We start from the raw sequence: 100,077 nt of genomic DNA, 5'->3' as shown, positions 1-100,077 counted from the left end.
CACTTAGCGTTATCGCTTCGTCGTTTCAGGCTGCGTATAATATCGAGCCAGACAGTTAAGTCAAGCGTTATTTAAAATAATTTTAAACAACTCAAAACTAAATTCTCACTAGATGCTTAACTTCAGCTTTCCCTTGAGAACGGATGCGCATTATAGGGAGGTAGAACACTTACGCAAGTACTTTTTAATAATTCCTTTCTAAGTGATTATTTTCTACACAGATCACTTTTTTTCACACAAAAGGCCTACAAGAAATGAACAATGACTTAATTAGTTGGCAATTGATAAATAATATAAGTAGTATCGATGTGATTTTATTGTTAATTCATCATTTTCCATTTATTTACTAGACCTTACTTATCATGAAATCTACTAATTCAAATATTATTATCATTGCTATTGCTGCACTAGGTGCAGGTGCAATTTCTTTATTACCAATCGCTGTATCTCCGGCTTTTGCTTTCGCTTTTGGCGCAGTAATTACAGGTTTTACATTATTAACTATTAATAAATCTCCAACTAAATCAAGTACCACGATTTCTTCTGATGAAGATCAGAATACAGATCAAGCAAGTACTACCCTTTATGTTGGTAATTTACCTTATCGTGCTAATGAGTCAGACGTAAAAGATCTGTTTGCTGAGTTCGGTGACGTATTTGCAGTTCGTCTGATGAAAGACAAACGAACAGGTAAAAGAAGAGGCTTTGGTTTTGTTGTTGTTGCAAGTAAAGATGCGGATAACGTTATCGAAAACTTAAACAATAACGAATTTGATCAGCGTACGCTAAAAGTTCGTATTGCTAATGATCCTAAAACCTCGGGTAATCCAAATATTGAAGAGAATTAAACCCTAATTCTCGAAATGTTTTATTTAGTGCCTCTTCATTCTTTGTTGGGGCACTACAATAAACTTCTCCTTTTATCATCTCTCTCCTATCCTCTTCATGTTCTCCTAGTAACTGCTTTACTCTTCTTGCTATCGCTTCACCTGAATCAATAAGTAACACATTACCATTAAGTACTTTTTTTATTTCATTTCTCAAAAATGGAAAATGAGTACAGCCAAGAACAATCGTATCTACCTTATTTTGCCAAGGAGATAAAATATCTTTTAACTCTGTGAGGTCAACATCCACACCAATCATCTTTTCTTCCGCCATTTCTACCAATCTAGTTGAACCTAATAGTTGAACATCAGAAATCGGAGCAAATGACTTAATTAACTCATATGTATAAGTTCGCTTAACTGTTGCCGGAGTAGCAAGAAGTCCTATTTTAGTTGATACAAGAGCTGCAGGCTTTATAGCAGGAACAACACCAACCACTGGAATGGTTAACTTACCTCTAAGTGTTGGTAGCACAATAGTGCTGGCGGTATTGCAAGCGATCACAACGATATCTATAGCAAATTTCGTACAAAGCTGAGAAATGATATGTGTTGTTCTTTCTATTAGCACTGATTCAGTAAGTTCACCATATGGAAACGCAGCATTATCAAAAGCATAAATATACTTTGCTAAAGGTAATTGATATTGGATCTCTTTATATACAGATAATCCACCGATACCTGAATCAAAAATCAAAATATGTTTTGGCATAACTGAAACCACAGACTCTTTAAGTCGATATGAAGATTAGGCCCTAATCATACCGTTAATGCTATTTTTGTAAAACAGAAGCCTGATATCGCAAATAAGTAAATCGCTCTTGTTCATCAACTCTTATATCAGATAACGTTATAGAGCCACGAAAACAAGGAGCCTCTATTACTAACGTATGAAACTCCCCATCTTCTCCGCATGGATCAACTTGCACTGGTAATTCAGAAAGTAGCTGCATTGTGTATTCTTGGCCACAGAATTGATTATCTAACTGAGTTCCATCCGTTGTAACAAGGATGGTTTTAATTCCACAGCTGATGATCTCTTCTGCTAGCTCACGACTTGATTGTCCTACCAATGGAAAAACACACTCCCAACCGGCAGCTTCTATATAGCTTTTACGGTATTCGACAATGCCATTACAAAACATATCGCCAAAGGCAACTGCATCAAACTCAATTCCACATTCCTTTAAATCAGTTACGACTAAACTTTTATATTCATTGTTGGCAGGGAACACAGTAGGCAATTCAATCGTAATTAAAGGCAACCTCGCCAAGTCAGCTTGCATTTGAACAACTGAAATAGGCGTGACTTGAAAAGGTACTTCATTTGCGACATGGGTTGTATATAAAGCAACAACCTCATAATCAGAGTTTTGAAGTAGACGAATAAGAGTGAGTGTTGAATCTTTACCAGAAGACCAACTGATGATGACTTTCTTTTTCATATAAACCTCAGAAAAGAAAAAACCGCCGATTACAGGCGGTTTAGATATGTTTAAAATTGATAGTCTAAACTAACATAATATGAACGTTCTGCGGGTTTATACCCACCAGCCGTTTCATATTCTTCATCAAGTAAATTCTCAACTCTTCCGCGAACAGCAAGATCTAACGTGACCCAATAAGCAGCAGCGACACTCCACAATGAATATGGATCAAGATAAGCTGTTTCAACTCCTGGAGCTGAAGGTAAATCAGAGCGCTTTCCTGTGTAGATATAAGAGAGATTCAGATCTAAATCACCCAAGCTTATATTACCCATCCATTTATAGTTCTGTTTCGCTCTTCTTGCTAACTGTTGACCTTCAGTATCTTTATGGTCTTTATACTCAGCAATCAACGTATGAGAAACAACTCCAGTATCAAATAATAGCTCTAACTCAGCACCTTTAATATCAGCATCAACATTAGCACTGTAACCTGCAAAATTTGGAGCGTCATAATAAACGATCAAATTATCTACGCGATTCTTATACAAGGATAAATTAACATCAACTAAACTATATGCTGCAGCTAAACTCACATCAATGTTTTTTGATTTTTCTGGTTCTAAATCAGGAGCTGTCGATAAATCATAAAATGATGGCGCTTTAAAGGCAGTATTATAAGCTGTGCTTACTTTGTAAATATCATTAATTTGATAGCTCGCACCAACTCCCCACGTTGTATATTCATCATACTTATCGTGCTTATCAAATCGAGTATTGGCTTCTAACTTTAATTGCTCTAGTTGATATTGAGTTCCAAAATATACGCCAGTTGACGTTCGACTTTCACCTTCATTAATAATCACCTTATTTGACCAATCAGTAATGTCAGCTTTCACTTTCGCATCAGTCCAATCAACACCTGCATTAACTAACCAGTCATCCGTTAGTTTGATTTGGTTAGCCCATTGCATATTTAACTGATCAATTTTTTGCTCCGAATCGAGCTCACCATTCTCATGATATTCTAATGTTTGATCATCTTGATAACTGATACTTAAATTTGATGAAACCGCATCTTTATGAAAAGATAATTTTGAAGAGTAAACTGTAGATTCTGATTCTGAGCGAGATTTTGTATTTGTATAATGGTTATATTCTGATGTGCTATTAAACCATCTAACACCAGTGAAAAGACTAACATAAGAGGAAAGCTGATGCTCATAGTTCAGCATAAACTGGCTGTTTTCAAAACCATGTTTATCGCCATCATTTTTTCCCGGTTGAGGGTTTACGTTATACCCTTCAGTCTGAGTGAATCCGGCAGCCATTTTTAAATGTCCATTTTCGCCTACTTGAGTGTTAGCAGCAAAGTTTCCTTCTTTATATTTATCGCTACCTGCACCAATGGTTGCTGATTTCGACTGATTGTCAGGAGAAGTTCGGGTGATGATATTAATCACCCCTCCAACTGCATCAGAGCCATACATTACCGCTCCAGAACCGCGAATGATTTCAATTCTTTCGACTTGATTTACAGGGATTTTATTAATGTTCATTCCGCTTTTAATAGAACTGTTCATTCTAAAGCCATCAATTAAAATCAATACATGATCAGAGTTAGTACCTCGCATAAAAATAGAGGCGTTTTGACCAATACCACCATTGCTTGCGACTTCAACCCCAGGTTGCAATCTTAAAATGTCCGTCATCGTTTTTGCTTGAATCTGAACAATTTCTTCTTTTGTGACTACACTCATTGGCGCAATAACATCTTTAGCTGACTGCTCAAATCGATTGGCAGTAACAACCATAGTCTCATCAGTTTCAGTTGTGGTGTTTTGAGCAAATACAGGGGAAGTATAGGCGTGAGAAAGCAGCGACACTATTGCAGTCGCAAGGGCAGTTTTTTTCATTTCCGTTGTTTCCTAAAATCGCGTTAAGTCCATATAGCAATACCTTATGTATCGCATATTGCTGGCAGGTCTTCGGACTTGAGAGCAGTTAACCTACAGTACTCACTTCCCATTCCCCTTCCCTACAGATAAAGAAAAATAACAGTGTGGATTAATATGTGTACCTTCGTTCTCTCTTACCGCTGCGCGTCAGTTCTGGATTCTCACCAGATTCCCTTTTCAGGCTATTATCGAATATAAAAATAGCGCACCAACATGGCCGAAATAGTAATGACGTACGCTATACTTGTCTAGGCTTAGCTAATGAGTATTCCCTCTTTTACTCAATTAGTTTCGATCAATCACACACAAATACTGGACAACAGATCTCTATCGCATAAAATCGGCGCTCTTATTTTGAGCAGCGTGAGGCAAGACAATGACCCAACCCGTCATGAACCCAGAAAATTATCAAGTACAATTAGATGAAAAAGCAGAAGCACTGTCTGCAATGTTTTCTGAATTTGACGTTCCTGAATTGGAAGTCTTTTCTTCTCCTGCTGAAAACTACCGTATGCGAGCAGAGTTTCGAGTTTGGCATGAAGATGACGAAATGTATTACGTTATGTTCAACCAAGAAACCAAAGAAAAATACCGTGTCGATTACTTTTTGCCAGCCAGTCGTATCATTAATGATTTAATGCCATTACTGACTGAAGCGGTAAAAGAAAGCAAAATTTTGCGTCATAAGATGTTTCAAGTAGACTTTTTATCCACTCTAAGCGGTGAAATCTTAGTTTCAATGCTTTATCACCGCCAATTAGATGATGCTTGGAAAGAAGAAGCAAAAGCACTAAAACAACGCTTAAATAATGAAGGTTTTAATCTGAATCTTATTGGTCGTGCTCGTAAAATGAAGATTGTACTGGACCAAGAGTTTGTTATTGAAAAACTAAAAGTTAACGACGATATTTTAACTTACAAGCAGGTTGAAAATAGCTTCACCCAACCAAACGGTATTGTTGCACAAAAAATGCTAGAGTGGGCGGTAGACTGTACTCAAAACAGCCAAGGTGATTTATTAGAACTTTACTGCGGTAATGGTAACTTCTCATTAGCTTTAGCTAAAAACTTTGATCGCGTTTTAGCGACTGAATTAGCAAAACCTTCAGTAGAGTCAGCACAATACAATATTGCAGCAAACAATATTGATAATGTTCAAATCATCCGTATGTCAGCAGAAGACTTTACCGATGCGATGGAAGGTAAACGTGAATTTAGACGCTTAAAAGATCAAAACGTAGATTTAAAAAGCTATAACTGCAATACCATTTTTGTCGATCCACCACGCTCAGGTATGGATGAAGGCACTTGTAAAATGGTTCAGGGTTATGAACGTATTATGTATATCTCTTGCAACCCTGAGACACTAAAAGAAAACTTAGAAATTTTAGGCAAAACACATAACATAACTCGCTTTGCTCTATTTGACCAATTCCCATATACACATCATATGGAAGCGGGTGTTTTCTTAGAACGAAAATAATAAATAGAAAAAAGGCTCAGAACACTACATTCTGAGCCTTTTCTTTTATTAACTAATTAAGCATCTACGGGATCATCTTTCTTTTTTAAAAAGCCCATTTTTACCGCAATCCAAAGTAATAAGCTTAATGCAACAAGAATAGAGAAGAAGTTACCTCCCATTTCTGGGTATTGCGCCTTCACAAAAGCAGAATGACCAAATAAACCGACAAAGAAACAAGCGACAGCAATCAACGAAGTATCTTCACTTTCAGGTTGACGTAAGTATTCTTGGTACAAGCCTTGAGCAGCTAAAACCAATGCTATGATTGGAAAAATTGAAAAAGCCACTTCTGTTACTGTAAATCCAACCCAAACAGCATTCAGAGAAAGACCAGTTATCACTGATAGCACTAATGTTTTTCGTTCATTTCTACTATTTTCATTTGTCATGCTTTATTACCTCTTATAAACATTGATTCACTGCGATCAATGTAACTGTATTCTATTGATCATTTTCTTTACGATACCAATAGGCGCCTTTAGAAAGCATTCGTAACTGAAAAATCAACCTTTCTGATAATTCTTTTCTATGCACAGCATCCAGATCTAATGCCTCAGCACCAGAGCTAAATACTAACGTTACTGAAGCCTCAGACTGCACTAATGCATCTTCACGAGGCACTCCTGTTGTGGCAACTAAATATTCGCTTAGTTCCGCGACAAAATGTTGGATCTCTCTTGCTACTGCGGCACGAAAGGCCGGTGAAGTTCCAGAGCGTTCTCGTAATAACAAACGAAATACGTTGGGGCTACTTTCAATAAACTCCATAAACGTATCAACCGATGTTCGGATCACGCTTCCTTCAACCACAATTCGCTGACGAGCTTGGCGCATTAGTTGGCGTAAAATCAAGCCACCTTCATCAACCAGGGTGAGCCCTAATTCGTCCATATCTTTAAAATGACGATAGAAAGACGTTGGGGCTATTCCTGCTTCTCTTGTTACTTCACGTAAACTTAAGCTCGTAAAGCCTCTTTCAGCACATAGTAGACAAAAAGCTGCATCGATAATGGTTCGACGAGTTCTTTCTTTCTGTTGTGCTCTCACACCTTTTGCCGTTACTGGTCGCTTCACTTCTGATGCTACATTGAGATCATCAGCTTCAAATTCAGGATACATATATTTTACCGTATATTGCACAATTTAATTTAATGGGTATCACAAACTTTTCGCTAGTTCACATTATCGATTTCTATTTATCTATGTAAATAATGAAATCCATAAACCTGTCTATTTCCATAAACAACGTGATCCTCTCCACTCTATCTTACTCACTTGATTTACCAAACGAATGAAAAGGTTAAAATAGTTAACTAGCAATGTTGCGAGATTGATAATAATAAGGCACTAATAATGACTAACTCGACCCCTACACATTCAACCCATTTTGATGCCATTGTAATTGGAAGTGGCCCAGGGGGAGAAGGCGCCGCTATGGGGCTGACAAAAGCAAACCTAAACGTTGCTATTATTGAAAGAGAACCAAGTGTTGGTGGCGGTTGTACTCACTGGGGAACCATACCATCCAAAGCACTGCGTCATGCCGTTAGCCGTATTCTTGAATTTAATTCAAACCCTCTTTATTGTAAGAATAATACCAGTCTTCACTCTACTTTTTCGGATATTTTAGGCCATGCGAAAAGTGTTATTGATAAACAGACGAGAATGCGACAAGGATTTTACGACCGCAATCAGTGCTCACTTATCTTCGGTGAAGCCAGTTTTGTCGAAAAAAATACCATCGCCGTAACCGCAAAAGACGGCTCTATCGAAACTTATACCGCAGATAAATTCATTATCGCAACGGGTTCACGCCCATACCGCCCGGCTGGAGTTAACTTCAACCACAGCCGAGTCTATGACAGTGATTCCATTTTATCTCTGCAGCATGATCCTAGACATATTATTATTTACGGTGCAGGCGTTATTGGCAGTGAGTATGCCTCTATCTTTCGAGGTTTAGGAGTCAAAGTCGACCTGGTTAATACTCGAGACCGCTTACTTTCCTTTTTAGATAACGAAATGTCTGATGCTCTTTCATATCACTTCTGGAACAGTGGCATTGTTACTCGCAATGATGAAAGCTTTGAAAGCATTGAAGCCAATGATGATGGTATCGTGATGCATCTTGAGTCTGGTAAAAAAATGAAAGCCGATTGCATTCTATTTGCCAATGGCAGAACCGGGAATACGGACAAACTTAATTTATCAGCGGTAGGGCTAGAAGCGGATTCTCGTGGGCAACTCAAAGTAAATGGAAGTTATCAAACTATTGTTGATCATATCTATGCGGTTGGTGACGTCATTGGCTATCCAAGCCTAGCAAGCGCCGCTTATGACCAAGGCCGATTTACTGCCCAAGCAATCACAAAAGGCAAAGCAGAAGCACAACTGATTGATCATATCCCTACAGGTATTTACACCATTCCCGAAATTAGCTCAGTTGGTAAAACGGAACAAGAGTTAACTGCTGCAAAAGTCCCATACGAAGTAGGGAGAGCGTCCTTTAAACATTTAGCTCGCGCTCAAATTGCAGGAATGGATATTGGCAGTCTGAAAATTCTCTTCCATCGTGAAACTAAAGAAATATTAGGCATACATTGCTTTGGTGAGCGTGCCGCTGAGATCATTCATATCGGCCAAGCCATTATGGAACAAAAAGGCGACGCCAATACTATTGAGTACTTTGTAAATACAACATTTAACTATCCAACAATGGCCGAAGCTTATCGTGTTGCTGCTCTTAATGGATTAAATAGACTTTTCTAACCATCATCAGCAGCACAGAACGAAAATGGGATAAGCCTTAACTTACCCCATTTTCTATTTAACTATCAATACAATAAACTATTTGGCCTATCATAGGAAAATTGCTTTTCTCCATTGTATAAAAAAGGTAATTGCTAAGCTGATACCACGCATAGCCATAAAAGATAACATCGCAGCCCACAATGCATGGTTACCGTAATCTTGCATTAACCACCACATAGTAAAAAAGGTTAACATCGCAATAAACATGGAATTTCTCATCTCAGAACCTTTCGTTGCTCCAACAAAAATCCCATCCAATAAGAAACACCACATCGACACTAATGGCATAGCAACAAGCCAAGGAAGGTAAATAAGCGCCGTTTGTTGTACCGTTCCAATAGAAGAAATCATTGAAATTAATTGATAACCTCCAAGCCCAAAGGCTAAGCTAAGTATCAAACTAATAATGAAACTCCAAAAAGTCGTGCCGATTAAAGAATCAGATAACTGAGATTTACTCTTCGCTCCGATGGCTTTTCCTACCATGGCTTCCATTGCATAAGCAAAACCGTCCATACCATATGAAATCATCATCAAAAAGCTCATCAATACCGCATTAGCTGCCACAATATCAACACTAAGCGATGCCCCTTGAAACGTCATAAAAGTAAAGCACGCTTGTAGGCATAATGAGCGTAAGAAAATATCTCGATTCAATTTAAATAAACGCTTAAAACCAAAAAGAAGATTTGCAATTGGCATAATGAAACGAGGTAACGCTAATTTTTTGCTTTGCCTAAAGACAAAGAACAAGCCTGTGACCAAAGCCGAATAGTCCGCAATGACCGAGGCAAATGCTGCTCCTTCTACTTTCCAATCAAAGCCAACCACAAATAATAAATCAAGTACGATATTTATAACGTTAGTAATGATCACAAGCCACATAGGGTAACGAGCATTTTGCGTTCCGAGTAACCAGCCCATGATAACCAAATTACTCAACGCTGCCGGGGCACTCCATATACGGATAGAGAAATACTGCTCGGCATACAACTTAACTTCAGGTGCTGCGTCACTAAAAGAAAAAATAGCGTAAGAAAGAGGTTGATGAAAAAGAAGAAGAATAAAAGAAAAACAGAGCGCTAAAAAAATACCCTGAGAAAATGTTTGGCTCAGTAACATTTTATTTTCAGCGCCATACGCCTGTGCAGATAAACCTGTGGTTGCCATGCGTAAAAAACCCAACAACCAAAACGTCACGCTGATCATGGTGCCGCCTACTGCAACCCCTCCTAAATACCATGCGTGTTCGAGATGGCCAATGACAGCAGCATCAATTAACCCTAATAACGGAATAGTGATATTTGAAAGCACCATAGGAATAGCTAACGCTAATACCTGTCGGTGTAGAGAAAGGTTTTTTAGTGCCTGTAGCATAAGCTCTACCAAGATTGAAAAGTAATCGTATTATTACTTACTTCTTTTTGAACCTAAACCTTTGCTACTTTAATTTGTTTCACACATTCACCAATTCATATGAATTAGCAATGGCGTTACTCTGTGCTTAAAAAGTGGAAATTTAGACAACCAGCGCTGCCATACTTTCCATCGTGTACAATCATGCTCAAGAGGCGATGTCACAGATAATTTTTCTATCCACGGTAGCCACCCCGTAAAATGTTGCTTTGGTTGATATAAACCATGTTGATATTCAATACTGCCGAGCTTTTTGCCTATCATGGTATTACAGCGATCCCCCGCCACCACAAACAACGCCTCTGCATGATGAAAACGACGACCCAATAACTGGACAAATTTCGCTAACTGTTTTTCATTACATTCTAATAATGCATGCTCACAGACAATCATTACTGGTAAATCGTGTGGCACGGGAAGGTTATCTACCCAGCTTTCTTCTGTTGCAGAGCCACAGCGCAAATAATAACGCTCATTGGTATGAAACAGCTTTTGTCGCCAGAGAAGATTTTCATTGATATCAAGTTCCAGCCAATGACACCGACCGTTATCTAATCGATAAAAACGCGTATCTAGACCAGCACCGACATTCACCACCCACCCCGATGGATTAGATTTTAGAAATCGAGAAACGTATTGATCACATTGAACGGTAAGAGTGGCATGGAGTAATTGCTTTTGATCGATATCTCCAGAGAGACAGTCAGAAGAGAGGTGACAATGTCGACATGCAGCAGCTGCAATGGGATCGTAAATTAATCCGTTATCGATCATACTTTCACGGCTTCTTAACCACAGAGGTTGCAGTAGGCGAGAAGGAATTTTATGGCCGAGCTGTGTCATTATCATCTCCTATGAAAGAAACTAGATGATAATAACTATCATTACCACTTGTAAAGTTCTATTTCAGAAAAACAAGCGATAATGACAATTTAATAATATTCATTCCTAAGATCATCTAAATGAATAGTAATTATACGTAAGTATTACATCCAAGTTGTACTGCGGATAACACCAACAGCAAGACCTTCAATACTTAAACTCTGTGATGTTAAATCTACTTCAATTGGAGCAAATTCTTCATTTTCTGCATGAAGGAAAACCATGGACCCTTTACGCTCTAAACGTTTAACGGTTACGTCATCATCCACTCGTGCGACAACCACTTGTCCATCACGAACATCTTGCGTCTTATGAACCGCTAGCAAATCGCCATCCATAATTCCGATGTCTTTCATGCTCTCCCCATTCACTCGCAATAGAAAATCAGCTTGTGGTTTAAACATGCCAGGATCAACCTGATAGTGACTCTCTACATGCTCTTGAGCAAGAATTGGCTCTCCTGCTGCCACTTGACCAATTAAAGGAACACCAAGCTCTTCATTCTCTGCATCTTGTAAAAGAATTCGAATACCTCGAGAAGCGCCAGGAATAATCTCGATAACCTGTTTACGAGCAAGGGCTTTTAAGTGCTCTTCTGCCGCATTCGCTGAACGAAATCCCAACTCACGAGCGATCTCTGCTCGTGTCGGTGGCATGCCAGTATCATCAATTTTTGCTTTGATTAACTCAAAGACTTCTTGCTGTCTTGCCGTTAGCGGCTTCATAAATCACCTGTCTGTTTATACAGTTAACTGTGAGTATATACAGCTGTGCTATGCTTTGAAAGACCTATTGATTAAAAAGGCGGCAAAATTAACGACTTTTATGTCATATTACTCGTACTATTGTGGATAATCTGTTCATTTCTATTAAAAGGTTTGACCAGTTCTGCTATTCTTGCCGTGAAATTGTAAGCAACTATATAAACCGACCGATCGGTACATAACTAAGGCGTTATTGTCATTATGTCTACAGGACACACTATTTATCACTCTTTGCTAAAATTGCCATTATCAGTAATGGTGAAGAGTACTTCGATTCCATCGAACCCAATTGAAGACCTTAAGATCGATCTTGAGCGTCCAATCATCTATGCCCTGCCATTTCGCTCGCATGTTGATTTACTGACATTACAAAAAAGTGCATTAGAACTAGGGCTACCAGACCCTCTTTCTCCGATCACGATTGATGATGTGGAATACCCACGCTACGTGTTCACATCTATCGGACCTAAAATGTTCGATACTGATGACGACCTACCACAAGAGTCTCTAGATCTATTTAAAATCGTTCTAAAACATCACGAAGAAAACAAAGACGCAGACTTTCAACTGATCCCAACCTCAATTTTATGGGGAAGAAGACCAGGAAAAGAAGGAACGAGTAAACCTCATCTGATGCCTCTGAATGGCCCTCAAAAATTTGTAACCTTAATTAAAGCAGGACGTGATTCAACCGTTCGTATCAGCCCAGTGGTATCTTTACGCTACATGGCAGATAACCACGGTGCAGATGAAGCGATTGCTCATAAACTGGCACGAGTGGCTAAGATTCACTTCTCTCGTCAAAAATTGGCGGCCTCTGGTCCTAATCTACCTAATCGCCAAGCGCTATTTAATCGTTTATTAAAATCACAAGCGATTGAAAAGGTCATTCTTGAAGAAGCTAAAACGCGTAACGTCGATGTAGAAAAAGTGCGTAAAGAAGCCATGAACATCATGGAAGAGATCGCAACAAACTTCTCTTACTCACTGATAAAAAACGGTAACCGTATTCTTAAATGGCTATGGAATCGTTTATATCAAGGTTTAAACATTAATAACGCGTCTACTGTGCGTAAGCTAGCACAAGAAGGCCATGAAATTGTGTACGTTCCTTGTCACCGTAGCCACATGGATTACTTGTTGCTTTCCTACGTGCTTTATCATGAAGGGTTAGTACCACCACACATTGCAGCTGGCATTAACTTAAATTTCTTCCCTGCGGGTCCTATCTTCCGTCGTGGCGGAGCTTTCTTTATTCGTCGTAGTTTTAAAGGTAACCGTCTTTACTCGACAATTTTCCGTGAATACTTAGCAGAACTTTTTGCAAAAGGTTATTCAGTTGAGTATTTCAGTGAAGGCGGACGCTCACGTACTGGCCGTTTATTGGAAGCAAAAACCGGAATGCTAGCAATGACCGTTCAAGCTATGCTGCGAGGGTTAAACCGCCCAGTAACGCTTGTGCCAGTCTATATCGGCTATGAACACGTAATGGAAGTCACCACTTACGCTAAAGAGCTGCAAGGTAAGCGTAAAGAAAAAGAAAATGCAGGACAGGTATTACGTACGCTACGTAAACTGCGTAATTTCGGTAAAGGATACGTCAACTTTGGTGAGCCTATTTCACTAAACCATTATTTAAATGAACACGCACCAAATTGGTCTGAATCAATTAACCCGATTGAGCCACAAAAGCCAGAGTGGATGGTTCCCGTGGTGAATGGCATTGCCAATAAGATGATGACGCATATTAACGATGCGGCGGCAGCAAATGCATTAACATTATGTGCAACCGCGTTACTTGCAGCTCGTCAGCGCGCGCTAAGTAAAGAAGATCTAACTGAACAGCTAGATTGTTATTTACAGCTACTACGCAACATCCCTTATTCAGATACTGCCACTGTACCAATGGAAAGTGCTGAAGAGCTGTTAGAACATGCGATTGCTCTTGATAAATTCGTTATTGAAAAAGATACTCTCGGTGAAATTGTTTCATTAGACAGAAACCAGTCAATTTTAATGACATACTATCGTAATAACATTATTCATCTATTTGCATTACCGTCATTAATTGCAAAATTAGTTGTGCAGTCTCGTTCAATTTCTGTTGATGGTATCCAACAACAGATTCAAAAGATCTACCCATTCCTTAAAGCTGAGTTATTTTTGCATTATGGCGACGAAGGTTTGAGCGATGTGGTTAACCAACATATTGATGAATTAATTCGTCAAAAGTTAATCGTACTCGAAAATGGGCTTTTACAACTTAACCCAACCAATATTCGTAAACTTCACTTATTGGCTCATACTATTTCAGAAACACTACAACGCTATGCAATTGCTCTTACGCATTTACAAGCATCGCCTGAATTAGATAAGAGTGAATTAGAAGAGCAAAGCCAAATAATGGCTCAGCGCTTAAGCCGTCTGCATGGAATTAATGCCCCAGAATTCTTCGATAAAGGGGTTTTTGGTATCTTATTTAATAGTTTAAAAACCGAAGGTTATTTAGACAGCGATGGAAATGCAGTACTTGAAAAAGTTACGCCTTTTGCTCATGACATCTCAAAACTATTAACACCAGAGATAAAACTCACTATCCAAGCGGTAATGAACAAAGAAGATTAATTTTCTTTAAGATACAAAAAAGCCAGTATGAAATTTCTTATTGAAAGTATCATACTGGCTTTTCTTTTATCAGTAGTCGAAAACTTAAATTAACACGCTCATGCTAATCGCAATAAAGACTAAACCACCGACATAATTATTATTTAGAAAGGCTTTAAAACATGCTTCTCTTTCGCGACCTTTAATCAACCATTGCTGATAAACAAAAAATCCTGCTGCAGCTAACACTCCCCAATAGTACACACTCGAAAGAGCTAACTGAGAACCAAGAATAATCAATAACGTCAGTACACTTAACTGCAGTAGGCCTATGATGAGCTTATCGAAACGACCAAACAAAATCGCCGTTGATTTAATGCCAATCTTTAAATCATCGTCTCTATCTACCATTGCATATTGCGTATCGTAGGCAATCGTCCATAGCGCGTTAATCACAAATAACAACCACGCTTCAGGTGGCACTTGATTTGATTCTGCCGCATACGCCATTGGGATAGCCCAGCTAAATGCTAAACCTAGTACAAATTGAGGTAAATAGGTAACACGCTTCATAAATGGGTAAGCGATGGCAAGCACTATCCCTATTCCTGATAGCAGGATCGTTAACGTATTCATGGTTAACACTAATAAAAATGAACACACCACCAAAACAGCAAATAACGTAAGTGCCTCTTTAGAAGAAACAAGTCCAGAAGGTAACGGACGATTAGCGGTACGCTTTACATGGCCATCGACTTTACGATCAGCAAAGTCATTAATCACACAACCCGCAGAACGCATAAATAAAACACCGAGTACAAATACAACCAGAACATGCCAATCAGGGAGTCCATCCGCGGCTAAAAACAGTGCCCACAATGTTGGCCATAAAAGCAATAACGAACCGATAGGTCGATTCATTCGAGTTAATTGCCAAAACGCCTGTGCTTTTGACATGGTCATGATTCCATTTCCTTTGAGTAAATAGGTGCATTTGGTAAAAACAACTCTGCAACCAACATTGGTTTTTCATTCATCCATAAACGAGAACGACGAGCAAATAACTCCCCTTTATCCGTCATGACTTTTGCGACTTGTAGCTTGTCCCTATGGACACTCTTAGCGCTAAAGACCGTAATACCTAATGGTACATGACCTTGACGTGTTAAGTCGTGTGGTTGGTCTTGAAGCGATGATAATGGGATTAACGTGCGACCATACACCCAGGAAGTCTGATCGCCCTTTAAGATCACCTTTCTTCGCAGACAAACCTCTTTGCTAAGAAGGTTAGTTTCTTCTTCGGTTAATGAACTCGGATTAATATGAGTATTATCTAAAACCGATACAGACAGCACTTGGCAATGCTGCTCTAAACGGCGAGATAATGAGTCCAGCCCAAGCAACCAATATTGCTGCCATTCGTTACGACACTTAAAGCTATCGGCTTCTTGCCACTGCACTTTTTTCAGTACAGAAGCACACCAAGAATTGATATCTGACATATTCTCTATAAGATCTCTCACATATATCGATTATATTGAGAGATAACGGTTAATTTTTTCTCACAACTGCCGACTATTGTAACAAGTAATAAAATAAATTGACTGACGAATGGATTAGAAAATGACAAAGAAATCATTATTTGCAGGGTTACTGCTAATAATTAGCCAACTTTTTGCCCCTGCAGCTTTTGCAGAAGACGGTGTTGCCCCACAAATGGGCTACTTTACACTAGCACCAGACCTAACAACCAACTTTGTTACCCAAGGGAAAAGGCTCGGTTATATCCAGATCCGAGTTGATATCCTAGTGGCTGACAATCGAGAACTGCCTAACTTAGAGCATCACAATCCACAAATTAGAAATGCCTTAGTTGAGGTTCTAGGTCAACAACCAGAGCAACGAATTAAATCATTGGCTGGTAGGGAAGAAATTAGAAAAGAATGCTTAACGGCAATCAATGAACTTTTACTGGCCGAGACAGGAAAAACGCTCGCGGTAGATTTACTGTTTACTAAATATATTTATCAGTAACAGCGATACTATCGTAATATTTATATCAAAATAAAAATGAGCAAGGCACCAAGTGTCTTGCTCATTTCTTTATTCTCTTTATTTCTTTCTATGCGTTTTTCAGCTTACTGTCTATTGCCGCTATCACACAGCCAGTAACCAAGCCAGCAAGGTGCGCCGTATTCGCAATGGCCATAAAAGGTTGAGCATAACCTAGAATTATCCATGCCAACATAAAGCCAACAATCGGTTTAGAGACAGAAATCCCTCTCTCTGGAGCTAACCAACCAATAAACCAAGAATAGCCTAGCAATGCGTATACTACGCCTGATAACCCACCAAAGTTTGCCCCTTCTATCCAATACTGCCCTAATCCTGAAAATAAGGCGGAGAATAAAAACAGTTGAACTAACTTGGCTCGCCCCAAACGTAATTCAATGTCTCCACCCAACTGCCACCACCACAGTAAATTAAAGATGATATGCATTGCAGAGAAATGCAGTAATGCATGAGAAAACCAGCGCCATACTTCCATGCTTTGCTCCTGACTTGCAGGAAAATGCAGCGCTTGAAAAATCGAATTATTCCAACCTAGCTGCTGCAGTGCAAAAATAACAATACAAACCGCCATGATGAATAAAGTAAAGAATCCCGCTTTTGCTTTAATCATCTTCATGAGATCTGGCGAACCATAAGCAAACTTTGCTGTTCGTGTATCAGCCATATCCCAAGAGGCAGACTGATATTTCGTATTGTTAGGATCACTTAAAAAAGCCTGAAGTTCCGACTCAACTTCCAGTAGATAAGCATCATCAGATACCACCCATAACGCAAACTGACCATCTCCTTCTGGCATCATACGAATATCGATATGCCTCGATGCCATATAATCAATAAACGCCTGCCCTGCTCTTGGATTGGATAATGCGATTAATCTCTGCATATAATTTTATTTCTCCACAGGTAACCCTGCTTTATGCCAGCCTTCAAAACCACCATCAACACTATAAACCTCATCATAACCTTGGTTTAGTAAGTATTGAGCAGCACCTTGACTGCTGTGTCCGTGATAACACATCACTAATACTGGTTGTTCAAAATCCACTGTATTCATTAACTCAACAATGGTGTCATTAGTTAAATGAAATGCACCATCGACGTGCGAACGGGAAAAAGATTGGGGATCTCGAATATCGACGATCACCGCATTAAGATCTTTATTTTGTAGTTTATGTTGAGCATCGACTACTGAGATATGTTGAAACTGTTCCATTTTGACTTCCACTCTCTATTTTTTCTTTATTGTACCTCTGATTAACCACAAGAAAAACACAGAGTACGTAAGGATAAAAACAACTTATGCACAAAGTTATTATCCACATATTTTTATGACCAAACAAAAGCTGCTCACTTTTCGCTCACCTGTGGAAAACCTTGTGGATTGCGTTGATAAAGTGGTTTAAATAAAATAGATCCACTACATGTAGTAAGGATCCTTTTTAATGTGTGGATAGTAGTTCTTATCTTAATCCTTTATTTTATCTCGCTTTCTAAACCATATTGCAAGATCTAAACAGCTAACTCCCTAGTTATACACAAGATAAATAATCAGCTTAAACTATAAAAACAGCTCAAACTCACAGGGATTAAAAACAAAAAAGGCTGACCCCCAAAGAGATCAGCCTTCTATTTGATTCTTATTCTATGCTTATTAACTAAAGAACATCACCAACCGCATCTTTTAGTTTTTTCATCGCATTTTTTTCAAGTTGACGGATACGTTCAGCAGAAACTTGGTAAGTATCAGCCAATTCTTGTAATGTCACTTTCTCATCAGCTAACCAACGAGATTGCACGATATGTTGACTGCGATCGTCTAATGTTGCAATGGCATTTGCTAAACGATTATTGGTGTAATCTTCCCAATTATCTTCTTCTAAAGAATAAGCCACGTCAGATTGTTTATCTTCTAAGTAATAAACAGGTGCCGTGAAAGCCATATCACGGTCATCATCTTCTGCTGGTGCCTCAAACGTTGAATCTTGCGCTGCAAGTCGAGACTCCATTTCTCTCACTTCAGAAGGAGATACTCCAAGATCTTTTGCAACCGCTTCAACTTCACCGTTATTAAACCAGCCAAGGCGTTTTTTATTCTTTCTTAAGTTAAAAAACAGTTTACGCTGCGCTTTAGTCGTTGCTACTTTCACAATACGCCAGTTTCTTAGTACGTATTCATGAATTTCAGCTTTAATCCAATGCACAGCAAAGGAAACCAAACGAACACCCACTTCAGGGTTGAAACGTTTTACTGCTTTCATAAGACCGACATTACCTTCTTGGATAAGATCCGCTAAAGGCAAGCCATAACCAGAATAACCACGAGCAACATGCACGACGAAACGAAGATGAGATAAAATAAGCTCTTTCGCTGCTTCTATTTCTTCTTTGTAGTGTAAACGCTCGGCCAGTTCACGCTCTTCTGTCACTGTTAGCATCGGATAACTATTAACAGAACGCAGATAACTATCAATGCTATCTTGTGAAACGGCTGCCATTGAATACATCTCTTTCGACATTCAAATCCCCATTTATTTCTTGGTATTACTTAACTTAACCTTGCAATAATGTACTTAAAATAAGCAGACTGCAAGTGAAAGGCGGAGAATTATCCACACTTTATGGACTCACTTCTGTTAACTAAGTTCACTTTTTAACAAAAAAAACACAAAAAAACCGTTAATTCAAAGAATTAACGGTTTCGTAAGATCGTGATCAGATAAATGATCGTTCTAGGTTATTTGTGCATATAAACGCTATACCGGCTCAATTTCTTTTAAATGACGTAATACTGAAATACGCGCAGCAAATAAACCTAAAAAGGACGATAACATCAGTAATAACAAACTTTCATCCCATGTCAGTCCAACTAATCTAAATACACTTTCATATAATACCGCAACATTATCTACGGCCCCATTCAGCGTAACGGTAATGATGGCAGTAAATAGCCAAGCAATAAATCCACCCAATAATCCAAACCACATACCCGTATATAAATATGGACGTAAGATAAAAGTATTGGTAGCACCAACCAATTTCATTACTTGGATTTCATCTTTCTGCTCTAGCACATTAAAACGTAGCGTATTACCCACAATCAAGAAAACAGCGACAAACATAAGGATAGCGAGTGTTGTTGCAACGACTACAGCGACATGTTTAATCGCCTCTAATCGAACTAGCCAATCATCATCTAAACGTACTTCATTCACATACGACTGTTGCTTAAGGCGATTCACCAATTGATTTACTTTATCCTTATCTTGCCAATCACTCTTAGGAGAGACAATTAACACTGCAGGAAGCGGATTGCTATCAAGTAAAGTAAGTGCTTGCTCGAAGCCAGATTGCTCACTGAGTTCTTTTAATCCCTCTTGTGGAGAGATGTAGTTAACCGCCTCAACTTCTTTCCAGCCTTCAAGTTCACTTTTTAAATCTTGAACTTTAGACTCAGCAACTTCTTGTTGTAGGTACAAACTGACTTGTGAAGGCGCTTGCCATTTAGAAGCGACTATCGTTAAGTTTTTACCGACTAAATACATGCTGGATGGTAACGTCAATGACATTGCTATCACAGCAAGCGTTAATAAATTACCTAAAGGGCGACGTAATAACTCTTGAAAAGAAAGTTTAGCTTGTTTTTTGTGTGTCGCCCAAAAACCATCATTAGATGCTCCTTGGGTGTTTTTAGGTTTATGTTTAGCCATGATCTGCTACCTCACGCAAACAACCTTGATGTAAATCGAAGCGACGATATTTATTACCACCAATAAGAGATAAATCGTGAGATGCCATTAATACGCTAACACCAACACGGTTAAACTCTGCAAACAAGTTAAATACTTGACGAGACAACTGAGGATCTAAATTACCTGTTGGCTCATCGGCCAAAAGTAGCATTGGTTTATTTACCACGGCTCTAGCGATACCTACGCGTTGCTGCTCACCACCCGACAATTGCATCGGGTAACTTTTGGCTTTATCTAACAGACCTGTTTTATCCAACGCTGCAGAAACTCGGCGTTTAATGTCATTTTCACGCACTGACTCCACGCGCATTGGTAATGCTACGTTGTCAAAGATCGTTCTATTCATCAATAATTTATGGTCTTGGAATACAATACCAATATTACGACGTAAAAAAGGAATGTCTTGATTTGAAATTTTAGTAATGTCATGACCATTAAATAAAATTTTGCCATCACTTGGACGCTCAATAGCACAGATCAATTTCAGCAAGGTACTTTTACCCGCACCAGAATGACCACTTAAAAAAGCCATTTCACCTCGATTAAGATGAAAGTTTACTTTTTGTAATGCTGGACGACCGCCACGGTAGGCTTTCGACACTTGCTGAAATCGAATCACGCGTTATTCCTCACGACTAAATAATGCATCAATAAAATCTTGCGCCACAAATGGACGTAAATCATCAATTCCTTCCCCAACACCGATATAACGAATTGGGATTTGAAATTGGTCGGCAATAGAGAAGATAACCCCACCTTTTGCTGTGCCATCTAATTTCGTCAATGTAATCCCCGTTACTGGAGCAACATCGCTGAATAGTTTTGCTTGGCTAATGGCATTTTGCCCAGTACCGGCATCAAGCGTTAACATCACTTCATGTGGTGCCGTTGGGTCTATCTTCTGCATTACTCTCACAATTTTACGCAATTCTTCCATTAAATTGCTCTTATTTTGGAGACGACCTGCAGTATCAGCAATCACCACATCCACCTTACGTGCTTTTGCTGCTTCAATCGCATCATAAATCACTGACGCACTATCCGCTCCAGTGTGTTGTGCGATTACAGGCACATCGTTACGTTGGCCCCATACTTGAAGTTGTTCAACCGCCGCAGCACGGAACGTATCACCAGCGGCTAAAATCACTGACTTACCTTCACTTTGGAACTGTTTTGCTAACTTACCAATGGTCGTTGTTTTACCAACACCATTTACACCCACCATTAAAATAACGTGTGGCATATTTTTCTCATTAATTTCTAACGGTTGTTCCACTTTCGCTAGAATTTCTGACATTTCTTCTTTTAATAAGCCATATAGCGCTTCACCATCTTTCAGGTCTCGCTTACTGGCTTTCTCAGTTAAACTGTCAATGATCTTAACTGTTGTATCCATTCCTACATCAGCAATCAGTAGCTGTTCTTCTAACTCTTCAAACAGCTCTTCATCTATTTTTTTACCGCTGAATAACCCAAAGAAACCCGCACCAATATTCTCTTTTGTACGTTGTAAGCTACGCTTTAAACGAGCAAAGAAACTTTCTGTTGGTTTTTCTTGAACTTCTTCCACGGTCACTTCAACTGCAGGCTCTGGATTTACCAGCTCCATTTCTGTAATTAGTGACTCTGTTGCACTCTTTTCGCTTTCTTCAACTGAAGCTTTATTTTCTTCTTTATTTTCTTCAACTGAAAGCGCTTCAGTCTCTTTAGACTGTTCAAGTTGTGCGTCTTCCACTACACTCTCAACAATACTGTCTTCTTGAGACGGTGTTTGAGATAAAGTATCAGTGCCTTCTTCTGCTGATTGTTGCTCTATTGTTGGTTGTTCGGCTTTTTCTTCATCACCAAAACCTAACCAAGACAATAATCCGCGTTTCTTTTTGCCTGTCATTGGGAAATCCTAGAATTAAATTGGTACAATTTTCTCGTATACTATCACTTTCTGAGCGGTCACAATATCTATGCTTAAACGTAAACAACACTCATCTCGCACTTCTGGCACAAATGGTCGCTCTGGAAGCATTCGTATTATCAGCGGACGCTGGCGTGGACGCAAACTTCCTGTGCATGATGCTGAAGGATTAAGACCAACAACAGACCGAATAAAAGAGACGGTTTTTAATTGGTTAGCGCCAGATATTCCTCGCGCTCGTTGTTTAGACCTATTTTCTGGCAGTGGCGGTTTAGGCTTTGAAGCGGCTTCTCGTGGTGCGGAAGCTGTCGTCATGCTTGAACTAAATAAACAAGCTTACTCCCAATTAAAACAAAACGCGGAAAGTTTAAAAGCCGATAATATCGAGATTCATCATACCGATGCTCTCACTTTTTTAGATAAAACGGCAACCCCCTTTGATGTGGTTTTTATCGATCCTCCTTTTAGAAAAGATTTATTAGAAACAACGTTAACAAAATTAGAAAATAATGGATGGTTAGCGAAAAACGCCATGATATATATTGAAGCAGAAAAAGAACTCAGTGCCTTGCCGGTTCCTGCTCATTGGCATTTACATCGTGATAAAACCGCAGGGCAAGTTACCTTTAAATTGTATGAGAGAGAAGAATAGATGAAAGGATTGATCATTCTAGCCAAAATCGCTATTGGGTTTGTTTGGCTAATGCTATTACTTAACTTATTTATGCCCTTTCCAGGAACTGGAGCGATTGCGCTTTATATTCTGACTGCGTTTTTATTTATGATGCACGGATTACAAATGCTAATTTTCATTGGCGCATTTGGGGATAAAATATCAATGAGTCGATGGGAGAAGTGGTCCATTCTTATCTTTGGTGTTTTTGCCTTACTGGATATCAGAAAAAAACACATGATGGATAAATAATTTATCATTCATTAAAGGAGTACATGTTGCTCCTTTTTTACGCATTAATGTCACGCTTCTCCCCCATCTCAAATAAATATATATGTTATGATCTTACCCTACTTTTTATGATTTAAATTTTGGTACTCATTTATGGAAACTCTTTCCGCAGCCGTCATGCTTTTTTTGATCATGGATCCAATGGGTAACTTACCTGTCTTTACCTCTATTCTTAAACACGTAGAAAAGAAAAGAAGACGTATTATTTTAATTCGAGAGCTTCTTATTGCTCTTGCGATCATGATGTCTTTTCTCTACATGGGAGAGCAGATCTTAAATTTTCTAAGCTTAAAAAAAGAAGCAGTATCTATCTCTGGAGCGATTATTTTATTCTTAATCGGTTTAAAAATGATCTTTCCACCAGAGGGAGGGTTAGGCGCTAGCTTAGGGGCGGGGGATGAACCACTAATTGTGCCATTAGCCATTCCTATGATTGCAGGGCCATCAATTCTAGCCACATTATTATTACTTGCTCATCAAGAACCTGATCGAATGCTTGATTGGAGCTTGGCATTATTAGGCGCTTGGTCCTTAACTACCGTTATTTTAATGTTCTCAGAGCTATTCCAACGTATCGTCGGCGAAAAAGGCCTAGCTGCCATTGAAAGACTAATGGGAATGCTATTACTGATGATTTCAGTACAAATGTTCTTAGATGGCATTACAAGCTATTTTACTCATATCTAGAGACGCTATTTACTTATAAAAAAGGTCGCATTTATATGCGACCTTTTTGTTTTCATGTACTAAAGCTTGTTGCCTTTAGTGATGACAAATACGTTCTGGATTTGCCGTTAACCCAGAATCCAACTCTACAATTTTCTTTTTAGATAAAAGAAAATCAAGCAACTCAGTTAATGTTAGTCCTTGCTGACTGCACGTATGAAAACACACCTCACTACCAAACTCACTTTCAATCATCCCCTCTAACTGCAAACGAGAAAGCGGTTTTTCCGCACTCAATAAGAGGTTTAGTACTGTATGACCGTGAATATCTTGTTTCATGATTAACCTTAATACGTTAGATACAAATAATAGAATAGCAAAAACAGAAAAAGACTACCATTTACCTCTTTCCCCCTCCCTGCTGAACTACAGAATTACTTTACTATAAGGGCTTATCTCCCTCATACGCAGACTCAAATCACCAAAACGTCAACTAAGCTAAATAACGCTTAATTAGTCAACAGTTAAAAAACACAAAAAAACACAACTTACCTACTAATAACAATGAGTTATATAGGCTTAGATTATAATACCAAAATTAATGATGAAAAAAACACCTCATCGTAAAAGTAGGTTTAATCAAAATTATCAAACTCAAACAGGTTAGTAACATCAATATCAATAACAACCCCACCATATAGACTCTACAAAAAACAGAAAACAAGAGGTAGGGCAACATCAAGAAGATAAGCCAAGAAATAAGAACAAAAATAGATGCTCAATAAACAAACCATAAAAAAGACAATATTAACGATACAAATCAAGTGCTTATGTTGATTTTACATTTAAAACACACAAAAAATCATAATATCAACAGATAAAAACACACCTAAACAAGCGACCAAACTACTACTTTTGTCATAGAAAAGTTATTTTTTTAGGCTTTTGAGCAATATGCACTTGATCAACAACCAAAAACAGTGTTATTCTATTTGTCAAGCAATGATAGAAGACATTAAAGGAGCATAGTAATGATTACTTCATCGCAAAAACAAGGACTTATGATGATCGCAGTAGTTGTTGGACTAATGACCCTGCCAATGATGTACTAATATACATTCAAATAAGTTTATATAAAAAAACGGACGCATTTGCGTCCGTTTTTTTATGTCTGAAATAAATACCTCAAAACAAATGCTTTATATTATCCCAATGAATCAAATAGATAGCTAATGAAGCCAGCGTCGAAAGCAGTACAATACCGACAACGAGTTTCCATAAAAAACGACTCGCTCTAGGCGTTAAAATATCAGTCATTTCTTTACAGGTCTCTTTGAACCCCGATTTATCCTCTAACTTATACCCTTCTTCATGCACAACTTTATTTCTCATTGTTGCAATAAAGCGTAATCGACCAATCACCTCATGAGGTAAACGCTCCTCACAACTGGTAATAAGCTGATGAAGTCCTTTTCCTTCGGCGTGATAGTGTGTCCTTAATAAAGACTCAATTTTTCGACTTTGTTTTACAACAAGATCAATCTCAGACATACAATTCTCCTAATCCTTTACTTTGAATTTCTTGATTTCCTTTATACCACTCTAAAATCCGTTTCTCTTTCTGATCGTTGAGATTAATTCTTTCTATTTGGCACACACTCATCTTTTAATACTTTTCTCATCAAATAATAGGAGATCTTTAATCAATAGTATTCGAGCCAGATCTCAGTTCCTATCACATTTCATTCTGGAGTAAACAATATATATAAAATAACCGGAAAATCCGCACAAACTGGGAAAATACTCCTTATCTATCTTAATAAAAAAGTTAAAATAACCACGGCTCTATTTACTCGCACGTTTAAGGAAAATCATGCCTGCCATTTATATTGTTCTGTTGTTCATCTTTATTTTAGTTGCCGCACTCTTATTCCAACGATTTCAAACTAAGTTTATCTTGGGTGATAACGCTCCTGAAATGAAAACAGAAGTCACCATTCTGGATAAACAAATCGTAGAAATACCCGATGCACAGCAAGGAGAAGAAGATCAAGAATTCTGGATTTACGTTCAAAAAGGAAAATTTGGCCCCAAAAGAGAATTTGAAGTTGGTGTTCACTATTTTCATGCTCTAAACCCAGGAGATAAAGGTATAATGACCTATCAAGGGCGTAAATTTCATCACTTTGCTTTAAAGCGAGATTAATCTAGGGACCTCATTATGACCAACGCAATGCTTTCTGCTATTCCATTAACCTCTCTTTCTGGTGTTGGAGCCAAGGTAGCAGAAAAGCTCGAAAAAATTGGGTTGGTCAGCATTCAAGATTTACTTTTCCACCTTCCTCTTCGTTATGAAGACAGAACCCGTGTTTATCCAATGGCTCGTGTTCATTCTGGTTTATTTGCCGCCGTTCAAGGCAAGGTTATGTCTTGTGATATGCAATTTGGCAAACGTAAAATGCTATTGGTTAAAATTAGCGATGGTAATGGCACTATTACACTGCGATTTTTTAATTTCAATGCGGGAATAAAAAACAGCTTTAGTGAAGGAAAAGTGGTTCATGCCTATGGTGAAATTAAACGTGGCGGAAGTGGTTTAGAGATCGTTCATCCTGAATATCAATTCCATACTCCTTCTAAATCTTTGGATATAGAAGCCACGCTAACACCTGTCTATTCAACCACCGATGGTTTGCGCCAAAACACGCTACGTAGCTTGACCGACCAAGCATTAGAATTGCTAGATAAAGCCGCTGTTACTGAATTACTACCCCAAGGTTTGTATAACAACCAAATTACACTCAACCAAGCTTTGCATATTATTCATCGCCCTGATCCTTCAATTAATCTTGACGCATTTGATGAAGGAAAACACCCAGCACAACAACGATTGATCATAGAAGAACTATTGGCTCAAAACCTATCCATGCTTTCAGTGCGTAGTAAAGGCCAGCAAGAAGACGCACTACCATTAGCAACAGTGACGAATTTAAAACAGAAACTATTAGATCAATTACCATTTACGCCAACAGGAGCCCAACAACGGGTTGTAGCAGAAATAGAGCAGGATCTGGCTAAGCCTCACCCTATGATGCGATTGGTTCAAGGGGATGTGGGTTCAGGTAAAACCTTAGTTGCCGCACTCGCAGCCGTACAAGCGATTGAGCATGGTTATCAAGTGGTGCTAATGGCCCCTACCGAATTATTAGCAGAGCAGCACGCAGTAAACTTTGGCAATTGGTTTGAAAGTATGGGCATCCCCGTTGGCTGGTTAGCTGGCAAATTAACAGGTAAAGCAAAAGAGAAAGAATTAGCTCGCATTGCTAATGGTGAAGCGAAAATGATAGTGGGCACTCACGCACTTTTTCAACAGCACGTTGAGTTTCATCACCTTGCTTTAGTCATTATTGATGAACAACACCGCTTTGGTGTTGATCAACGTTTAGAGCTACGTGAGAAAGGTGAAAAAAATGGCGCCTATCCGCATCAGCTGATCATGACAGCAACGCCTATTCCTAGAACCTTAGCTATGACGGCGTATGCAGATCTAGAGACATCAGTAATTGATGAACTTCCGCCTGGTCGCACACCAATTCAAACCATCGCTTTACCAGACACAAGACGCGACGAAATCGTGAATAAAGTAAGAAATGCCTGCATAAATGATGGCCGACAAGCCTACTGGGTGTGTACCCTTATTGATGACTCTGAAGTTCTAGAAGCCCAAGCCGCCTCTGATACGGCTGAAGCATTACGATTACAGTTACCTGAACTGAATATTGGTTTAGTTCATGGTCGAATGAAATCAAAAGAAAAACAACAAATCATGCAGGAGTTTAAAGAAGGGAAACTGCACTTGTTAGTGGCCACTACGGTTATTGAAGTCGGGGTTGATGTACCTAACTCAAGCTTAATGATTATCGAAAATCCTGAACGTCTTGGTTTGGCACAATTGCACCAATTGCGTGGCCGAGTTGGTCGAGGCTCTGTGGCTAGCCATTGTGTTTTACTCTACCACTCTCCACTATCTAAAACCGCTCAGAAACGTCTGAGTGTTTTGCGTGAAAGTAATGATGGCTTTGTAATTGCTCAGCGAGATTTAGAGATCCGAGGCCCAGGTGAATTACTCGGAACCAAACAGACCGGATTGGCTGATTTTAAAATTGCAGATTTAGTGCGAGATCAGCATTTAATTCCTGAAGTACAACGTATTGCACGCCACCTACATGATAGCTACCCAAAAAATGCTAAAGCCATTATTTTGCGTTGGTTAGGTGAGCGAGATATCTACTCAAATGCATAAATAGTCTTATTCTCATAAATAACAGACACAAAAAAGGTGAGTATCTACTCACCTTTTTAACTCATGGGTTAAGCTAAACTCTTAGTAATAAGAGTGCTCACCACGATCATGCTCAGTTAAATCTTTAACTGCGGTTAGTTCACCTTCAAATTGAACCAACAATTCTTTTTCGATGCCTTCTTTTAGTGTCACATCAACCATTGAGCAACCATTACAGCCACCACCAAATTGAACGATTGCAACACCTGCATCAGTAATTTCCATCAAGCTTACGTGACCACCATGGCCAGCAAGTTGTGGGTTAACTTGAGTTTGAATTGCATACTCTACACGTTCAAATAAAGGCGCATCATCATTTACTTTACGCATTTTTGCGTTTGGTGCTTTCAGAGTTAATTGAGAGCCCATCTTGTCAGTAACATAATCGATGTCAGCATCTTCAAGGAAAGGTAAGCTTAACTCATCAACATACGCTGATAATTTTTCAAACTTCAGCTCAGTATCATTCGCTTCGATTGCTTCAGGTGGACAGTAAGATACGCCACACTCTGCGTTTTGAGTACCCGGATTAACCACGAATACACGGATGTTTGTCCCTTCTGGCTGTTGTGCTAGAAGTTTTGCAAAATGCTCTTGGGCACTTTCAGTAATATTGATTGAAGACACAAGTAATACCTGACTAAATTAGTATGATTAAGGATTGTACTCTGAAACACAATTTTTTTCGAGCAGAATTCTGTTCAAGTCACATAGTTTTCGAGTTACATTCTGACATTATAACAAGCTTAATAATTTATTTATCAAGAGTAGATCTTATTATTTGCACGTTAAAATTTGATCCCACGGCAAATTTTCATCGCCTAATACGATAAAGTTAGGATTCTCTAGCGACTCCCTTTCATTATAAGAAAGAGGGACTAGTTCGGTTGATAATATACGACCACCCGCTTCTTGAACAATACACTGTGTCGCCGCTGTATCCCACTCTCCGGTTGGGCCTAAACGTAAATAACAATCCACTGCGCCTTCAGCAACCAAGCAAGCTTTTAATGCTGCAGAGCCTAAAGGCACTAAATCATAATTCCACTCAGCACTCATACAACGAGTAATATTATTAATGTTCTGACGGCGACTTATCGCGATGGCTATGGGTTGCTTTTCTTCTTCATGCTTTAGGGTGCTGATACGAATGCTTTCATCCATATCTGGAATTTTCCATGCCCCTTTGCCTTCATAAGCATAGTAAGTCACGCCAGAAACAGGGCCATATACGACTCCCATCACTGGGCGATTATTTTCAACTAAAGCAATAATAGTGGCAAAGTCGCCACTGCGAGCAATAAATTCTTGCGTGCCATCCAGTGGATCTACCAACCAATAGCGATCCCATTGCGCTCGTTGTTCTAGCGCAATGTCAGCATCTTCCTCTGACAGAATTGGGATCTCTGGAGTCAGTTGAGAGAGCTTTTCTATAATTAATTTATGCGCAGCTAAATCAGCACTGGTTACAGGTGTTTGATCCGATTTAGTAAACTCTTCAAAATCACCTTTCTCATAGATATCGAGAATAAGTTGCCCTGATGCACGTGCAATATTGATCACTTCAGGAAGTAGATGTGAAAGTGTTAAATCCATCAATATTACTCCTTAGATAAAAATTGTTGAGCAAGCAAGAGTGCACTAATGCTTCTTGCTTCTGAAAAATCCAAATGATGTAGCAACTCAGAAGCTTGAGCTAAAGGCCAACGAACGATGTCTAACGGCTCTGGCTCATCGCCTTCTAACTGTTCAGGGTAAAGACCTTGGGCAACAAAAAGAGTCATTTTGCTTGAGAAATAAGAAGGCGCAAGAACCAGTTCTTTTAATGGTGTTAATGTTTTAGCACCAAACCCAATTTCTTCTTTTAACTCTCGGTTTGCCGCTTCTGATGGTGTTTCACCTGGATCAATAAGTCCTTTGGGAAAACCTAACTCATAGCTTTCTGTGCCTACTGCATATTCTCTGACTAATAACAGATCACCTTGTTCAGTAATAGGCACCATCATCACAGCATGACGACCACTTGGTTTCATTCTTTCATAGGTACGCTCCACTCCGTTAGAAAAGCGTAAATCCACCGATTCAATACAAAACAACTTTGATTGTGCTTCAACGCGTTTATCTAAAATTGTCGGCAATTGTTTTTTAGCCATTGTATTTCCTTACAGACGTCCTGAATAAGTCACTCTATATTGCCCTTTTGAATCTGGCTTGCCTAGCCATTTAAGTTGGCTTCTTAAACTAGATGGGAAGCTGGCTTCAGGTTTGAACCACCCATTAACCTGATAAGAACGATTTGGGTTCAACACAACATCAAACTCGCTGCCCACATCTTCTGATGATTGTTTACTGCTCAAGCTCACCTTGTTATCAACACAAGTGACATCAGCAATCGCTGTATTTGGGTCAATATTCCCTAATGGGGAGATTATCTTACCTGCTGACCAAACCACTTCACCCGTAGCTTGTTTACACCAAGGTTGTCCTTGTTGAAAATAACTAATGCTAATTTCTGCTTGCCCTTGTAAAGACACCGGTAACGCCATCGGCACTTGATTCATAATGCTAGCGACAGGAAGTGAGACCACCATGTTTTCAGCATAAGCCCCTTTTGATACGCTATAACCAACCGTTCCTTTACCACGTAACTCTAACTCACTACCACGACCAAAACGTACTGAAAATACCGCATGGCCCTTTAATATCGCCATAGGGTCAATCTGCCATTGCAGTTGACCATAGTTCACTCGTTGCCATGACAGTGAATCAACCTGTCCTTTCCATGGCGTACCAGATAAACCAACCAACGCTAACCCTCTTACCTTTGGGGCTTGCTCAACAACCCACTGAATAGGCATGTGCAGTAATGCACTAAAAGTAAAAAAGGTAGAGAAGACCGTTGCGATTAATAATTTAAACTTCATGATCACTCTCTACTTAATTGAAGGCGATTTACTTCAACCATGCCTTCAACATCGGTTTTATTTAAATCTAAAAATTGAACGTGAATACCTTGAGTATCTCTCAGATAGGCAAGCCAATTAATTAATGAATTAAAGGGCAGAGGCTTTACCCACACTTGCATTTGCTCACCGCGAGGTTGCATACGGACCAATTCAATTTTAAATTGACGAGTGCTGCTTGGGATCACTTGATTCATCGGTTGATTCGCTACTTGCGAACCTTTTGATGATCCGCCTCTTAAGGTCACAATCGTGTCCGCTTTCTTCTGTACCCAAGTTAACAAACTGCGTTCACTGTTAATGCGATTCTGTGCTAGATCTGCTCTATCGTTTAGGGGTTTAATGCCACCCCAATAAATAGCAGCAATAATTAACGCAACACTACCACCACTAACTAGCATTCGCTCTCTTGGTGAAATACTTTGCCACCATGTCATAAAGGCTTTCATTATTTTCTCCTAATAACAATCGCACCAAAGACTTGGTCTTGGTTTTTATTAAGTTGACCCTGTTCAACCTCAAATTGTCCACTTAACTCTGACGTTAGTTTTTCAAAGTAAGGAAAATCTGACGCACTGGCTTGCAGTCGCAACTCATCTCGTTTGCCATCAAATTTTAAACTCTGTAATTTCACTTGAGGCACTTTTGCTAAATATGGCGCAAGCTCTGACATCCAAGTCAGTAAATCGTCACCACCTGAGCCACCTTGCAAGCGCGCTTCTTCATTTTTCATTTGAGACTTTAAGTAGCTCATTGTTGGGATCTTGCGTTTTCCTGGGAATACATCTCTAAAGATTCGTTCACTCTCAGCTCTCAACGCAATACTGTGTTGTTCTAATTTTTGAACTTCAGCAATGTGTTGAGCCACAAAAACCACCATAACCAAACCAAAAGCCAAGATGACTTTTTGCCATACACGCCAATGCTTTCGCCATGACGATTGAGGGCGATATTTACCACTTAACACATTCACTTTAGAAGCAAGCGCTCCCTCAGCCAATAATTGCATCACCAACTCAGGTGACTCTTTAATGTGTTTGGTATTCGCTACATCGATCTCACAAGGCGAATAGCTATGAAGCGTATAAGCCAATGAATCTTCATCCGACCCTTCTTCACTCGTTTCTTGCTCTTTGTCACCAATAGAGGATTTAGCGGCATCAGCAACGAGGCCATCCAATAACATCGGCAACCATTCTTGCTCAGCAATCGCGCCTTGATACTCACTAAAACGCAGTAACCATTGTTGATTAAACTCAACCATACTTGCGCCATCATGATGAAAAGGCAGAGCTAATACGTCAGGCAAGAAGCGTTTTGTGTAGATACCCGCTTCAGTTAATTGTTCTAACCACCGCTCCATTTTTTGATGTTCAACAATCGCAACCTGAGCGATTTTGTTAGTTTTCTGCAAGATAACAATGTGCAACTCATCCACATCTTGCGCTAAATCATCCTCAACAATAAAAGGGAGCATAGAGGAAAATTGTCGAGCTGCGCCTTCTGGTATTGCTACCTCACGCAATAATACATCGCTGCTGGGTAATAGTGCCGAAACGGTACGTTGATCGCTGTATTGCGATAACGAAGACAGTTCTTCCGCAGAGTTTAACTCTCCAGATGCTATCACTTCTTTATTTTCTGGTGACCAGACTATCCATTGAATGGGATCTGATGGCTGACTATTCAGCCTTATTATCAGATGTTCGCTCACTCATTCCTCCATACTGGCGACGGATAACGTTCACCACTTTTTTATCACTACTATGCAATAAAGAACGCACACGTACGCGCGAATCTTCTACTAATACTTGAGCATCTAACTCAAAAAACTGACTGTCTATCGATAAATACGCTTTTGCCTGCTTACGAGTATTGGCATCGACTTGACTTATTGGCCCTTCAGCTAAAAAATCATCAACACTACTCCAACCATCAAAAGGCCTGTTCTCTAATACTTCCCGAGCGTTATCTTCGCTTAATCCAGGAGAAAACAGAGCGACTAAAATATTGGCGTTTTCAGGAGCCACGGTATTTACATTCAAATAGAAATTACTGCTTGGTATTGCACATACTAAAGGTGAAACAGCCTCAACGACTTGAGCGGTTACCCCATTAATTGCTCGCAACTCACTAGCATCACCAATCCAACCGTTTGGCGCTAAATAAGCAGGCTTAAACGATTGATAAGTACTGTCTTCGACGCCTGAAATTGACTGTACCGTATCATTCTCATCCATGTATTCCCATGTCGAATCCGCAATGACTTCAGCAAGGTAATTTTCAACCTCTACCGATTCCAATAAATTCATCCATACTTTAACTAAAAATGGACGCTGAGATGGGTCGCTATTCGCTTTAACACTGCTCAATGCATTCAGATTAAAACAGGCTTGCTTATCTTTTACACCACCAAACGCTTCGCCATAATCCAGTGGATAAGTCGTTTCTTCCGTTGCCCACGCTTGGCTTAAATTAATGGTATCGCCATCTTTATAGGCCTCTTCAATACCCGCTTTTGCTAATGCTTCAACCCCAACAGAATACCAATAGGCCTGTTGATGGTTCACTTGATTTTGTGCTCGATGGAACTGAATAAACAAACGTTCTGACATTTGAGCCGCAATGGTCACCATAATCGCAAGCAACAACAAAACCACAATCAACGCAACACCTTGCTGTTTTCTTGAGTGATGAGCTAAATAGTTTCTTTTATTTCTCATCATGACTCACCTTTATCTTGCGATGTACTGTCATTTTGATTTGCGTTTTCTTCGGCTTTAAATCCTGAGGTTAAGTAGATTCGTTCGACATTACCATAATCTTTAAAGGTAATAATAACCTTAGTTGCTTTAGGTAATTGCTTCTTAACGTCCCATATTTTTAACCATTTATTACCATCATAAAATTCAAATTTAAGCGCTTCGACCCCATCAATTAATGGCGTAACCACCGGCTCTTGCCCTACAGGTGTGTCAGGATAACGCCACCACAAACGCTCAATGGTATTTTCAACTAGGCGATAGCCGACTTTGGTGATCTCACCACGAGGAAAAGCCTGTTGTGGGTTCTTCCATCCTAAACGAACGAATAAAATACCTTGAGATTCAGAGTCCAATAAATACTCATCCGCAGACAATAATTTATCTGACGCTTTTTCGCCATTGGTTCGAAATGGACGAGCTACTATTTGACGAAAATCGTTATCTAAAAAGACCAAGCTGCGTTGAAGTTGCTTAATACGCTCGCTTTTATCTAAAGATAATTCATTACTACGCTGAACTTGATTCACCACTTGATACGCTGAAAAGCTCAAGGTAGCAAAAACCGCAATGGCGACCATCACTTCAATCAACGTAAAGCCTTTAGTTAAAGAGCGGGAGGCATTATGGTGCAACATACGTTCGCACCGTGATTAATGGGGATTTTTGATCTTTATTGGTCGATACCGACACATCCACTGACTTTAAAATATCAGAGGTTGTTTTTACCGGAGATACCGTCCAATACCACGTTCGTCCAGCTAATTCTGTTTCCCCTTTTTTGGTCACTGTCGGTGGTTTATCTAACATCATCAGCGTCATTTGATTATCTACTACTATTCCCGCGAATGTTTTTTCTTCTAGGTAGCCTAAGGTATTAATATGCTGAGTCACTGACCGTAAAACACTCAAAGCAGCGGTCGCAAAAATAGCAAGTGCCACGAGTACTTCCAACAGAGTCATACCTTGCTTGGTTTTTCGTAAAGAAAAGTTACGCTTCATCTCGCTCATCTCCCGGTGCAAACAAATGGATCACACCAGATTCATCAACTTTTACTTCCCATGTTTTATCATCAAGATTACCGCGTTCATTTCCAGGAAACAAAGTCACGACAAAAGGCGTCACTTCTCCGCTCGATAACACCATCACTTGCGGTGGTATTGGCTTTTTATCTTCTTCGAGATCAGCAAACATCTCTTCATCAAACAAGGATCCCGGCTCAAATAAGCGATCATCATCAGCCCATGCTGAACCACCTAGCTCCATCTCAAATTCAACAGAGGTATCTTTCATTTTCACTTCGGTAAAAAAGCGGTTTTTCTCAAGAGGCTGCCAGCCATCTACCGTTAACGTCATAAAGCGATATTCTTGTCGCTCTTGGTTAAAGTAAATACCGTAATCCATCCCATTGAGCAAAGCATCTTCATTAAGAAGCTGAACTAACTGATAAAAACGTGAGGCTTGCTCTTCCATCTGGTCATCTTGACTATCAGGAAGGCTCATGATGACTGCCATCGAACTGACCGATAGCAATACCAATACCAACATAATTTCGATTAGGGTAAACCCAACCTCACGTTTTATCTTCATCATTATTCTTATCTAGCGCTTATGACTTATTGAAAGTCTTGCATGTTCCAGTTACCAATATCAGCATTGGCACCTTCACCGCCTTCTTGACCATCAGCACCTAATGAGAAGATATCAATTGTGCCGTTATCACCAGGGCTTAAGTATTGATACTCGTTACCCCATGGGTCATTTGGTAAACGACGAATATAACCATCTGCGCGGTAATTACGAGGTTCAGGGCTTGATGTAGGCTTAGTAACTAATGCTTCTAACCCTTGGTCTGTGGTTGGATAAACACTACTATCTAGCTTGTACATATCTAATGAATTTTCTAATGCCACGATATCAGTGATCGCTTTTTGTTGATCGGCCTTCTCTTTGTTACCAAGTAAATTTGGTACGACTAAACTGGCTAAAACACCAAGAATAACGATAACAACCATCACTTCTAATAGGGTGAAGCCACCTTGTTTACGTTGAGCTGAATTGACTTGCATGGAATGACTCCTGAGATTAAAAATCAATATATTAATAAGAAGAAAAAAGGATAGTAACTACTCACTATCCGACTAAATTATTTAATTCAATGATTGGCATTAAGGTCGCGACAACAATAAAAAGTACAATGCCGGCCATAAAAACAATCAATAAAGGCTCAAAAATACCCAAAGCCATATTAACCAGTGATTCAAAGTCACGGTCTTGGTTATCAGCCGAACGCGTTAGCATTTGTTCTAATTCACCACTTTGTTCACCACTGGCGATCATATGGAGCATCATTGGCGGAAACAACTTTGTTTGTTCTAGCGAGATACGTAAGCTCGCCCCTTCACGTACGTTATCTGCCGCTTCTAACACCTGTTGTTTAAAGTATTGATTGCTCATTACATCCGCTGCAACTTTCATCCCATCCAATAATGGAATCGCACTTGATGTACAGATCGATAACGTACGTGCAAAACGCGACGTATTTAACCCACGAACCACCTTACCAACAACAGGTAAGCGTAAGATTTTTTTATCCCACGCTAAGCGTAAATGTGGTTTAGTCAGTAACCACTTCACACCAACAATCAATGACACAACCACAACGATAACAACAAGGCCCCAGTTCACTACAAAGTTACTGGCCGCTAATAATACCTCGGTAACCGTCGGTAAGCCTTGTCCCATTTGCACAAACTGATCGACAATTTTAGGAACGACCGTTGCAAGCAAAAAGGAAATCACAGCAATAGCAATTAACGTCAACATGATTGGATAAATCATCGCTTGTTGTAATTTACTGCGCATCTTTTGACGATTTTCAGCATAATCAGCCAAACGGTTTAACACCGTATCCAAATGGCCTGATTTTTCACCGGCAGCCACCATTGAGCAAAACAGTTCATCAAAAACATGAGGATAATCGGCAAAGCTTTCTGCTAGCGGATACCCTTCTATCACTCTAGAGCGAACTCCCATCATCATACTGCGAATATGGGCTTTTTCTCCTTGTTCAGCGACGGCTTTTAAACACTCCTCTAAAGGCATACCCGCTTGAACTAAAGTGGCTAATTGACGGGTAATTAGCGATAAATCATTCACACTAATTCCGCGCTTAAAACTTAATCCTTGAGAAGCGCTTTTCTGTTGTTTTGATTTGGTTTCAATCACTTCAACCGGAATAAGACCTTGCTCTTTTAACCGTTGGCGAACTTGGCGAGCATTATCGCCTTCCATGACGCCTTTTTTTTGCTTACCTGTTTTTTCTAGTGCTTTGTATTCAAAGGCTGCCATTTACCCTTCCCGAGTGACTCGCATCACCTCTTCCAGTGTTGTGATCCCTTGCTGTACTTTTAATAAACCATCTTGCTGAATACCACGAGTGTTCTTGCGAACTTCTTTTTCAATTTCTTGTTCGCCCGCTTCTTTGTGGATCAACTCTTGAACTTTTTCATTCACAACCAGTAATTCATGAATACCTGTTCGGCCACGGTATCCTTTACCATTACAGTGATCACAACCATTTGGCTTATAAAGAACTAAGCTATCCGAAGCGGATAAATTAAAGCATTTTTTCTGCTCGTCATCGGCTTGATATGGTGTTTTACACTCCTTACATAAAGTACGAACCAGACGCTGAGCCAGTACACCAAGTAAAGAAGATGAAATTAGGAAAGGCTCTATACCCATATCACGTAAACGTGTTATCGCCCCCACCGCTGTATTGGTGTGAAGCGTCGACATCACTAAGTGACCAGTAAGTGACGCTTGAACGGCGATTTCTGCGGTTTCTAGATCACGGATCTCACCTATCATCACCACATCAGGATCTTGACGTAAAATGGCACGTAACCCACGAGCAAACGTCATGTCTACTTTTGGGTTAACTTGAGTTTGCCCAATGCCATCGATATCAAATTCGATTGGATCTTCTACAGTTAAAATATTTGATTGAGAACTGTCTAATTCACCTAAACCGGCATACAGCGTGGTTGATTTACCTGAACCCGTTGGGCCAGTAACCAAAATAATGCCGTGAGGACGTTTGATGATGTGCTGGAAGTTTTTATGGTTCTCAGCCGACATACCTAAGCTGTTTAAGTCCAAACGAGTCGCATTTTTATCTAATAAACGCATTACCACACGCTCACCATGAGAAGACGGCATCGTAGAGACACGAACATCAACGGCTCGGCCACCAATGCGCAGTGAAATACGACCATCTTGCGGAACACGCTTCTCTGCGATATCAAGCTTCGACATTACTTTTACACGCGAAACTAGCAGTGGTGCCAACTTACGGCTTGGACTCAATACATCGCGCAAAACGCCATCGACACGAAAACGGATCGACAGCACTTTTTCAAAAGTCTCTATATGAATATCAGATGCGCCCTCTTTGATCGCCTCGCCTAGCATGGCGTTGATCAATTTAATGATGGGCGCATCGTCTTCTGATTCCAATAAATCATCATTATCGGGCAACTCTTCAGCCAGTGAGAAGAAGTCGTCATTATCGGCACCAATATCTTCCATCAGTTGTTGCGCCTCTGATGAATTACGTTGGTACACTTGAGTTACTTTAGTATCAAAGGCTTCTTTGGTTAATTGGATTAACGAAAAACCTGATTTACACACTCGACGAATTTCACACAACACCATTGGCGAAGGAGTAACAGCATAATACAGCACCCAACCCTCGGAGCCTGCTTCAATAACGACTGAATGCCTTTTTGCAAAAGAAAAAGGCAAACGCAGAATGACAGGAAGATCTGGAAATAAGGTATCCGCCATTATTTTTCCTTATTTTCACTAAACTGTTCGTAGAACGCTTGGATCTCTGCTGGGTGATTAATGTCTTTACCAAACTTAGGCAACACTGGAATGTTGGCATCATCCATCAACTTCAAGCCTTTTTCTGCGTTATACAGTTGCTCTGCTCGAATGTAGTTATATTTACGCTGAGTAATGCCATCCGCTGTCATACCATCACGAATAATGGTCGGCTTGATAAATACCATTAGATTTTTCTTCTCAACTTGCGTACTGGTTGATTTGAATAAGTAACCTAAAATAGGGATATCCCCTAAAAACGGAACTTTTGATTCACTCTCAAGTGCACGCTCATCAATCAAGCCACCTAACACCAACATTTGGCCATCTTGTACCATTACCGAGGTATTTAGCTGACGTTTAGCAAAACGCACATCCACCGCACCATTAGCGCCCAATACGTTAGACACTTCTTGCTCTATATCTAAACGAACCGAATCACCTTCATTGATCTGTGGAACCACTTTAAGCTTGATACCGACTTCTTTACGATCAACCGTTTGGAATGGATTGTCATTATTAGAACCTGACGTTGAGCCCGTTAATACCGGTACTTCTTCACCAACAATAAATGACGCTTCACCATTATCCATTACCGTAATGCTTGGAGAAGAAAGAATGTTTGAGTTGGAATCGGTCGATACAGCCGTTACCAATGCAGCCCAATCTCCCATCATGATACTAACCGCCGCACCTTGAACGCCACCAAGCGCAGAAGCTAGCGCGGTATAATCACCTTCTTCAGTAATATCTTTATAGCCTGTCTGGTTACCTGCTGAATCATAAATTTTTTCAGTCGTTGTAGAGCCTTTCGCTTCTTCCAAACCAACCATAGTGGCACCGATTGAGGCACCTGTATTGCTGTATTGGATCATTGCACCCGTTTCCAGGTTACCCCACTGCACGCCTAAATTAACGCCATCACCTTCAGCTAATTCAACAATCAAAGCTTCAATCAATACTTGTGCACGACGAATATCCAACTGAGCAATGACGTCTTGCATCGCTCGCATTACATCAGGCGGCGCAGTAATGACTAAAGCATTGGTATCTGTATGTGCTGAAATCATGACATCACTACGGTTATTCGAAGAGCTTCCTTTCGAGCTTGAGCCATTGCCAGCCGTTAAGTTATCCGACACCCCTTTAAGTACATCGACCAAGTCTTCTGCTTTGGCATAACGTAAGTAAACTACTTGGTTATTACCCTTGGTTGCCATTTCAACATCAAGTTGTTTAATCAGCTTTTTAAGACGTTGACGTACTTTAGGATCACCCGAGATTAAAATTGAGTTAGTGCGTTCGTCTGCAACCAATTTAGGCTGTAAAAAAGCAGGGGTGTTTTTGGCGTCGGTGGTTTTATTTAACGCATCAACAATTCGTACCATTTCCGCTGCCGAAGCATTTTTTAAATCAACCACTTCAACTTCTTTATCACCCGCCTGATCAACACGCTCGATGATTTCAGCCAAACGATTTACCACCGCTGCACGACCGGTGATCATAATGATATTTGCAGGATCATAATGCACAACGTTACCCGCGCCAGCATTATCATTAAGTTGACGTAGTAGAGGAGATAATTCACGTACCGATACATTACGAACCGCAATAACTCGAGTAATTACCGCATCGCCAGTGATGTTATCTTTTGCTCCCAATACCGGAACGGCTGAAGTTTTTGCATCTTTATCTTTGATGACTTTTAAAATACCGTTGTCCATTTCAACAACCGCATATCCATAAACTTCAAGTACACTTAAAAAGAACTGATAATATTGCTCTTCATTTAATAAATCATAACTACGCACATCCACTTTGCCACGAACAGATGGGTCAACAATAATCGTCTTTTCTAAGTTTCGACCTACAATATTGATGAACTCTTGAATGTCCGTACCTTTAAAGCTCGCGCTAAAGTCATTTGCCAGTGCTGATGTCCACATCATGCTACCCGCAAGCAATAAGGCTCCCTTACCTATCCACTTTTTCACAACATACCCTTAGTCATTTTTCTATCTGCCGTTATAAACCGATAAAAATGTCATGTAATTGTCCATCTCGTTGGACGGTTAAATTAAGCTCTGTCATTTCTGACATATTTTTCCACAATGAACTCATTGCGGCAGGATCGGTTAAATCAATCCCATTTAAACTGGTAGCGATATCTCCAGGCTTTAAGCCAACAGAATCAAATAATTTACGGTCTTTACCCGGATTCACTCGATAACCCGTAATTTTCCCATTATTAGAAACTTGAGAAAGGCGGATGTATTTCAATACTGATTGTGGATTTTTAGCCATCTCTTGACGGATCTTATCCAGTTCGTCTTGATTTGAATTTTGGCGATTATTTCCTAACACCGTACCAGAACTACCCGTCGCATTTCTTTCTGTTGATATCTTGGTGTATTTTACCCCTTCCAACATTAACGTTTCATCACGGCCATTATTGGAAATAATAATGCGATCTACGCTAATCGCTTTTACGGTTGCTCGCGTTCCATCAATGGTCTCATCGATACCATAAGTATTCTGTTTTCCTCGGTTAGCGATAACCGCAAGGCTCAGTGATGGGTCAGAGCTAGCAACAATACCCGATAAGGTTAAATTTAATCGTGTTTTTGGGGCATTCTTTACTTCTACTATCTTTGGTTGCTCTACTTTTTTCTCAGTATTAAAGTGACCAAATACTTGGCTATTTAATAAATCAGATAACGAATCACCTTCATTGTTGTTTTGCTTATTAGTGATGACTACCGCCTTTGGTTGCCATTGAGGAACCGACGTTTGCGGTACGAGCATCGCCCAAAAAAGAGAGCCACAAATCCACGCAAAACACGCAACTAAAACAACCGTTACCCCTTTTGAAATCGCAGATTGATATATTGACCAATATTGAGAAATTTTTTCGATTTTCATATTAGCTATCATTAGGGCCAGATCTTCCTTTTACTTTAAGGGCTATTAACTGTTTTAAGTCTTTAAAAATTATAAATTAACACGGCATTATTGCTGTAAATAATGCCGTTTTCTTACATTACTCGCAGGCATATCACGTAATTCAGAGAAAAGAACTCATATTAGAGCATTATTTCTCATTAATGACTCTAGTTGGTAATGAATTTTGATTAATTCTGCTCAAAAGATTGAAAAAAAAATTCCAGACACCATTAAATAAGCAGAGAAGTAAGACATTAGGTATACATAATGAGTTCCAAATCCAATACTAGCGATGGCATCAGACTCGATAAGTGGCTCTGGGCAGCTCGTTTTTATAAAACCCGTTCCATTGCTCGCAACATGGTTGATGGCGGAAAAGTTCAATATAACGGTCAACGCTCTAAGCCAAGTAAATTGGTTGAAGTGGGCGCTGAAATAAAGCTTCGCCAAGGCAACAACGAAGAGATCACCGTGATCATAGAGATCGTATCTGATCAGCGTCGTGGCGCACCTGTTGCACAAACTCTTTATAAAGAAACTCCAATCAGCATCAAGCAGCGTGAAGAGAATGCAAAACTACGCAAACTTAATTCACTTGGCAGCCCACACCCTGATAAGCGTCCAGATAAAAAACAGCGACGTGATATCATGAGATTCAAGCAACAATAACCGCTATACTGTGCGTAATGACAACCCTTAATACAATTGCTGGAGTATTTCATGGCAAATAACACACTGCATCGTTACCTATTTGAAGATTTATCTGTTCGTGGTGAATTAGTTCAACTAGATGATGCTTACCAACAAATCATTTCTAGCAAGGAATACCCTAAGCCAGTTCAAAACTTATTGGGTGAGCTATTGGTTGCAACGACTTTATTAACTGCAACGCTAAAATTTGAAGGTTCAATTACCCTTCAATTACAAGGTGACGGTCCAGTATCCCTAGCGGTTATCAATGGCGATAACAACCAGAAAGTACGTGGTGTTGCTCGTTTTAATGGCGATATTGCAGAAGACGCAACCTTGCATCAACTAATGGGTAAAGGTTATCTAGTTATCACTATCACACCAAAAGATGGTGAGCGTTATCAAGGTGTTGTTGCACTAGAAGGTGAAAACTTAGCACAGTGTTTTGAAGGTTACTTTGAGCGTTCAGAGCAACTAAAAACGCGCTTATGGCTTCGTCTTGGTGAATTTGAAGGTAAACCTCATGCTGCTGGTATGCTTCTACAAGTCATGCCTGATGGCACTGGCTCTGCTGATGACTTCGAGCACCTAGAGCAATTAACTGACACCATTAAAAACGAAGAGCTGTTTGGCTTAGAAGGCGAAGAAGTTCTGTATCGTTTATACAACCAAGATAAAGTACAACTGTTTGAACCTCAACAGGTTGAATTTTTCTGTGGTTGTTCGCGCGAACGCAGTGGCGGTGCAATCATCACTATTGAAAAAGCAGAAGTTGATGACATCATCAAAACTGAAGGGAAAATCTCTCTTCATTGTGATTACTGTGGCACAAGCTACGATTTTGACAGTATTGATGTTGCAAATCTTTTTGAACAAGCAACAAAAGGTAATGACACCGTTCATTAATTTACCGCATAGAATAAGTCTCTTATTTTGTCTCAAAGCCAGCCGCTAGGTTGGCTTTTTTTATAACTAAATTTGATATAAACCACACTTTTTATTCCACTTATCCACACTTAATTTTGCTTAAATAATAATCAATTACATCTGGCGCAAACGATTTCATTAAGAGTAGAATAGGACTATTGCTATTTTGTGATGGCGATAAAATAACCACTACTACTTTATGGTTATTTTATGATTCATCTCCCTGTTTTCAATTTACCGCATTGTTAGCATGCTTAGCAGAACACAAATAATTACAAATAAATTAAAAGTCCCTACAAAAAATTCCTCTAAGGAGCACCTATGACTGTTATGGAACACAAAAAGGCTGCACAACTTGATCTTACTCAACATGGCTTAACTGATGTTACTGAAGTACTCCGTAACCCTAGTTATGAACAATTGTTTGAAGAAGAAACACGCCCAGATTTAGAAGGTTATGAGCGTGGAGTAATGACAGAGCTCGGCTCAGTTGCGGTAGATACTGGTATTTTTACTGGTCGTTCACCAAAAGATAAATACATCGTAAAAGATGAGACAACCAAAGATACATTATGGTGGTCAGATCAAGGTAAAAACGACAATAAAGCCATCACTCCTGCAGTTTGGGATGATCTAAAATCCTTAGTAACAAAACAACTCTCTGGTAAACGTCTGTTTGTTATCGACGGTTATTGTGGTGCTAACCCAGACACACGATTAAGTGTTCGTATTATTACTGAGGTAGCATGGCAAGCACACTTCGTAAAAAACATGTTTATTCGACCAACAGAAGAAGAACTTGCAACATTTGAACCCGATTTTGTAGTCATGAACGGTGCGAAAACCACTAACCCTAACTACGTAAAGCACGGATTAAATTCAGAAAACTTTATTGCCTTCAACTTAACAGAGCGAGTGCAAATCATTGGTGGTACTTGGTACGGCGGTGAGATGAAAAAAGGCATGTTCGCAATGATGAACTACCTTCTTCCGCTAAAAGGAATTGCTTCAATGCACTGCTCTGCCAATGTGGGTGAAGAAGGCGATGTAGCGGTATTCTTCGGTTTATCAGGAACCGGAAAAACCACACTCTCAACCGATCCAAAACGCCAGCTTATTGGTGATGATGAGCACGGTTGGGATGATGATGGTATTTTCAATTTTGAAGGGGGTTGCTACGCAAAAACCATTCGCCTATCTAAAGAAGCTGAACCTGATATCTACAACGCAATCCGCCGTGATGCACTACTAGAAAACGTTACTGTTCGTAGTAATGGCACGATTGATTTTGATGACGGTTCGAAAACCGAAAATACGCGTGTTTCTTACCCTATTTATCACATTGATAATATCGTTAAGCCGGTATCAAAAGCGGGTCATGCAAATAAAGTGATCTTCTTAACGGCTGATGCATTTGGTGTGCTACCTCCTGTAGCAAAACTAACGCCAGAACAAACTAAGTACCACTTCCTTTCAGGTTTTACTGCTAAGTTAGCAGGCACTGAACGTGGTATTACTGAGCCGACACCAACGTTCTCAGCAGCATTTGGCGCGGCGTTCTTAACACTGCACCCAACACAGTATGCAGAAGTACTGGTTAAACGAATGGAAGCCGTTGGTGCAGAAGCGTACATTGTTAATACGGGTTGGAATGGCACAGGTAAGCGTATCTCTATCCAAGATACTCGTGCAATTATTGATGCTATTTTAGATGGCTCTATTGACCACGCTGAAACCAAAAATATCCCAGTTTTTAACTTAGAAGTTCCAACATCACTACCGGGTGTTGATACTTCAATCCTAGATCCTCGTGATACTTACACTGACCCACTACAATGGGACAGTAAAGCAGAAGATCTGGCCCAGCGCTTCATTAAAAACTTCGCTCAATACACTGATAATGACGAAGGAAAAGCACTTGTTAAAGCGGGTCCTCAACTTAACTAAGTGAGCAAGATTATCCACCGATAACGTCAAGCCCTTCCCTTGTGAAGGGCTTTTTTATGCAATCAGTTCAAACAAGAGTCCAAAACAGTGATTACCTCTGAGTAAACCATCACAATAACTTGATTGCATCTGATTTTTACTCCACTCTTTCTGTTCCTATTTTTCTTTTGGAGTTAACAATGTATACCACACTGAAAAGCCTTGGTTGGCTTATCTCTTTTTGCCTGCTACTTGTGGTCGCATTTTTATCCCTTTTACATACGCCTTACGCACAACCAATGCTAAATCCATTGGTGCAAAAACTGACGCATCAAAAGATCTCATTTGGAGATATTCATTACTCAATCCAATCACCTTTACACCTAACTCTGTCAGATGTTGCTATTGAAACAGACAGTGAATTAAACATTCAAACCGTCGATTTTTGGCTCTCTCAGCACCCAATTCAAAATAATAAATTAGCGTTTGATAGCATCAAAGTCGATGGTCTTAGTCTACAAAAAGGACTGCCTGATACACAAAGTATCGATTGGATTTCTATTGCTCAATTTAGTATTTCAAATTTAGATTTTGCCAATGACGACATAGTGCTGCGTGATGCTCAAATTCAATTAGAAAATTGGGCAATACAAAAAGAAAATTCGTTATCTTTTGAGGGGGATTTTCAATTCTCAGCCAAACAACTGTATTGGCAGGGAGAAGCCCTAGATGAGGTATTAGTTGATGGCTATTACACTCAACACTACACCGCTCTTCATGGTATTTCTCTTACTTGGCGCGGCAGTACGATTACCGCACAAGCAGAGCTTAAAGAAAATAAATTATGGGTTATTCCACAATTCACACTACGTAAATTTAATTTAGAATCAAGTAATGCGGACATTATTAACAAGCCAATCGAATGGCTATCTCAACACAATTTTACTTATCAATTTGAACGTATTGATCTGTTAGATATCAATATTGAACTACCACAATTTGTGGTTAATAACTTAAGTTTATCTGCTGAAAACGTACTGCTTCCTTACCATTTATGGCAGCAAAATAACGCAAATATATCGTTTAATGCCGACAATTTGGTCTGGAATGAACATACTATTAATAACCCCATTTTTAGCTTAACGCTTAATGGTCAAAAAGCCGATATATCGACGCTTTCATTCGAAATTTTTGATGGCCACATTCAACTTACTGGCAAACTATCACCAACAAGCATAAATTTAAATTCGTTGAGTATTGACCAAGTCAAATGGGCCATAACTAATGAAGAAGCAAGTGTGTTAACTCAATACGTAAATCAATTAGAGCAAGTAAAAATAGCCAAGCTAGACGTTAATAATACTCAATTAATTCAATTAAATGGTCAGTACCCATATCAATTATCAGGGGTAAATATGGAAGGCCACGATCTCGATTTACTGCGCTTAGAGCAATGGGGATTATGGGATGGTACACTTTCGATGAGCGCCTCTAATGCGAGTTTTAATTATCTATTAAGCCAACAATTATTAGTAGAAATGAAAACCGAAGATGGTTTGTGGACAGTAGAGCGAGCACTGCTACCTTTATCTGAAGGGCTTGTTGGTTTTAATGGCAGCATTCACTTAACTCAGGATAGCCAACCTTGGCAGTTTGAGGCCTATGGTGATGGATTGCCTATCAGCTACCTAAGCCGTTTCTTTCCAAACCCTATCCCTATTGATGGTATTACTGAGTTTACTTTTAACGGTAATGGGTTAGCAGTAAATCAAGACAGCTTTAACTATAGCTTTAATGGTGAACTAAACATGACTCCAAGAGACATGACTACCACTAAAACAGCTCAAGAACTGTGGCAATATAAATTGGGATTGGTTCCAGATAACGAACGCCCTGACACATCAACAATAACAACTGATAGTTCTAAGAAAAAAGAAGCTATCGCGCAATACCCAATACACGTTGACCCAATAACAGTAACCGCCAACCGTGGTCGTATATCTATTGAACCTATAACAATTATTGGAGAAGGCTTTAATTACAATATTGAAGGTGATTACGACTTGGTTAACCCAGAACAAGGCGAAGCCATCACTTCGATTACTCAGGAATGTCACCAAATAAAACAAAAACTGTTCTCTGAAGAAGTCCATATCATCAACTATTGTCAGTAATCACAATCTGTACTTCTGACAATAAAAAGCCCCACCAAATGCTGACCTTACGATAGTAAGCGATACACTTAATGGGGCTTTTATTCTAATTTAGGTTTTATACCAATCTACATAAGTATTTGATCATTCTTGCTAGTTAGATTGACATGAGATCATTTGATACCACTTCTCTGCATCTTGATATGTTTTCTCTACGGTTTTTGGAGAGAACCCAAGCAGTCGACTGGTTTGATCAATACTTTTCCAATCTCCTTTATCAATACCTTCATACAGCTCTAGCATAGAACCCAATAAGCCTTCTCTGAGCAAGATAGCTTGTTCTATTTCTCGAGCTAATGATAGCTGCTCTAAAACATCATCAATCTTACGATCAAGTAAGGCATCAAGTAGAGAGAATAATCCAACAATAAATGCTTGCTGTCCTGGAGTGCCATTTTGAATACGGCAAATCATCAACTCACAAAAACGCCCTTTCACTAAAGATTGTTTATACAATTCCTTGGGTTTATTGAACGCTGCATGCGCCGTCGCAATCAAGGTTACAAACATTTTTATTTGCTCTTCGCCAAGATAAACTAATGCTTGTTTAAATGATGAAATGGGGTTTTCAAGTCGTACTGATGCTGTATTTACAAACTTCAATAACTGATAAGATAAAGAGACGTCTTGCGCGATCAACTGCTCTATTCGAGAAAAATCCACTTCTTCACGACACACTTCTTGATATAGCTGCATCGTAAGAAGTTCTTCTGGTTTTACAACGCGATTTTTTATGATCTCCGGTTTACTAAAAAAGTAGCCTTGATAAAAATGGAAGCCGGCGTCAAATACCTGTTGAAACTCATCATTAGTCTCAACTCTTTCTGCTAAATAATGTCGCTTACAACCCTGAAGTTTACGTTGTTTAACGTATTCACACGCCACATCAATGCCTAATTGCATAATGTCTAACTTAACGATGTGTGAATAGGGTAAAAATCGATCCCAAACGGCATCCAAACTAAAGTCATCTAACGCAATAATATAACCCATTCGATGTAAATGCTTAATCGCACTAAATAGCTCATCATTAGGAATACAGGTTTCTAATACTTCGACAACAATTTTTCGCTTAGGAAATGCCGTCGGAACCAAAGATATTAATGACTCTTGGGGGAAATTTATAAAACTACGAGGAGATTCTAGCGCAGGGTTACAACCTGTCGACATAAAGTTTTCAACTAGTAGCCGACTCGTTGCTTGATTTGCTTCTATATTAGGAAACGCATTACTTTCACCGTCACGGAAAAGTAGTTCGTAGCCTATCGTTTGTTTCTTCCGACTCAGGATCGGTTGTCGGGCAACGTATGCATACATAACTTAAAAGCAATATCCTATTACAAGTACAAATGTCATAAAGATTATTATCGGCACAATCATCATATTCTTAAGAAAAAGAACGACAAATGGTAAGTTTATTTATACGCATGATAATCCAATAGCATAAGAAAAAACATACATTTGGTTAATTAACACCCAAGAAATAGACAGAATATGTGATTATGACAAGATAAATGAGTAATACCATTCTGGATAAGTAGTTGTTCAGATAATTGCGTAGGAAAAATCGATTTTAACAAGCAAGAATGATCAAATACTTATGTAGATTGGTATAAGGTAGCGAATAAGAAAGTTCACTCTTTTTCTTAAATAATAATAGAAGGGTAAGGTGCTCATTTCTCCTCCTCAAGAGAACTTAGTATATAATAATATCAACCCACTTATTTACTGTCATGTTGTGAGCCTAATGAACAAAATCGCCTTTACTCAAGAATCACATTATCTTGAAACAATGCAAAAGCACGTCACACCATTTTGGGAAAGGCGTCAGCACGGCTTTTATCAAGGCGAAAAAGAGACGCAACTGCATTGGGTGAGTTTTACTAGCCCTGCGAACCGTAAAGCCATCATGGTGGTTAATGGTCGTATTGAAAGTGTTTATAAATACCAAGAACTGTTTTATGACCTATTTTGTCAAGGTTATGATATTTATTCTTTTGATCACCGTGGGCAGGGACTTTCTGAGCGACTGACTACCAATCGCGATATCGGTCATATTGAAGAGTTTAATGATTACATTCTTGATCTAAACAGCATGACTCAGCACTTAATTGCGCCTGAAGATTACCAAGATTGCTATTTACTTGGCCACTCTATGGGCGGCGCAATTGTAACTCAATATGTGGAAACTCATTCACACCCATATTCCGCAGTAGCATTAAGTGCGCCAATGCACGGTATTCATATTCAACCTTGGTTAAAACCCATTGCGGGTCCTATAAGTCGTTATTTAAGTCGCTGGGCCTCACAACCCTCTTATGCTTTAGGGCAAGCTCCCTACCATGCAAAACCCTTTTTAGATAACACATTAACCACCTGTGAAATTCGCTATCAATGGTTCCGTGAGTTATACGATCTAAAACCCGAACTTCAGATAGGTGGACCAAGTAATCACTGGGTAAATCAAAGTTTAAAAGGCTCAAAACTCTGCGTAGAACAAGCCGCTTCTTGCTCTGTCCCTGTGTTGTTACTTCAGGGAGAAAACGACCGTATTGTGGATAATAATGCGCATACTACTTTTCAAAAAAATGCCCCCGATTGCCAATTAATCACCATTAAAAATGCAAAACACGAACTGCTTTTTGAATCTGATGTTTGCCGAAATCAAGCGCTCTCAAATATTCTCGACTTCTTTCAGCAACATAGATCGCCATTAGAAATGTGATGCCTAGCTAAAGTAAAAAGAGGAAAAGCAATATTGTTATCTTTACCCTCTTTTTTCTTTATAAAGTGACGTAAACTGAACTCAGTTATTTTTGAATCTATTCTTTATTCCTGAGGCTTTATGATTACTATCGTTGCATCTGATCTTGACGGCACACTACTTACACCTGAGCATAAAATTGCAGACTTTACTAAAAAAACACTAAATAAACTGCACCAACAAGACCTTACTTTTATTTTTGCAACGGGCCGTCATCACATTGATGTCGGTAATATTCGTAAAGATGTCGGCATCCCGGCTTACATGATCACTTCTAACGGCGCTCGTGTTCATGATGCCGATGACAATCTTATTTACAGTAAAAATCTTCCTGAAGCTTTTATCCCACAAGTACTAAATCTATTAAAAGACGATGAATCTTTATCTATTCATATGTACTCAGACGATAAATGGTTTATGCATAAAGAAGACGAAAGCCTAAAAGATTTTCATGATAATGGATTCACTTACACCTTATTTGATGCAAATAACCCCCCTGTTGAGAATATCGCAAAAATCTTTGTAACCATGCCAGAGCATGACTACTTGGTAGAATATGAGACCAAGCTAAAAGCACAATTTGGTGATGAGTTAATGGTGGCTTTTTCTACGCCTTGGTGTTTAGAAGTAATGGCCGCTGAAGTATCTAAAGGTGCCGCATTAGAAGCGGTTGCTAAGTTACTTGGTAAAACGTTAGAGAACTGCATCGCTTTTGGTGATGGCATGAACGATTACGAAATGTTAAGCATGGCAGGCAAAGGGATTGTGATGGGAACATCGCATGAAAAAGTAAAAAAAGCCCTACCAAATAATGAAGTTATTGGCTCATCTGCAGATGAAGCAGTTGCTCATTACTTAGAAAATCTACTACTAAAATAAGCTTACAGATTACTTGGCCTATCATAGGCCAAGTAGTTAACTACTATTTATTTTTTCTTTGCTCTTGGATGCGCTTGGTCGTACGCTTGAGCAAGATGTTGAAAATCTAAATGGGTATAAATTTGCGTAGTAGAAATATTTTCATGCCCAAGTAATTCTTGAACAGCACGTAAATTACCACTCGACTCCAGCATATGTGTCGCAAATGAGTGACGTAATTTATGCGGACTAATATGACTATTGACTCCTTGTTTCATTCCCCACTCAGCCATTCGCTTTTGCACATTTCGATGCGAAATGCGAACACCCAATTTAGAAACAAATAATCCGGTTTCTTCTGGTTTAGCGAGTTGATTTCGAACTTGCAACCAATGCCCTAACCACTCTTTCGCTTGACCAGAAAAAGGAACTTTACGTTCTTTATTCCCTTTACCAATCACTCGCAATTCACCTTGGCGTAATTGAATGTCACGAACATCAATACCCACTAATTCAGCCAAACGTAAACCGGCACCATACATCAATTCCATCATGGCACGATCTCGAATCGATAATGGGTCATCTTCGTTTACTTCGAGTAATTGCCCCATTTCATCAACATCGATATTTTTTGGTAATGGGCGTGACTTACGAGGTGCTGACACGCCTTTCGCAGGATTAGCGGTTAATACATTACGTAATACCAAAAAATCAAAAAAACTGCGTAGTGAAGATAAACGCGTTGATAAGCTACTCGCTTTTAGCCCCTCACGCATGCCTTTACTGGTAATTTGACGCACCCAGCCCGCATCAACCTCTTGCCAAGATTCAACGCCCAGCTCAATCAATTGCTCGGCAATCGTGGTGAGTTGGCGTTTATAGCTGCGTTGGGTGTAAATACTTAGGCCTTTTTCGTTACGTAAGAACTCATAGAAGGCATCAAGATGTTTGGAGTATTGAGCAGGTAATACATCACTCATGAGAAGATTTCGACCATTGCGTTAATAAATAATGAAACACACTAACCAGCTGATCTAAAAACAACGTGTCCATATTTGGTTCAAAGTGACCGCCATCATGGCTAGCAAACGCAATAATCCCCATTGGCGTCGATTGTCCTAATGGAAGAACAGCAAATGAACCAAGTTCGGTACTTGAATGATTAAGCCCACCATAAGCCAGTAACTTATCACGTTCCGCTTGGCGTAAACGCCCTAAATAAGCAGAGTGCCCATTCAAAAACTTTTTACTGAAATTATCGAGTGCCATTTTCTCGATATGGTATTTAGGATGAGAATGACCAATGATCTTTATGTGCGCAGTTAAATTAAGAGATAGTGCCTTTTGCTCAATCACTTTCGCTGCTTGAGAAAAATCTTCGCACATCAGTAATTGTTTTTGTACATTAGCAAAATCATGAAATAGACGATCGTTTTTTGCAGCCAATGACATCAGTTGAGTGATTTCTTCTTCTAAATCACCAATGCGATCACGCAATTTACTGACTTGCACTTCAACTAAAGACACCACACCACGCTCAGGCGTATCGACTTTAATTCGTCCAAGTAACTCTGGATACTGCTGAAAAAAATCAGGGTGGTCCATTAAAAATTGAGCCACAACATCTTCCGTTATTTGTGTTGGTTGCGGCTCTATTGATGTCACTTTATTCATATTGATAATTGGCCATCATAAACATGTGTTGCAGGGCCTGTCATAAACAACGGGTAACCTGGGCCTTTCCATGAGATCTGCAAATCACCACCGGGCAGAGAGACGTTAACCTCTTCAGCTAATAATTCTTGCATGATACCAATAGCAACCGCGCCACACGCACCACTTCCACACGCTTGAGTTTCACCAGCACCGCGCTCATAAACTCGTAATTTCACTTCATTAGGTGACACGATTTCCATAAAGCCTGCATTCACACGCTCAGGGAAGCGATCATGACCTTCAACTAATGGTCCGTATTTATCAACGTCATAATTATCAACATCATCCACGACCGTCACACAGTGTGGATTACCCATACTTACTGCACCACAGAAAAGTGTTTTATCGTCTGCTCGTAATAAATAGGTTTTCTCAGCTTGAGTCGCTTTAAATGGAATTTTATTTGGCTCAAATACTGGTTCACCCATGTTTACCGTTATTTGATCATCATCTTCCACTTTTAAGGTCATCTTGCCTTTTTTGGTACTGACCGAAATACTGATTTTATTGGTTAAGCCTTTCATTCGTACAAAACGAGCAAAACAACGCGCACCATTGCCACACTGTTCTACTTCAGTGCCATCCGCGTTAAAAATTCGATAATGGAAATCAGTTTCTGGATCATAAGGGGCTTCAACCACCAAGAGCTGGTCAAAACCGATACCACGGTTACGGTCGGCTAAGCGACGGATCAGATCTGGCGAAAAGAAAATATTTTGAGTTAAGCAATCAACAACCATAAAGTCATTGCCTAGCCCGTGCATTTTAGAAAAATGAAAGTGCATAGTTGTTCTTCTTATTTTTTCTTTTAGGTTGAATAGCAAAAGAGCAAGTCGCCTTAGGTTCCCTGCTCTTTAAATCTAAGTTAATTCGGTAAGATGGATTCTAGCTCCCAGAGTGAGTTTAACTCTTCTCTTTTACGAACAAGATGCACTTGCTCGCCATCCACCATAATTTCTGCTGCTCGCGTACGCGTATTATAGTTTGATGACATCACAAAACCATAGGCTCCAGACGAACGAACGGCAAGTAAGTCATCCGCTTCGAGAACTAAGTCACGATCTTTACCTAAGAAATCACCGGTTTCGCAAATAGGCCCAACTAAATCATAGCTTTGCGCTTCACCTTCACGAGGCGTTACCGGCACAATATCTTGCCACGCTTGATATAATGCAGGACGCATTAAGTCATTCATTGCCGCATCAATGATGGCAAAGTTTTTATGTTCTGTGTGTTTTAGGAACTCAACTTTAGTCACTAAAATACCGGCATTTGCAGCAATGGCACGGCCCGGTTCAAAAATCAGCTCAAGATCTTCACGACCCGCTAAGCGACTTAATAATGCGGTTGCGTACTCTGATGGTTGTGGCGGTAATTCATCACGATAAACCACACCTAAACCACCACCCACATCAAGATGGCGAATATTGACACCTTGCGCTTTTAAATCATCAATTAAGGTAAGTAGACGATCGGTTGCGTCGATAAATGGGGCAATATCAGTCAGCTGAGAACCTATATGGCAATCAATACCTTGGATATCTAGGTTCGATAAAGTTTGTGCAAATTTGTATACTTCAGGTGCGCGATCAAAGGCGATACCAAATTTATTATCACGCAACCCTGTTGAAATATACGGGTGTGTTTTTGCATCCACATCGGGATTAATACGTAATGAAATCGGCGCTATAACCCCCATTTCAGTAGCAACGGCATTTAAGCGCTCAAGCTCTGGTTCTGATTCCACATTAAAACATTTAATATTAAGTTCTAACGCACGACGCATTTCGTCAGCCGTTTTACCTACACCAGAGAAAACGACTTTTGTTGGGTCGCCACCCGCTGCCACAACGCGCTCAAGCTCACCTTGAGACACAATATCAAAACCTGAGCCTAGACGGGCAAGTGCATTCAACACACCAATATTTGAGTTTGCTTTAACCGCATAGCACACAAGGTGAGGTTGCTCACCGACAGAGCTATCAAAGGCATTCCAATGACGCTCTAATGTCGCGCGAGAATACACATACAATGGCGTACCATACTGTTCTGCTAATTGTGCAACGGGTAACTCTTCAGCCCAAAGTTGTCCATCATCCTTATAATTGAAATAATCCAATGTCATCTTCCTTGTCTAGTTCAGTGTTTATTAGCCAGTGATTATTCAAATACACTGACTACAAATAAATTATTCTGCTACTTCTGTTTTTGGTGCTTCATCTGCTGGCATGTACAACGATCCTGTTTGACCACAGCCAGCCAGTGTTAAGGCACTCAATAGCATTAACGCCATCACTCTTTTTTGCATAAGATTTTACCATTAGTGTTAATATCTGGTTATGCTCTCTATAATCGCACCACAGCCAAGAAAAGCAATAGGATAAACAAGATGAATAACACTGAATTTCACGAACTAGTCGATGAAAAACTGCAATTAATCGAAGATATGATCGATGATTCAGGTGCTGATATTGAACCGGTTATTACTGGAAACGTATTAACACTAGAGTTTGAAAACCGCAGCCAAATCGTAATTAACAAACAAGAACCAATGCACGAGATCTGGTTAGCGTCAAAATCTGGCGGCTTCCATTTTGCTTATACTGATGAGAAATGGACATGTTCTAAGACGGGCATGGAGTTTATCGAGATGGTAAAAGAGGAGTGTCAGAAGCACGCAGACGAAGAGATTGAGTGGGCTTAAAAGCAGAGTTCAGATCGGTCGCAAGCTCCCTTGAAGAGTTCAGAGGAGCTTGAGATTCAGGATTCAGGATTCAGGATTCAGGATTCAGGATTCAGGATTCAGGATTCAGGAGGATTTTATTGCTCTTTCTGAACCCTGCAAGCGAAGCGGCCTGAAACCTTAAGCTCCAATACCCGCATGACGCAGCATCGCATCCACTTGTGGCTCACGGCCACGGAAGCGTTTGAATAATTCCATAGGCTCTTCACTACCACCCATCTCAAGAATATTATTCAAGAAACTTTGGCCTGTTTCTGTATTGAAAATACCCTCTTCTTCAAAACGAGAGAACGCATCCGCTGATAATACTTCTGCCCATAGGTAGCTGTAATAACCCGCACCGTAACCACCTGCAAAGATATGGCTAAAGCTGTGAGAAAAACGGTTCCACTCAACACTTGGTAATACCGCGACTTTCGCTTTTACTTCAGCCAGCGTTTCTAATACTTTTGCACCTAAATCAGGATCGTAATTTGTGTGCAGCGTGAAATCGAACATGCCGAACTCTAGCTGACGCAAAATAAACATCGCTGATTGGAAGTTTTTCGCCGCAAGCATTTTATCTAGCATCTCTTTTGGTAATGGCTCACCCGTCTCATAGTGACCAGAAATAAACGCCAATGCTTCTTCTTCATAACACCAGTTTTCTAAGAACTGGCTTGGCAATTCAACCGCATCCCAAGGCACACCATTGATACCAGACACTGACGCCACATCAATTTGCGTTAGCATGTGGTGAATACCGTGACCAAATTCGTGGAATAAAGTAACCACTTCATCATGAGTAAACAGCGCTGGTTTACCACCAACAGGCTTACTGAAGTTACACGTTAGGTACGCCACTGGCGTTTGCAGTTCACCATTTTCAGTAATACGACGCACACGACACTCGTCCATCCATGCGCCACCACGCTTGTGCTCACGCGCGTATAAATCTAAGTAAAAACTACCACGCAAGGTATTGGTAGAATCAAAGATATCGAAGAAACGCACTGACTCATGCCATACGTCAACACCTTCACGCTCAACTACCGTCATACCAAACACACGGTTTAAGACCTCAAATAGGCCAGACACGGCTTTTGATTCAGGGAAGTAAGGGCGCAATTCTTCATCAGAGATTTGGTATAGCTTTTGTTTTAGTTTTTCAGAGTAATAAGTCACATCCCACAGATCTAACTCATCAATATCAAACTCTTCTTTTACAAAAGCTTTTAACTCTTCAACTTCACGCTCACCTTGTGGTTTCGCTTTCGCTGCTAAATCATTTAAGAAGCCAAGTACTTGCGTTGGGCTTTCCGCCATTTTGGTTGCTAGTGACTTTTCACTGTAAGAAGCAAAACCTAATAGACGCGAGACTTCATGACGAAGTTGCAGCTCTTCAGAAATTAAATCGCTGTTATCCCACTTTCCGGCGTTTGGACCGCGATCCGATGCACGAGTCACGAACGCTTCGTAAATTTCACGGCGCAGTGGTTTATTATCAGCATAAGTCATGATTGGAATGTACGATGGCATTTCTAGTGTCAGTAACCAACCGTCTAATTCTTTCGCTTCTGCCGCGGCTTTTGCTGCTGCCATTGCTGATTCTGGTAACCCTGATAATTCCGCTTCATCGGTAATGTGTTTTGACCAACCCATGGTTGCATCAAGCACGTTATTGCTGAAGTTTGAGCTTAGTTCTGAGGTACGTTTGCTGATATCACCGTAGCGCTTTTGTTGATCAGCCGGTAAACCAATGCCTGATAATTCAAAATCACGCAGCTCATCCACGATTGTTTTTTTCTGAGCTTGAGACAGGGTTGCAAACGACTCGCTCTCTTTAATTGATTTATACGCCTCGTACAGTCCTTTGTTTTGACCAACCCACGTGCCGTACTCAGATAACGCAGGTAAACACGCTTCATACGCTTCACGCAGTGCTTCACTGTTTTGTACTGAGTTCAAATGACTTACTGGCGACCAAATACGACTAAGACGGTCATCAGTTTCAGCCAGAGGAACAATAATGCTGTCCCATGTAGGGGCTGCGTCAGAAGCTAATACTTCTTCAATTTTTGCGCGACAATCGGCAATGGCTTGCTCTACCGCAGGCTGAATATGCTCAGGCTTAATTTGAGAAAACAGCGGTAAATCAGTAAAGGTAAGTAACGGGTTAGACATATTCATTCCTTTTCTATTTTTCGTTTTTAGGATCGGCTTATCCCTTAAAGATGGTGCTTAATGGATAAAATTTCAATGGCTGGTACAAGAGTACACACATTGAGCGATAAACTTGGGTATAATCATGTGATTCCAATAGTGAGAGTTCATCCATGCTAAGTTATCGTCACAGTTTTCATGCAGGCAACCATGCCGATGTGGTTAAGCACATTGTTCAAAGTCTTATCCTTAATTCATTAACGCAAAAAGATAAGCCATTTGTTTATCACGACACCCACTCAGGGGTTGGTCGTTACGATTTAACGCATGAATGGTCTGAAAAAACCGGCGAATACAAGCAAGGTATCGCTCGTCTTTGGGAGCAAACTGACCTTCCTGAAGAGATCACAAGCTACCTAAATGCCATCACTGAATTAAACGACGGTGAAGAACTGCGTTACTACCCAGGTTCACCTCGCGTTGGTCGTGCTCACCTGCGTCGTCAAGATCGCATGGTATTAACCGAGCTCCACCCTGCCGATCACCCTCTGCTTGAGCAAGAGTTTCACCGTGATCGCCAAGTGTCTATTTATAAAGAAGACGGTTTTGCACGACTAAAAGCAAGTCTTCCACCAAAAGAGCGCAGAGGATTAGTCTTAATCGACCCACCTTATGAGCTTGCAAAAGAATATTACGATGTAGTTAACGCTATTGGCCAAAGCCACAAACGTTGGGCAACAGGTATTTACGCGATTTGGTATCCAGTCGTTAACCGTCATGACATCGACGATATGATTAAGGGCCTTAAAAAATTAGACATCCGTAATATTCTACAAATTGAGTTGGGGGTTTCTGCGGATACTAACGAGCGTGGTATGACTGCATCTGGCATGATCGTGATTAACCCACCGTGGAAATTAGAAAGCCAAATGAAAGAAATTTTGCCTTTCTTGAAAGAAGCAATTGCACCAGCAACAGGTCACTTTAAAGTCGAGTGGATTGTTCCAGAGTAAAAAAATAAGGGTTCAGGCCGGTCGCAAGCTCCCTCAAAGGATTCAGGAAAAAGATAGCATTGCTCAGTTTTATCTCCTTCCTGAAACCTGCAAGCGAAGCGACCTGAAACCTCGTAGACCTTGAAAAAGAAAAATTTGGTCGCATTTCATACATAGTATGTAAAAGAATTAAAAATTTATTGGAGAGAAAGTAATGGCTACGCATTTTGATTATATCTGTATCGGCGGTGGTTCTGGCGGTATCGCATCAGCAAACCGTGCGGCTATGCACGGCGCAAAAGTTGCTCTTATCGAAGCACAAGATCTTGGCGGTACGTGTGTAAACGTAGGTTGTGTTCCTAAAAAAGTAATGTGGCACGGCGCTCAAGTTGCTGAAGCGATTAACTTATACGCTGAAGATTACGGCTTTGATGTTGAACTGAAACAATTCAACTGGGGCAAAATGATTGAAAGCCGCCAAGCGTACATTGGTCGTATTCATGAATCTTACGATCGCGTTCTTGGTAACAATAAAATCAATGTAATTAAAGGCTTTGCAAAGTTTGTTGATGCAAAAACCGTTGAAGTGAATGGTGAACACTACACAGCAGATCATATCCTTATTGCTGTTGGCGGCCGTCCATCAATCCCAAATATTCCAGGTGCTGAGCACGGTATCGATTCAAACGGTTTCTTTGAACTGATGGAGCAACCAAAACGTGTTGCTGTTATTGGTGCAGGTTACATCGCAGTTGAAATCGCGGGTGTTCTTCACTCTCTAGGCACTGAAACTCACCTGTTCTGCCGTAAAGAATCTCCTCTTCGTAGCTTTGACCCAATGATCATCGATACGTTGGTTGAAGTAATGAATACTGAAGGTCCAACACTTCATACTCACTCGGTACCAAAAGAAGTGGTTAAAGAAGCCGATGGTAGCCTAACGCTTCACCTAGAAAACGGTGAAACACAAAACGTTGATACCCTAATTTGGGCAATTGGTCGCCACCCTGCGACTGACGCTATCAACCTAGAAAAAACAGGCGTAGCTACTAACGATCGCGGTTACATCAAGGTTGATGAATACCAAGAGACTAACGTGAAAGGCATCTATTGTGTAGGTGATATCATGGAAGGCGGCATTGAGCTAACGCCTATCGCAGTTAAAGCGGGTCGTTTACTGTCTGAGCGTCTATTCAACGGTCAAACAAACGCAAAAATGGACTACACATTAGTTCCTACTGTTGTGTTTAGCCACCCACCAATTGGCACGATTGGTCTAACTGAACAAGAAGCTGACGAGCAATACGGCAAAGACAACGTAAAAGTGTACACATCAGGCTTCACAGCAATGTACACAGCGGTAACTAAGCACCGTCAGCCTTGTAAGATGAAGCTAGTATGTGCGGGCGAAGACGAGAAAGTTGTTGGCCTACACGGTATCGGTTTTACGGTTGATGAAATGATCCAAGGTTTTGCAGTAGCAATGAAGATGGGCGCAACTAAGGCTGATTTCGATGCCGTTGTCGCTATCCACCCAACAGGTTCTGAAGAATTTGTTACCATGAGATAGTCTATTTTTAGACTGTTTTAACGATAAAAAAACGCCGCCAATGGTTAATATTGGCGGCGTTTTTGTTTTATTGAGTCACGTTTAATTCAATTAGACAGTTAGTGGCATTACTTACCCGACTTTTCTGCGATTTTAGCTTCAACCATGGGTGCTAATTTTTCATAAGGTAAATAGCCCGGAAGAAGTTGACCATCGATCAACATAGCAGGGGTTCCTCGCACGCCTAAATCCGTAAATAATTGGTAGTTCTTCGCTACCATATCTTGAACTTCGTCATTCGTTGATACGTACTTTTCCGCATCATTTGCTTTTGCGACCTTCATGATAGAGCGCATATTGTGAATTCCCGGTTTACTTAATAAAGTCTCATTGACCTTATTGAATTTATCAGGGCTTTCTTTCCATACTCTTAATGCAAAAGTTGCCGAGTTAGCCGGATTTGAACCTTCTTTAAGCGGCACATAAATATTTATCACTTTAAGATCATCGGGATGCTCTTCGACCAACTTCATTAATACTGGGTCTAATTTTTTACACCAAGGACAACTTAAATCCGTTAGTACAACAATGGTTAATTTAGGATCTTTCGCACCAAACCACGGTAGATTTGGGTTGTTGTACATATAGTCATGATAATCTGCCAGTGTCTGCTCATACTTCCCCTGTTGAACAATATACATAGCTAAACTTTCATGAAGACTATCAATGATTGCAGGATTACCTTTAAGCATCTCATTGATATCTTGAATTTTCTCCGACTGAGTCATTGCAGAAGCAAGAGGAGAAAATAAGCATGCCATTACCAGTGTTGTGATTAATTTCGTTTTAAATTTCATTTTTATTGTCCGTATATATTTGTTTAGATAAGCCATAAGCGAGCAAGTAATCCCATCGGAGTTGTTATCCCCGTGGTGATGTTTTTTATCTCGCCTTTATCAATAATGACGATGGTTGGGGTCACTCTAATGCCCCATTCTCTTGAAATATTGCCGCGCGTATCATTAATATTTTTAAAGGTATATTCGTGAGTTCTCATATAACCAGAAACTCTTCTGTCCTCTCCAGAACTCGTACTCACGCCAACAACTTGATAAGCATCGCTGAACCAATTAATGGTTGGCGTTACAAATCGACACGCTGCACACCACGTCGCCCAAAAATAGACCACCACAGGTTTTTCTTGGCTCATCGCAATAACATCTATCGACTCTCCTGTTGTGCTAATCCCTGCGACTGCAGGAGTTGCATTAACAGGCATATCCTTGGTTCTCCACGCATCAACAGCAAAGCTAAAAATAATAATCACCAGAAGGTAAATCAGTGTCTCTTTACCCCAGCGCTTCATTTTTTGTTTTTTCCCCATTACAGTTTATTTCCTGCTTTTTTAATCGCATCCATAACGGCTTTTTCATTCAAAATAACCGGAAGTTCGATGCCGTTTGGCGCACTAGGGCCATAAACCACGTTAAATGGCACTCCAAATCGTCCATGTTCTTGTAAGTAAGAGGTGATTTTTTCACTCGGAACCGTCCAGTCTCCCTGCATAGGTACAACATTGGCGCTGTTTAACTCGCTATAAACCGGCTCTTGAAGCAATACACCGATTTTGTTTGCCTTACAGGTCACACACCAATCAGCAGTAACATCGACAAAGACCACTTTTCCTTCATCCACATATTGCTGAATAGATTCACTCGACAGCGGAACCCATTTAGGCTCTTGAGGCAGTAGATCAGTTGACGTCATGCTGTCTATCACGGTGCCAAAGCCAAATGCGATCGCAAACAAAATACTCAGCCACCCCGCCGCTTTCTTACTATGCACTTGAACCGTCCGCAGCAAAATTGCACCACCTGCTATCACGGCAATGGCATAAACCCAAAATTCAGAGAGATGATTAGAAAGCAAGTTCAGTAACCAAATGCTAGTAATGAGCATCATTGCACCAAAGAGATACTTCACCTTGCTCATCCATGGGCCGGGTTTAGGCAATGAAAGAGCAATCGATGGGAAGAGGGCAACCAATATCCATGGTAGAGCCATACCAAGCGCTAACGCAGTAAAAATGCCGTACATGGTTGGGATGTTTGTTGCTAAAGCAAAAGCAACCGCAGTTCCTAAGAAAGGTGCGGAGCAAGGGGTAGAAAGTAAGGTGGCAAACATACCTTGAATGAAATGACCAAAGTACGAGTTGTTTCCTTTTGATGCGATCCAAGTGTTGGTGTTTGATGATAATCGGATTTCAAACAAGCTCAGCATATTGGCACCGAACAATGCCGTAATAAGCGTCATGACTCCAATAAACCATGCACTCTGAAATTGAATGCCCCACCCAATTGCATTACCCGATAATTTGAGCGCAACTAAAAAAGAAGCAAGAAGCCAAAACGAAAAAATAATCCCACTTGCAGAGGCTAAAAACTGCAATTTAATCTGTTTTTTCTCAAGACCTTGGGCTGAGATAACACTACTTAATTTCATTCCCAACACAGGGAAAACACATGGCATTACGTTTAAAAGTAAACCTCCAAATAAAGCAAATAGAATCATTTTTACGATGGATTGGAATCCATTACTGCTTGTGATCATTCCATCGCGAATACTTGCAGGTTGTTCAGCAATGAATTCCTTATCTTTTAAGGTAACACTGATATTTTCACCGATTAGATTAGGAGTTCCCATCCAACTGCTGACATCGAATGTTGCGGTGATATCATCACCATCCACATCAATCTTTGGACGAGAGAAATTATCATCCTGCATTTCATCGGAAGGGCCATCAACCAAGACATCAGGCGCAATCCACCCCATGTTTTTGGTTGCTGTAACCTGAAGCTGCATTTTTGTGGCATCCCACACCGCTTTTACATCACTGATCAATGCCGATTCTTTTGGAACCTGACTTAGCCCTTGGGCATAAACGTGCATCGCTTCTTTGGAAAGCGTTAGATCGGTAGGAGTGAACGTAAGTTCAAATGGATAGTCAGTCAGTACGCAGATAGTAGTACAAGATGACAAGGTGAGATCAGCCTTAAAGGTAACAGGCTTATTGAGATCATCAATATGAAGTGTCATAGGGAAAATCACACTTCCCTTATAGCCTAGGGTTTCAATCCCAAGTAAATCGAAGCGTTTCGGATATGGCCAATACCAATCGATACTGCGAATGTTTTGAGAATCTTCCCACGTCATGCTCGGGGCTATTCCCCCTTCTCCAGGACTTCTCCAATAGGTTTTCCAATCACCGGCAAGACGAACTTCTAAGAATCCGGCAACGGTTTGGTCTACTTTATTGATTTGCCCTGTAAGAACAAAACGCGTTTCAATCGGGGTATGATTTGGGTTTTTAAGCCATCCAGTATTCGGTGTTTCTGCTTGAGCAACGGATATAAATACGCTGCACAATACCGCAAATAGTCCAAATAAGACTATACGCACTGTCATTGCTGATTTTTGCATGTGTGTTTCCTTTAAAAATAAATATACGTCGAATGTCGATAAAACATTCGATTATTTATTCTCTAAAAACACATAACTTGAGGTGAAGCCGCCTTCCTTTATGAAGAATAGGCTCGGTAAATGAAGAGGTATAGCTGAATGATAAACACAGTCCTATTACGAGAAGAACCGTAAATATCTGTACAATAAGTGCATGTTCGCCAACTTGATGTTGTTCGAAATGGACTAAGTGCTCCGAAAGATCGCATTTGTCGGTTAGCCCATTTTTATCTTGTTGTTCTGCCTGTACTTGCTGTGCAGAATTAGATACTGACTCTCCTAACGGTAAAGAACACGAACTCAATAAACCAATATTATTTGCCGCACAGACAAAGATAACCCAACATACAAGAATGAGGGGCCATCTAAAAAAATCATGTCTGTGAAACGCAAATTTCATCAACTGGTTAACTACAAATAATAAAGAACGAGTGCAATTAGGACATACGCTCTTTTAAATAGTTTCCTAGTTTACCTATTTAAATTTAATGCGAGTGATCGTGATGATGGTGATGACCACAGCCACAAGTCGGTGCAGCGATCACACTTTGTAGGGGGTGAAACTCCATTTTTTCTTGCAGAGCTTCTGGTGTTAGTGAATTAATTAACTGCATGTTTTCCATATTTACGACATCTACATCGCCTAATTCACGCTGTGCTTTTGTTACCTCGATAAACTGACGGCTTAATGCTTCAGGTAACGTAAATTCACGAATCGCACATAATAAATTGGTTGCAGTATCTACAGCTATCATCGAAACAGACAATGTTTTATCTTCAGTCAATGTGAAGTAATCGTCAGGAATAGCCGCTGAGTTTAATTGCATCTCAAACGCTAAATCACCAAAGCTTGCCACAACCAAACAACCGCCATTATCAGAAGTAATGACACCAAGTTGCGCGCCAGTTTGACCTAAAATCGCCTGTTCATCAGCGGTGATATTACCAAGACCAACATAAAGCATATTTGGTAAATCATTACGGAACAACTCAAGCATTGCACCATCACCTTCTTGGAACGGGTGATCTGTAAACGTGTGTCCAACTTGAAATTGCGGAGTGTTGTGTTCAGCCATAATGATTACCTTCTATGCATTAACTCGATTTGATGAGACTAAGTGTAAGCTTTATTTGAAAAATGACTATCCCAGTAAAAAGCAAATGACTATTACGTGAGTGTAATAATTAAGGTAACTATCTAAAAATAAAGAAATTATGCAAGCTTTCAATATTCATACAATATAGTCACCTTTAAATTGACTTGGTAACCTAAAGATATAAAATATGCCAAACTTATAAAAAATACACTTCCTCAATGAATAAGTCAGCTTTTCGGCTAGCGACTCTCCTTATTGGATTATTAAGCACACCAACCTATGCAAATGACATCGGCCATCTTTATTTTGGTGCAGAGCTTAGTATCAACAATGAAACCAAATTAAATGGCTTTTTAGTTCCTCTTAGCGAAGTCTCCGACATTGGTTACAACGCTCATTTAGGTTTTCTATTTCATACACACGAATTAGTACACTTAGGTATTGAAGCAGAATATCGCCAACTGGGACAAAGTAATCATTCAAATGTAATGATTTACAAAGGGTCTGCCACTTTTATAAATATAAAACCTAAATTTGTTAATTCAAATACACAACTTTACTCAGCGGTATTACTAGGGATAGGGAAAGTGGATTCTCATTTTCAAACCTATGACGCAACAATGAACTATCGCAGCACTGGCTATCAGTACGGTATTGAAGTTGGCTATGATTTCAAATCAGGGATCTCTTCCTTCCTCGGGTATAAAGCACTAAAAATCGATGAAAAGATCATTGAATTAACCAGTGCTGGCCCTTATGCCGGAATGAGCTACTCATTTTAATACCATAATAATAAGAAAAAACATGGCTCTAGGTAGTACAGTAACAGATATTTTCTATCAATTAATGGATTATGACTCTGTACAAAAGCAAGACTATTTACAACAACTTAAAATCACCAACCCTGCACTCTATCAAGAATTATTACCCCTTCTTGACCAAGAAGGATCAGAGCAGGTAGCTGAACTGTTTCAATTTTCCATCCAAAAAACAGATCTTAATGATTGGGATTTTAGCAATCAAGTAGTTGATAAATACAAGCTTACTACTGAATTGGGCCGTGGCGGTATGGGAGTGGTTTATTCTGCGCATCGTGCTGATGACACCTTTGAGCAAGAATTAGCCATTAAATTCATTCAGCCTATGTTAAATAACGTATTAAGTAAGCATGCGCTTTTTGAAGAAGCGCAACTATTAGCACGCCTGAATCATCCTTATATTGCCAAGGTATTTGATGGTGGTCGATATGAAGAGTGTATCTATGTGGTTATGGAAAAGATTCATGGCTGCACATTAGATGCTTATCTTGCAAACACCATCCCATCGAAAAAACAAAAATTGACCTTATTTCAACGCATTTGTGAAGCGATTGAGCATGCACACCAACACCAAGTACTGCATGCGGATTTAAAGCCTGAAAATATTTTAATCGATGCACAACATGCACCCAAATTGATCGATTTCAACTTAACACAAAAAGTGCAACACCATTCAAACCCAGAGCATTCTGCGATACTGGCTTACAGTGCTGATTACGCCAGCCCAGAGCAAATGGCCGGAGATTATCTAACACAGCAGAGTGATGTCTTTTCTCTGGGTAAGATTTTAACCTTGTTGTTTCCAAATGAGCCACCACATTCCGATATTCTGACTGTACAGAACAAAGCAACCCAAAAAAAATTGGAATCGCGCTATATTTCTGTTTTTGAGTTACGCCAAGACATTACAAAAGTCATAGAATATCGACCGCTCGCTGAGAAAAAATCGATACCATTTTACACTTTACGCTGCCTGTTAAGACGCCGGCCGTTACAATCTTTTTTAGCGGCGACATTAATCGCATTAATCCTAAGTTTCTCTACAGTGCTCATTTTACAAAACCAAAAATTAGAACAAGAGAAACAAGTTGCCGAAAATATGATGTATGAGGTAACTCGTTTATTGTTTCATGCAAAAGGCACAGAAGCTGCACAGGTTTCTGTGGGATCAATCTTAGAACTGACTCGTCGCCGTATTCTATCAAATCCAGATTTGCCCACTCATATCAAACAAAAAATGTTACTAGCAATGATGACTCCCGTCCCCAAAAAAAATATGGAACAGCAAAGTAAAAAACAAAACAACCACTCATATTTAGAAGAATAAATCATGAAAAAAATGAAATGGATGCCATTTATACTCTTGAGTATCACGACTTCTAGTCATGCCAATTCAGGCATTAAGACCGGTTTTTTTATTGATTCACCTGTGACAGGCCTTTATTACGAGACCAGTTCTAATCTTTCCGGTGTTACTAGCAAGGGGGCTTTTGATTATCGCTCTGGTGATGTGGTGCGTTTTTTCTTAGGCAAAGACAATTCTGGATATTTAATTAGTACTCTATCCGCTCAAGAAGTGGTTACTCCAACTCTTGCCAGTACCACTCCGAGTAAGAGCATTAATCTTACACGTTTATTACTCTCATTAGACAGCACACCAAATAACCGTGATGAGATCACCTTAGCCAGTCGAGCATTATCCGATACGGATTTTCAACAACAACTAAAGCAGATAGATCTTTCTACGCTTGACCAGTCTGCACAACAATTAGATTTAGACCTCGTTTCTATCAAAGACGCGGTACATCACCTTAATCAAAGTCAAAGCTATATTGAAAAAAATTTCACCTCTAACGAAGTGATTTATCGCCCTTTAAATAAGCGGTTAGTCTCTGTTTATATTCAAAAACAAGACTGGAGAGGCCGTCGTTGCTATTACGACTTAAAATACAAAGATCACCCTAAATACTCACCACCATTAGGAAGAATAGAGTATTCGATCGGGACAGAATACCTCACACAATATCCAAGTATTGGAGATTACTTTAACGGTTGTCAGTTAATAAAAGAAAAAGCCTTATCTCATGATCAAATCCCAATCCAAAAAGCTTTGGGTTGGGGAGGCCTTATTGCTTGTTCCGTATCAGGTTGCACTCGTAGCGACCTGAATGGATTTAGTGTTGAGAATCGCCAAGATGAAGACAGTTGGAAGTATCGTTCTGTTGCTATGAACTTTGATCCTGAAACCCAACTATACATGAGTAAAACACAAGGATTAGGAAAGAGTGAACATATTCAATACCTAAATAAAGGCGAGTCATTTGGTTTTGTTTATGAAAAGACAAAAGGAAGTACTATCGCCTTCGAAGGTGTTTGGCAGCAGACTCAATATGAAGGAGAAAAAATAACGCAATCTTGTCTACTGATTGAAAATAAAAGAATACTGACCACCCAATCAAAAAAAGAAATTTGTTCTACGAATAAAACGTCATATACAAACGACGTAACCGAGCGGTATGGGGATATGTGGTGGGTACAAAACCCAGAACCTTATGCCGAATTAGAACAAATGAATTTACTTGTTCGTTGGCATGAAAAAGGAAAAAAACCACAGTACACCTCCTGGGAATACCTTCCTGCCGGTGCGACATGGGATAAAGGCTTACTTTATCGCTACCAACAAGAGAAGTACAGATACCCTAATGGGTCAGAAGAGATGAATACTTTCCGGATCTCCGAGTTTAGAAAAATAACAGGACGAACATAATGACAAACTCATCAGAATTAACTCAAATAATTCATCAGTGGCAATCAGGAAATAAAGAAGCAGAAAATCAATTATATCAATTTGCTTATTTACACTTGCGCCGCATCGCCAAGGAAGAACGTCTACGTAGTGCTGAAAAATACGGTGACAATAATCATGTCATCAATGACAGCATGAACAGCACAACGGCCTTAATTCATGATGCTTACATCAAATTATCCCATTCGGATTTGGAAGGTATAAGCTCAAAGCGTGAGTTTTTTCTCATGGTTGCTAAAATTATGCGTCAAATCCTGATCGATAATGCGCGTACTTTACAAGCCCAAAAACGCCAAAAGACCACCACTATAGAACAAGATAATGACCGCTTTGAGTTATTTGTCATCATGGATAAAGTGTTAGATAACTTTAGTATTCGATATCCTCGTCAATCGAACGTCATCAAACTCAAATATTTAATGGGCTTACACAATAAAGAAATTGGTTCACTCTTAGAGTGTAGCATTAGTTTGATTGAAAAAGATCTCAAATTCTCTCGTTGTTGGCTACAGTCAAGAATGGCATGAACCCATTACTTATCTCTTGTTGTATCTCTTACTTTTTAGGTCTTTAAAATGGCTGTTCGTTTTTCATTACCGTCTATCTATTGGGTTAGTTTTGCCATTGTTTCACTCACAAGCGGCTGTTTTTTTTATATGGGCCCGACGTCAATCACAGAAAAAAAACAAGAGACCAATGCAATTAAAAATGAAGAAAATCATAAAGATGAAGCCAGAAATTCCAACTGGCCTACTATAGGACAAGTACACTCAAGCTCTGATGGGATAATGACAAAAAAGAGAGAACAACAAACATCAACACGACTGCCTATTACTACCTCTATAAATAAAGACAATAAGAATAAGGTGCCACTAGCCTCGTTTTTAAGTGATGCTAATTCATCCACTACGATCTCAACACCATTAGAAAATAAACCATCTTTTTCACAAGAAAATCAAAAACCAGACATAAATGAAAATATACAACAACGCCTTCAAGAACACTTAAACCATTGGGAGTTTATTGAATCAACACCTGTAAATTATGTATTTAATTTTCATGGATTATTTATCGACGCCGAGAGAGATTTTATTACTACTCGTGTAACTTTTTTCTCTGAGGGCTTAAGCCTAAAAAACCGAGGAGCGCTGCTCATTACCGGAATACCAAAACCAAGTGAGAAACCAAGCACTCTTATTATCTCCGCCAGAGATGAACAACATGGCGATAATGAAGAGGCTTGGGTTCACGTTAATTTTGATCTTCCAATACTCGGTGACGCTCCAATCACAGAGAAAAAACATCCTCTTTTAGATCAAATATGGTACCGATTAGAAAGCAGTTATTTCTTTTTAGATGAAGGGTTTGAGTATGAAACTGTTTATTGTGAAGCGTTTAAGTTTAGCGATAATCAGGCTTATTATGCCAAAAGTACCACAAAGCAAACCTGCCCTGACGCTGAAAAATTACAACAAATTGGCACCTATCATTTAGAAGAAAAAACACTGGTAGTGACTAGTAACCGCTCTGTATTTGATAACAATTTAATTTGGGATATCAAACATTCATACCTATCAACAAAGGGGAAAGGAGAAAGCCATTTAACCACCGTGTCCAGTGGTAAACATGTTGAAACATATACGCTATTAAAAGACAAAATAGCAATGGAGAGTCGCTTAAACATCACTACCGGACAGGAACAATATCAAATGGAAAAATTTGAATATCTCTTGCCTATACGGAATAACCAAGGTACTCCCATACAAAATAAATACACTTATTTACCGGTCACAGCAGGTATCTACATTTTTGATAATAGGGTAATTGATTCACTCTATTATCAGGCAGACTCTGATCTAAACATTAACTCTCAAACTCATGATATGAAGTGTGAAGACATCACTTACTTTTATCAAAGTTCCACAATGGGAGGACAAGGGGGATTCAGTGAAATTATATCGACCTCAATCGATATTCAAAATAACCACCCCATTGAATGTGAAATGAGAACCGACACAAGCATCAACAAAACCTTTGCATATTTAGATTTAGATTACGACGACTACCATGAATTTGTAGAAGGTGAAGTGTACAGCTACATTCTCAAACCAAAACCTGAATACGCTCATATGGTAGAAGAGCTTAAATTAAATTTGATTTATCACGACCCAAATAAATAAGACTAATAATAGAGACACTCATGATAAAAAAACGTATTCTTTCCATTACTATTCTTTTCGCCTTAACAGGGTGTAACGATGACCTATTGCTTGATACTGCACATCAAACCGTGCCGGCAATGCCAAACTCCATTATTTTTGATGATATTAACCATAATGGATTGCAAGATATTGACTCGGAACCAACATTAACTACAACGGATGCCAAGGGGCGATTCCGTCTATCAACTACCACTACATTACAAGGTGACCTCGCAGTTAAGTCGCAAGATGGAACCCTAGTGTTACGCACCCCTAACGATGAAAAAATCATCTCATCACTGACGGATTTAGTCGTGATAGAGATGAATAAAGAGAGAAATCAAGCAAGAACAGCCAAAGAAGAAGTGATACTAAAGCAAAACGCAATAAATAAAGTTGGATCAGAATTAGGGATCGCAAACACAGAAAAAAGCCCCCTTTTCTCCCACTTTATCAATGAACAAAATAATGAACTTACAGATACCGCTGAGTATTTAACTGCAACTAAAATCAGTGACCCAATAGCCTATGAAAAGAATTCATTACTTATTGCATCAACCGCAAGTCAGTTAGCAAATAATCCTATTAAGTGCAGCACAGAACAAACTTTAAGTATTACCGCCGAGGGAGAGATAGTCTGCAACGCCCCGATTACTATCAACTCTAGCCTTGCAGCCTATTTACAACAAAGTTTACCAAGCCCAATAAAAGGCATGGCTTTTGAGGGATTCGAGGCATCGCTTTTCGATTTATTTAATAACGATAACGATCTCGGTAGCAACAGTAACTCATCGCCAATAACCCTTTATAGTCCGACCTTATCGGCGACGGGTATTACGGCAAGTATTCTATGGGGAAGCAACCTTAAATTATCATCGACTAACCTCGTTTCAGGTGGTGGAACACACCTTATCACCTTAATGATGGATGACATTGGGCTGAATTTAGGTACCCTTGATAACCCCAAAAGTAACTACGAAAAAGTCAGTACAACGAGTGTCACCTTTGAATTTACCATCTTAGAGGATGATAGAAATATCAGCATTAATGTGGAGAGCCACACTCAGCTACAAAACACCATTGCTCAGTGGGATTTGTCGGTTGATGATCCATTTAGCGCCACACTCACATTAAGCTCATTATTTCACGACCCAGCAGATACCTTTAGCCATGTTGAGCTAAAACACATTGATATTCATGGCCTTGACTCTTTTGACCAAAACACCTCATCAATGACTATTGAGGGAACGCCTTTATATGCGGCCGAAGCAGGGAAAGCCCTGATTATTTCAGGAGTAGATAAACAAGGTGAGCATGTTGACGCCATTTTTTCTCTTCCAGAAGTAAAGTCAAATTACTTACCACCAGAAATAGAATACGGTGCTAATCTTGAAGATCGCTTTATTTATATCAAACCCATTGAATCGTTAAGAGATGACTCAGGAAATCACCTTGGATCGGGCGTGGTGTGTGAAATTCGCTACTTTAACTCTCTTGATTCGAGCCTGTATTCTTACGCCCGCATCTTAGAAAGTTATAGTGAGTGTCCTGTTTTTCCAGACGGCACTATCCCAAGTGAAAGTAATGGGTTTGAGAATTATGGTCAATATACGCGAGAGCAGCCCTCAAACCGCATTACTTTTGAGCTAGAAGAGGATGGTGAATTTATGACAATAACTTATCAAGCCCAAGAGATATCCACTAATGGTGAGCCACATTTACTGATGCATAATAGCGAAAGTATGGGCAATGAGAGTATGTATAGCCTCAATACTGGCTATTTATCCACTGAAATCATTAATTCGGTGCTCGTTAACCCGCTCGATACGGACATTAACAGTCAGGTGAGTTTTTTAGATGATGATGCTCAACCACAGCAATTAAGCGTAACGGCCTCTATTCCCTCTAGAGTACCAGCTGGCGAAACGGGCAGTGCTGATGCTAATTTAATTTTACATAATATGACATGTGACCAAGCAACCAGTATCTATTCATTTACCGCTGACTATTCCATTGCGGGTAATCCGATGATGTGGGATTTAGATACTACATATGAGGATAAAGGGGACGATTGTAATGTGGATTTCTCAAGCCAATCACGACTCTCTTCAGCTATTCATACTTTGTATGGCGAAGTAAATACACCGTACGCGGCAAAATATGAAGAGATATCTTTTAGTTTTAATAACTTAAAAGATTAATCTACGCGAACTTCATTGCTCTAATATAACAAACCCCGATGCCATATTGGGGTTTGTTTTACTTAAATATGATTAAGATATTAGTACTTAGCCTACCGCAGGCTAAAAGCTCCAAAGCGCCTGTAAACCGGTACTAAATGTATAAATATCCGCTTCTGGTAGTGTTGCAAAACCACTTTTGGTTTCACGCTCAGTACAGACGCCTTCTACCATTGTTTTACATGTCTCAGACTGTACCGCTTGTCGATCTGTTTCAAAGCGTTTTTCATAACCAAGCATGGCATACCATCCGAGATGAAGCCCTTTCATAATCTCGTAACTCACAGTCCCCTCAATCATTGTTCTGAATCCAAAATCAGTAAAACTAGCATCTTCAAATTGGGTGTTTTTTGTCACGCTGTAAATAGGTAAACCAAACACGGCTCGTCCGCTGATTTTCCATTTATTATCATTAAATAGCGTTCCATTATCATAAGCTACACCAAGGTCAACAAAGATGTCGGTTGAGGTTTCATCCCAAGTGCCATAAAACGCTTTATTGACGAAACCATTATGATTCTTCATGCCATAACGAGTGTATGTTTGATAGGTTAATGCCGGCCCACCAATTACTCGCCATGCTTCATCTAATTTATAATGAAGCTGAATATTGGTTGCTGTTTTTAGGTATTCAAGCTGATTAGTTTGGCTCAATACGCCGTTATTTTGCCAACTTTCCGTATCGGATAATGGAGAAAATGACGCCAGTGCATCAATAGAGAAATCAAACGTGTCGTTAATGTAATACAAACCGCCACTATTTAGCACAGGATTCATAATGGTGACATTTGAGCTCAAATTAGAATAATGTTCTTGATAGGTCACATTTTCTAACCCAAAAGTAAAATACGAATAACCGTAATTTTTCTCGCTCTCATGCGCCATCACCAAACTCGGTAGTAATCCTAACCAATATATTTTTTTCATTTTTTATTTCCACCCATCATTTTTGAGCCGAAATATGAGCGATCAATACAAAAAAACCAAGCGTACTAGTGATAAAAAAATAAAATAAATTTTACGGTTTTTTTTCTATTTCTCGTGTCTTGTGTTAACCCAAAAGAGGTAGTAAAAGTATCGCGTTTTTGAATTTATAAATAACATGCTGGGTTCGGCTACCCGACATTACAAAGGATTAAGATAAAAATGAAAAAGGTAAGTTTACTAGCAGCGTCAGTGGCATTAGCGTTAGTGGGTTGTGGCGGCTCAGATGGTAGTTCAGATACTAATACAGGTACTCCTTCAGCTGGTGGTATCGTTATTACGGGTTTTGATGGTTACTTTAAGAATGCGGTTGTGTTTGATGATATGCCTGTAGCCACACGCACATCAACAGTTGGCAAACTAGATTCTAACGATATTATTTTTGGCTTAACTGATGGAAATGGTAAAATTACCCTCCCAGAAAATACTGATATTAAAGGTACTTTGAGCTTACAAACCATTACTCCTAATGGTGATGTGCAAACAATGCTTATCGCTCGTGACCCTAATAAATTTGCAGGTATCTATACCATTGATATGGATCATCCTACTCAAGCAATGGCACACGAAGTTTCTTTCCGCACCCTTCAAGGTGAAAAAATTATCTCTCCTTTAACTGACCTTGTAGCAGCAAAAGCAGGTGTAAATCCAACGCCTGCTGAAATCGAAAAAGCGAAGGAAGAGGTAAATAGCGCTCTTGGATTAAGTGCAGAAAATACTGATATATTTTCTGATGTTATTGCTGCAGGCGATCACGCCCTACACAAAACAGCACAAATCTTAACTGAATCAAAAGTAGAAGCTGGTGATAACTATACGCCAACGACAGCTATCGCTATTGCCGTAAAAGCGACAGAAATAGTTAAAGACCCTGAAAATGCAGACAAGCTTGACCAACCTAACTTCAAACCAACGATTCCGGTAGATAACTCAGGAACTGTCGGTGAGGCAATTATTAATAATAAGCTAGTTGTAAGTAAAAGTGTTTATGACAATCTTATCAAGCAAGTAAATAAAGATAAATTTACTGATGTTACAGAAATTTCTCTGATCGATTTACCTATCGCTGAGCTATTTGTAGATACTGATAATAAAAATGACATTACTCCAACAGTAAAGATCACCACTAAAGATAGTGTCGATGTTACCGCTGATTTCGAAATTACTAAAACAGCGACAGAATTAACTATTTCAGCAAAAGATAGCATTACAACTGTTCGTAATATTTATATTGTTACATTAAGTGCAACAGATATTGCTGCTAATAATAAAAATATGGGCATAGTTAGTACGACTTTTGAAATCAAGGTTGAACTAGAAAACGCAGCTCCTACATTGAACCCACAAGTAAGAAATACATTACAAGAGTGGTTAGGTAGTTTAGAACTACAACAAAATGTTGCTGTATTTAATGAAAAAATGCGTATCAGCGAGTTATTTGCAGATGATCAAGATAAACTAACTTATAACGCTTATAGCTCTGTTGCCGGTTTAGAGTTTTCATTTCCACCATTCCTAGATGGCGGCACTGAACTAGAGATAATAGGTAAGCCAAGTCATGCGTACCCAGCTGGTGAAACGATTACCATTTCTGCAACAGATGGCACTAATACTGTCTATGAAGCATTTACATTATCCGCAATTGCAAAAGCTGGTATCACAGTTAATGAAGTTAAATATGCAGCACTACAGGAAAAAATCGCTGATATAACCTTAAAGCAAAATACTCCTGTAATAGAAGCTCAACTGAATATTACAGAACTGTTCAATACTGAAAGTGTAAACGGCTTAGGTGCTATTGAATATTATGCGGGCTTAGAAGATAAAGCTCCAGGGCCTAATGGCGAGAACCTTCATGAAGGTTTCACTACTGTAGATGGTGTTAACGTTAATGTTGACACTAATGGTATCCTTACGATTTCAGGTGAACCAGGTAAAGTTATTAAAGGTGGTTATTTCTACCTTATGACTGGTATCAATGATGATGCTCCAGATGCAATTATCTCTGAAATGGTAAAAATCACGCTGCCTGATGTGAAACCTGCTGAGGAGGTTATTCCACCAACGGATACAAAACTTGAAGATATTACATGGTATGTAGCTGAGTATGGCACAGTGAACGGTTTCGATTCAAATACAGGCCATGACCAAATTTGGTGTGAATCAATTAAATTTAATAATGGAAAAGTCTTCACCAACACTCGTTCAGCAACAAACTTAAAATCTTGTTCAGAAGCAAATGTAGAATGGGACGGAGCTACGTACATTGTATCCGAAGACGGAAAAACAGTTGATGCTTCACTTCCAATGGAAGAAAATAATGAGATATTCACAGCAAAAATGCGTTATGCATTAACTCAAGTAGAAGACGAAATTTCAAAAGGTTCTGCTACGGTGTATATGCAAGAGTTGGATGATCTTAAAGAAATCATTCATTCACAGCGTTATACATTCTTTAGCGAAAAAGCTGATTTAGAAGCACGTTTAAATATTCAATCTAACTCAGGTTGGGAAGGACGTGTATTCCCAATGTATTTGCCTAGTGCATCAGGTCCAAAATTAGGTACTGTAACTTTATCTTTAGAAGAAAACACAAATAGTAATGATGATGGTTCTTTCGATGCTGATGTTACTTTTGATCTTCCAGGAGAAAGCATTACCTGTGAAATGGTTCGTGGAGTATTCCGTAGCTTCACCTTTAGTGACGGCAACGATATAACATCACCATCTTTTGAATGCTATAACGGACAAGATGATGGTAGTGAGATTCAACACGCTACTGTAGATTTTGATTTACCAAATCTTACTGTTAACGATGTATACAGTATTTTAGGTAAAACAACAGAAAGTGGTCGTTCTCAAGTTGAACTTATTAAATTCAATATCGAATGGACAGGTGTAGGTAATAACGAATAATTCTAATTATTTACAATCAAAAACCCCGGCACTCGCCGGGGTTTCTTTTATCTACAAACTCAAACGGTTAAAAACCATATTAACCGCGCGGCTTAAACTCCAGCACCGGAGCTTTCTCACCGTCATTGACATCTTTTGGATTATTAATAACCAAAAAATCCAGTGCTCGTCCGGTTGGGCTTAATAACGCTAACTCTTCTTTATGTTCATCTTCTAAACAAATATTCAGCGTTATATTTGATAGCGCTTTTACCCCAAACTCATCTTCTAATGTTTCTAATGCTTCTTGTAGATTTTCCGCCAGAGACTTACTGTCCCAACGACCTTTAAATTGGATTTCCAACGACTTTATCCTCTGCTTTTTTCGTACACATCACATTCAACATGGATGCATTTTTTAATTCTCTTGTTGCACCGTCTTTAAAGAGGCCTAAATTATCAGCGCCCCAATAAGGTAATAATATTGGCCATTTATCTTCTTTCATGATGTTAGAATCAATCAATATTTGCCATTGTTCTTTTGATACTAAATTCATATCTATACGCTGACAAATCTCTTGGCTACCTTTTGAGCTTGCTCGCAGCCAAGGTTGAGAATCTTCCATATAAAAACCATAATCATCACTCTGAATAAATGGCACTGCAAATTGCTCGCCATTAATAATGACTTGTTTGCGAATAGTAACAGGATCAGGTGTTGGCTCAACGGCTATTTTAGGTAATTCACTTTTTTCAGCTTTCAACGCAATCTTAGGCAACGAAGCAAGAGCGACTTCTCTTAATGCTGATTGCCTAAATAGTGGATCTTTTTGTAATGCTTTTAATTGCTTTTTAGCGACCGAAAAATCGTTATACGGACCAATTAAACACCGCTTACCTTTACTTTCTTCTTTCATGTTTATTGGTGCGTCAACTTTCGATTGGATTCTACTCACCTTCTCAGCGCCAAGTGGTTTACTAAATACACCACATTGGATCCAAAACTCACTCTCACCTTGTGCTAATTTTGCACCTTGATTACCCCAAAGTGCTTCTCCAATAGGGCAAGAATCAGGCAAATAACCCGATGTGGAACAAACAGAAGTGAGCGCACTATTATTGCTCTCAAGATACTGAGTTAACTCATCAGCCGCCTTGGCTTGAGATATTGTCGCCAATAACATTAACGGCATTACTAACGTATTTGTTTTTTTAACGATTGCCATTATGGAAGCACCTTAAAAGAAATGTATCTATTAATGTTAGCAAAAAGTCAGTTGAAAATCTGAGATTCTACTGCGTATTTTTGTTTAAAAATCACGCTTATTTTCAAAATATAAACGCAATTCAGATAGATATCATCATGATGATAAACTACACTAAATCCTTACTTTCTATATTACTATCGAGCCCTACATGGAAGTTGAACTGCTAGAGATCCAACACTTTTTATCCCAATACCCTCCTTTTAATTTACTGCCTGAAGAGGCGATAAAAGAAGCGGCCCAAAGTGTCGAAATTTCTTATTATCGTGCAGAAAGCATGGTGATTGGCTTTGGTGATGAGATCAAAGATTTATACATGGTTCGTAGTGGCATTATCGAGGTCTACCGCCGAAACGGTGAGCTCTACAATCGATTAGATGAAGGCAGCATCTTTGGCCAAATGGGGCTATTGATGAATAATAAAGTGCGTTTTCCAGCGAAAGCTTTAAACGATTCTTTATTATATTGCATCCCTGAATCGGTATTTGATGATTTCTGTGAACGTTATGACGAATTCTCTGACTTTGTTGAAGTTGAAGATGCAACTCGCCTAAAACAAGCAGTAGAAAATAACCATGATGATGCGAATGATTTAACCACTTCGAAAGTAAAAACCTTACTGACTCGTGAAGCGGTTATGATCACCAAATATGAAACCATTCAATCCGCCGCAAAAACAATGGCGGAAGAGAATGTATCCGCAGTGTTAATTACCGATCCTGAAATCGATACTGAAGAAGAAGATAATGACTTTGTCGGTATCATTACCGATCGAGATCTATGCACAAAAGTATTGGCCTGTGGTTTGGATTCTAACACACCAGTTTCTGAGGTAATGTCGACAGAGCTTATCTCACTCGATCATAATGCATATGTATTTGAAGCGATGCTGATGATGCTTCGCTACAACGTCCATCACCTTCCTGTGTTGCGAAATAAGCAACCCATTGGTGTCCTTGAGGTGTCCGACATTGTTCGCTATGAGTCTCAAAACAGCCTGTTATTTGTAAGTAGCATCTTCCAACAACAAACCATTGAAGACTTGGTGATTTTATCGACTCAGCTTAAAGATTGCTTTATCCGAATGGTGAATGAAGACGCAAACTCACACATGGTTGGTAGTGCTATGTCTGAGATTGGTCGAAGCTTTAAACAACGATTATTAGAACTCGCAGAAGAGGAACTTGGTCCACCGCCAGTGCCTTATTGTTTCTTAGCGCTTGGATCTATGGCTCGTGATGAGCAGTTAATTGTTACCGACCAAGACAACGCAATTATTTTAGATAATGACTACAACGAAAAAGAACATGGTGAGTACTTCAAAGCGTTATCTGCTTTTGTTTGTGATGGCTTAGCAGCTTGTGGTTATACCTATTGCACTGGCGATATCATGGCAACCAACCCTGAATGGCGTAAAACTCAGTCAGAATGGGAAGAGTGCTTTGCTGATTGGATTGATAACCCCGATCCTCAAGCCTTATTAAACAGCTCTATTTTCTTTGATTTAAATGGTGTTTATGGTCGTACAAAATGGGCAGAGCAACTTAATGGATTTATTGTTCGTCGAGCGAAAAAGAATAATCGCTTCCTTGCCTGTCTTGCTAGAAATGGATTGCGTCGAACACCACCATTAGGATTCTTTAAAGATTTTGTGATGGAGAAAGATGGTCGTCATAATAACTCTATCAATCTAAAACGTCGTGGTACTGCTCCGCTAGCAGATTTAATCCGAGTTCATGCCTTGGCTATTGGGTCTCAAGCACAAAACTCATTTGAGCGTTTAGACGATATTATTGAAGCGGGTATTTTACCAAAATCAAAAGGCAGCGATCTTCACCATGCCATGGAGTTAATTTCGTTAGTCCGTTTACGACACCAAGCATTAGATGTAGAAGCGGGTAATGAGCCAGATAATAATATTGAGCCTGAAAACATGTCGGATTTTGAACGTCGAAACTTAAAAGATGCGTTTCAGGTACTGAGTAATGCTCAAAACTTTTTAAAATATCGCTATAGCGCGAATAAATTTTAGGAGTTAATGATGTTTCCCCATTCTCCTCAAGAAATTTTAAATTGGTCTTCTTTTTTTGATCACAAATTTCAAATTAGTAAAGATAAAAGGCTGAAGAACTTCTATAAGGCTGGTACTTACGATGAAGACACACCACTCAATGAGATTGATTTTGTGGCACTGGACTTTGAAACCACAGGATTAGATGCCAATCAAAATAGTATTATTAGTATTGGTCTTGTTCCTTTTACCCTAAAGCGTATTCGTTGTCGTGAATCACAACATTGGTTTGTAAAAGCACAAGATAGCTTAGAGGAAGAGTCCGTGGTAATTCACGGTATTACTCATTCTGATTTACAAGATGCCCCTGATTTACGCCGTATTTTAGTTAAAGTACTCGACGCCTTGGCTGGGAAAGTCGTCGTGGTACATTATCGACGAATTGAACGTGATTTCTTTGATATTAACTTAAAAAATTTGATTGGTGAGGGCATTGTCTTCCCTGTTGTTGATACGATGCAAATCGAAGGTAACTACCAACAAGAGCAATCAAAGGGCCTAATCAATTGGCTTAAAGGAAAACGACCAGAGTCAATACGCTTGGCAACAACTCGCTTACGCTATGGCTTACCGGCTTACCCTCCTCATCATGCATTAACAGATGCAATTGCAACAGCCGAACTGTTTCAAGCACAAGTTCATTATCACTTCTCACCGGGTGACCCAATTAAAAAGCTGTGGTTATAAACACAAAAAAGCCGATGAAGACAATTATTCTTCATCGGCTTTTTATTGCGTTTTTACTTAATATGAAGAACTGTTGTGCTTCTCTGTTCTCATACCCATAAGTAAGCTGACACACATTACTAATAAAATAACGGTGAATGGTAGAGCTGTTGAGATAGCACCTGCTTGTAATGCTTGAATTGCTTGAGTACCACCAACCCATAACAGAGCTACCGCAATAGCACCTTCCATGAAGGCCCAGAATACGCGCTGTGGAATTGGCGCATCCACTTTACCACCCGCAGTAATGCTATCGATAACCAATGAGCCTGAGTCTGATGAGGTAATAAAGAACACCAAAACAAGAACAACAGCAATCATCGAAAGAATATTACCCATCGGTAAAGCATCAAACATTTGGAACATGGCTAAAGATACATCAGTTAACCCTTCTGAGCCCAACGTACCGATATTATTCACGACTTGATCAATCGCTACACCGCCAAAAATTGACATCCAAAGAACAGTGAAAATCGTTGGAACAATTAATACTGCCGTTAAAAACTCACGAACAGTACGCCCACGTGATACACGTGCGATAAACATACCTACAAATGGAGACCATGAAATCCACCACGCCCAGTAGAACACAGTCCAACCGTGCATCCACGCTTCATCTTCACGACCATGAGGGTTACTTAGAGGAATAATATTCTCCACATACCCCATGATGGTTGTTGGGATAGTACCCATAGAAACAGCAAACGTTACTAGGGCAACAAAAGCCACCAATACAATCGCAATGATCATATTAATGTTACTGATCACTTTAACGCCACCATCAATACCGCGCATTACCGAGATAACCGCTAATAAAGTAACAACAAAAATAATCGCAACTTGAAGCCCTAGACCACCATCAATACCAAATACATGGTGGAAACCACTTGCTGCTTGTTGAGCACCTAAACCTAATGAGGTCGCCAGACCAAATAAAGTCGCTAATACCGCTAAAATATCGACGATATGCCCTGGGATACCCCAAGTTCTATCACCAAGAATTGGATAGAAAATTGAACGCATTGAAAGCGGTAAACCTTTGTTATAAGCAAAGAACGCTAACGACAAGGCAACAACTCCATAAATAGCCCAAGGATGAAGACCCCAATGGAACATAGTCGCACCTAATGCAAGCTTTGCCGCTTCAGGTGTATTCGCTTCAACACCTAATGGCGTTTCAAACCAACCAGTAAAGTAAGCAACAGGCTCTGCTACTCCCCAGAACATAAGCCCAATACCCATGCCTGCAGCAAATAGCATTGCTAACCAAGAAACCATAGAATAGTCAGGTTTTGCTTTATCTCCACCAAGACGAATCTTACCAAATGGTGATACGATCAATGCTAAACAAAAAATAACAAAGATATTTGCTGACCACATAAATAAACCATCAAATGCGTTGATGATTTTCCATTTAAAGCCATCTAAAACCGTTTTTGCTGCTTCAGGGTCGGTTACCGCAACGGCAATTAAGAAGAGGGCGATCAGACCAGCACTGATGCCGAAGACGGGATTGTGAACATCAAACCCCCATTTTTGAACGTTATCCTGTCCAACAGTATAGTCCGTATTATCTATACTGTATTTGTCCTTATTTCTACTCATTATTCCTCACTTCGAGTTGATACTCTCTGTTTTGGTTTAATTCAAATACTCACTGTAAATATTTAAACACACTCTTAGATCCTAACAACTGAGTGAATTATTGCCAGTAAAAGCGACAAATTAGTCAGAAAAACAACAAAATATGCCTAAAATCGTCAATGTAATACATGAAGCATGTTTTACAGACGAAAAAAAAGCGATGAGTAAACCACCGCTTTTTTATTCATTTTATGCTATTTAGCCTTTGTAAATTTTCGGGTTAAACACATCTCTTAACCAGTCACCAAGCAAGTTAATGACTAACACTAACGTCACCAAAACTAACCCTGGAAAAGCAGTAATCCACCACGAACCAGAAAAAATATAGTTAAATCCAATACTGATTAATGATCCTAACGAGGGTTGATCAACTGGCAAACCTAACCCTAAGAAAGAGAGTGCCGCTTCTGACATGATCGCATTCGCAATCTGTACCGTTGAAATAACCAAAATTGGTGATAAACAGTTAGGTAGAATATGACGGAACATAATGCGTGGAGAACGAAACCCCATCACTTTTGCCGCTTCTACATACTCTTTCTTTTTCTCAGCCAGTACCGATGCTCGGATAGTACGTGCATACTGTGGCCATTCAGCAACACCAATAATAACCACTAGCATCACAACAGCATATTGACTGAAAAACTCTGTACCAAAACTGGCTTTAAAGATAGCTGAAACAATAATCGCCACCATCATGGTTGAAAATGATAACTGCACATCGGCAAAGCGCATTAAAAAGCTATCAATTCGTCCACCAAAATAGCCTGCAGACAATCCGATAATAATACCGAGAGTTAACTGTACCGCTACCGCTAAGAAGCCAATCGTCAATGATAAACGTGAACCGTATAAAATGGTTGATAGTACATCACGACCTTGGTCATCCGTTCCAAGAAGGAAACGTTCATCTCCCTCCTCCATCCAAGACGGTGGAAGTTCTGAATCCATGATATCAATTGCGCTTAAATCGTATGGATTGGTTGGCGCAATGACGGGGGACAATAGCGCCCCAAGCACAAAAGTTAGAAATACGGCAAAACTAAACATGGCGACTTTATCGCGCAGGAAGTAATACAGAAAATCCGATGACTTAAATCGTTCCCAACGTGTTGGAACGTGGTTTGTTGTGGTATCCATGATTACGCTCCTTTCCCTGTAATATCTACCGTTGGGTTAATTAATCCATATAACAAATCAACAATGGTGTTTGTTACTACAAAGATTAAGCCCACAAAGATGACGTAAGCGGTAATCAATGGCGTATCTACACGGTTAATCGCCTCTAAGAATAAGAAGCCTGTTCCCGGCCACTGAAATACGGTTTCAGTAAGGATGGTATAAGCCACCATAGTGCCAATCTGAACACCACCTACAGTTAATACTGGCAGCATGGTATTTTTAAGAGCATGTTGGTAATAAATTTTATTTGTTGCAATGCCTTTTGCTTTAGAAAATTTAATGTATTCAGAACTCAGCACTTCTAGCATTTCAGAGCGAACCAAACGAATAAAAAGAGGAAGCATGATTGAAGCAAGGGAAATACAAGGCAATACCAAGTGAGCCAATCCATCAATGGTAAAAAAGCCTGATTCCCAACCTAATAAATTATAGGTTTCACCTCGTCCATAAGACGGTAGCCAATTTAATTCGATAGAGAATACGTACATCAACATAATTGCCGTTAGGAACACAGGTATCGATATACCAATACTACTGAACGCCATTATCGCTTTTGTGAAAATACTTTTTGGATGAATAGCCGAATAAACACCAAGAGGTATCGAAAGAAATACAATAATAATTGCCGCCCCTAATACTAATTCGAGGGTCGCGACTAATTTATCAAGAATCACTTCTACCGCTGGTTTTTTGAAAAAATATGACGTGCCCAAGTCACCTTGAACCGCATTAGTAATAAAACGAGTGTACTTTGTGATAAATGGGTCATTTAACCCTAAATCGTCTCTCAGAGCTTGACGCTCAGCTTCTGAAACGGATTGCCCAACCAATTCACGTAACGGGTCACCCAAATTATCTTGGATGGAAAACGCAACCAGACTGATCACAAACATCACTATCAGTGCCTGAAACAGGCGCTTGACCAGAAACGTAAACATTCCTTGTCCCCTTCTTAATCCTAAAAATGATATAGAAAATATATCCATATCTAACAAATTGTTGGTATTACTTTTTTATCAATGAATCTCTTATGACGAATAAAGGTTGCCCTGAATATCAGGACAACCTTTTTACAGACAGTTACTTAACGACTAAATCGCCAAAGTATGGGTACTCCATTGCATTTACGATTGGTTTGATATCAATATTAGATTTCGCACCCCACGCAAGATTTTGCCAATGCAGTGGAACAAACGCCGCATCGTTATACAGTGTATCTTCTACTGTTTTTAGCATTGCGCTACGTTTTGCAGGATCCGTTTCCACATTTGCCGCTTCAACTAAACGGTCAACTTCTGGGTTTGAGTAATGACCACAGTTGTACTGACCTTTACCTGTTTCTTCATTACGAGTCATTGTTAGGAACTCAGAGAAGTTTGCTGAATCTTCAGTATCTGAATGCCAACCGATCATCATCATGTCAGCAGAACACAAATCAAACTCTGGCCAGTACTGCGCTTTTGGTAATGTTTTTAAATCAACCTTGATACCAATCTTCGATAGCATCGCTGCTGCTGCTTGAGCAATTTTTGCATCATTAACATAACGGTTGTTTGGTGCCATCATGCTAAGTTTGAAGCCTTCTTCGTAACCCGCTTCTTTCATTAGTTGTTTTGCTTTCTTAAGATCGTAACGTGGCACTAAATCAGCATCATAACCTGAGTAACCAGAAGGGCCTTGTTGACCAGCGGTTGTTGCAAAGCCTTTCATGATCTTCTTAACAATACCTTCATTATTGATTGCATGGACGATTGCCTGACGAACACGGACATCTTTTAGTGCTTCATTACTGTTCTGGTTCATTTGGAAAGTGATAATACGAGTACCAGGTAGCGTAACTAACTCAATACCTTTGGTATTTTTCACTCGTTTGTGATCATTTGGAGCCACTGGAGCGATAATATCTACATCACCTGAAAGTAAAGCAGCAACACGTGTTGCATTTTCTTTTATTGGAACAAGAGTTAATTCATCTACGTTACCAGGTGAGTTGGTATCCCAGTAACCATCGAAACGATCAAAAACAACTTTTACGCCTTGTTCACGAGATTTAACGACAAATGGACCGGTACCAGAGATGTGCGTTGAAGCGAATGAATTACCGTGTTTTACGATTTCAGACTTATCTTTACCCTCTTCTGTTTTTCCAGAATAGAACTTACTGTCCATTGGGAAAAGGTATGTTGCTGTCTGTAAAACTAACGGATAAGCGCCTTTAGAAACAAGCTCAACGGTGTAATCATCAATTTTAACTAGCTTTTCATACGGTTCAAAAATCGCTTTAAAATCAGGCGAGTCTTTTAGACGATCAAAAGTCCAAACAACATCATCAGCTGTCATTTCATTACCTGAATGAAACTTAACGCCTTTACGTAGATTGAAGCGGAAGGTTTTGTCGTCAATACGTTCCCACTTTTCAGCAAGACGCGGTTCAAAGTCGAATGACTGCGTATAACGAACTAGGGGATCAAACACCATATGAGAAAGCTGTAGCGTACCACCGGATAATTGCTCATGCGGATCAAGCGATACAGGATCGGCATCATAAGCAACGGTAATATCTGCTGCTGCCGCACTAAAACTTAGGCCTGCTGCCATCAATGCGATAGCTAATTTTGTCTTCATGGTTTTCATTGCATAACTCCTTATGCGGGAATGTTTCCCTAGTTTGTTGTATTTGTACTTATTATTAGACGGTTTACACCGCAGTTGCGTTCTCTCTTAAACCTTTAAATTCAGGCATAAGTGAAATTAATTGTTTGCTGTATTCATGCTGAGGGTTGGTATAAAGGTTTTCTGTTGGAGCCACTTCTAATAAGGTTCCCATTTGCATCACACCAACGCGATCACACATTTGACGAATAACAGGTAAATCGTGACTGATAAACAACATGGTTAGATTTAACTCATCCTGTAAATCTTTTAATAAGTTGAGGATCTGTGCTTGTACCGATACATCCAAAGCTGACGTTGGTTCATCACAAATTAATAGACGCGGTCGTGTAGCTAACGCACGAGCAATAGAGATACGTTGGCGCTGACCACCTGAAAACTCATGTGGATACTTCAAGGCCGCCATTCGACCCAAACCAACGTGATCCAAAAGATCATTAACGATCTGTTGCGTTTCTGATTCTGAACGCGTTAATTTATGGAAGCGAATTGGCTCAGCGATGATATCGAAGATTTTCATGCGTGGATTCATTGAGGTGTATGGGTTTTGAAACACCATCTGCATTTGACGACGCATTGGGCGACGTTCTTTTTCAGATTTTAATGCGGTTAGATCAATCCCTTCAAAAGTGACCGAGCCAGAGTTAGGCGGATATAATCCTGAGATAATACGCGCAATGGTAGATTTACCTGACCCAGACTCTCCCACAAGACCAAACGTTTCACCTTCATGTATTTCAAAGCTGACATTATTTGATGCCTGAACGTATTCACGACGGCTTTCAAAAAATGAATCTTTGGTTATAAAGCGAAGGTTTACATTTTCAACCTTTAATAGAGGGCCTGTATATTCTCGCTGATCTTGGCTTTGTCCTAGCCAATGGTTTTTTACATCAATCGGCTCATGCTCAACCGCCTCTTCGATATAACTAACAAGAGGAAAACGATCTAATTTGATGTCTGAACGAGGAACCGCGGAGATAAGACTGCGTGTGTATGAATGGTCAGGATCACCCAGAACTTTCTCTGTCTTACCAAACTCAACCAAGTCGCCACGGAACATTACTGCGACTTTATCAGTGACGTTCGATACGACACCCATATCATGGGTCACTAGCATACAACCTACGTTTTTCTTAACACATAAATCACGGATAAGACTTAAGATCTGATCTTGAATCGATACATCGAGTGCAGTCGTTGGCTCATCAGCAATAATAAGATCGGGCTCACCTGCTAAGGCTATCGCAATAACAACACGTTGGCGCATACCACCTGAAAATTGGTGTGGGTATTGTTTTAAGCGATTCTCTGGTTGTGGGATACCAACTTGTTCCATTAACGAAAGTGCACGTGCATAAGCTTCTTCTGCTGATACTTTTAAATTTGCGTGGATCGTTTCGGTTAACTGTTGTTCAACGGTGAATAAAGGATTGAGAGAGGTCATTGGGTCTTGAAAAATAAAACCAATTTTAGAACCTCTAACTTTACGCATTTCTTCAGAAGTTAATCCTGATACTTTTTCGCCATCAAGAAAAACATCTCCTCCTGCAATAACTCCTGGGGGGCTCAGTAGATCAATAACGGCATTACCGACTGTCGACTTACCGGCTCCTGACTCACCAACAACACCAACAATCTCACCACGCTCAATTGAAAATGACAGTGACTTCACCGCAGCATGAACGCCATGACGAGATGGGTATTCAATACGTAAATTTTTAACTTCTAAAAGTGACATTATCAGACTCCGACTACTCGACAGCATCCTGCCCTGTCTGCACATTGATTCCATTCGAAACAACAATAAATGTTGTAACTTAACTAGGAAACCAATGTAGTCAATTATTCACATAAAAGCAACAATTAAAGAGCTTTAATCTATTTAATGCTAATTAAATGAATAAAAAATCATGGAGCATGAAAATAAACCATTCAATCTCACTCTTAACACTCATTAGTGATCTAGATAAAACAAGAACTTAATGACAAAAACAAAAATACTCATACAGTGATAAAATATTCAGGAAACCAGCATGATTTACATAATTAATCTTAACATTTTTAACAGTGTGATATTTTAATATGAGATAACCATTCAACAATTCATTTTGCATATATGTAAAGTATCGATATATATAATGGATTTTATATACATAAGAAGATGGTATAACTACTTTAATCGTATTAAATAAGAAGAAGAGAAGAGCAAAATAATATAGCGATAATGTGATGATGGTGAGAATTTTCTATCTATCAGAAATGAAAAAAGCCTCGTCATTTCTGACGAGGCTTTTAATGTGGTCGGTGAAGAGGGATTCGAACCCCCGACCCTCTGGTCCCAAACCAGATGCGCTACCAAGCTGCGCTATTCACCGATGTTTTTGTTTGATTTCTGGGATGTTACTTAAATCAAACTGGAAACTTATAAAAGCTACCAATAAATTAATGGGGTGGCTAACGAGATTCGAACTCGCGACCACCGGAATCACAATCCAGGGCTCTACCAACTGAGCTATAGCCACCACTAATTTTTTATATAACCGCTTATCGCGATTATTGAAATAGTGGTCGGTGAAGAGGGATTCGAACCCCCGACCCTCTGGTCCCAAACCAGATGCGCTACCAAGCTGCGCTATTCACCGACTTGTTTTCGTCTCGATTCTTGGGATGTTGCTTGAATCAAAACTGGAAACTTATAAAAGCTACCAAAATAATGGGGTGGCTAACGAGATTCGAACTCGCGACCACCGGAATCACAATCCAGGGCTCTACCAACTGAGCTATAGCCACCACTACTTTTTTTGCCGTTAATTTGTAATCCGGATGGCACGCCCGAAAGGATTCGAACCTTCGACCTTTGGCTCCGGAGGCCAACGCTCTATCCAACTGAGCTACGGGCGTATACCCTATCGGCGGAGAGGAATAATACGGATCTGCGTGACCTTCGTCTAGTGTTTTTTTTACTTTTTTTGTCGTTTGGTCTCTTTTTCAACAATTCCTTGGTATTTATCCTCATTTTCTTTGGGTATAGTGGTTTATTGCAACAATTTAAGCAGATATAATCACTCAATATTTACACGAAGTTAACGAAGCTGTTTAACTAAATTCGTTTTTCTGCTCGGTAAATACAATAAAACGGGCTTAAGCCAATAATAATAACTGGGAGTGTAAAGTGAGCTTTATGGAAAAATCTATTCGTAACATCATTATTGCAACGGTTGCTGCATTAACTTTTTCAACTACCTCTTTTGCAGCAGGTAACTCTGACGATGCAATTGCTGAGCGAATTAAGCCAGTTGGTCAAGTTTATCTAGCAAGTGACGTGCCTGTGGTTGAAGAGCCAACGGGCCCTCGTTCTGGCGAGCAAGTTTACAGTACTTTTTGTATTGCATGTCATGCCACTGGCGCAGCTGGTGCCCCAAAAACACAAGATGCAGCGGATTGGGCACCTCGTATAGCTAAGGGTATCGATACACTCAATAACCACGCTCTTAATGGTTTTAATGCAATGCCAGCTCGCGGCTCTTGTATGAATTGTTCTGATGATGAAGTTATTGCGGCGGTTGAGCATTTAATTAAAGGCTTATAACCTGATTATTATCTTCATTTAGCTCAATCATAAAAAATGCCCACTGTGTTATCAGTGGGCATTTTTGTGTCTGTTTACTTCTTAAGCATGGCTCTAAGATTAGCGATGTTTGCTTTTCCTCTTTCCATTCTTTCTTCTTGAGTCGGCTTTGGTTTTTTCATTTCCCAATCCAGATCATCATGTGGAAGCTCTTCCAAGAATCGACTTGGTTCTGGTCGAATCAATTCACCATACTGACGACGTTCTTTACATAATGTAAAGGTGAGTTCTTTTTGGGCTCGAGTGATCCCTACATAAGCCAATCGTCGCTCTTCTTCTACATTATCTTCATCAATACTTACTTGGTGAGGCAAAATCCCCTCTTCAGCGCCAATTAAGTAAACGTATGGAAATTCAAGGCCTTTAGAGGCATGCAAAGTCATTAGTTGAACTTGATCTGCACCATCTTCGTCTTCACCGCGCTCCATCATGTCTCGAAGTGTAAGGCGCTGCACTACCTCTTTTAATGTCTTCTCTTCATTATCGTAATTATCACCTTCTAAATCGGCAACAATCCATGAATACAAATCAGAGACGTTTTTCATTCTCATCTCTGCGGCTTTTGCACTGGTTGATGTTTCATACAACCAGTCTTCATAATGAATGTCTTTTACTAACGAACGCACCGCTTCTACTGTATTACCTCGCTCAGCATTTTCAGAAATAGACACTATCCAATGAGAGAATCGACGTAAAGATTCTAAACCTCGCCCAGAAAGCGTTTGCTCTAAACCTAGCTCAAAACTGGCTTCAAATAAGCTTTTTCCTCTCATATTGGCATAGGTACCCAATTTTTCTAGAGTTACAGGGCCAATTTCACGACGAGGTGTATTCACTACTCGTAAAAAAGCATTGTCATCATCTGGATTTGTCAGTAAGCGTAGATAAGCCATGATGTCTTTAATCTCTGCACGTGCAAAAAATGAGGTCCCGCCTGAAATTTTATAAGGTACTCGGTTTTGCATTAACGATTTTTCAATCAAACGTGACTGATGATTACCTCGGTATAGCACCGCATAATCTTTGTAGTCTGTTCGATTCAAGAAGCGATGTGCTATCAACTCACCAACAACTCGCTCCGCTTCGTGCTCATCATCTTTAGCGGTTAAAACCTTAATCTGCTCTCCATCTGGGATTTCAGAGAATAGACGTTTTTCAAATACGTGTGGATTATTGGCTATCAATATATTAGCCGCTCGCAAAATTCGGCTCGTTGAACGGTAGTTTTGCTCTAACTTTATGACACGCAAAGCTGGGTAATCTTCATTTAGAAGTACTAAGTTTTGAGGCTTTGCTCCACGCCATGAGTAAATTGACTGATCATCATCGCCCACCACGGTTAATCGCCCTCTTTCACCCACCAATAACTTAACTAATTCATATTGGCTTGTATTGGTGTCTTGATATTCATCAACCAGAAGATAGCGGATCTTCATTTGCCAGCGCTCTCGTACCTCTTGGTTATTACGAAGTAGAAGAACGGGAAGTGAAATTAAATCATCAAAATCAAGAGCGTTATACGCTTTCATTTGAGTGAGGTACATTTCATAGCAAAAAGCAAACAGCTGATCTTGCTCTGAACGCGCAAAACCTTTGACTTGCGCTGGTGTCAGCATGTCATTTTTCCAATTCGAGATACTACTCAATAACTGACGTAATAAATCTTTATCTCCATCGATCTGTTTTTCTGTTAATTCTTTTAATAGAGCAAGCTGGTCTTGATCATCAAATAATGAAAAACCAGCTTTTAAACCTAATATTTTGTATTCACGACGAATAATATCCAACCCAAGCGAGTGAAAGGTTGAAACCATTAATCCACGAGACTCTTGTTTACTAAGGGTTTGACCTACGCGCTCTTTCATTTCTCGAGCTGCTTTATTGGTAAACGTCACAGCAGCGATATTTCTCGCCTTATAGCCACACTGTTGAACTAAGTAGGCAATTTTATTGGTAATTACGCGAGTTTTACCCGAGCCTGCACCAGCCAATACTAAACATGGTCCAGAGACAAACTTTACGGCCTCATCTTGCTGTGGATTAAGTCTCATTAATCACCTATTAAATCGTTAATGAATATTTGCGCCTATAATAAAGCTGTCGTTGATGGAATACCATGTAAACCATCGAGGAAAAAGCGTGATCTTTACGTTTCTTGACACAAAAACAGATTACATTTTATTCATCGTAGCCTAAAATAATGAATGAACGTTCATTCATTTCATAAGGATCAGTTTATGAAGGAAAAGCGTCAGCTCATTCTTGAATCGGCTGAGCAATTATTAGCGACAGACGGGTTTCGTGGCTTATCCATGCAGAAGGTCGCTAACCAAGCCGGAGTTGCTGCTGGCACGATATATCGCTACTTTGATGATAAAGAAGCATTAATCGAAGAAATAAAATTGAATGTTATGCGACGTGTTGCATTTGCTATCCAAGAAAATGTACAAGATTCAGACCCAATTAAAGTCCGATTTCGTACTATGTGGCTTAACATTTGGCACTTTGCTATTTCAGAGAAGAATACTTTTTTGAATCGTAATCAATACGACTCACTCCCTTCTTCTGATCTAGTAAAATTTAAGGAACTAGAGGAAGAAATGTTTGCCCAAGTAAACCAACTCTTTATTGATGGACTTGAGCAAAGCGTATTTAAACCTCTAAGTGTAGAAATATTAACTGGCCTGAGCTTAGAAGCGAGTGTTTGTTTAGCTCGTAAGCATGCTCAAGGTTTTTTTACTTTAACAAACGATGATCTCGATGCGGCTATTGAAGCTAGCTGGGATGCCATTATCAAACACTAATTCGGAGTTCTAATCAGAATGAAAAAGTGGACTTTCTTTATGTTGCTTCTTGCACTACTTCTTTTCGGTAGTGTGATTGGTTTTAACATGTTTAAACAACAAAAAATCGCTGAGTATATGGCTAACCGACCAGAGCCCGAGTTCCCTGTTACGGTTGAAACCATTGCTTCATCTCATTGGACTCCAACTATTGAAGCTATCGGCTTTATTGAACCTAACCAAGGTGTCACGTTAACAACTGAAGTTAATGGCATCATTGATAAAATTTCGTTTGATTCTGGCAGCCAAGTAAAAAAAGGCCAAGTATTAGTTTCTCTTGATTCTAAAGTAGAAAAGGCAAACTTAAAGAGTACTGAAGCGCGCCTTCCTGCAGCTGAAGCTAAATATAAACGTTATAAAGGCTTATACAAGAAAGGTTCTATTTCAAAAGAAGCATACGATGAAGCAGAAGCAAATTACTTCTCTCTTGCTGCTGATATTGAAGGCATGAAAGCATCTATTGATCGTCGTGAAATCAAAGCGCCTTTCAGCGGTGTAATTGGTATTCGTAATGTATATCTTGGCCAATATTTACAACCAAGTACTGACATCGTTCGTTTAGAAGATACAAGTATCATGCGTTTACGCTTTACTGTTCCTCAAACAGACATCTCACGCATTAATATTGGACAAGAAATCGATATTTCAATTGATTCTTACCCTGCGGACATCTTCAAAGGCTCAATTAGTGCTATTGAACCTGCGGTAAATATTCAAAGTGGTTTAATCGAAGTTCAAGCTGATATCCCTAATAACGGTGGAAAACTGCGTAGTGGTATGTTTGCTCGCGCTGAAATTATTCTACCTACATTAGAAAACCAAGTGGTAATTCCTCAAACTTCAATTACCTATACGCTTTATGGTGATAACGTTTATCTTGTCACTGAAAAAGACGGCGTAAAACGCGTTCAACAGCACGTTGTAAAAGTAGGTGAGCGTTCAGAAGCAATTGCTCATATTCTTGAAGGTGTTAAACCTGGCGATGTAGTTGTAACTACAGGTCAAGTTCGTTTAAGCAATGATGCGAAAGTTCGTATTGTGGAAAGCGACGCGACAACACCACCTGCTGAAACACCAATGCTGTAATCGGAGGAACTATGCGCTTTACTGATGTTTTTATTAAACGTCCAGTTTTAGCGGTATCGATCAGCTTTTTGATTGCTTTGCTTGGTATTCAAGCAATTTTCAAAATGCAAGTTCGTGAATACCCTGAAATGACGAATACCGTTGTAACGGTAACAACCAGCTATTACGGTGCGAGTGCTGACCTTATTCAAGGCTTCATAACTCAACCCTTAGAACAAGCGGTTGCCCAAGCAGATAATATTGACTTTATGACCTCACAATCGGTAATGGGACAATCAACCATTACGGTTACGATGAAGTTAAACACTGATCCAAATGCAGCCTTGTCTGATATTTTGGCTAAGACAAACTCTGTACGATCTCAACTACCAAAAGAGTCTGAAGATCCAACAGTAACCATGTCTACAGGGTCGACAACTTCTGTTCTTTATATTGGTTTTACAAGTGATGAGTTAGTATCGAGTCAGATTACCGATTACTTAGAGCGAGTTGTTAACCCTCAACTATTTACTGTTAATGGTGTATCAAAAGTAGATCTTTATGGTGGTATGAAGTACGCACTGCGTATCTGGCTAGACCCAGCACGTATGGCTGCTATTGATATGACGGCAACGGATGTTATGGGTGTTTTAAGTGCCAATAACTTTCAATCTGCTGCAGGTCAAGCTACGGGGGAATTTGTTCTTTATAACGGCAGTGCTGATACTCAAGTTTCTAATGTTGAAGAATTAGAAAATCTTGTTATTAGAACGAGTGATGGGGAAATTGTTCGCCTGAGCGATATCGCAAAAGTTTCTCTTGAAAAGAGCCATGACGTTTATCGTGCAAGTGCTAACGGACAAGAAGCCGTTGTTGCTGCGATAAATGCCGCTCCAAGTGCTAACCCGATTAACATTGCCGCTGATGTACTTGAGCTTCTTCCTCAATTAGAGAAGAACTTACCAAGTAATATCAAAATGAACATCATGTATGACTCTACGATTGCAATTAATGAGTCTATTCATGAAGTAATTAAAACTATCATTGAAGCTGCATTAATCGTACTGATCGTTATTACGTTATTCTTAGGTTCTTTCCGAGCAGTTATTATCCCGATTGTAACCATCCCATTATCACTTATTGGTGTGGCAATGGTAATGCAAGCAATGGGATTCTCTTGGAACTTGATGACTCTATTAGCAATGGTTCTTGCAATCGGCTTGGTGGTAGATGATGCTATCGTTGTTTTAGAAAACGTCGACCGTCATATCAAGTTAGGCGAAACCCCTTTCCGAGCGGCAATTATCGGTACTCGTGAAATTGCGGTTCCGGTTATTGCAATGACATTAACACTTGGTGCGGTATATGCTCCAATCGCAATGATGGGTGGTATTACAGGCTCTCTATTTAAAGAGTTTGCACTAACGCTAGCAGGTTCGGTATTTGTTTCCGGTATCGTAGCACTAACGCTGTCTCCGATGATGTGTTCTAAAATGCTAGTGGCAAATGAAGAGCCAAATCGCTTTGAGAAAAAAGTACATCATATTTTAGATGGCATGAGTGATCGTTATGAGGTAATGCTAAACACAATCATGACTCGCCGCCCTGTAATTATTGGTTTTGCTGTTATTGTTTTTGCTACCCTTCCATTGTTATTTAAGTTCATTCCAAGTGAACTGGCACCATCGGAAGATAAAGGGGTAATCATGTTGATGGGTACAGCTCCTTCAACAGCAAACCTTGATTACATGCAGAATACGATGAATGATGTAAATAAAATTTTGTCAAATCAACCAGAGGTTGCCTTTGCTCAAGTATTTACAGGTGTGCCTAATGCAAACCAAGCGTTTGGTATCGCATCAATGGTTCCTTGGAGTGAGCGAACAACAAGCCAGGCTGAAGTAGCTAAACGTGTTGGTGAGTTAGTACAGGATATTCCTGGAATGGCAGTAACAGCCTTCCAAATGCCTGAACTACCAGGTGCTGGTTCTGGTCTTCCAATTCAATTTGTTATTACAACACCAAATAGCTTTGAAAGCTTATTCCAAATCGCCACTGAAGTACTAACAAGCGTTAAAGGTAGCCCACTGTTTGTTTACTCTGATCTTGATTTGAATTTTGATTCAGCAACAATGAAGATCAACATAGATAAAGATAAAGCTGGCGCTTACGGTATTACCATGCAAGATATTGGTATTACACTAAGTACAATGATGGCAGATGGTTACGTTAACCGAATCGATCTTAGCGGACGTTCGTATGAGGTTATCCCTCAAGTAGAGCGTAAATACCGTCTTAACCCTGAATCAATGAACAACTACTATGTTCGTTCAACCAGCGGTGAAGCAGTTCCTCTTGGCAGTTTAATCTCTATTGATGTTGTTGCTGAACCAAGGTCACTGCCTCACTTCAACCAATTAAACTCAGCGACTATTGGTGCAGTACCCTCTCCAGGTATCGCTATGGGTGATGCGATTGTATGGTTTGAAGATTTGGCGGCTAGCACACTACCAAGTGGCTATAACCATGACTATATGGGTGAAGCTCGTCAATACGTAACTGAAGGTAGCGCACTATACGCTACGTTTGGCTTGGCACTAGCTATCATCTTCTTGGTTCTTGCTATTCAATTTGAATCAGTACGAGATCCATTGGTAATCATGGTTTCTGTTCCACTCGCTATTTGTGGTGCTTTAATCGCTCTTGCATGGGGTGCCGCGACAATGAATATCTACTCTCAAGTTGGTTTGATTACGCTTGTAGGCTTGATTACTAAGCATGGTATTCTTATTTGTGAAGTGGCAAAAGAAGAGCAACTCCATCACCTCAAGAATCGTATGGAAGCCGTAACTGAAGCTGCTAAAGTTCGTCTACGTCCAATCCTAATGACGACTGCGGCAATGATTGCAGGTCTAATCCCACTGATGTATGCCTCAGGTGCAGGTGCTGCTCAACGTTTCAGTATCGGTATTGTTATCGTTGCTGGTTTAGCAATTGGTACGTTATTTACATTATTCGTACTACCTGTCATCTACAGCTACTTAGCAAGTGAACATAAACCATTACCTGTTTTTGAAGAAGGTAAAGAGATTAAAGAGTCTTAATGACGATTTAAAAATTAAAGGCTACTTCGGTAGCCTTTTTTTTATTTGACTAGCGACAATTGGCAAGGCTTTACTTAGAATAAAGAAAAGTATTCAATTAAGGGTAAATGATGTTTGATCCAAAAAAATTAGAGCAAGTTGCAAAACAAATTCATGACTCAATGCCTCAACCAGTTAAAGAGTTAGGCAGTGATGTTGAACAAAAAGTACGTCAGGTTATCCAAGGGCAACTAAACAAACTTGATGTGGTAAGTAGAGAGGAATTTGATGTTCAAACTCAAGTCCTACTGCGCACTCGTCAAAAACTAACAGTAATGGAACAAAAACTTGCTGAGTTAGAAGAAAAACTGTCAGAAAAGTAGTTTTGATATGTTCATAATTTACACATAAAAAAATGGCTTAACCATCATAGGTTAAGCCATTTTTATGTTCATTTGGTACTAATTAACCGCCAACTGCAATGCGTTTCATATCACTCATATAGCTGCGTAGCTCTTCACCAATATATTCAACTGGGTGGTTACGAATTGCTTCGTTAACAGCAATCAGAGTTGCATTATCTACCTGGTTTGATGTTTCACCTAAACCACGACCAATAACGTTTGTTTCAACTGAAGGCATAAACTTCTCACGAAGTAATGGTGTTGCTACATTAGCGAACAGATAGTTACCGTATTCAGCCGTATCAGAAATAACAACATTCATTTCATATAGACGCTTACGTGCAACTGTATTTGCAATCAGCGGCAACTCATGTAGAGATTCATAATAAGCCGATTCATCAATGATACCAGAAGCCGTCATTGCTTCGAATGCAAGCTCAACACCAGCGCGAACCATCGCAACTAAAAGAATACCATTATCAAAGTATTCCTGCTCTGAGATTTCTACATCCGATTCTGGGTAATTTTCAAATGCTGTTTGGCCTGTTTCTTCACGCCAACCTAATAGGTTTACGTCATCATTAGCCCAATCAGCCATCATTGTACGAGAAAATTCACCTTGGATGATGTCATCCATGTGTTTATTATAAAGAGGACGCATTAAGTCTTTTAGTTCTTCTGAAAGCTCAAATGCTTTTACTTTTGCAGGGTTTGATAAACGATCCATCATATGAGTTACGCCACCAAACTTTAGTGCTTCAGTGATTGTTTCCCAACCGTACTGAAGAAGTTTACCGGCATAGCCTGGTTCAATGCCATCAGCGATCATTTTTTCATAAGATACAATAGAGCCAGCTTGTAACATACCACACAGGATAGTTTGCTCACCCATTAAGTCTGACTTAACTTCAGCAACAAAAGAAGACTCAAGACAACCAGCACGGTGACCACCAGTACCAGCAGCCCAAGCTTTCGCTATATCCCAGCCTTCACCTTTAGGGTCATTTTCAGGATGAACAGCGATTAGTGTTGGAACACCAAAGCCACGCTTATATTCTTCACGTACTTCTGTACCAGGACACTTAGGAGCAACCATAACTACTGTTAAGTCTTTACGGATTTGCATACCCTCCTCAACAACATTAAAGCCGTGAGAATAACCTAGCGCTGCACCTTCCTTCATTAAAGGCATAACCGTTTCAACAACATTTGTATGTTGCTTATCTGGAGTTAGGTTAACAACAAGATCGGCTTGAGGAATTAAATTTTCATAGCTATCTACTACAAAATTATTTTCTTTCGCGTTTTTATATGACTGGCGCTGCTCATCAATTGCAGCTTGACGCAATGCATAAGCTACATCTAAACCTGAATCTCGCATATTAAGACCTTGGTTAAGACCTTGTGCACCACAACCTACAATAACCACCTTTTTACCTTTAAGGTAATCAGCCTCTGTTGCAAATTCTTCGCGGTCCATAAAGCGACAACGACCTAGCTGATCCAGTTGTTCACGTAAATTTAGCGTATTAAAGTAGTTAGCCATGATAAAACTCCATAAATATCATTTAATCCATTAGGATGATCTTGTGTATAAAAAGATAATAACGAAAGATTAACATTGTCAAAAGTGATATATTAGCAACACATGATTGCAAAATTGACAACATAAAATGAATATAAAACTTTTACAAACATTCCTACATCTTTGCGAAAGTCATAGTTTTACTCAGACATCAAAAGCAATGCACCTGAGTCCATCAGCATTAAGCCGGCAAGTTCAAAAGCTAGAAGATGAAATTGGACATCCATTATTTATTAGAGATAATCGAAGTGTTGAATTAACCACTGCGGCAAAACAACTTATTCCAGTAGCTTTGAATATCTGTTCAGAATGGAGTGGCTACAAAGCAAGTTCCAATATTGTAAATAATACCCTCAAAGGACAACTCAATTTATTCTGTTCAGTGACAGCTAGCTACAGTCACCTCCCTCAATTATTAAATGATTTTAAAGTTAACTATCCACACATTGATATTAAGCTATCTACTGGAGATCCTGCTCAAGCAATTGATAAAATTGAATCCTCTGAGGTTGATATTGCTATTTCTGCACTACCTGAAAAATTATCAAACAAACTCGCTTTTGAAATTATTAGTGAAATTCCACTCTCCATCATCGCTCCAATAGGCAATAATCATTTTATTAGTGAAATTAATAAAGAAACAACAAACTGGAAATCATTACCATTTATCCTTCCAGAATCAGGGACTGCAAGAAATAGAGCAAATCAATGGTTTAAAGATCAAAAGATTAAACCAACTATTTATGCACAAGTATCAGGACACGAGGCAATTGTTAGTATGGTCGCATTAGGATGTGGAATTGGTATAGCACCAGACGTAGTAATAAATAACAGTCCAGTAAAAGATAAGGTTCAGCGTTTAAACATATCACCAATAGCGCCTTTTAAATTGGGCTTATGCTGTAAGAAGTCAAAATTAAATGACTCAGTCATTCAGGCGCTATGGCAAGTAGCCGAAAATACATTTATTTGATGGTTAAAACGAAAAAAGGCTTCCCAATGGGAAGCCTTTAAGAATTTGAGCCTAGCGATGTCCTACTCTCACATGGGGAAACCCCACACTACCATCGGCGCTATTACGTTTCACTTCTGAGTTCGGCATGGGATCAGGTGGGTCCATAACGCTATGGTCGCTAAGCAAAATCTGTTAGTAAATGGTGCTGATACCCAGACTCGAACTGGGGACCTCACCCTTACCAAGGGTGCGCTCTACCGGGCTGAGCTATATCAGCAATACTATTTACTTATGTAATCGAAAAAAAGCCATCCAAAGGATGGCTTTTTTA

The 100,077-nt window shown here is 39.6% G+C and carries 88 protein-coding genes, 6 tRNA genes, 1 rRNA gene and 1 riboswitch; of the genes, 34 read left to right on the top strand and 61 right to left on the bottom strand.

The window, feature by feature from the left end:
- The first annotated feature begins 362 nt into the window (after positions 1-362).
- A complete protein-coding gene (locus PVK63_RS17750) occupies positions 363-848 on the top strand; it encodes an RNA recognition motif domain-containing protein (RefSeq protein ID WP_130045714.1) in 486 nt (161 codons plus the stop codon).
- Here PVK63_RS17750 and murI read toward each other — a convergent pair.
- The 3 genes from murI to PVK63_RS17735 form a co-directional block, all read right to left on the bottom strand.
- Complete coding sequence (gene murI / locus PVK63_RS17745; RefSeq protein ID WP_130087925.1) at positions 811-1,599, bottom strand: glutamate racemase; 789 nt, start codon at positions 1,597-1,599, stop codon at positions 811-813. The genes PVK63_RS17750 and murI overlap by 38 nt on opposite strands.
- Before the next feature lie 61 nt (positions 1,600-1,660).
- Positions 1,661-2,332 carry an ATPase gene (locus PVK63_RS17740; protein ID WP_130087926.1) on the bottom strand — a complete coding sequence of 224 codons (672 nt, stop codon included), beginning with the start codon at positions 2,330-2,332 and terminating at the stop codon, positions 1,661-1,663.
- A 50-nt stretch (positions 2,333-2,382) separates the two neighbouring features.
- Positions 2,383-4,230, bottom strand: a complete 1,848-nt coding sequence (locus PVK63_RS17735) for a TonB-dependent receptor domain-containing protein (RefSeq protein WP_130087927.1) — start codon at positions 4,228-4,230, stop codon at positions 2,383-2,385.
- 46 nt (positions 4,231-4,276) lie between these two features.
- Positions 4,277-4,500: riboswitch (cobalamin riboswitch) on the bottom strand.
- 148 nt (positions 4,501-4,648) lie between these two features.
- Between PVK63_RS17735 and trmA the strand changes: the two genes are divergently transcribed.
- Entirely contained in the window at positions 4,649-5,755 is a 1,107-nt protein-coding gene (gene trmA / locus PVK63_RS17730) for a tRNA (uridine(54)-C5)-methyltransferase TrmA (RefSeq protein ID WP_130087928.1), read from the top strand.
- 56 nt (positions 5,756-5,811) lie between these two features.
- On the opposite strand, the gene PVK63_RS17725 is transcribed toward trmA, so the two are convergent.
- Together PVK63_RS17725 and fabR are read right to left on the bottom strand one after the other, a co-directional pair.
- Positions 5,812-6,186 (bottom strand): YijD family membrane protein, encoded by a 375-nt coding sequence (locus PVK63_RS17725; protein ID WP_130087929.1) that lies wholly within the window; start codon positions 6,184-6,186, stop codon positions 5,812-5,814.
- A gap of 52 nt (positions 6,187-6,238) precedes the next feature.
- Entirely contained in the window at positions 6,239-6,916 is a 678-nt protein-coding gene (gene fabR / locus PVK63_RS17720) for an HTH-type transcriptional repressor FabR (RefSeq protein WP_130045708.1), read from the bottom strand.
- A 234-nt stretch (positions 6,917-7,150) separates the two neighbouring features.
- Between fabR and sthA the strand changes: the two genes are divergently transcribed.
- Positions 7,151-8,566, top strand: coding sequence for a Si-specific NAD(P)(+) transhydrogenase (sthA, locus tag PVK63_RS17715; RefSeq protein ID WP_130049219.1), 1,416 nt, complete (start codon positions 7,151-7,153; stop codon positions 8,564-8,566).
- A 90-nt stretch (positions 8,567-8,656) separates the two neighbouring features.
- On the opposite strand, the gene dinF is transcribed toward sthA, so the two are convergent.
- From dinF to lexA, 3 genes are all read right to left on the bottom strand, one after another.
- The gene (gene dinF, locus PVK63_RS17710; RefSeq protein WP_130087930.1) at positions 8,657-9,985 is read right to left on the bottom strand and encodes an MATE family efflux transporter DinF; all 1,329 of its coding nucleotides are present in this window, start codon (positions 9,983-9,985) and stop codon (positions 8,657-8,659) included.
- An 87-nt stretch (positions 9,986-10,072) separates the two neighbouring features.
- Positions 10,073-10,867, bottom strand: a complete 795-nt coding sequence (locus tag PVK63_RS17705; RefSeq protein WP_274440790.1) for a class I SAM-dependent methyltransferase — start codon at positions 10,865-10,867, stop codon at positions 10,073-10,075.
- Between the two features lie 143 nt (positions 10,868-11,010).
- Positions 11,011-11,631: a transcriptional repressor LexA gene (lexA, locus tag PVK63_RS17700; RefSeq protein ID WP_130045705.1), complete on the bottom strand. Its 621-nt coding sequence runs from the start codon at positions 11,629-11,631 to the stop codon at positions 11,011-11,013.
- 240 nt (positions 11,632-11,871) lie between these two features.
- On the opposite strand from lexA, the gene plsB reads away from it, so the two are divergent.
- Positions 11,872-14,295 carry a glycerol-3-phosphate 1-O-acyltransferase PlsB gene (gene plsB / locus PVK63_RS17695; RefSeq protein ID WP_130087931.1) on the top strand — a complete coding sequence of 808 codons (2,424 nt, stop codon included), beginning with the start codon at positions 11,872-11,874 and terminating at the stop codon, positions 14,293-14,295.
- An 84-nt stretch (positions 14,296-14,379) separates the two neighbouring features.
- On the opposite strand, the gene ubiA is transcribed toward plsB, so the two are convergent.
- Complete coding sequence (ubiA, locus tag PVK63_RS17690; RefSeq protein ID WP_130049223.1) at positions 14,380-15,237, bottom strand: 4-hydroxybenzoate octaprenyltransferase; 858 nt, start codon at positions 15,235-15,237, stop codon at positions 14,380-14,382.
- A complete protein-coding gene (locus PVK63_RS17685; RefSeq protein WP_130049224.1) occupies positions 15,234-15,776 on the bottom strand; it encodes a chorismate lyase in 543 nt (180 codons plus the stop codon). Before PVK63_RS17685 ends, ubiA begins: the two co-directional genes overlap by 4 nt.
- Before the next feature lie 121 nt (positions 15,777-15,897).
- Between PVK63_RS17685 and PVK63_RS17680 the strand changes: the two genes are divergently transcribed.
- Positions 15,898-16,308: a flagellar basal body-associated protein FliL gene (locus PVK63_RS17680; protein ID WP_130049225.1), complete on the top strand. Its 411-nt coding sequence runs from the start codon at positions 15,898-15,900 to the stop codon at positions 16,306-16,308.
- An 88-nt stretch (positions 16,309-16,396) separates the two neighbouring features.
- On the opposite strand, the gene glpG is transcribed toward PVK63_RS17680, so the two are convergent.
- The 6 genes from glpG to ftsY all read right to left on the bottom strand — a co-directional run bounded on the left by glpG (position 16,397) and on the right by ftsY (position 21,987).
- A complete protein-coding gene (glpG, locus tag PVK63_RS17675; RefSeq protein ID WP_130049226.1) occupies positions 16,397-17,230 on the bottom strand; it encodes a rhomboid family intramembrane serine protease GlpG in 834 nt (277 codons plus the stop codon).
- Positions 17,231-17,236: 6 nt separating this feature from the next.
- Positions 17,237-17,560 carry a thiosulfate sulfurtransferase GlpE gene (gene glpE / locus PVK63_RS17670; RefSeq protein ID WP_130045699.1) on the bottom strand — a complete coding sequence of 108 codons (324 nt, stop codon included), beginning with the start codon at positions 17,558-17,560 and terminating at the stop codon, positions 17,237-17,239.
- Between the two features lie 442 nt (positions 17,561-18,002).
- Complete coding sequence (gene rpoH, locus PVK63_RS17665; protein ID WP_130049227.1) at positions 18,003-18,863, bottom strand: RNA polymerase sigma factor RpoH; 861 nt, start codon at positions 18,861-18,863, stop codon at positions 18,003-18,005.
- Positions 18,864-19,100: 237 nt separating this feature from the next.
- The gene (gene ftsX, locus PVK63_RS17660; protein WP_130087932.1) at positions 19,101-20,054 is read right to left on the bottom strand and encodes a permease-like cell division protein FtsX; all 954 of its coding nucleotides are present in this window, start codon (positions 20,052-20,054) and stop codon (positions 19,101-19,103) included.
- On the bottom strand, positions 20,047-20,715 hold the full coding sequence (gene ftsE / locus PVK63_RS17655) for a cell division ATP-binding protein FtsE (RefSeq protein WP_130045696.1): 669 nt from the start codon (positions 20,713-20,715) through the stop codon (positions 20,047-20,049). The genes ftsX and ftsE overlap by 8 nt, the downstream gene beginning before the upstream one ends.
- A gap of 3 nt (positions 20,716-20,718) precedes the next feature.
- Entirely contained in the window at positions 20,719-21,987 is a 1,269-nt protein-coding gene (gene ftsY / locus PVK63_RS17650; protein WP_130087933.1) for a signal recognition particle-docking protein FtsY, read from the bottom strand.
- A 70-nt stretch (positions 21,988-22,057) separates the two neighbouring features.
- Here ftsY and rsmD point away from each other — a divergent pair, with 70 nt between their 5' ends.
- The 3 genes from rsmD to PVK63_RS17635 all read left to right on the top strand — a co-directional run bounded on the left by rsmD (position 22,058) and on the right by PVK63_RS17635 (position 23,659).
- Complete coding sequence (gene rsmD / locus PVK63_RS17645; protein WP_130045694.1) at positions 22,058-22,660, top strand: 16S rRNA (guanine(966)-N(2))-methyltransferase RsmD; 603 nt, start codon at positions 22,058-22,060, stop codon at positions 22,658-22,660.
- Positions 22,661-22,933, top strand: a complete 273-nt coding sequence (locus tag PVK63_RS17640) for a DUF1145 domain-containing protein (RefSeq protein WP_130045693.1) — start codon at positions 22,661-22,663, stop codon at positions 22,931-22,933.
- 132 nt (positions 22,934-23,065) lie between these two features.
- The gene (locus tag PVK63_RS17635; RefSeq protein WP_130045692.1) at positions 23,066-23,659 is read left to right on the top strand and encodes a YhgN family NAAT transporter; all 594 of its coding nucleotides are present in this window, start codon (positions 23,066-23,068) and stop codon (positions 23,657-23,659) included.
- A gap of 75 nt (positions 23,660-23,734) precedes the next feature.
- Here the strand turns inward: PVK63_RS17635 and PVK63_RS17630 are convergent, their stop codons facing one another.
- Together PVK63_RS17630 and PVK63_RS17625 are read right to left on the bottom strand one after the other, a co-directional pair.
- A complete protein-coding gene (locus PVK63_RS17630; protein WP_130045691.1) occupies positions 23,735-23,977 on the bottom strand; it encodes a YecH family metal-binding protein in 243 nt (80 codons plus the stop codon).
- Positions 23,978-24,823: 846 nt separating this feature from the next.
- Positions 24,824-25,189: a DUF4145 domain-containing protein gene (locus PVK63_RS17625; RefSeq protein WP_130045690.1), complete on the bottom strand. Its 366-nt coding sequence runs from the start codon at positions 25,187-25,189 to the stop codon at positions 24,824-24,826.
- Between the two features lie 322 nt (positions 25,190-25,511).
- Between PVK63_RS17625 and PVK63_RS17620 the strand changes: the two genes are divergently transcribed.
- The gene (locus tag PVK63_RS17620) at positions 25,512-25,844 is read left to right on the top strand and encodes a DUF2500 domain-containing protein (RefSeq protein ID WP_065623372.1); all 333 of its coding nucleotides are present in this window, start codon (positions 25,512-25,514) and stop codon (positions 25,842-25,844) included.
- 15 nt (positions 25,845-25,859) lie between these two features.
- The gene (gene recG / locus PVK63_RS17615) at positions 25,860-27,941 is read left to right on the top strand and encodes an ATP-dependent DNA helicase RecG (protein WP_130048560.1); all 2,082 of its coding nucleotides are present in this window, start codon (positions 25,860-25,862) and stop codon (positions 27,939-27,941) included.
- A gap of 81 nt (positions 27,942-28,022) precedes the next feature.
- Here recG and nfuA read toward each other — a convergent pair whose 3' ends face one another.
- The 15 genes from nfuA to gspC all read right to left on the bottom strand — a co-directional run bounded on the left by nfuA (position 28,023) and on the right by gspC (position 41,530).
- Positions 28,023-28,607, bottom strand: coding sequence for a Fe-S biogenesis protein NfuA (nfuA, locus tag PVK63_RS17610; RefSeq protein WP_065623374.1), 585 nt, complete (start codon positions 28,605-28,607; stop codon positions 28,023-28,025).
- A 150-nt stretch (positions 28,608-28,757) separates the two neighbouring features.
- Positions 28,758-29,576, bottom strand: coding sequence for a 3'(2'),5'-bisphosphate nucleotidase CysQ (gene cysQ, locus PVK63_RS17605; protein WP_065623375.1), 819 nt, complete (start codon positions 29,574-29,576; stop codon positions 28,758-28,760).
- A gap of 5 nt (positions 29,577-29,581) precedes the next feature.
- Positions 29,582-30,133, bottom strand: coding sequence for an ADP compounds hydrolase NudE (gene nudE / locus PVK63_RS17600; RefSeq protein ID WP_130087934.1), 552 nt, complete (start codon positions 30,131-30,133; stop codon positions 29,582-29,584).
- Positions 30,134-30,142: 9 nt separating this feature from the next.
- On the bottom strand, positions 30,143-30,904 hold the full coding sequence (locus tag PVK63_RS17595; RefSeq protein ID WP_130087935.1) for a type II secretion system protein N: 762 nt from the start codon (positions 30,902-30,904) through the stop codon (positions 30,143-30,145).
- A 2-nt stretch (positions 30,905-30,906) separates the two neighbouring features.
- Positions 30,907-31,392, bottom strand: a complete 486-nt coding sequence (locus PVK63_RS17590; RefSeq protein ID WP_130045685.1) for a type II secretion system protein M — start codon at positions 31,390-31,392, stop codon at positions 30,907-30,909.
- Entirely contained in the window at positions 31,392-32,657 is a 1,266-nt protein-coding gene (gene gspL / locus PVK63_RS17585) for a type II secretion system protein GspL (RefSeq protein WP_130087936.1), read from the bottom strand. Before gspL ends, PVK63_RS17590 begins: the two co-directional genes overlap by 1 nt.
- Positions 32,626-33,666, bottom strand: a complete 1,041-nt coding sequence (gene gspK, locus PVK63_RS17580; protein ID WP_130087964.1) for a type II secretion system minor pseudopilin GspK — start codon at positions 33,664-33,666, stop codon at positions 32,626-32,628. The genes gspL and gspK overlap by 32 nt, the downstream gene beginning before the upstream one ends.
- On the bottom strand, positions 33,666-34,343 hold the full coding sequence (gene gspJ / locus PVK63_RS17575) for a type II secretion system minor pseudopilin GspJ (RefSeq protein WP_130087937.1): 678 nt from the start codon (positions 34,341-34,343) through the stop codon (positions 33,666-33,668). The genes gspK and gspJ overlap by 1 nt, the downstream gene beginning before the upstream one ends.
- The gene (gene gspI / locus PVK63_RS17570) at positions 34,330-34,707 is read right to left on the bottom strand and encodes a type II secretion system minor pseudopilin GspI (protein WP_130048566.1); all 378 of its coding nucleotides are present in this window, start codon (positions 34,705-34,707) and stop codon (positions 34,330-34,332) included. The genes gspJ and gspI overlap by 14 nt, the downstream gene beginning before the upstream one ends.
- Positions 34,697-35,296 (bottom strand): type II secretion system minor pseudopilin GspH, encoded by a 600-nt coding sequence (gene gspH, locus PVK63_RS17565; protein WP_130087965.1) that lies wholly within the window; start codon positions 35,294-35,296, stop codon positions 34,697-34,699. The genes gspI and gspH overlap by 11 nt, the downstream gene beginning before the upstream one ends.
- A gap of 26 nt (positions 35,297-35,322) precedes the next feature.
- Positions 35,323-35,775 (bottom strand): type II secretion system major pseudopilin GspG, encoded by a 453-nt coding sequence (gspG, locus tag PVK63_RS17560; RefSeq protein ID WP_130045680.1) that lies wholly within the window; start codon positions 35,773-35,775, stop codon positions 35,323-35,325.
- Between the two features lie 64 nt (positions 35,776-35,839).
- Positions 35,840-37,057 (bottom strand): type II secretion system inner membrane protein GspF, encoded by a 1,218-nt coding sequence (gene gspF, locus PVK63_RS17555; protein ID WP_130045679.1) that lies wholly within the window; start codon positions 37,055-37,057, stop codon positions 35,840-35,842.
- Entirely contained in the window at positions 37,058-38,557 is a 1,500-nt protein-coding gene (gene gspE, locus PVK63_RS17550; protein WP_130048567.1) for a type II secretion system ATPase GspE, read from the bottom strand.
- The gene (gspD, locus tag PVK63_RS17545) at positions 38,557-40,590 is read right to left on the bottom strand and encodes a type II secretion system secretin GspD (RefSeq protein ID WP_165371228.1); all 2,034 of its coding nucleotides are present in this window, start codon (positions 40,588-40,590) and stop codon (positions 38,557-38,559) included. Before gspD ends, gspE begins: the two co-directional genes overlap by 1 nt.
- A gap of 31 nt (positions 40,591-40,621) precedes the next feature.
- The gene (gspC, locus tag PVK63_RS17540) at positions 40,622-41,530 is read right to left on the bottom strand and encodes a type II secretion system protein GspC (RefSeq protein ID WP_130048568.1); all 909 of its coding nucleotides are present in this window, start codon (positions 41,528-41,530) and stop codon (positions 40,622-40,624) included.
- Positions 41,531-41,806: 276 nt separating this feature from the next.
- Between gspC and hslR the strand changes: the two genes are divergently transcribed.
- From hslR to PVK63_RS17520, 4 genes are all read left to right on the top strand, one after another.
- Positions 41,807-42,208: a ribosome-associated heat shock protein Hsp15 gene (gene hslR, locus PVK63_RS17535; protein ID WP_130048569.1), complete on the top strand. Its 402-nt coding sequence runs from the start codon at positions 41,807-41,809 to the stop codon at positions 42,206-42,208.
- 51 nt (positions 42,209-42,259) lie between these two features.
- Positions 42,260-43,135 carry an Hsp33 family molecular chaperone HslO gene (gene hslO, locus PVK63_RS17530; RefSeq protein ID WP_130048570.1) on the top strand — a complete coding sequence of 292 codons (876 nt, stop codon included), beginning with the start codon at positions 42,260-42,262 and terminating at the stop codon, positions 43,133-43,135.
- Between the two features lie 342 nt (positions 43,136-43,477).
- A complete protein-coding gene (gene pckA / locus PVK63_RS17525; protein ID WP_130087938.1) occupies positions 43,478-45,103 on the top strand; it encodes a phosphoenolpyruvate carboxykinase (ATP) in 1,626 nt (541 codons plus the stop codon).
- A 179-nt stretch (positions 45,104-45,282) separates the two neighbouring features.
- Positions 45,283-47,256: an AsmA family protein gene (locus PVK63_RS17520; protein WP_130087939.1), complete on the top strand. Its 1,974-nt coding sequence runs from the start codon at positions 45,283-45,285 to the stop codon at positions 47,254-47,256.
- A gap of 132 nt (positions 47,257-47,388) precedes the next feature.
- Here PVK63_RS17520 and PVK63_RS17515 read toward each other — a convergent pair whose 3' ends face one another.
- Entirely contained in the window at positions 47,389-48,612 is a 1,224-nt protein-coding gene (locus PVK63_RS17515; protein ID WP_130087940.1) for an EAL and HDOD domain-containing protein, read from the bottom strand.
- A 430-nt stretch (positions 48,613-49,042) separates the two neighbouring features.
- On the opposite strand from PVK63_RS17515, the gene PVK63_RS17510 reads away from it, so the two are divergent.
- Positions 49,043-50,020, top strand: a complete 978-nt coding sequence (locus PVK63_RS17510) for an alpha/beta fold hydrolase (RefSeq protein ID WP_130087941.1) — start codon at positions 49,043-49,045, stop codon at positions 50,018-50,020.
- 120 nt (positions 50,021-50,140) lie between these two features.
- The gene (locus PVK63_RS17505; RefSeq protein ID WP_130048575.1) at positions 50,141-50,938 is read left to right on the top strand and encodes a Cof-type HAD-IIB family hydrolase; all 798 of its coding nucleotides are present in this window, start codon (positions 50,141-50,143) and stop codon (positions 50,936-50,938) included.
- Positions 50,939-50,985: 47 nt separating this feature from the next.
- Here PVK63_RS17505 and xerC read toward each other — a convergent pair whose 3' ends face one another.
- From xerC to lptM, 5 genes are all read right to left on the bottom strand, one after another.
- Positions 50,986-51,897: a tyrosine recombinase XerC gene (gene xerC / locus PVK63_RS17500; protein WP_130048576.1), complete on the bottom strand. Its 912-nt coding sequence runs from the start codon at positions 51,895-51,897 to the stop codon at positions 50,986-50,988.
- Positions 51,890-52,591 carry a DUF484 family protein gene (locus PVK63_RS17495; protein WP_130087942.1) on the bottom strand — a complete coding sequence of 234 codons (702 nt, stop codon included), beginning with the start codon at positions 52,589-52,591 and terminating at the stop codon, positions 51,890-51,892. Before PVK63_RS17495 ends, xerC begins: the two co-directional genes overlap by 8 nt.
- On the bottom strand, positions 52,588-53,418 hold the full coding sequence (gene dapF, locus PVK63_RS17490; protein WP_130048578.1) for a diaminopimelate epimerase: 831 nt from the start codon (positions 53,416-53,418) through the stop codon (positions 52,588-52,590). The genes PVK63_RS17495 and dapF overlap by 4 nt, the downstream gene beginning before the upstream one ends.
- Before the next feature lie 80 nt (positions 53,419-53,498).
- Positions 53,499-54,752: a diaminopimelate decarboxylase gene (gene lysA / locus PVK63_RS17485; protein WP_130087943.1), complete on the bottom strand. Its 1,254-nt coding sequence runs from the start codon at positions 54,750-54,752 to the stop codon at positions 53,499-53,501.
- Between the two features lie 69 nt (positions 54,753-54,821).
- Entirely contained in the window at positions 54,822-54,941 is a 120-nt protein-coding gene (gene lptM, locus PVK63_RS17480; protein WP_130087944.1) for an LPS translocon maturation chaperone LptM, read from the bottom strand.
- Between the two features lie 81 nt (positions 54,942-55,022).
- On the opposite strand from lptM, the gene cyaY reads away from it, so the two are divergent.
- The gene (cyaY, locus tag PVK63_RS17475) at positions 55,023-55,337 is read left to right on the top strand and encodes an iron donor protein CyaY (RefSeq protein WP_130045665.1); all 315 of its coding nucleotides are present in this window, start codon (positions 55,023-55,025) and stop codon (positions 55,335-55,337) included.
- A gap of 159 nt (positions 55,338-55,496) precedes the next feature.
- Here cyaY and prlC read toward each other — a convergent pair whose 3' ends face one another.
- Complete coding sequence (gene prlC, locus PVK63_RS17470; protein ID WP_130087945.1) at positions 55,497-57,539, bottom strand: oligopeptidase A; 2,043 nt, start codon at positions 57,537-57,539, stop codon at positions 55,497-55,499.
- Positions 57,540-57,691: 152 nt separating this feature from the next.
- Between prlC and PVK63_RS17465 the strand changes: the two genes are divergently transcribed.
- Positions 57,692-58,531, top strand: coding sequence for a 23S rRNA (adenine(2030)-N(6))-methyltransferase RlmJ (locus PVK63_RS17465; RefSeq protein WP_130087946.1), 840 nt, complete (start codon positions 57,692-57,694; stop codon positions 58,529-58,531).
- A 193-nt stretch (positions 58,532-58,724) separates the two neighbouring features.
- Positions 58,725-60,080: a glutathione-disulfide reductase gene (gorA, locus tag PVK63_RS17460; RefSeq protein WP_130087947.1), complete on the top strand. Its 1,356-nt coding sequence runs from the start codon at positions 58,725-58,727 to the stop codon at positions 60,078-60,080.
- Positions 60,081-60,187: 107 nt separating this feature from the next.
- On the opposite strand, the gene PVK63_RS17455 is transcribed toward gorA, so the two are convergent.
- The 4 genes from PVK63_RS17455 to PVK63_RS17440 form a co-directional block, all read right to left on the bottom strand.
- Complete coding sequence (locus PVK63_RS17455) at positions 60,188-60,916, bottom strand: DsbA family protein (protein WP_130087948.1); 729 nt, start codon at positions 60,914-60,916, stop codon at positions 60,188-60,190.
- Positions 60,917-60,939: 23 nt separating this feature from the next.
- Complete coding sequence (locus PVK63_RS17450; RefSeq protein WP_165371229.1) at positions 60,940-61,443, bottom strand: protein disulfide oxidoreductase; 504 nt, start codon at positions 61,441-61,443, stop codon at positions 60,940-60,942.
- Positions 61,443-63,539 carry a protein-disulfide reductase DsbD family protein gene (locus PVK63_RS17445; RefSeq protein WP_130087949.1) on the bottom strand — a complete coding sequence of 699 codons (2,097 nt, stop codon included), beginning with the start codon at positions 63,537-63,539 and terminating at the stop codon, positions 61,443-61,445. Before PVK63_RS17445 ends, PVK63_RS17450 begins: the two co-directional genes overlap by 1 nt.
- A gap of 524 nt (positions 63,540-64,063) precedes the next feature.
- Entirely contained in the window at positions 64,064-64,654 is a 591-nt protein-coding gene (locus PVK63_RS17440) for a hypothetical protein (RefSeq protein ID WP_130048583.1), read from the bottom strand.
- Between the two features lie 239 nt (positions 64,655-64,893).
- On the opposite strand from PVK63_RS17440, the gene PVK63_RS17435 reads away from it, so the two are divergent.
- The 6 genes from PVK63_RS17435 to PVK63_RS17410 are packed head-to-tail and all read left to right on the top strand — an operon-like array spanning position 64,894 to position 72,701.
- Positions 64,894-65,457, top strand: coding sequence for an outer membrane beta-barrel protein (locus PVK63_RS17435; RefSeq protein WP_130048584.1), 564 nt, complete (start codon positions 64,894-64,896; stop codon positions 65,455-65,457).
- 22 nt (positions 65,458-65,479) lie between these two features.
- Complete coding sequence (locus tag PVK63_RS17430) at positions 65,480-66,820, top strand: serine/threonine protein kinase (protein WP_130087951.1); 1,341 nt, start codon at positions 65,480-65,482, stop codon at positions 66,818-66,820.
- 3 nt (positions 66,821-66,823) lie between these two features.
- Positions 66,824-68,260, top strand: coding sequence for a chromosome partitioning protein ParA (locus PVK63_RS17425; RefSeq protein WP_242511090.1), 1,437 nt, complete (start codon positions 66,824-66,826; stop codon positions 68,258-68,260).
- Complete coding sequence (locus PVK63_RS17420) at positions 68,260-68,826, top strand: ECF-type sigma factor (RefSeq protein ID WP_130087952.1); 567 nt, start codon at positions 68,260-68,262, stop codon at positions 68,824-68,826. The genes PVK63_RS17425 and PVK63_RS17420 overlap by 1 nt, the downstream gene beginning before the upstream one ends.
- A gap of 48 nt (positions 68,827-68,874) precedes the next feature.
- Entirely contained in the window at positions 68,875-70,479 is a 1,605-nt protein-coding gene (locus PVK63_RS17415) for a hypothetical protein (RefSeq protein ID WP_130087953.1), read from the top strand.
- Positions 70,480-70,499: 20 nt separating this feature from the next.
- Complete coding sequence (locus PVK63_RS17410) at positions 70,500-72,701, top strand: hypothetical protein (protein ID WP_130087954.1); 2,202 nt, start codon at positions 70,500-70,502, stop codon at positions 72,699-72,701.
- A gap of 102 nt (positions 72,702-72,803) precedes the next feature.
- On the opposite strand, the gene PVK63_RS17405 is transcribed toward PVK63_RS17410, so the two are convergent.
- Positions 72,804-73,667 (bottom strand): hypothetical protein, encoded by an 864-nt coding sequence (locus PVK63_RS17405; protein ID WP_130087955.1) that lies wholly within the window; start codon positions 73,665-73,667, stop codon positions 72,804-72,806.
- A 219-nt stretch (positions 73,668-73,886) separates the two neighbouring features.
- Here PVK63_RS17405 and PVK63_RS17400 point away from each other — a divergent pair, with 219 nt between their 5' ends.
- On the top strand, positions 73,887-76,640 hold the full coding sequence (locus tag PVK63_RS17400) for a hypothetical protein (protein ID WP_274440789.1): 2,754 nt from the start codon (positions 73,887-73,889) through the stop codon (positions 76,638-76,640).
- Between the two features lie 79 nt (positions 76,641-76,719).
- Here the strand turns inward: PVK63_RS17400 and PVK63_RS17395 are convergent, their stop codons facing one another.
- Together PVK63_RS17395 and PVK63_RS17390 are read right to left on the bottom strand one after the other, a co-directional pair.
- A complete protein-coding gene (locus PVK63_RS17395; RefSeq protein ID WP_151655712.1) occupies positions 76,720-76,983 on the bottom strand; it encodes a hypothetical protein in 264 nt (87 codons plus the stop codon).
- Positions 76,967-77,845, bottom strand: a complete 879-nt coding sequence (locus PVK63_RS17390; RefSeq protein ID WP_130087956.1) for an SPOR domain-containing protein — start codon at positions 77,843-77,845, stop codon at positions 76,967-76,969. The genes PVK63_RS17395 and PVK63_RS17390 overlap by 17 nt, the downstream gene beginning before the upstream one ends.
- Positions 77,846-78,035: 190 nt before the next feature.
- Here PVK63_RS17390 and PVK63_RS17385 point away from each other — a divergent pair, with 190 nt between their 5' ends.
- On the top strand, positions 78,036-79,916 hold the full coding sequence (locus tag PVK63_RS17385; protein WP_130087957.1) for a DUF294 nucleotidyltransferase-like domain-containing protein: 1,881 nt from the start codon (positions 78,036-78,038) through the stop codon (positions 79,914-79,916).
- 9 nt (positions 79,917-79,925) lie between these two features.
- On the top strand, positions 79,926-80,642 hold the full coding sequence (locus PVK63_RS17380) for a 3'-5' exonuclease (protein ID WP_130048606.1): 717 nt from the start codon (positions 79,926-79,928) through the stop codon (positions 80,640-80,642).
- 57 nt (positions 80,643-80,699) lie between these two features.
- Here PVK63_RS17380 and PVK63_RS17375 read toward each other — a convergent pair whose 3' ends face one another.
- The 10 genes from PVK63_RS17375 to PVK63_RS17330 form a co-directional block, all read right to left on the bottom strand.
- The gene (locus tag PVK63_RS17375; protein ID WP_130048592.1) at positions 80,700-82,286 is read right to left on the bottom strand and encodes a BCCT family transporter; all 1,587 of its coding nucleotides are present in this window, start codon (positions 82,284-82,286) and stop codon (positions 80,700-80,702) included.
- A gap of 237 nt (positions 82,287-82,523) precedes the next feature.
- A complete protein-coding gene (locus PVK63_RS17370; RefSeq protein WP_130087958.1) occupies positions 82,524-83,465 on the bottom strand; it encodes an ABC transporter permease in 942 nt (313 codons plus the stop codon).
- Between the two features lie 2 nt (positions 83,466-83,467).
- Positions 83,468-84,445, bottom strand: a complete 978-nt coding sequence (locus PVK63_RS17365) for an ABC transporter permease (protein WP_130087959.1) — start codon at positions 84,443-84,445, stop codon at positions 83,468-83,470.
- Positions 84,446-84,587: 142 nt separating this feature from the next.
- The gene (locus tag PVK63_RS17360) at positions 84,588-86,141 is read right to left on the bottom strand and encodes an ABC transporter substrate-binding protein (protein ID WP_130087960.1); all 1,554 of its coding nucleotides are present in this window, start codon (positions 86,139-86,141) and stop codon (positions 84,588-84,590) included.
- Between the two features lie 64 nt (positions 86,142-86,205).
- Positions 86,206-87,921 carry a dipeptide ABC transporter ATP-binding protein gene (locus PVK63_RS17355; RefSeq protein WP_165371230.1) on the bottom strand — a complete coding sequence of 572 codons (1,716 nt, stop codon included), beginning with the start codon at positions 87,919-87,921 and terminating at the stop codon, positions 86,206-86,208.
- A 560-nt stretch (positions 87,922-88,481) separates the two neighbouring features.
- Positions 88,482-88,558 (bottom strand) — tRNA-Pro (locus PVK63_RS17350).
- Between the two features lie 71 nt (positions 88,559-88,629).
- Positions 88,630-88,705: transfer RNA gene (locus tag PVK63_RS17345), tRNA-His, on the bottom strand.
- A gap of 43 nt (positions 88,706-88,748) precedes the next feature.
- Positions 88,749-88,825 (bottom strand) — tRNA-Pro (locus PVK63_RS17340).
- A gap of 72 nt (positions 88,826-88,897) precedes the next feature.
- A tRNA-His gene (locus tag PVK63_RS17335) sits at positions 88,898-88,973 on the bottom strand.
- A gap of 34 nt (positions 88,974-89,007) precedes the next feature.
- Positions 89,008-89,084 (bottom strand) — tRNA-Arg (locus PVK63_RS17330).
- A 280-nt stretch (positions 89,085-89,364) separates the two neighbouring features.
- Here PVK63_RS17330 and PVK63_RS17325 point away from each other — a divergent pair.
- Positions 89,365-89,772, top strand: coding sequence for a c-type cytochrome (locus PVK63_RS17325; RefSeq protein ID WP_130048596.1), 408 nt, complete (start codon positions 89,365-89,367; stop codon positions 89,770-89,772).
- Positions 89,773-89,846: 74 nt separating this feature from the next.
- Here the strand turns inward: PVK63_RS17325 and rep are convergent, their stop codons facing one another.
- Entirely contained in the window at positions 89,847-91,862 is a 2,016-nt protein-coding gene (rep, locus tag PVK63_RS17320; protein ID WP_130048597.1) for a DNA helicase Rep, read from the bottom strand.
- A 186-nt stretch (positions 91,863-92,048) separates the two neighbouring features.
- Here rep and PVK63_RS17315 point away from each other — a divergent pair, with 186 nt between their 5' ends.
- The 4 genes from PVK63_RS17315 to ubiK all read left to right on the top strand — a co-directional run bounded on the left by PVK63_RS17315 (position 92,049) and on the right by ubiK (position 97,185).
- Positions 92,049-92,615: a TetR/AcrR family transcriptional regulator gene (locus PVK63_RS17315; RefSeq protein WP_130087962.1), complete on the top strand. Its 567-nt coding sequence runs from the start codon at positions 92,049-92,051 to the stop codon at positions 92,613-92,615.
- 18 nt (positions 92,616-92,633) lie between these two features.
- Complete coding sequence (locus PVK63_RS17310) at positions 92,634-93,740, top strand: efflux RND transporter periplasmic adaptor subunit (protein WP_130045641.1); 1,107 nt, start codon at positions 92,634-92,636, stop codon at positions 93,738-93,740.
- Between the two features lie 11 nt (positions 93,741-93,751).
- A complete protein-coding gene (locus tag PVK63_RS17305) occupies positions 93,752-96,823 on the top strand; it encodes a multidrug efflux RND transporter permease subunit (RefSeq protein WP_130048599.1) in 3,072 nt (1,023 codons plus the stop codon).
- Between the two features lie 110 nt (positions 96,824-96,933).
- Positions 96,934-97,185, top strand: coding sequence for a ubiquinone biosynthesis accessory factor UbiK (gene ubiK / locus PVK63_RS17300; RefSeq protein WP_130045639.1), 252 nt, complete (start codon positions 96,934-96,936; stop codon positions 97,183-97,185).
- 82 nt (positions 97,186-97,267) lie between these two features.
- Here ubiK and ilvC read toward each other — a convergent pair whose 3' ends face one another.
- A complete protein-coding gene (gene ilvC, locus PVK63_RS17295) occupies positions 97,268-98,752 on the bottom strand; it encodes a ketol-acid reductoisomerase (protein ID WP_130087963.1) in 1,485 nt (494 codons plus the stop codon).
- A gap of 127 nt (positions 98,753-98,879) precedes the next feature.
- On the opposite strand from ilvC, the gene ilvY reads away from it, so the two are divergent.
- Positions 98,880-99,764 carry an HTH-type transcriptional activator IlvY gene (ilvY, locus tag PVK63_RS17290; RefSeq protein WP_130045637.1) on the top strand — a complete coding sequence of 295 codons (885 nt, stop codon included), beginning with the start codon at positions 98,880-98,882 and terminating at the stop codon, positions 99,762-99,764.
- Between the two features lie 49 nt (positions 99,765-99,813).
- Here ilvY and rrf read toward each other — a convergent pair.
- Positions 99,814-99,929: ribosomal RNA gene (gene rrf / locus PVK63_RS17285) — 5S ribosomal RNA — on the bottom strand.
- 17 nt (positions 99,930-99,946) lie between these two features.
- A tRNA-Thr gene (locus tag PVK63_RS17280) sits at positions 99,947-100,023 on the bottom strand.
- Positions 100,024-100,077 lie beyond the last annotated feature (54 nt).

Origin of the sequence: Aliivibrio sp. S2TY2, from assembly GCF_028765525.1 — a bacterium.
GTDB classification, from domain to species: Bacteria; Pseudomonadota; Gammaproteobacteria; order Enterobacterales; family Vibrionaceae; genus Aliivibrio; species Aliivibrio finisterrensis_A.
The sequence above is the reverse complement of the archived record's forward strand: the minus strand, read 5'-3'. Positions and strand labels throughout refer to the sequence as shown.

Excerpts from the sequence above, each read along its gene's own strand:
- PVK63_RS17750 (WP_130045714.1), top strand. The coding sequence starts at position 363 with ATGAAATCTACTAATTCAAATATTATTATCATTGCTATTGCTGCACTA.
- murI (WP_130087925.1), bottom strand. The coding sequence starts at position 1,599 with ATGCCAAAACATATTTTGATTTTTGATTCAGGTATCGGTGGATTATCT.
- PVK63_RS17740 (WP_130087926.1), bottom strand. The coding sequence starts at position 2,332 with ATGAAAAAGAAAGTCATCATCAGTTGGTCTTCTGGTAAAGATTCAACA.
- PVK63_RS17735 (WP_130087927.1), bottom strand. The coding sequence starts at position 4,230 with ATGAAAAAAACTGCCCTTGCGACTGCAATAGTGTCGCTGCTTTCTCAC.
- trmA (WP_130087928.1), top strand. The coding sequence starts at position 4,649 with ATGACCCAACCCGTCATGAACCCAGAAAATTATCAAGTACAATTAGAT.
- PVK63_RS17725 (WP_130087929.1), bottom strand. The coding sequence starts at position 6,186 with ATGACAAATGAAAATAGTAGAAATGAACGAAAAACATTAGTGCTATCA.
- fabR (WP_130045708.1), bottom strand. The coding sequence starts at position 6,916 with ATGTATCCTGAATTTGAAGCTGATGATCTCAATGTAGCATCAGAAGTG.
- sthA (WP_130049219.1), top strand. The coding sequence starts at position 7,151 with ATGACTAACTCGACCCCTACACATTCAACCCATTTTGATGCCATTGTA.
- dinF (WP_130087930.1), bottom strand. The coding sequence starts at position 9,985 with ATGCTACAGGCACTAAAAAACCTTTCTCTACACCGACAGGTATTAGCG.
- PVK63_RS17705 (WP_274440790.1), bottom strand. The coding sequence starts at position 10,867 with ATGACACAGCTCGGCCATAAAATTCCTTCTCGCCTACTGCAACCTCTG.
- lexA (WP_130045705.1), bottom strand. The coding sequence starts at position 11,631 with ATGAAGCCGCTAACGGCAAGACAGCAAGAAGTCTTTGAGTTAATCAAA.
- plsB (WP_130087931.1), top strand. The coding sequence starts at position 11,872 with ATGTCTACAGGACACACTATTTATCACTCTTTGCTAAAATTGCCATTA.
- ubiA (WP_130049223.1), bottom strand. The coding sequence starts at position 15,237 with ATGACCATGTCAAAAGCACAGGCGTTTTGGCAATTAACTCGAATGAAT.
- PVK63_RS17685 (WP_130049224.1), bottom strand. The coding sequence starts at position 15,776 with ATGTCAGATATCAATTCTTGGTGTGCTTCTGTACTGAAAAAAGTGCAG.
- PVK63_RS17680 (WP_130049225.1), top strand. The coding sequence starts at position 15,898 with ATGACAAAGAAATCATTATTTGCAGGGTTACTGCTAATAATTAGCCAA.
- glpG (WP_130049226.1), bottom strand. The coding sequence starts at position 17,230 with ATGCAGAGATTAATCGCATTATCCAATCCAAGAGCAGGGCAGGCGTTT.
- glpE (WP_130045699.1), bottom strand. The coding sequence starts at position 17,560 with ATGGAACAGTTTCAACATATCTCAGTAGTCGATGCTCAACATAAACTA.
- rpoH (WP_130049227.1), bottom strand. The coding sequence starts at position 18,863 with ATGTCGAAAGAGATGTATTCAATGGCAGCCGTTTCACAAGATAGCATT.
- ftsX (WP_130087932.1), bottom strand. The coding sequence starts at position 20,054 with ATGGCTAAACATAAACCTAAAAACACCCAAGGAGCATCTAATGATGGT.
- ftsY (WP_130087933.1), bottom strand. The coding sequence starts at position 21,987 with ATGACAGGCAAAAAGAAACGCGGATTATTGTCTTGGTTAGGTTTTGGT.
- rsmD (WP_130045694.1), top strand. The coding sequence starts at position 22,058 with ATGCTTAAACGTAAACAACACTCATCTCGCACTTCTGGCACAAATGGT.
- PVK63_RS17640 (WP_130045693.1), top strand. The coding sequence starts at position 22,661 with ATGAAAGGATTGATCATTCTAGCCAAAATCGCTATTGGGTTTGTTTGG.
- PVK63_RS17635 (WP_130045692.1), top strand. The coding sequence starts at position 23,066 with ATGGAAACTCTTTCCGCAGCCGTCATGCTTTTTTTGATCATGGATCCA.
- PVK63_RS17630 (WP_130045691.1), bottom strand. The coding sequence starts at position 23,977 with ATGAAACAAGATATTCACGGTCATACAGTACTAAACCTCTTATTGAGT.
- PVK63_RS17625 (WP_130045690.1), bottom strand. The coding sequence starts at position 25,189 with ATGTCTGAGATTGATCTTGTTGTAAAACAAAGTCGAAAAATTGAGTCT.
- PVK63_RS17620 (WP_065623372.1), top strand. The coding sequence starts at position 25,512 with ATGCCTGCCATTTATATTGTTCTGTTGTTCATCTTTATTTTAGTTGCC.
- recG (WP_130048560.1), top strand. The coding sequence starts at position 25,860 with ATGACCAACGCAATGCTTTCTGCTATTCCATTAACCTCTCTTTCTGGT.
- cysQ (WP_065623375.1), bottom strand. The coding sequence starts at position 29,576 with ATGGATTTAACACTTTCACATCTACTTCCTGAAGTGATCAATATTGCA.
- nudE (WP_130087934.1), bottom strand. The coding sequence starts at position 30,133 with ATGGCTAAAAAACAATTGCCGACAATTTTAGATAAACGCGTTGAAGCA.
- PVK63_RS17595 (WP_130087935.1), bottom strand. The coding sequence starts at position 30,904 with ATGAAGTTTAAATTATTAATCGCAACGGTCTTCTCTACCTTTTTTACT.
- PVK63_RS17590 (WP_130045685.1), bottom strand. The coding sequence starts at position 31,392 with ATGAAAGCCTTTATGACATGGTGGCAAAGTATTTCACCAAGAGAGCGA.
- gspK (WP_130087964.1), bottom strand. The coding sequence starts at position 33,666 with ATGAGAAATAAAAGAAACTATTTAGCTCATCACTCAAGAAAACAGCAA.
- gspJ (WP_130087937.1), bottom strand. The coding sequence starts at position 34,343 with ATGTTGCACCATAATGCCTCCCGCTCTTTAACTAAAGGCTTTACGTTG.
- gspI (WP_130048566.1), bottom strand. The coding sequence starts at position 34,707 with ATGAAGCGTAACTTTTCTTTACGAAAAACCAAGCAAGGTATGACTCTG.
- gspH (WP_130087965.1), bottom strand. The coding sequence starts at position 35,296 with ATGAAGATAAAACGTGAGGTTGGGTTTACCCTAATCGAAATTATGTTG.
- gspG (WP_130045680.1), bottom strand. The coding sequence starts at position 35,775 with ATGCAAGTCAATTCAGCTCAACGTAAACAAGGTGGCTTCACCCTATTA.
- gspF (WP_130045679.1), bottom strand. The coding sequence starts at position 37,057 with ATGGCAGCCTTTGAATACAAAGCACTAGAAAAAACAGGTAAGCAAAAA.
- gspE (WP_130048567.1), bottom strand. The coding sequence starts at position 38,557 with ATGGCGGATACCTTATTTCCAGATCTTCCTGTCATTCTGCGTTTGCCT.
- gspC (WP_130048568.1), bottom strand. The coding sequence starts at position 41,530 with ATGATAGCTAATATGAAAATCGAAAAAATTTCTCAATATTGGTCAATA.
- hslR (WP_130048569.1), top strand. The coding sequence starts at position 41,807 with ATGAGTTCCAAATCCAATACTAGCGATGGCATCAGACTCGATAAGTGG.
- hslO (WP_130048570.1), top strand. The coding sequence starts at position 42,260 with ATGGCAAATAACACACTGCATCGTTACCTATTTGAAGATTTATCTGTT.
- pckA (WP_130087938.1), top strand. The coding sequence starts at position 43,478 with ATGACTGTTATGGAACACAAAAAGGCTGCACAACTTGATCTTACTCAA.
- PVK63_RS17520 (WP_130087939.1), top strand. The coding sequence starts at position 45,283 with ATGTATACCACACTGAAAAGCCTTGGTTGGCTTATCTCTTTTTGCCTG.
- PVK63_RS17515 (WP_130087940.1), bottom strand. The coding sequence starts at position 48,612 with ATGTATGCATACGTTGCCCGACAACCGATCCTGAGTCGGAAGAAACAA.
- PVK63_RS17510 (WP_130087941.1), top strand. The coding sequence starts at position 49,043 with ATGAACAAAATCGCCTTTACTCAAGAATCACATTATCTTGAAACAATG.
- PVK63_RS17505 (WP_130048575.1), top strand. The coding sequence starts at position 50,141 with ATGATTACTATCGTTGCATCTGATCTTGACGGCACACTACTTACACCT.
- xerC (WP_130048576.1), bottom strand. The coding sequence starts at position 51,897 with ATGAGTGATGTATTACCTGCTCAATACTCCAAACATCTTGATGCCTTC.
- PVK63_RS17495 (WP_130087942.1), bottom strand. The coding sequence starts at position 52,591 with ATGAATAAAGTGACATCAATAGAGCCGCAACCAACACAAATAACGGAA.
- dapF (WP_130048578.1), bottom strand. The coding sequence starts at position 53,418 with ATGCACTTTCATTTTTCTAAAATGCACGGGCTAGGCAATGACTTTATG.
- lptM (WP_130087944.1), bottom strand. The coding sequence starts at position 54,941 with ATGCAAAAAAGAGTGATGGCGTTAATGCTATTGAGTGCCTTAACACTG.
- cyaY (WP_130045665.1), top strand. The coding sequence starts at position 55,023 with ATGAATAACACTGAATTTCACGAACTAGTCGATGAAAAACTGCAATTA.
- prlC (WP_130087945.1), bottom strand. The coding sequence starts at position 57,539 with ATGTCTAACCCGTTACTTACCTTTACTGATTTACCGCTGTTTTCTCAA.
- PVK63_RS17465 (WP_130087946.1), top strand. The coding sequence starts at position 57,692 with ATGCTAAGTTATCGTCACAGTTTTCATGCAGGCAACCATGCCGATGTG.
- gorA (WP_130087947.1), top strand. The coding sequence starts at position 58,725 with ATGGCTACGCATTTTGATTATATCTGTATCGGCGGTGGTTCTGGCGGT.
- PVK63_RS17455 (WP_130087948.1), bottom strand. The coding sequence starts at position 60,916 with ATGAAATTTAAAACGAAATTAATCACAACACTGGTAATGGCATGCTTA.
- PVK63_RS17450 (WP_165371229.1), bottom strand. The coding sequence starts at position 61,443 with ATGGGGAAAAAACAAAAAATGAAGCGCTGGGGTAAAGAGACACTGATT.
- PVK63_RS17445 (WP_130087949.1), bottom strand. The coding sequence starts at position 63,539 with ATGCAAAAATCAGCAATGACAGTGCGTATAGTCTTATTTGGACTATTT.
- PVK63_RS17440 (WP_130048583.1), bottom strand. The coding sequence starts at position 64,654 with ATGGCTGAACACAACACTCCGCAATTTCAAGTTGGACACACGTTTACA.
- PVK63_RS17435 (WP_130048584.1), top strand. The coding sequence starts at position 64,894 with ATGAATAAGTCAGCTTTTCGGCTAGCGACTCTCCTTATTGGATTATTA.
- PVK63_RS17430 (WP_130087951.1), top strand. The coding sequence starts at position 65,480 with ATGGCTCTAGGTAGTACAGTAACAGATATTTTCTATCAATTAATGGAT.
- PVK63_RS17425 (WP_242511090.1), top strand. The coding sequence starts at position 66,824 with ATGAAAAAAATGAAATGGATGCCATTTATACTCTTGAGTATCACGACT.
- PVK63_RS17420 (WP_130087952.1), top strand. The coding sequence starts at position 68,260 with ATGACAAACTCATCAGAATTAACTCAAATAATTCATCAGTGGCAATCA.
- PVK63_RS17415 (WP_130087953.1), top strand. The coding sequence starts at position 68,875 with ATGGCTGTTCGTTTTTCATTACCGTCTATCTATTGGGTTAGTTTTGCC.
- PVK63_RS17410 (WP_130087954.1), top strand. The coding sequence starts at position 70,500 with ATGATAAAAAAACGTATTCTTTCCATTACTATTCTTTTCGCCTTAACA.
- PVK63_RS17405 (WP_130087955.1), bottom strand. The coding sequence starts at position 73,667 with ATGAAAAAAATATATTGGTTAGGATTACTACCGAGTTTGGTGATGGCG.
- PVK63_RS17400 (WP_274440789.1), top strand. The coding sequence starts at position 73,887 with ATGAAAAAGGTAAGTTTACTAGCAGCGTCAGTGGCATTAGCGTTAGTG.
- PVK63_RS17390 (WP_130087956.1), bottom strand. The coding sequence starts at position 77,845 with ATGGCAATCGTTAAAAAAACAAATACGTTAGTAATGCCGTTAATGTTA.
- PVK63_RS17385 (WP_130087957.1), top strand. The coding sequence starts at position 78,036 with ATGGAAGTTGAACTGCTAGAGATCCAACACTTTTTATCCCAATACCCT.
- PVK63_RS17380 (WP_130048606.1), top strand. The coding sequence starts at position 79,926 with ATGTTTCCCCATTCTCCTCAAGAAATTTTAAATTGGTCTTCTTTTTTT.
- PVK63_RS17375 (WP_130048592.1), bottom strand. The coding sequence starts at position 82,286 with ATGAGTAGAAATAAGGACAAATACAGTATAGATAATACGGACTATACT.
- PVK63_RS17370 (WP_130087958.1), bottom strand. The coding sequence starts at position 83,465 with ATGGATACCACAACAAACCACGTTCCAACACGTTGGGAACGATTTAAG.
- PVK63_RS17365 (WP_130087959.1), bottom strand. The coding sequence starts at position 84,445 with ATGTTTACGTTTCTGGTCAAGCGCCTGTTTCAGGCACTGATAGTGATG.
- PVK63_RS17360 (WP_130087960.1), bottom strand. The coding sequence starts at position 86,141 with ATGAAAACCATGAAGACAAAATTAGCTATCGCATTGATGGCAGCAGGC.
- PVK63_RS17355 (WP_165371230.1), bottom strand. The coding sequence starts at position 87,921 with ATGTCACTTTTAGAAGTTAAAAATTTACGTATTGAATACCCATCTCGT.
- PVK63_RS17325 (WP_130048596.1), top strand. The coding sequence starts at position 89,365 with ATGGAAAAATCTATTCGTAACATCATTATTGCAACGGTTGCTGCATTA.
- rep (WP_130048597.1), bottom strand. The coding sequence starts at position 91,862 with ATGAGACTTAATCCACAGCAAGATGAGGCCGTAAAGTTTGTCTCTGGA.
- PVK63_RS17315 (WP_130087962.1), top strand. The coding sequence starts at position 92,049 with ATGAAGGAAAAGCGTCAGCTCATTCTTGAATCGGCTGAGCAATTATTA.
- PVK63_RS17310 (WP_130045641.1), top strand. The coding sequence starts at position 92,634 with ATGAAAAAGTGGACTTTCTTTATGTTGCTTCTTGCACTACTTCTTTTC.
- PVK63_RS17305 (WP_130048599.1), top strand. The coding sequence starts at position 93,752 with ATGCGCTTTACTGATGTTTTTATTAAACGTCCAGTTTTAGCGGTATCG.
- ubiK (WP_130045639.1), top strand. The coding sequence starts at position 96,934 with ATGTTTGATCCAAAAAAATTAGAGCAAGTTGCAAAACAAATTCATGAC.
- ilvC (WP_130087963.1), bottom strand. The coding sequence starts at position 98,752 with ATGGCTAACTACTTTAATACGCTAAATTTACGTGAACAACTGGATCAG.
- ilvY (WP_130045637.1), top strand. The coding sequence starts at position 98,880 with ATGAATATAAAACTTTTACAAACATTCCTACATCTTTGCGAAAGTCAT.